We start from the raw sequence: 103247 nt of genomic DNA on the forward strand, positions 1-103247 counted from the left end.
CCCCTTCTGCCGCCCGTTTCGGGGGGGGGGGGGGCCGGGCCCCCCCCGCCCCCCTCCGCATGTCGGCCCTCCACATGTCGGCCCTCCACATTCGGCCCACAAGTCGTCCACAGGGGAGGATTGCATTCCGCAGGTCACGGGTATGACGGGCTACGACCGTGAAGCACCGGCCGGCCGTGGGAGGGACCCCTCGTGATGCTCCTGGAAGTCCTAGGATCCGCCCTGCTCGGCCTGGCCTTGTCGTGGGCCGCGACCAGCCGCCTGTCCCACCGGCTCCCGGCCCGCCCGCTGGTGTTCTCCACGGGCGTCGCGGGAGCCCTCTTCGGCGACTTCGTCACCCACAGCGCACTCGGCCCCGGCGCGGTCCTGGTCACTCTCCTGGGCGCGGCGATCGTCTCGGCGGCATCCCTGTCCCTGCTGCTCCGCCCGGCGGGCCGGCGCCTCCGCCGACGATCGATCCCGGCGTAGTCCCGTTCGAAACTCCCTGGACGAATCGCTCCGGAAAGGGGCGCGGGGATCTGCGCGACCAGCCCCCACCGGCCCAAGGTCGCGCAACCCCCGGAACCCCCCTCAGAGCGCTACGCGGCCAAGCCCAGCGCAGCCATCCGCTTCGTGTGCGCCTCCGTGATCCGCGAGAACATCCGCCCCACCTCGGCGAGATCGAACCCGTCGGCCACTCCCCCGACCAGCATGGTCGACAGCGCGTCCCGGTCGGCCACCACCCGCTGCGACTGTGACAGCGCCTCGCCCATCAACCGCCGTGCCCACAAGGCCAGTCGGCCGCCCACCCGGGGGTCGGCGTCGATGGCCGCCCGTACCTTCTCCACCGCGAACCCGGCATGCCCGGTGTCGTCGAGGACGGCCAGCACCAGCTCGCGCGTGTCGGAGTCGAGGCGGGCCGCGACCTCCCGGTAGAAGTCACTGGCGATCGAGTCGCCGACGTACGCCTTGACCAGGCCCTCCAGCCAGTCCGACGGCGCCGTCTGCCGGTGGAAGCCGTCGAGGGCCGCGACGAACGGCTCCATCGCCTGCGTCGCGTCCTCGCCGATCTCCGTCAGCCGGTTGCGCAGCCGCTCGAAGTGGTGGAACTCGGCCGACGCCATCTTCGCCAGCTCGGCCTTGTCCACCAGCGAGGGCGCCAGCTTGGCGTCCTCCGCGAGCCGCTCGAACGCCGCGAGCTCGCCGTACGCGAGGGCGCCGAGCAGGTCCACGACCGCGGCACGGTAGTGCGGGTCGGCGGCCGCCTGCGCCCAGTCCTGGGCGGCGACACCGGTCGGTTCGGCGGAGGCGGTCTCAGGCTTGTCAGAGCTCGTCATGAAGCGCACAATAGCCCGCCCGCCGCGGCGCGGAAGCCCTGGGGAAGCCCTGGGTAACCATCGGGGAAGTCCCGGCAGGCCACCCGATGTCTCCGCGAAGGCCCTGGTCAACCACTGTGACTACCACGACGTGACCAAATCGGCCATCACATGTGCACGATTCCGGGGTATGGTGGTAATGCGCCTGCTGGTACGCCGTCGATTCTCGACGTACCTCGACAGGCCGCACGTATGAGGATGCCCGGTCGGTGGCCCGATCGGCTCCGACCCGACAGCCCTCCCGGTTCGTACGGCACTGTGCGTACGACGACCGGAGGGACACACCCTCAGCGGTACGAGCGCTAGAGCGTCGGCAGAGGTCCCGTGCAGTACGGCGTGCCCCCCACGGCCCGCACGTAAGGCAGCCGACGTCCCCCGGCACGGTCCGTCAAAGACCCCCGCGCTCGCCTCGCGCCGCGACACACAGAAGAGGCAGCACCCTGACTACGACGTTTCGTGAACTCGGAATCCTTCCCGAGACCGCCGAGGCCCTGGAAGCCGTCGGCATCGTCAACCCCTTCCCCATCCAGGAGATGACACTCCCGGTCGCCCTGTCCGGCACCGACGTCATCGGCCAGGCCAAGACCGGCACCGGCAAGACCCTCGGATTCGGTCTGCCGCTCCTGGAGCGCGTCACCGTCCCCGCCGACGTGGAGGCCGGCCGCGCCGCCCCCGAGGCCCTCACCGAGGCGCCACAGGCGCTCGTCGTCGTCCCCACGCGCGAGCTCTGCACCCAGGTCACCAACGACCTGCTGACGGCCGGCAAGGTCCGCAACGTACGCGTCCTCGCCATCTACGGAGGTCGTGCCTACGAGCCGCAGGTCGAGGCCCTGAAGAAGGGCGTCGACGTGGTCGTCGGCACCCCGGGCCGCCTGCTCGACCTCGCGGGCCAGAAGAAGCTCAACCTCAAGCACATCAAGTCGCTCGTCCTCGACGAGGCCGACGAGATGCTCGACCTGGGCTTCCTGCCCGACGTCGAGAAGATCATCGACATGCTTCCGGCCAAGCGCCAGACCATGCTGTTCTCGGCCACCATGCCGGGCGCGGTCATCGGCCTCGCGCGCCGGTACATGAGCCAGCCCACCCACATCCGCGCCACCGCGCCGGACGACACGGGCGCGACCGTCGCGAACATCGCGCAGTTCGTCTACCGCGCGCACTCCATGGACAAGCCGGAGATGATCTCGCGCATACTGCAGGCCGACGGCCGCGGGCTCGCGATGATCTTCTGCCGCACCAAGCGCACCGCCGCCGACATCGCCGACCAGCTCCAGCACCGCGGTTTCGCCTCCGGCGCCGTCCACGGCGACCTCGGCCAGGGCGCCCGCGAGCAGGCGCTGCGCGCGTTCCGCAACGGCAAGGTGGACGTCCTCGTCTGCACCGACGTCGCCGCGCGCGGCATCGACGTCGAGGGCGTCACCCACGTCATCAACTACCAGTCCCCCGAGGACGAGAAGACCTACCTGCACCGGGTCGGCCGTACCGGCCGCGCGGGTGCGTCGGGTACGGCGATCACGTTCGTCGACTGGGACGACATCCCGCGCTGGCAGCTGATCAACAAGGCGCTGGAACTGAAGTTCCACGACCCGGTGGAGACGTACTCCACCTCCCCGCACTTCTTCGAGGACCTCAAGATCCCCGCGGGCACCAAGGGTGTCCTGCCGCGCTCGGAGCGCACCCGCGCCGGGCTCGACGCGGAGGAGCTGGAGGACCTGGGCGAGACCGGCGGCCGCGGTGGCCGCGGTCGCGGTGGCCGGGGCGGTCGCCCCGAGTCCCGTGCCGACTCCCGCGCCGAGGCCCGCTCCGAGGAGCGCGAGCGTCCGGCCCGCACCCCGCGCCGCCGCCGTCGCACGCGTGGCGGATCGGCCCTGGAGCAGGCATCCGGTACGACGTCCTCGGCGCCCGCCGCCGAGTCCGCGTCGCCCGCCGCCGACGACGCCCTCGCGGCGTCGGAGCCGTCGGCCACCCGCACCCCGCGCCGCCGTCGTCGCACCCGCAACGGTGCGCCGCAGGAGGCGGTGACGGCCGCCGCTCCGGTGGCCGTGACGCCGGAGGCCGTCGTCGAGACGGTCGAGGCCGTGGTCGAACCGGCCGCGCCGGAGCAGCCGCGCCGCCGTCGCACCCGCAGGTCCGCGGAGACCGCGCCGGTGGCGGAGGCGACGACGCCGGTGGCCGAGGCACCGGCCGCCGAAGAGGCACCGGCAGCCCCCGTACGCCGCCGCACCCGCAAGGCGGCCGAGGCTCCGGAGGCAGCCGCCCCCGCAGCGGCCGTCGAGGCGGTCGAAGCAGTGGCCGAGCCGAAGCCGCGCCGCACGCGGAAGACGGCAGCCGCCGCCGAGACCGCGGTGGACACCGCCGAAGCCGTCGAGGCCAAGCCCCGCCGCACCCGCAAGACGGCCGCACCCGCCGCCGACACGGAGACGGTCGAGGCAGCCGCCGAGGTGAAGCCCCGCCGGACCCGCAAGACGGCAGCCGCCGCTCCCGAGGAGACCGCCGAGGCCGCGCCCAAGCCGCGCCGCACCCGGAAGGCGGCCGAGGCGGCCGTCGACACCGCCGAAGGCACCGAGGCCAAGCCCCGCCGGACCCGCAAGACGACGGCAGCTGCCGTCACCGCGGAGATCCCGGCGCAGGCCACCGAGGAGCCGACGGCCAAGCCGAGGCGACGCACGACCCGCAAGGCCACCGAGGCCGCCGAGACGGCCGGATCCGCCGAGACGGCCGACGCGGAGGCGAAGCCGAAGGCCCGCCGGACCCGGAAGGCGACCGCCGCGGCCCCCGAGGCCTGAGCCGGCCTGAGTCCGTCACGACGGCCCGGACCACCCCGTGTGGTCCGGGCCGTCGGCGTTTCCGCAACACCCGCCGCACCCACCGCCCTCCCCATCAGCCCGTCCCACCGCACCCACCGCCCCCCGTCAGCCCATCCCACCGCACCCAACGCACCCCCCTTCGGCCCATCCCGCCCTCCCCACCTCACACGACCCGAGTCGCCGCCCGCTCCGCGGCGTTCGGCGCGTCCCGGTGCCGGGATTCACCCACCGGCTCCCGGTCGGTCACCCCGCTCCGGATACCCTCTCCCCCATGAGCAGGCCTCGTACCTTCGTCCCGCCCGCCGGTGCCCGCGCGTATGCGCTCGCCACCGACCGGGGTGAGTTCGCCGTCGTCGACGCGCCCGTGGCCGCCGGCGTCGAGCCGAGGGGGGTCGCGCTGTTGCTGCCCGGGTTCACCGGCAGCAAGGAGGACTTCAACCGGCTGCACGAACCACTGGGCCGGCGCGGTTACCGGACGGTCGCCGTGGACGGGCGCGGGCAGTTCGAGTCGGACGGGCCCGCGGACGACGAATCGGCATACGCCCAGGACGAGTTGGCGCGGGACGTGCTCGCTCAGGCGGCGGCGGTCGGTGCGGGACGGCCGGTGCATCTGCTGGGGCACTCCTTCGGCGGTCAGGTCGCGCGTGCCACCGTGCTCCTCGACCGCACGCCGTTCCGCTCGCTGACCCTGATGTCCTCGGGCCCGGCTCAGATCTCCTCCTCCCAGCAGGAGCGCGTGAAGCTGCTGCGGGACGCGCTCGCCGTGATGTCGATGGCCGAGGTGTGGGACGCCATGCAGGCCATGGAGGCACCGGAGGAGCTGGAGGAACCGGACGCGCCGGCGGAGGGCCTGGAGGACGGCGAGGATCTTCGGCGCCGCTGGCTGGGCAACAAGCCGGCCCAACTCATCGCCGCAGGGCGCCAGTTGTGCATCGAGCCGGACCGCGTCGCGGAACTCGCCGCCGTACCGCTGCCGTTCCACGTCCTGTCGGGCGCCCGGGACGACACCTGGCCGGTCCCGCTGCTGGACGACATGGCGCTGCGGCTGCACGCACACCGGACGGTCGTCGAGGGGGCGGAGCACTCTCCCAACACGGACCGGCCCGCCCCCACCGCCGAGGCGATAGCCGCCTTCTGGGACAGCACCCAGGGCCAGCCCCGCAACCAGGGCTAGTACTGCGTCTGGAGGTGTTCCCAGAAGCCGTCCCGCAGGGCGCGGCGCAGGTCGGCCTGGCCGCGCAGGGAGTACTGGAGCATCCCCTCGGCCTCGACGAGGAGGTCCTGGTCGACGGAGCCCGGCAGGTAGGGGTGGCCGGGCAGCAGCTCGACGAGCGCCTCGCGCCCCCGCGAGGACAGCCACTTCGCGGCGATCTGCGCACCGACGAAACGGACGTCCTCGCGGGTGGGTCTCGTGGTACCGGCCTCGTAGGCGGGGGCGGTGCGTCTGGAGACGTACGGCTTGAAGAACTCGAGGTCGAGGGTGCGCTGGCTGTCGACCTCCCAGAGCAGCGGCTCGGCCTGGTTGCGGCCCTCGGGGGCCTCGATGCCCCACAGGTGGACGCGGGCGCCGTACCCCTGGGCGGCCTCGACCGCGGAGACCAGGTCCTCGTCTCCGCCGAGCAGGGCCGCGTCGCTGATGGCACGGTGCCGGGCGAGTGACTCCAGGTCGGTGCGGATCAGGGAGTCGACGCCCTTCTGCTGGTTGTTGGCGTTGAGGTTGCCGAGGCGGACCTTGACGTCGGGCAGTTCGGCGATGGTCTGCTGCTCGGCGGTGTGGATACGGCGGCGGGCACCGTCGTACCAGTAGACGCGGAGCAGCCGGCTGTCGGCGAAGATCTGGCGCGCCTTGTCGATGAGCGCCTCGATCAGTCCTTCGGCGTCGAGGTCGAAGGCGCGGCGGTCCTCCGTCCCGGCGACGAGCCGGCCCGTGGCCGCGTAGAGGTAGCCCGCGTCCACGAAGATGGCGTGCGTCGAGGGCGTCTTGGCCACTTCGGCGAGCATGCGGGTGAGCAGCTCGTTCGTCCGGTCGATACGGGCCTGGAGGGGGGCGAGGTCGTCGTTCATCGCCTCCATTGTCCCGGCGGTCACGCTGCGAACACAACCGGTCCCGGTCAGTCTCCTTGAGACTCGTACCGGTCGGTAATTAGACGTTCGAAAAATTTCTTTAGCGTAGGGAATGTTTGTAACACGCAAGCCGTTGACTCCTACGGAACACGACGACGAAGGGAGAAGCCATGCGCTTCGAAATCATGCGACTCGACGAGGTCAACGGCACCACCGTGGACAGCACTGTCGTGGACGCCGCCTCCGTCAGCAGGATCGTGCAGCAGGCCGCGGCCGTGGGGCAGCGCCTGTGGATCCGACCGGCCGAGACCCAGGCCTCGTGACGAGGCTTCGCACACGACGACGCGACACGAGAGACGAACAACAGCCACACTGACGACACGCGGAGCACCGCACAGTCTTCAGAACCCCCGTACGGCACCGATGCCGTGCGGGGGTTCTGCGTTCGCGGCCCCTGCGTCGGCGCCCGCTGCGCACCCTTGTGCCGCACCCGCTACGCGCCCTTGATCACCTGGGTGACGCCGTTGATGATCTGCTGCACGGCGATCGCGGAGAGCATCATGCCCGCGAGCCGCGTCACCAGGACCACACCGCCGTCCTTGATGAGCCGGATGATCAGCAGGGAGTAGCGCATCACCAGCCACAGCACGACATGGATGGCGAGGATCGCGGTCCACACGGACACCTGCATGGCCACGCTGTCGGCCTTCTGCACGGCGAGGATGACCGAGACGATCGCACCTGGACCCGCCAGCAACGGCATGCCCAGCGGCACCAGCGCCACGTTGACGTCCTTGGTCTGCTTCGGCTCGTCGTTCTTGCCGGTCAGCAGGTCCAGGGCGATGAGCAGGAGCAGCAGCCCGCCCGCGATCATCAGCGCGGGCACGGAGACGTGCAGGTAGTCCAGGATCTGGTGCCCCAGCAGCCCGAAGACCGTGATCACACCGCCCGCCACGCACACGGCCTGGAAGGCCATCCGCCGCTGCACCTTGCCGGGCCGGCCGGCGGTGAGGGCGAGGAAGATCGGGGTGATCCCGGGGGGATCCATGATGACGAACAGGGTCAGGAAGAGGGAGCCGAAGACGGCGAGATCGAACATGGTGGTGCCACAGGCCTTGCTGGAGTGAGGGATTCGGGCGTGCGAGGGCGGAGCCTCAGGCCCCGCCGGTCCCCGGCACCGGGAAGGCGCCCGTGGCCCGGCGCGTGATCTCGCCGTACACCTCGGGGTCGGTGGTGTACTCGCCCAGCGTCACCGTCTTGCGGCTGCCGTGGTAGTCGGACGACCCCGTGACCAGCAGCCCCAGTTCCCCGGCGAGCCCGCGCAGCCGTGCCCGCGTGTCCTCGTCGTGGTCCATGTGGTCGACCTCGATGCCGTCGAGGCCGGCCGCGGCCATCTCGGCGATCGCCGACTCGGGCACCGTACGCCCGCGCTTGGCGGCCGCGGGGTGCGCGAACACGCACACTCCGCCGGCGCCCTTGACCAGCCGGATCGCCTCGAAGGGGTCGGTCTCGTGCTTCTCCACGAAGGCCCGGCCGCCGTCGGCCAGCCACTCCTCGGTGAAGGCGTCGCTCACGGTCGGTACGACGCCGAGCTCGACGAGCGCGGAGGCGACATGCGGCCGCCCGACCGAACCGTCCCCGGCGATCCGCTTCACCTGTTCCCAGGTGACCGGCACCCCCAGCCCGTTCAGCTTGGCGATCATGCCCTGGGCGCGCGGCACCCGGTCGTCCCGGACCAGCTCGCGCTCGGCGAGCAGACCGGGCTCCTCGGGGTCGAAGAGGTAGGCCAGCATGTGCATGGAGACGCCGTCGATCCGGCAGGACAGCTCGGCCCCGGTGACCAGGGTGAGCCCCTCGGGCAGCGCGGCGATCGCCTCGGCGTAACCGCGGGTCGTGTCGTGGTCGGTCAGCGCGACGACGTCCAGCCCGGCGGCGGCGGCGTTGCGCACCAGCTCGGCCGGGGTGTCCGTACCGTCGGACGCGGTGGAGTGGCAGTGCAGATCGACACGCACGACACGGACTCCAACGGGACGGGACGGAAGGGACGCGTCAAGGATAACGGCCGACAGCGAGTGCCCTGTCACACCCGCAACCTGTGAGCACCCTTTACCTGCCCTACCCAGGGGCGCGGGGAACTGCGCGACCAGCCCCCACCGGCCCGCGGACGACCGATCGCACCGGCTCTACGGCCCTACGGGCCCTACGGCCCTACGGCCCTACGGCCCTACGGCTCCAGCAAGCGCGGCGACAACGCCCCGCACGGCACCAGATCCAGCTCCGCCCCCGCATCCCGCAGGTCCGTCAGCACCAGCTCGTCGTACATCAGCAGCCCCGTCTGCTCGGGCCACACCACGATCCAGAGCCACAGTCCCCGCGCCTCGCCCGCGAAGACGGCCCGGTCGTCCGGCGCCCCGGAGACATGCCAGAGCGGCGTCGGCCGCCCCGCGGCCAGCACCTTCGCCTGCGGTGGCTTCTCCACGTTCATCGAGGGCCCGGGATCCGGCCCGTCGATCCCCGCGTACCGGGCCCCGAGGCCGACGCCCAGCTCCTCGGCGACCAGGATCATCTCCCCTATGCCGCCGAGCGGCGCGGGTCCGGAGCAGGCGACGGCGGTCGCGCGCCCCCCGCTGCGGTCGTCACCGGCGCACGCCACACCCGTGAACAGCCAGCCGACCGGCAACGGCCAGGGCATCCACACCGGAACCTGGGTGCGGTGCACCACCACACCCAGGGCCTCGACGCTGGGCGGGATCACGGGCTGTACCGGATGCACGGTCCCGTGCACATCGCACTGCCAGGTGTCGGCGAAGAGTCCGGGAGCCCTGACCCGGCCACCACACTTCGGGCAACTGGGTTCGCCCCTCATAGGGCCCCACGGTCCTACCCGGAATCGCCCACGTCAAGGACGATCACCCGTCCGGGCGGACCGGTTCACCAGGGAGAACTAGATTCACCTTGCATTAATTAGCCGCCCTAACTTACTATGTGCATATACCAACTAAATCCGTCTGAGCGGAGGAAGCGCATGGACGACCCCTTCGACGCGGGAGCGGGCAGCATCCTGCGGCAGCCGAAGGCCGTGTGGGCGACCGCCGGCGCATCCGTCGTCGCCTTCATGGGCATCGGACTCGTCGACCCGATCCTGCCCTCCATAGCCAAGGGCCTGGACGCCACGGCCGGCCAGGTCTCCCTGCTCTTCACCTCGTACTTCCTGATCACCGCCGTGGCGATGCTGTTCACCGGCTTCGTCTCCAGCCGCATCGGCGGCCGCCGGACGCTGCTGCTGGGCCTCGCGTTCGTCGTGGTCTTCGCCGGACTCGCGGGCACCTCGGACACGGTCGGCCAACTGGTCGGCTTCCGGGCCGGCTGGGGCCTCGGCAACGCCCTCTTCGTGTCCACCGCCCTCGCCGTCATCGTCGGCGCGGCGGCCGGCGGCAGCGCCGCGGCGATCCTGCTCTACGAGTCCGCGCTCGGCCTCGGCATGGCGTGCGGCCCGCTGCTGGGCGCGGTGCTCGGCAACATCAGCTGGCGCTACCCGTTCTTCGGCACCGCGACCCTGATGGCGGTCGGCTTCCTGTGCATCACGGCGTTCCTGAAGGAGCAGCCGAAGCCCGCCCGCAGGACGTCGGTCCTGGACCCGATCCGGGCGCTGGGCCACGGCGGCCTCGCCTCCGCGGCCGCCTCCGCCTTCTTCTACAACTACACGTTCTTCACGGTGCTGGCCTTCACCCCGTTCGTGCTGGACATGACCCCGTACCGCTCGGGCGCCGTGTTCTTCGCGTGGGGTGTGCTGCTCGCGCTCTTCTCGGTGGTGGTCGCCCCGCGCATGCAGCGGCGGTTCGGCTCCCTGAAGGTGCTCGGCGGCTCGCTCGTGCTGCTCGCCGCCGACGTCCTCGTCCTCGGCTACGGCAGCCACACCACCGCCGTCGTCTGCACGATCCTGTCCGGCGCGTTCATCGGCGTGAACAACACCGTCTACACCGAACTCGCCCTCGGCGTGTCGGACGCGCCGCGCCCGGTGGCGAGCGCGGGCTACAACTTCGTCCGCTGGTTCGCCGCGGCGGCCGCTCCCTACTTCGCCCCGAAGATCGAGGAGTGGAGCGACATCCACATCCCGTTCGTGGTGGCGGCGGTCACCGCGGTCCTGGGCGCGGTGGTGGTGCTCGTACGGCGGAACGCGCTCGCGCACGACGCCGAGGAGCTGGAACCGCGGCACGCCACCGAGGACGGCGTCACGGTCTTTGCCAACTGACTCCCGCCGAGCGGCGCTTGGTGAGCTTGCTCACCCCGCCCGAGCGGTCCGGCTCAGTCCAGCGGGGCGGATTTCCGGTACGGGTCCCGGAGGTCCGTCCCGTTCGCGAGCCAGCGCTCCTGGAGGGCCCCGGCACCGTGCACGCGCTTCCAGGCGGCCTCGTTCGGCGTCATCGGCAGCAGCGGCAGGAACCGTACGGGGTCGAGGGGCTCGTCCAGCTCCAGATCCTCGACGAGACCGCCCGGCTCGCCGACCAGGACGGAGGTGAAGGGCGCCCCCGGCCACAGCGGGTCGCCGACGTCCAGCGACGCACCCGGCGTCACGACCAGGCCCTCCACCTGCGGGGACGCGGCGAGTACGGCGAGCGCGCGGAGCACCTTGTCGGTCTCGGCGAGCCCGGCCCGGACCGACAGGACCAGCTCGGCCCGCGGTCCCTTGACGGGGTCCGCGACCATCGCGGTGGGATCGGACATGGGGTGCGCGGACATGCCGAGCGTGGCGTAGCGGACGACGTTCTCGCCCTGGAGGTCCTCGTGGAAACGGAGCACCTCGATGCGGTCCGTGCCGAGGAAGGTGACCGCCGCGCGCGCGTCCGGTTCGCCCAGCGTGGTGGTCAACCGGGCCTCTACCAGAGGAAGAACTTCAGCCATGTCGTGAGCATAGAACTCGTCAGTACCGGGCAAAGCGGCGCCTTGACACTGGGGGCTGCTGCTACTCTGGCCGCGGCGGCTCGGGGCAGCACGCAGCACGTCGCGACCAGACCCCGACGCCGACAGGACTCCCTTACGAGGGACCGGCTGGAGGAGGTGGGGCTGTCATGGATCGAAGTCACCCGTGCAGTACCACTCGCTCTTCCGGCCTCTGATTTCTTCTCTGGCTGGCTGCCGCCTTCTCGTGCGCGTTGTCGTTCGGAAGAGCACTTCGTTTCGCTTGCCTGATCCCTTAGACCGGTCCGTTCCGGATCTGTCTGGATCCGTTCGTCTGATCTGAATCAGTAGCGAAGTCGCCACCGCAACGGTGCGGTGCTCCCCGCTTTGTGGACGTGCCAAACATCCGCAGTCAGGACGTCCTCATTCCGGGTAGTTCCACCCGTTCGCACGCGATCTTCCGCTGCCTGTCGCGAAGGAGCCTGCCCATGTCGATGATCCGCGACCTCCGTGCCGTGGTCCGCCCTTCCCGCCCCTCGCTGCGCAAGAGCCTGCGCCCGGACAACGGCGCGTACGACACCACCCGCGACCCCGGTACGCCGTCGGCCGTCGTCGACTGTGCCGTCTACCGCGACGGCGCCCGCATCGAGACCGGCAAGCCGCTCACCCCGCACGAGGCGATGCGGCTGGTGCGCCGTGACGGCGGGTTCGTGTGGATCGGCCTGCACGAGCCGACCGAGGCCGAATTCGCCGGTATCGCCGGCGAGTTCGGGCTCCACCCGCTGGCCGTGGAGGACGCCGTCCAGGCCCACCAGCGCCCGAAGCTGGAGCGGTACGACGACTCCCTCTTCACCGTCTTCAAGACCATCCACTACGTCGAGCACGACCAGCTCACCGCCAACAGCGAGGTCGTGGAGACCGGTGAGGTCATGTGCTTCACCGGCCGGGACTTCTTCATCACCGTCCGGCACGGCGGGCAGGGCTCGCTGCGGGCGCTGCGGCACCGGCTCCAGGACGACCCCGAGCTGCTCGCCAAGGGCCCCTCGGCCGTGCTGCACGCCATCGCCGACCACGTCGTCGACGGCTATGTCGCGGTCGCCGACGCCGTCCAGGACGACATCGACGAGGTGGAGACCGAGGTCTTCACGCCGGGCCGCAAGGGCGGCGTCTCCCGAGGCGTCGACTCGGCGCGGATCTACCAACTCAAGCGCGAGGTGCTGGAGTTCAAGCGCGCCGTCTCGCCCCTGCTGCGCCCCATGCAGCTGCTGAGCGAGCGGCCGATGCGGCTGGTCGACCCGGACATCCAGAAGTACTTCCGGGACGTCGCCGACCACCTCGCCCGCGTCCAGGAGCAGGTCGTCGGCTTCGACGAACTCCTCAACTCGATCCTCCAGGCCAACCTCGCGCAGGCGTCCGTCGCACAGAACGAGGACATGCGGAAGATCACGGCCTGGGCCGCGATCATCGCCGTACCGACGATGGTGTGCGGTGTGTACGGCATGAACTTCAAGTACATGCCGGAGCTGCACTGGAAGTACGGCTACCCGGTGATCATGGGCATCACGGTCTGCATCTGTCTCGGCATCCACCGCACGCTGAAGCGCAACGGCTGGCTCTGAGCGGCCCTGGATAGGCTGGCGCCATGACTAGCGAGCTGCTCGACCAGGCCCTCGTCGAGGAGGCCACGAAGAAGTCCGGCCTCATCTGGGTGCGGGGCGCCGGGGCGGCGGCCGCGCGTGCGGTGTGGCACGCGTGGGTCGACGGGGGCGTGTGCCTGGTCGGCGACGGGGCCGAGCAGCCGCTGGGTGAGCTGGCCGACGGGGGGTCGGCGGAGGTGACCGTGCGCAGCAAGGACAAGGGCGGCCGGCTGGTCACCTGGACGGCGACGGTCACGGAACTGTCCGCCGGCACCCCGGAGTGGGACGCGGCGGTCGCGGAGCTGAAGGGCAAGCGCCTCAACGCCCCCGACGGCGAGGCGATGACCGGCCGCTGGGCGCGGGAGTGCAGGGTGTTGCGCCTGACCCCGACGGGAGCGGTGCAGCCGTTGCCGGAGGGGAGCCTGGCGGAGGCCCCGGTCCCGTCCCCGGCAACGACCCGGCGCCCGGCTCCGGCCGCCCTGCCGCGCTTGCTCTCGAGACGCCGGAAGCGCAAGTAGCGGACACCTGAGCCAGGTTCGGCACCGCCGGACAGGACCGTCGTGGCGGAGCACCGTCATGGCGGAGCACCGTCGCGGCGGGATTCGGGGGTGCCGAAGCCGTTGCGCGGCCGCCTCCTACGACGTGGGCAGCTGCTTCCCGTAGTCGACCGTGTCGCCCTTCTCCGGTTCGGCGACGCTGAAGCCCTTGCCCCAGTCCGAGAAGGTGAGGGTGCCGGCGCCGCCGCCGCGTTCCAGGCGGAGGGGGTACGGCTTGCCCTCCAGGGAGACGTCCAGGGTGCCGCCGGAGCCCTTGTCGCCGGCGATGCGGATCGTGCGGGTACCGGACTGCTCGTGGTGACCGTCCGTGGAGAGCGCGCCGTGCAGGGTCAGCAGGCCCGAGAGGAGGAGGTCCTTGTCCGTGAAGCCGCTGAACTTCTTGTACGCGGGGTCCGTCCGCGGCACCTTGACGTACTTGCCGTCGAGCTTGGTCGCGGCGGTCGTGTCACTGCCGTCGGCGTGGTTCCAGAAGCCCGAGTCGGCCTGCAGATACAGCGTGTCGCCGACCCGCAGCAGCTGGAAGGTCGACCCCTTCGACGTGACCGACCCGGTCCCGCCGTCCTTGTTCAGGCGCATGTCCAGCTCGTACGTACGCCCGCTCGTGACCACCGTCCCCGCCATCCGCACCGTCGCCACCGACGAGGCCGCCGCCCGCGTCTTCGACTGGATCACGGCCGGCGACAGCTTGCCCACCCCGTTCGTGCCCGCGTCCGGATCCCCGCTGCACCCGGTGAGGACGGCCAGTGCGCACACGGCGGTGACCAGTGCGGCGTGGCGAGTACGGCCCGGAGCAATCGCGGTCACAGACAGGGCCGCCTTTCTGAGGGGTCCGGCACGGCGTACCGCAGCGTACCGGTGCCCCACCCGACCGGCGGAGCCAGTCCGTCCGGACCGCCCACCAGGGCATATCCGATCGGTACGGGCTAGCCTGAAGCCCACCGAGCGGGCAAAAGGGACTGAAAACAACGCAAGCAGCACTTCGGCAGGCAAAGGAAGCAACCCCATGGCAGCCGGCGCTCCCCGCATCTTCGTCTCGCACCTCGCCGGTGTCCCCGTCTTCGATCCCAACGGCGACCAGGTGGGCCGCCTCCGGGACCTCGTCGTCATGCTGCGCGTCGGCCGCAAGCCCCCGCGGCTGCTCGGCCTGGTCGTCGAACTGTCCACCCGGCGCCGTATCTTCCTGCCCATGACCCGGGTGACCGGCGTCGAGTCCGGCCAGGTCATCACCACCGGCGTGGTCAACGTCCGCCGCTTCGAGCAGCGCCCCACCGAGCGCCTGGTCTTCGGCGAGCTCCTCGACCGCCGCGTCGAGTTGGTCGAGACGGGCGAGGAGGTCACCGTCCTGGATCTGGCCGTGCAGCAGCTCCCGGCCCGCCGGGACTGGGAGATCGACCGGGTCTTCGTCCGCAAGGGCCGCACCGGCACCTTCCGGCGGACCAGGGGCGAGACGCTCACCGTCGAGTGGTCCCAGGTCACCGGGTTCTCCCTGGAGGAGCACGGCCAGGGCGCCGAGAGCCTGCTCGCCACCTTCGAGCAGCTGCGCCCCGCCGACCTCGCCAACGTGCTGCACCACCTCTCCGCCAAGCGCCGCGCCGAGGTGGCCGCGGCCCTCGACGACGACCGCCTGGCCGACGTGCTCGAGGAACTCCCCGAGGACGACCAGATCGAGATCCTCGGCAAGCTGAAGGAGGAGCGGGCGGCGGACATCCTGGAGGCCATGGATCCGGACGACGCGGCCGACCTGCTCGCCGAACTCCCCGAACAGGACAAGGAACGGCTGCTGAGCCTGATGCAGCCGGCGGACGCGGCCGAGATGCGGCGCCTGATGTCGTACGAGGAGCACACGGCGGGCGGTCTGATGACCACCGAGCCGATCGTCCTGCGCCCGGACGCCACCGTCGCCGACGCCCTCGCCCGGGTCCGCAACGCCGACCTCTCCCCGGCCCTCGCCGCCCAGGTCTACGTCTGCCGGCCGCCCGACGAGACCCCGACCGGCAAGTACCTGGGCACCGTGCACTTCCAGCGGCTGCTGCGCGATCCCCCGTACACCCTGGTCAGTTCGCTGGTCGCCGACGACGACCTGCAGCCCCTGGATCCCGACGCCACGCTCCCGGTCATCGCCGGGTTCTTCGCCACGTACGACATGGTCGCGGCGCCCGTGGTGGACGAGGCGGGGTCGCTCCTCGGCGCGGTGACCGTGGACGACGTGCTCGACCACATGCTGCCGGAGGACTGGCGGGAGACCGAGTTCCACCTCGACGAGGAAGGGGAGCCGGCGGGCGGGAAGGCAGCGGAGAAGGGGGCGGGGATCCATGGCGGCTGAGCGGGAGGGCACCCGGGAGCGGACGCCGGTCGGCGCCACCGCCGCCGGCCGGTCGCGCCACCGCCTGGACCAGCCGCGCCCGCCGCGGCGCAGGCTGCTGCCCGAGTGGGACCCGGAGGCCTTCGGACGGCTCTCCGAACGCATCGCGCGGTTCCTGGGCACCGGGCGGTTCATCGTCTGGATGACGTTCGTGATCATCCTCTGGGTGATCTGGAACATCTCGGTACCCGGCGGGCTGCGCTTCGACGAGTACCCGTTCATCTTCCTGACCCTGGCCCTGTCCCTGCAGGCGTCCTACGCGGCCCCGCTGATCCTGCTCGCGCAGAACAGGCAGGACGACCGGGACCGGGTCAACCTCGAACAGGACCGCAAGCAGAACGAGCGGTCCATCGCCGACACCGAGTACCTGACCCGGGAGATCGCCGCGCTGCGCATGGGTCTGGGCGAGGTCGCGACCCGGGACTGGATCCGCTCCGAGCTCCAGGACCTGCTCAGGGAGATGGCGGACGAGCGACGGGACGGACAGGTCGTATTCCCGGCAGAACGGTCGGCACGGCGTGACGTAGACGACCGCTGAGGGGCGTTATAGGGGCACTGCGCCTCGCCGTACCATCGGGGGTATGGCTAGCGAAGACGCGGTGCGCGAGGCACTGGCGACGGTGAACGACCCCGAGATCAACCGACCCATCACCGAACTGGGGATGGTCAAATCGGTGGCGATCGGGGAGGACGGCGCGGTCGCGGTCACCGTGTACCTGACGGTCTCCGGCTGCCCCATGCGGGACACGATCACCCAGCGGGTCACCGACGCGGTCTCCCGCGTCGAGGGCGTCACGCGGGTCGACGTCACCCTGGACGTGATGAGCGACGAGCAGCGCAGGGAGCTGGCCACCGCCCTGCGCGGCGGCCAGGCCGACCGCGAGGTCCCCTTCGCCAAGCCCGGCAACCTCACCCGCGTCTACGCGGTCGCCTCCGGCAAGGGCGGCGTCGGCAAGTCGTCGGTCACGGTCAACCTCGCCGCCGCGATGGCCGCCGACGGCCTCAAGGTGGGCGTGGTCGACGCGGACATCTACGGCCACTCCGTCCCGCGCATGCTCGGCGCGGACGGCAGCCCGACCCAGGTCGAGAACATGATCATGCCGCCGTCGGCGCACGGCGTGAAGGTCATCTCCATCGGCATGTTCACCCCGGGCAACACCCCGGTCGTCTGGCGCGGCCCGATGCTGCACCGCGCCCTCCAGCAGTTCCTCGCGGACGTCTACTGGGGCGACCTGGACGTCCTCCTCCTCGACCTCCCGCCCGGCACCGGCGACATCGCCATCTCGGTCGCCCAGCTGGTCCCGAACGCGGAGATCCTGGTCGTCACGACGCCTCAGCAGGCGGCGGCGGAGGTCGCGGAGCGGGCCGGCTCCATCGCGGTCCAGACCCACCAGAAGATCGTCGGCGTCGTCGAGAACATGTCCGGCCTGCCCTGCCCGCACTGCGGCGAGATGGTCGACATCTTCGGCACGGGCGGCGGCCAGCTGGTCGCCGACGGCCTGACCCGTACGACGGGCGCGACCGTCCCGGTCCTCGGCAACATCCCCATCGACGTCCGCCTCCGCGAGGGCGGCGACGAGGGCAAGCCGGTCGTCCTGACCGACCCGGACAGCCCGGCAGGCGCGGCACTGCGGGGCATCGCGGGGAAGCTGGGCGGACGGCAGCGGGGCCTGTCGGGCCTCTCGCTGGGGATCACCCCGAAAAACAAGTTCTAGAACCGCCACGACGAAGGGGGCGCTGTCCGTGTCGGACAGCGCCCCCTTCGTCGTATGCCTTCCGTGGTCGCGTCGGCCGCGGTCAACCGTCGCGTTCGCGCTCGCTGCCTGGGCACAGGTCTTGTGTGAGGCACAGCATGAGTACCTGGAAGGAGCCTCCTCCGGGCCCCCCGACCTGCTCGCCCTCGGCGTGCGGCAGGAACCTCCATTGCGAGGCCTTGACGTGCCGCGTCCCAGCCGCCTTCTCCACACGAGCGTGCAGCATGCGGGCTCCGGGATCGTTCGTCTCCACCAGAACCTCGTCCGCGGCAAGCGGGAAGTGATCGTGCAGCAGGCACAACCCGAAGCGGTTCAAGTTGCCGTGCTTGGCCAGCACCGCCACCAGATCCCGGACGAACTCCGCGTCCTGGGGGCCCAGCGCCTCGGCTTCCGCGAAGCGGGGAAGTGATGTTCTCGGAGCGGAAACGTTTAGGTCGGCCATAATCCCTCCGTCGAACGGTTGACGACGATTGACGGTCATCGGATTCCATTATCAGCCACTGACCGCTTTCCCTCAATTCCGCGGACTGGGGCGAAGGAGTGGCCGCATCACCTTCCGCCGTGTGTCTGTGCATGACACTTAGGGCACCTTCACTAAATTCGCCGAGGAGGAGGTGCCGACTCTATGACGGGTGTTCGGCGGTGGTGGCGGCTGTTGTCGCTGGTGGTCCTGGCGGTGACGTGGTGGGGATCCTCTCCCGCGGAGGCACGGCAGAACAGCCGTGATACCTGCCAAGAGGATCAGTTAGATTCCAGCAGAGTGGACGCCACGATCCGCTTCCGACAGCACGGCAAGACTTACGTCCAGGTCTTTTCGGACATGACGATCGAGGTGCCTACTCGGGCCTGGGCGATGGCAAGCCAGCTGACATTCAGCGAGAAATCGAAAGAATACCAGACGGCCATGCACTGCCTGCTGCGCGGAGGAGACAACGAACTTCGCAACACTGAATGGCGCGACCATAATCCAGTCGCCACCGCCAAGGATGACAAGGTCACGGTGACATACAATTCGTTCACCTGGATCAACAAGTACCAGGGTTATCGCCTCGGCCCCTGGGTGATCACGGGGGACAAGAAAAACAAAGAGGAATGGAAGGTGACCCTCCGGCCGTCGACGCTGACACAAGCCCGCTGGAGGATCACGGCTGATCTGGGTGGCCTCAAATTCAAATACCATGGGCCGGCATCGTCCGCCGACGCGACCACGGTGGTGTGGACCGAGCAGCGGCCTGAAGCTCTCTGCCCCGAGCACGCCTGCATCGAGGCCGATCTGCCGAGGCAACGGTCCTTGACGCTGAGCTGGGACGAGTCGTCGCTGAAATCGGCGGGCATTGCCACGTGGTGGGTGCTCGCCTCCGGTGCGCTCGCGCTGGCCGCGCTCCGCGCCCAGCACCGGCCGGCGTCCGCCGCGTCCTGGACACGGGGATCCTGGTGGCGAGTCGGCGGGTTCGGCAGGGGGCTCGACGAAGGCCTCGCACGCCCCGTTCTGCACTGGGCCCTGCTCAGCGCGGCGATCGCCCTGACACTGGTGCTCCTCGGCCAGGAACTCGCTGTCAGTCTTCGAGGGAAAGCGATCATCTGCATCACCGCCGGCCTCACCCTGACCCTCGTCGCCCGCCCCTGGCACAGCGGAGCCTCATCCACGGCCCCGGACACCGGAGCCGACGGCTCCGCAGGCCGCCGGCAGCGACACGCCGTCGTCGGAGTCGCTTCGGCGACTGCGGGGATCGGCCTGCTGGTGGTACTCCGCCACGGGCTCTTCGAACTGCCGCGGAGCCTGGACACCGAAGCGGCGACCACCCTCACCGGCAAGCTCGGGTACGTGCTCATGGGCCTGGCCACGGTGTGGTTGTGGCTGGCCGCCATGGCGGCGTGGGCATGGCGCTTCGCACGCGACGGCGGACTGGTCCCCGCTCGCTGGAGCCGGACATGGGACAGGGCGCCGGTTCGCTGCGTCGCAGCCGTCGCAACCCTTTTGGGGATGGTCGCGGGCGGCCTTCTCTGGTGTCTCCGCTGGGCACTCGAAAATCAGTGGAAACGGGCCGCTTGGCTCGTCATCCAAAATCGCCCTTCAAAGCACGCGGCATACGTCAATCATTATCTGTCCAATTTCTTCTTCAGTGATCTCACCTGGATCTTCGCCTACAGCTGGCTCCTGACGGGTGTCGCACTCCTCGCCCTGCTGCACTCCCGCTTCGTGATGCAACGCGCCCAAGCCGCCCGCGCCATGGAGAACATTCCGTTGGGTCCAGCCAAGCCCGATCTCCTGCTGATCGCCGCGCTGTTCGCCCTGACCGTGGGGATGAGGGGTGCAAAATTCGCGCGCATCAACGCCCAGTACGGCGTGTGGTTCGCGCTGAACATCGTCGCACTCTTCGCGGTCCTCGCAGTGGGACGACGATGGTCGGTACTGAGCCGGATGGGAGACCTGTTCTACCTGCACAAACCAGGAGCCGACAAGCGGACTGAATTGCTGGAAAAAGTCCATCAGTACCGCAATCTCAACCATCAACTGCAACTGCTGGACCAGGGGCGCGCCGGCGGCGTCACCTGCGAGGAATTGGAGGCCCAGCTGCGCGAGCTGCGTCAGTGGCTGGTGTCCAAGTGCCTCAAGAAAAACCCACCCAGCCAGATTTCGATCCTGGACGTCGCCCTGGCCTGGGGGCCGGAATCCCACTGGTGGTCCAATGCGTTGCACGGCGCGCGCCTGGCGTTCTGCTTCGGAATTCCGGCCAGCGGCACCCTCATCTATCTGGAGATGACGGATCTGTTCAAGGGCGGCCAGATCCGCGTCGAACCCACCGCGATTCCGAGCTTTGCAGCGGGGTTCATCGCCTATCAGACGGCATGGGCCGGAGCCGGCTTCGTCCTGGGCGCCCTGTGGCGTCTGCTACCGGGCCGCCGCAGTGCCGCCCGCGCGTGGAGCCTCACCTTCGCCTACGGCATTCCGGCCGTTCTGATCGGTCTGTTCGCCCGATACACCGATGCAGGCGTCAAGATGCTGCTCCTCTATTCCGTGCTCATGCTCTTCATCCTGACGCTCACCAGCCTCTGGATGGATACATCGACATTGCAGGAGGAGCGGCAGTACTGGCCCAGCCGCTTCGCCTTGCTGCTGTCGATCCACCGGCTGCGCGGCCTCTCCGGACAGGTCGCCTGGCTTCTCGCCCAGGTGGCGGTGGTCGTGGCCATCGTGAAGACACTGATCGACAAATGAGGGACTGTGCCGCCAGGCGCTGTGCCGCCGGCCGGTGGCCGCCCCGCGTCACAACGTTGCGGGGCGGTGTGCCGGGGCCTTTCCCGGAGCCTGCCGCCGGAGCACAGGGCGCCGACAGCTCTCAGGCGTACTCGGCGATGTCCTTGATCACGGCGAAGCCGAGGCCGTACGCGCTCATCCCCCGCCCGTACGCCCCCACGTGCACACCCTCCCCGGTCGATCCCGCGAGGACCCACCCGAACTCCGACTCCCGGTAGTGGAACGGCGTCGACACCCCGTCCACCGGCAGCGACAGCGTCGACCACTCCGGCCCGCCGAGATCGTCGGCCAGCTCCCACGCCGTCTCGGTCTGCTGCTCCAGCCAGTCGTCCCGCAGGCTGTGGTCCATCTGCCCCGGCCAGGTGAAGGACAGCAGCCCGACCCCGGCCAGCCACGCGGCGGACGACACCGACGTGGCCTCCAGCAGCCCCGTCCCGTCGGCGCTCCGCCGGGACGGACTCGCCGCGACGGTCACGACGACCGCGAACTTCTCCCGCGGCTCACCGACAGCCGAGGCGAGATGCTCGTTGCGCACCGACGGCTCGTCGCCGTGTCCGATCGACCCGTGCTCCACCGCGCCGTCGGCCGCCGTACCCACCTGCATCAGCCAGCGCGGCCCCGTGAACGCCTCGTCGAGGCCGTACCAGGGGAAGGGCGCCTCAAGGTAGCCGTCGACCGTGCGGCGGACGGAGGGGACCTGCTGTTCGCCCTCCGCGACCGGTGCCTGTCCGTCCACCTGACTTGTCGTCTCCATCTGCCCCGACGCCTCCTAGCTCTGGTCGGTCCAGGGCGGCCCGCCCCCCTTCGGGCGCACTCGTCCGGTCCGCACAACAACTCGGCAGCATATCGACACCGCCGGGACCAGCGGCGAAACCGCCCGGTGCGTTGGTCGCGCGGGCGGCGGGTTCGGGCCGTAAAAGACGTATGAGCGGCGCACACGCGGTATGAAACGCGTCACGTGCGCCGCTCATGCGCGGGTCGGTGATCCGGACTCAGGTGGCGTCCGCGTCGTACGGCGGACGGTCGTCCGTGCCCGGGTCCTCCGGCTTCTTGGTCATGTCGATCCGGCCGCTCCCCGAAGAACCGCTCCCGGAGGACGACGGCGAGGCGTCGGTCTCGCGGCTGTGCACCGCGTCCGTGACCTCGGCCATCTCCTTCTTCAGGTCGAAGCCGTTGCGGATCTCCTTCAGCCCCAGCTCGTCGCTGTCCAGGTGCTTGCGGATGAAGGTCTTCGGGTTGAGGTCCTCCAGCTCGAAGTCCTTGAACTCGGGGCCGAGTTCCTGCCGGATGTCCTCTTTGGCGCTCTCCGAGAACTCCCGGATCTTGCGGATGGTCCGCATGACGTCCTGGATGACCTTCGGGAGCTTGTCCGGACCGAAGACGAGCACGGCGAGCACAATGATCGTCACCAGCTCGAGTGGTCCTATGTCATTGAACACCTGAAGCTCCTTGCGATGTCCTCGGTCCTCGGCCCTCCGGTCGCTGTTGCGGGTGTTCCGTGGTCCGGGCCGGGTCCACGGTACCCGGCGGACCTGTCCGACCGGTACTGCCCCGAGGTGTCCGACTGCGTGTGTACGACCGGTTTTCCGGGTTGTTTGCCTAGTCGGGGCACGGACGGGGCTCCGCCTGTGAGGTTTCTGTCAGTTCCTGTCCGAAGAACCGGGACGGCCGCCGGGGCTGTCGAGCGGCAGCGGGGTGAGGCCCTGCACGCCGTGCACCTGGACGACGGCGAGGTCGTACCCGGCGTCCAGGCCGACGACGGTCGCCGGGGCGGTGGCTCCGCTGCTGAACGTCACGGTGATCCGGCCGCCCGCGGAGACCGCGGGGGCGACGACGTGGTTGTTGGTGAGGATGCGCCCGCGAGTGTCGAGGACGAAGCCGGTCCCGGTGGCCTGTCCGCCGGTGCCGGCGCCGGTGACGTGCAGGGTGACGACGCTGGGCAGCGCCCGCGCGGCGACCCCGGTGGCATCGCCGGGCGGCCGTCCGGGCGGCGGCGGGCCCGGCTGGGGCAGCTGTACGGCCTCCAGGCCGCCGGTGCGCTCCAGATAGCCGCCGATCAGCCCGCCGGCCGCACCGGAGAGCACGGAGAGCACCAGCGCCCCCACGACCAGCGTCCGCCGGCTCCGCGACCGGCGCCGCCGCGCCGCGGCCCCGGCCGCATCGCCCTGCAAGAGGGACGGAGCGCTGCCGGTGGTGTCGCCGGGTGTCGTCGGTGACGTCGGTATCCCCTCGTCCATGGTCTCCTCGCGGGCTCACCGCGGCCCCGCTCATCGGCGGCTCGCGGAAGGTCGGCTCCTTGCCCACGGTGGCACCACGGGCATGGCTGGCTCACAGGATTCAACCAGGTTCGCAAGTCGCCGCGCAGGACCGTTCAGCAGGTGGGCAGGCCCGGTCAGCGGGCGGCGCGGGAGGAGCGGGACGGAGACGGGGACAGGGAGGGTGCGGAGGTGGCGTCGGGGACGGGTGCGGCGAGCAGGCCGGTGCCGGTCGCCCCGGGGGTGCTGGTCCACGAGGTGAGGGCGAACGGCGGGTTGGCGTTCAGCGGCCGTATCAAGGGGGAGACCGCGGCCGCGCCGGCCATCACCGGTGCGGTCAGTTCCCGCAGCGTCTGCTGTGCGGCGGCCGGGGAGGGCACTCCGGGCAGCAGCGGTGCGGACACCGAGGTGGGCATGGCGGGGGCACCGCCGAGCAGGGTGCCGGACGACAGCAGCGGGGTGAGCAGGCGGCGGCGCTGCGTGTCGGCGGCCCCGGTGGTGCCCGAGCCCGCCGTGCCGGCCGGGGCGACGCTGCCGCCACCGCTGCGGGCGTCGGCGGCCGGGGTGCCGGGCAGGCCGGCGGTGACCCCGCCGAGGGCGACGGCGGCCAGCGAGACCGCACCGGCGGCGACGAACGCGAACCGCATGCCGCGCGAGGCGGAGCGGTCGCTGTCCGGGCGGCCGACGGGGTGGATGCGGAAGCCCCGGCCGGCGACCGCGGCCGGGTCGTGCGGACGGGCGGGGACGTAGCCGAACTCGAAGCGGTCGTCCCGGCTCAGGTCGAAGACCCCGCTGTCGGATCCGCGCCCCGACGGGTCTCCCCCGCCGAACGGCGAACCGCCGCCGTCCGGGTCGCCGCCCGCGGGCAGCCCTTGGAGGCGGGCCAGGAAGCTCTCGGAGGGCGGCGGCGGGGCGGCCGCCGCGAAGGCGCTCTTCAGCGCGCGCTGCGCGTCCGCCTCCGCCTTGCACCGGGCGCAGGTCGCCAGGTGGGCCAGGACGCGCTCACGCGTCTCATGACCGAGCTCTCCGTCCACCAGGGCGGAGAGTCGGTCTCCCAGGTGCTGCTCGGCGAGCTGTCGCTCGGCCGGTTTCGGTCGTGATCCACTCACGCGGTCGCGCCCCCTCCTCCCAGTGCGGGAACACGGGGCACGAAGGAACGGCGCTCGGCCTTGCGGGCCTCCGGGGAGCGGTGCGCGAGGGCCTTGCGCAGCTGGGAGCGGCCGCGGTGGATGCGGGAGCGGACCGTGCCGAGCTTCACGCCGAGGGTCGCGGCGATCTCCTCGTACGACAGTCCCTCGATGTCGCAGAGCACGACGGCGGCACGGAACTCGGGCGCGAGGGTGTCCAGGGCCTGCTGGACGTCGGCGTCGAAGTGCGCGTCGTTGAAGGCCTGTGAGGGGGTGGGCTCGCGGCTGGGCAGGCGCTCGGCCGCGTCCTCGCCGAGGGCGTCGAAGCGGATGCGCTGCTTGCGGCGGACCATGTCGAGGAACAGGTTGGTGGTGATGCGGTGGAGCCAGCCCTCGAAGGTGCCCGGCGAGTAGGTCGACAGCGAGCGGAAGACGCGGACGAAGACCTCCTGGGTGAGGTCCTCGGCGTCGTGCTGGTTACCGGTCAGGCGGTAGGCCAGACGGTAGACGCGGCCGCTGTGCGTGCTGACGATCTCCTCCCACGTGGGCGGAGTCCATGCCTGCCCGTCCGCGTCGGTGGAGAAGGTCGCGGTCCGGTCCTCGCCCGTGGCGAGCGCGTCGGCGTGGCTGGGGTCAGCAGCGGTGTCGTTCACGGATTTCGGCCTGCCTGCCGATCCGAGGAAGCGCCGCAGCACTCCTCCCCGATCCTCAGGCGCGGCCGCACCTCCCCTGTCGGCTCTGGTGGTGTCCAGTGGAGCCCCTACCATAGCCACCTCGCCCGTTAGCACCGGATAAGCGGTTTTACAAGAATTTGATCTGTGCTGGTACGGCTGATCCGGCCGCAACAGCAGCTGCTCGACCGCCGTCTCGTCATCGTGATCCATTCGTGTCCCCCCGCCCTGTCTTCCACCCCTCTAAACGCCTGGTCCCATCTGCGGGTTCCCGGTGCCAACGGATACAGTCACGCCCAGGCAACCACGGGGACAGGAGAGGGTCATTACCGGCAACCGGCAGACGAGCTGGGCGTTCGCCGACGCCTTTGTCGCCGAGGACGAAGCACTGCGGTGGGCCCGTGACCGGGCCCGCGAGGCAGGGCTGCGCTCGGTGTCGCCCGGCACGGGCGCCGCGCTGCGCATGCTCGCCGCCTCCGTGGACGCCAAGGCGGTCGCCGAGATCGGCACGGGGTGCGGGGTGTCCGGGATGTACCTGCTGCACGGCATGCGCCCGGACGGGGTGCTGACCACCGTGGATCCCGAGCCGGAACACCAGCAGTTCGCCCGGCAGGCCTTCCGCGCCTGCGGCTTCGCCAGCAACCGGGCCCGCTTCATCCCCGGCCGCGCCCTCGACGTGCTGCCCCGCCTCGCGGACGCCGGCTACGACCTCGTCTTCTGCGACGGCGACCGCCAGGAGTACTCCGACTACCTCGCTGAATCGTTGCGCCTGCTGCGTCCGGGTGGCCTGGTGGTCTTCGAGGGCGTCTTCGCCAACGGCCGCACCGTCGACTCGGGGCCGCAGCCGACCGAGGTACTGCGGCTGCGCGAGCTGCTGCGCACGGTCCGGGAGAGCCAGGAACTGGTGCCGTCGCTGCTGCCGGTGGGCGACGGACTGCTGTGCGCGGTCAAGCGATAGCTCGCGCGGGCAGGAACCGGGGTCTCACGGGCAGGGGTCGGGGTCGCGTGGATACGGACCGGGTTCTCACGGACGCCCGGAAACACGGCAACGCCCCGGCACCTCTTGGGATGCCGGGGCGACCGAAAGGGTATGGTCGCTGACGCCTCAGCCGACGACGTTCTTGAGGGCGTCGGCAAGCGCCGCGGCCTCGTCAGGGGTCAGCTCGACGACGAGCCGACCGCCGCCTTCGAGCGGAACGCGCATGACGATGCCCCGCCCCTCCTTGGTCACCTCGAGCGGGCCATCACCCGTCCGCGGCTTCATGGCCGCCATGCTCGTACCCCTTCCTGAAAACAGCTCATCGTCTACCGACGGCCCTGGAGGGCACGCGTGATCCTCACTGGACACGCGACACCGGCATCGAACACATTGCTTCCAAGCCATTATCCCGCATCTCAGGACCCGATGACCAACATCAGTCGGCATCGCTTGGGCAACGCACGCGACCAAAACCACCCAATTCGGCGATGTGACTGCGATACTTCGCCGCCCTGCGTCCTTACGCCGACCGAGTCGGCTCCGGAATTCTTTGACGCAGGTCACACGCAGGGTCCGGTTCCCCGACGGCGATCTCCGCCATGCTGTCCTTCGGACAGCGACGTACTGAGCGGTACGTCAGCCGCGACGACGAAGACGAACGAAGACGACGGAGGGGACGCACCATGACCGACACCGTGCTCTACGAGGTGAGCGACGGGCTCGCGACGATCACGCTGAACCGTCCCGAGGCGATGAACGCGCTGAACATCGCGACGAAGGTGGCTCTTCGTGAGGCCGCGCAGGAAGCGGCCGCCGACACGGCCGTCCGGGCGATCCTGCTGACCGCCGCCGGGGACCGGGCGTTCTGTGTGGGCCAGGACCTCAAGGAGCACATCATGCTGCTCGCGTCCGACCGGGAGACCGGGGCGGGGCAGACGATGACGACGGTGCGGGAGCACTACAACCCGATCGTCCGGGCGTTGGTGGGGGCGCCGAAGCCGGTGGTGGCCGGCGTGAACGGCGTCGCGGCCGGGGCCGGGTTCGGTTTCGCGCTCGCCGCGGACTACCGGGTGGTCGCCGACACGGCCGCGTTCAACACGTCGTTCGCGGGGGTGGCGCTGACCGCCGACTCCGGGGTGTCGTGGACGCTGCCGCGGGTCGTGGGGCCGGGGCGCGCCGCCGACCTGCTGCTCTTTCCGCGGAGCATCGGCGCGCAGGACGCGTACGAGCTGGGCATCGCGAACAAGGTGGTGCCGTCGGCCGAGCTGCGGGCCGAGGCCGAGAAGGTGGCACGGAAATTGGCCGAAGGTCCGACCGTGGCGTACGCGGCGCTGAAGGAGGCCGTCGCCTACGGGCTCACGCACTCCCTCGACGAGACGCTCGACAAGGAGGACGAGCTGCAGGCGCGGGCCGGAGCGGCCGAGGATCACGCGATCGCCGTGCAGGCGTTCGTGAACAAGGAGAAGCCCAAGTACTTGGGACGGTGACGGCCGGCGGGGATCTGCGGGTCCGGTGGGGGCTGGTCGCGCCCACGCGGCGGCAGCCGCACATCGACACAGCCCCGCGCCCCTAAAGGGCGCGTCTGCTCACGCATGTTTCCAAGTGGTCGTTCACCAATCCGCATGCCTGCATCAAGGCGTATGCCGTGGTCGGGCCGATGAAGCGCAGGCCGCGCTTCTTCAGGGCCTTGGACAGGGCCGTCGACTCCGGGGTCACCGCCTGCACGTCGGCGATGGTCTTCGGTGCGGGGTACGTGCCCGGCTTCGGGGCGTACGACCAGATCAGCTCGTCCAGCTCGCCCGGGGCCCACTCCGCGAGGACCTTCGCGTTGGCCATCGTCGCGTCGACCTTCGCCCTGTTGCGGATGATGCCGGGGTCGGCCAGCAGGCGTTCGCGGTCCTCGTCGGTGAACGCGGCCACCTTCTCGATGTGGAAGCCGGCGAAGGCGGCCCGGAAGCCGGGGCGGCGGCGGAGGATCGTGATCCAGGAGAGGCCGGACTGGAAGGCCTCCAGGCTGAGGCGTTCGTAGAGGGCGTCGTCGCCGTGGACCGGGCGGCCCCACTCCTCGTCGTGGTACGCGACGTAGTCCTCGGTGGACAGGGCCCAGGGGCAGCGCAGCCTGCCGTCCGGCCCGGCCACCGCCGCTCCGTCGACGGTCTCGGGCACGTCGCTCATGGCCGGTCCTCCGGCTCGGGCTTGTCCAGCGAGGTGTGCGAGGAGTGCGGGGCGTGCGGCGTGGCCTGGGCGCCGGCCAGCGCGGACTCCAGGTCGGCGATCCGGGCGTCCCGCTCGGAGAGCTCGGCGCCGAGGCGGCTCAGCGCGTCGTCGACGTCCGCCATGCGGTAGCCGCGCGGGACGAGCGGGAAGCGGAGGGTCTCCACGTCCGCGCGGTTCACCGGGCGGTCCGGGGGCAGTGGGTCCTGGAACCGCTCGGGTGCCACCTCGGGCAGCGGTCCGCTCTCGCCGCCGCTCACCACGGAGAGGGTGACCGCGACGACCACGACCGCGAGCGCGACGACGAGGAACAGGAACATGACCATCGCGGTGGGCCCCCAGGCTCGATGAATCTCGGTGCAGCAGCACTCGTTGTGCTCAGTGTGCTCGGTGTCGAATGTGTCTGGGTCCGATCGTGCCATGCGAGTCTGACAGTTAGGGTCGCAGGCGGTCCTACCGAGGGAATTACTACGAGAGGTCACAGGCGATGCTCAGGCTGGGCAGGCGGGAATTCGGGCCGTACGAACCGGTGATCATGGCCATCGTGAACCGGACGCCGGACTCCTTCTACGACCAGGGGGCGACCTTCCGTGACGAGCCGGCCCTCGCGCGCGTGGAGCAGGCGATCGCCGAAGGGGCCGAGATCATCGACATCGGCGGGGTGAAGGCCGGTCCGGGCGAGGAGGTCGGTGCCGAGGAGGAGGCGCGGCGCATCGTCGGGTTCGTCGCGGAGGTGCGCAGGCGCTTCCCGGACGTCGTGATCAGCGTGGACACCTGGCGGGCGTCGGTCGGGGAGGCCGCCTGCGAGGCCGGGGCGGATCTGCTGAACGACGCGTGGGGCGGGGTGGACCCGGGGCTGGCGGAGGTCGCGGCGCGGTACCGGGTGGGGCTGGTGTGCACGCATGCGGGCGGGGCCGAGCCCCGGACGCGGCCGCACCGGGTGACGTACGACGATGTCGTGGCCGACATTCTGCGGGTGACCCTGGGGCTGGCGGAGCGGGCCGTCGCGCTGGGGGTGCCGCGGGAGTCGGTGCTGATCGATCCCGGGCACGACTTCGGCAAGAACACCCGGCACAGCCTGGAGGCGACGCGGCGGCTCGGGGAGATGGTGGAGACGGGGTGGCCGGTGCTGGTCTCCCTGTCCAACAAGGACTTCGTGGGCGAGACGCTGGACCGGCCGCTGAAGGAGCGGGTGATCGGCACGCTGGCGACGACGGCGGTGTCGGCGTGGCTGGGGGCGCAGGTGTACCGGGTGCATGAGGTCGCCGAGACGCGACAAGTGCTGGACATGGTGGCGTCGATCGCGGGCCACCGGCCTCCGGCGGTGGCCCGGCGGGGGCTCGCGTAGTCCGGCGTCCGCGCCGAGTCCTGGGGGCTCCGCCCCCAGACCCCCGAATCCCCCGCCCACCCACCACCCGACTCGGTGAGTCGAAAGGCGCACGAACCGACTCGGTGGGTCGAGGAGTGCGCGGACCGGTTCGGTCGGTCGGTGCGGTCACAGGAACCCTCGACCCCGACCTCTCAACAGAGCGAGTCGGGTGGGTGGGCGGGCAGCGGCCGGGGCTAGCGGGCCGCTTCCTTCGAGACCAGGCCCACCGCCTCCGCCACGTCGTCCGTGACGTGGAAGAGGAGGAGGTCTTTCTCCGCCGCCTTGCCCTGGGCGACCAGCGTGTTCTTCAGCCAGTCGACGAGGCCGCCCCAGTAGCCGCTGCCGAACAGGACGATCGGGAAGCGGGTGACCTTCTGGGTCTGGACGAGGGTCAGGGCCTCGAAGAGTTCGTCGAGGGTGCCGAGGCCTCCCGGGAGGACGACGAAGCCCTGCGCGTACTTCACGAACATCATCTTCCGCACGAAGAAGTAACGGAAGTTGAGGCCGATGTCGACGTACGGGTTGAGGCCCTGCTCGAAGGGGAGCTCGATGCCGAGGCCGACCGAGACGCCGCCCGCTTCGAGGGCGCCCTTGTTCGCCGCCTCCATCGCCCCCGGGCCGCCGCCCGTGATCACGGCCCAGCCGGCCTCGACCAGGCCACGGCCCAGCTTCACGCCGGCGTCGTACTCCGCCGAGTCGACCGGCGTCCGCGCCGAGCCGAACACGCTGATCGCGGGCGGCAGTTCGGCGAGCGTGCCGAAGCCCTCGATGAACTCCGACTGGATGCGCAGCACCCGCCAGGGGTCCGTGTGGACCCAGTCGGAGGGGCCGCCCGCGTCCAGGAGGCGCTGGTCCGTCGTGCTCGCGGTCACCTGGCCGCGCCGTCGGAGGACCGGTCCCAGGCGCTGCTCGTCCGGCGGCACCTTCTTCCCCTCGGGGTTCCCGGTAGCCATATGTGCGCTCCCTCCGCTTGCAGGTGTATCCGCCCCAGCCTAGATCCGCGCGGGTTACAGGCGCGGGACGTCGGCATGTCCGGTGCGAAGCGCCGTCGTGCGGCTCAGCTGGTCAGCCAGGTGCGCAGGCGCTCCTCACCCGCCAGGATCTTGACTGTTTCCACCCTTTCGTCCCGCTTGTGCGCCAAGTGCGGATTGCCTGGGCCGTAGTTGACCGCGGGGACGCCGAGCGACGAGAAGCGGGAGACGTCGGTCCAGCCGTACTTGGGCATCGGGGTGCCGCCGACCGCCTCGATGAAGGCGGCCGCGGCCGGGTGGGAGAGGCCGGGCAGCGCGCCCGGGCTGTGGTCGTCCACGACGAACTCCTCGACCCCGCAGTCCGCGAAGACCTCGCGGACGTGGGCGATGGCCTCGGCCTCGGAACGGTCCGGGGCGTACCGGAAGTTGACGGTGACCACGCACGCGTCGGGGATGACGTTGCCGGCGACCCCGCCCGAGATGCCGACCGCGTTCAGGCCCTCGCGGTACTCCAGGCCGTCGATGACCGGGTAGCGCGGCTCGTAGGCGGCGAGCCGGGCCAGGATCGGGGCGGCCGCGTGGATCGCGTTGGAGCCCATCCAGGAGCGCGCCGAGTGGGCCCGCTCGCCCGAGGTCTTCAGGAGGACGCGCAGGGTGCCCTGGCAGCCGCCCTCGACCTCGCCGTTCGAGGGTTCGAGGAGAACCGCGAAGTCGCCGGCCAGCCACTCGGGGCGAGCCTCGGCCACGTGCTTGAGGCCGTTGAGGTCGGCGGCGACCTCCTCGTTGTCGTAGAAGACGAAGGTCAGGTCCCGGTTGGGAGCCGGGACGGTGGCCGCGATGCGCAGCTGGACCGCGACGCCCGACTTCATGTCGCAGGTGCCGCAGCCCCACAGCACGCCGTCCGCGTCGAGGCGGGAGGGCACGTTCTCCGCGATGGGGACGGTGTCGATGTGGCCGGCCAGGATCACGCGCTCGGGGCGGCCGAGGTCGGTCCGGGCGATCACGTTGTTGCCGTACCGGTCGACCGTCAGGTGCGGCAGGGCACGCAGCGCGCACTCGATCGCGTCCGCGAGCGGCTTCTCGGCGCCGCTCTCGGAGGGGAAGTCGACGAGCTGTGCGGTGAGCGCGGCGGCGTCCAGCGTGAGGTCAAGCGAGGTGTCGGCCATGACCTCGACCCTAGCGCCCGTCGGCCGGCCGGCGGATTCACAGGCTTCCGGACCCAGGGGTGAGCGGCTCGTACTCTCCAGTATGTTGTACGCGTGCCAGAGCCGTCCCCCATCCGCCCCAAGCGTCGCGGCCGCATCCTGCGTTTCGTGTCGGGCTTGGTCATCCTGTGCGCCGTCGCGGCCTATCTCGTCGTCCAGTACGTCACCGGCGGCGGTGGCGCCGAGGGCTGCAAGGTCGTCTCGGGCCGAGCCGACGGGAAGTCCTACGAGTTCACGCCCGACCAGGCGGTGAACGCGGCGACGATCGCCGCCGTCGGCACCGGCCGCGGCATGCCCGAGCGGGCGGTGGCCATCGCCCTGGCGACCGCGATCCAGGAGTCGGGGCTGCTCAACATCAAGCACGGCGACCGGGATTCGCTGGGCCTGTTCCAGCAGCGGCCCTCGCAGGGCTGGGGCACCGAGAAGCAGATCCTGGACCCGGCGTACGCGGCCGGCATGTTCTACGCCCACCTGGCCAAGGTGGCGGACTACGAGTCCCTGCCGCTGACGGTGGCCGCGCAGCGCGTGCAGCGCAGCGGTTACCCGGAGGCCTACGCCAAGCACGAGACCGACGCCACACTGCTCGCGGCCGCCCTGACCGGGCAGGCGGCGGCCACGCTGACCTGCGACGGGCGCCCGGCGGCGACCGGCACACAGGCGGCGACGACGAGTACCGGCACGGGTACGGACGCGGTACGGACCGCGCTCGTACGGGACTTCGGCCGGGACGCGGTCGAGGAGGCCGGCGCGGAGGTGAGCGGTTCGTCCGCGAGTTCGCCGACGCCGACGCCGAGCGTGACCGCCACGGCGCACGGGCGGACGGTGACCGTGCCGGTGCCGGAGGGGAAGAAGAAGGACAAGTCGGGCCGCACCGAGAGCGAGCGCGGCTGGCAGCTGGCGCACTGGGCGGTGGCCAACTCCTCGGCGCTGCACATCCAGCGGGTCTCGTACGCGGGCCGGGAGTGGGCCGCCGGGAGCACGGACAGCCAGTGGGAGACGGCGTCCGGCACGCAGGGCACGAGCGGAGCGGAGAAGTCCGCGGGCTCGGTGCGGATCGTGACCGGGCAGTAGTTCGGGGGTTCCCTCCGGCGGGTCAGCCGGGACGCTACGCATGCGTGGTGCGCCCACGTTTTCGCACGGTCACTCACGCATGCGTGACACCCCTTGGGAACAGTGCGCCGAAAGGATTCTCCGGAGACCACGGCCGGGCACCGTTTGCCCGTTTTTCTCCACACCCGATAATGCGATGCGTTATCAATTCTTTACCTTGGGTCTCCGCAACCTTCGCGGGCTTCGAGCGGTAGTCACGGCGATCACGTTCCCTCCCGTCGAATGGAGCACCATGTCCCTCCCTCTGACCCGCCGGATCGCCCGTGCCGCGCTGCTCGTCGCAGCGGGAGCGGCTGCCGGGGTCGGTGCGGCCGGCTCCGCCGGCGCGGCCCCGAGCCTGCCGGCCACCCCGAACCTGGGCGGCCTGACCGCGCTGGACGGGGCGAACGTCGGCAAGACCGCCGACGGTGCGACGCAGACCGTCACCGGGGCCGTGGGCCACACCGGCGGCAAGGCGGTCGAGTCGGCGGTGCCGGCCGCGGGCAAGACCGGCGGCAAGGCCGTCAAGAAGGCGGCGCCGGTGGTGCAGCACACCGCGGGCGACGCGGCCGGCTCCGCCGGTGGGCTGCTGGGTGACACGGCGTCCACCGCGACGAAGGGTGGGCTGCCGACGGACGGGCTCGCCAAGGGTGGGCTGCCCGTGAAGGGGCTGCCGCTCGGGTAGGTTGCCCAGCCGCTTCCTGGAAGGGACCCGGGGCTTTCCCTGGGTCCCTTCTCGTTGTGCGTCGGCTGCGGGCCGGTGGGGGCTGGTCGCGCCCACGCGGCGGAGCCGCAAATTGACACAGCCCCGCGCCCCTGACGGGGCGCTCCAGCTGGGGCGCGTTTCAGGAAAGCCGCTCCACGGCCGCTCGCACGCGCTCGTCCGTCGCCGTCAGGGCCACGCGTACGAAGTTCTCGCCCGCCTCGCCGTAGAAGTCGCCCGGTGCCACGAGGATGCCCAGGTCCGCCAGGTGGGACACGGTCTGCCAGCAGGACTCGTCCCTCGTCGCCCACAGGTAGAGGCTCGCCTCGCTGTGTTCGATGCGAAAGCCGTGGGAGAGGAGGGCGTCGCGGAGGAGGCCGCGGCGGGCGGCGTAGCGCTCGCGCTGCTCGTGGACGTGGGTGTCGTCGGACAGGGCCGCCACCACCGCCGCCTGGGTCGGGGCCGACGTCATCATGCCGCCGTGCTTGCGGATCTCCAGGAGGGGGCCGAGGACCGCCGGGTCACCGGCCAGGAAGGCCGCGCGGTAGCCGGCGAGGTTGGAGCGCTTGGAGAGGGAGTGGACGGCCACGATGCCGTCGTACGAGCCGCCGTTGACGTCCGGGTGCAGGACGGAGGCCGGGTCGGCCTCCCAGCCCAGCTCGAGGTAGCACTCGTCGGAGAAGAGCAGGACGCCGTGGGCGCGGGCCCAGGCGACGATCTCCCTGAGTTCCTGCTTCGCGAGGACCTTGCCGGTCGGGTTGGACGGGGAGTTCAGCCAGAGGAGCTTCAGGCCGGCCGGGTCCAGGTCGCGCGGGTCGTCGTAGACCTCGTAGTCGGCGCGGGCGAGGCGGGCGCCGACCTCGTAGGTGGGGTACGCCAGGCGCGGGTGGGCCACGCGGTCGCCGGGGCCGAGGCCCAGCTGGGTGGGGAGCCAGGCGACGAGTTCCTTGGAGCCGACGATCGGCAGGACGTGGCGGTGGGTGACGTCCCGGGCGCCGAGGCGGCGGGTGACCCAGCCGGTGATCGCGTCGCGCAGCTCGGGGGTGCCCCAGACCGTGGGGTAGCCGGGCGAGTCGGCGGCGTCGATCAGGGCCTTCTGGATCAGGTCGGGGACCGGGTCCACCGGGGTGCCGACCGACAGGTCGACGATGCCGTCCGGGTGTGCCGCGGCCGTCTTCTTGTACGGTTCCAGCTTGTCCCAGGGGAAGGTGGGCAGACGGTCGGAGACTGCGGACACGGTTCCTTGCTCACTTTCTTCGGTACGACCGACAACGGCCGGTACGGCAAACGCCTCGGCCCCGCACGGCGCCGATCGGGTGTGATCAGGCCGTACGGGACCGAGGCGGCACGGTTTTGCGGCGGGCCGCCGGTGTGGACTACTCGGCCTGCGGGGGCAGCGCGGCGATGAACGGGTGATCGCGCTCGATCAGGCCCAGCTTGCTGGCGCCGCCCGGGGAGCCGAGGTCGTCGAAGAACTCGACGTTCGCCTTGTAGTAGTCCTTCCACTCCTCCGGAGTGTCGTCCTCGTAGAAGATCGCCTCGACCGGGCAGACCGGCTCACAGGCACCGCAGTCGACGCATTCGTCCGGGTGGATGTACAAGGACCGCTGGCCCTCGTAGATGCAGTCGACCGGGCACTCCTCGATGCACGCCTTGTCCTTCACGTCGACACAAGGCTGCGCGATGACGTAGGTCACGCTGTCGTTCCTCCTCGATTGGGCGCTGGCGGGCCTCCGTAGGCTCCGCCGCCTGGCGCGCGGGAGCGCGGCGTCGTCGATGCCCGCCCCTAGTATCTCCGTTCCCGGACATGATCCGAACAGGAGGGGTGAACTGACCAGTGGAAATCTCTGCCGCAGGACGCTTCGAGGTCCGTATTACCGCTGCTGACGTGGGTAAACGGGTGTCCGTGCGCCGTTTGACCGGAAATGGTGTCGGCGCGGAGAAGTTCACCGACACGGTGGGTGTTCTCACATCATGGGACGACGACGGCATGCTGACGATCACACGGCGGGACGGGGAGACCGTCCGGATACCGGAGTCCGCGCTGGTGGCGGGGAAGGTGGTGCCGGCCGCTCCGGCGCGCCGCCGGGGCCCCGCGGCGACCTACCGGGAGCTCGCGCGTGTCGCCTCGCGCGGGTGGCGGCCGGTGGAGAGCGAGCGGCTCGGCGAGTGGGAGCTGCGGGCGGCCGCGGGGTTCACCCGGCGGGCCAACAGCGTGCTGCCGCTCGGTGATCCCGGGCTGCCGCTGGACGCGGCGCTGACGGCCGTGCGTCGGTGGTACGGCGAGCGGGGGCTGCCCGCCTACGTGCAGACCGCGACCGGCGCCGAGGGCACGCAGGAGCTGCTCTGCGCGGAGCTGGAGCGGCGCGGATGGCTGCGCGAGGTGAGCGCCGAGCTGTGGACCGGGGGGCTGGCGCCGGTGGCGGACCGGGCGGAGGGTGCTGATGTGGTGCTGTCCCGGGCGGCCGGCGAGGACTGGCTGGCGCGGTACCAGCGCAAGGGGGTGAGCGAGGTTGCGCTGAAGGTGCTGGGGAGCGGGCCGTCGGTGTGGTTCGCGACCGTGCCCGGCGAATCCCCGGGAGGTGCCCCCGCGGCCATCGGGCGGCTGGTGGTGGACGGCCGGTGGGCCGGGTTCGCCGCCGTCGAGGTGGATCCGGGGCTGCGGCGCCGTGGGCTGGCCACCGAGGTGATGGCCGCGCTCGCGCGCCGGGCGCTGGAGGAGGGCGCGTCGGCGGCCTGGCTGCAGGTGGAGACGGACAACGAGGGGGCGCGGGCGCTGTACGCACGGCTGGGCTTCGTGGCGCATCACGCCTACCACCACTACCGGGCGCCAGAGGCGGACGGTTCCTGAATCCTGGAGCCGGGGCGGTACCGATCATTCCGAAGGGGCACGAGACAGCTATGGCTTCCGGTCAGCCACATCCACGTCCGCCGTCGTCGGGGCGGGCCGCCGAGGTACGGGGGCGGTTCGCCGAGGAGGCGCGGTCCGAGCGGCCCGATCTGGCGACGCTGTGTCTGCTGCTGGGCGCGGCGGCCGACGGCTCGCTGGACGAGGCCGGGATCGACGCGGCTCAGATGGAGCTGGACCGGCTCGCCGGGCAGCTGCCGTACCGGCCGGGCGGGCCGCACGCGTGGGCCACGGCGGCGCAGCGGGTGCTTGGCGAACGGTTCGGCTTCCGGGGCGCCGCCGCGGACTACCAGCGGCTGGAGTCCTCGCTGCTGCACGAGGTGCTGCGGCGGCGGCGCGGGCTGCCGATCCTGCTCTCCGTGGTGTGGCTGGAGGTCACCCGGCGGGCGGGGGCGCCGGTGTACGGGGTCGCGCTGCCGGGGCACTTCGTGGTCGGGTTCGGGGCGGCGGAGGAGCAGGTGCTGGCCGACCCGTTCGACGGCGGGCGGGTGCTGACCGGGGCGGACGCGGAGCTGCTCGTGGTGGGGGCGGCGGGGGTGCCGCTGGAGCCGGCGATGCTGGAGCCGGCCGATGCCCTGGACGTCGTACGGCGGATCCTGAACAACGTGCGGGCGTGGGCCGCGGCCCGCCCCGAGCGGTCGGACGTGGGCCTGTGGGCGGTGGACCTGTCCCTGCTGCTGCCGTCGCATCCGGCACGACTGCGGTACGAGCGGGCGCGGTTGCTGGTGGAACGGGGCGAGTTCACGGACGGCGCCGAGGAGTTGGAGAAGTACGCGGGGCTGATCGACGTGGTCGACGAGGGGGCGGCGGAGAAGGTGCGGGGGGAGGCGCGGGCGGCGCGTGCTCGTCTCAACTGAGCCCCGCCGGTCGCCCGCTACAGCCAGCCCTTCTCCCGCGCGATCCGGACCGCTTCCGCCCTGTTGCGTACCGCCAGCTTCTGGATCGCCGTCGAGAGGTAGTTCCGTACCGTCCCCTGGGAGAGGTGCAGCGCCGCCGCCAGCTCCGCGTTGGTCGAGCCGTCGGCCGCCGCGCGCAGGACCTCGCGTTCGCGGTCGGTCAGGGGGTTGGCGCCCTCGGCGAGGGCGGCCGCCGCGAGGGTGGGGTCGATGACCCGCTCACCAGCCAGGACCTTGCGGACGGCCTCGGCGAGCTGGGCAGCGGGGGCGTCCTTGACCAGGAACGCGTCGGCGCCCGCCTCCATCGCGCTGCGGAGGTAGCCGGGGCGGCCGAAGGTGGTGAGGACGACCAGTTTCACCGCCGGCAGCGCCTTGTGGAGCTGGGCCGCCGCCTCGATGCCCGTGCAGCCCGGCATCTCGATGTCGAGCAGGGCGACGTCGATGTCGTGCCGCCGGGCCGTCGGCAGCACCTCGTCGCCGCGGGCGACCTGGGCCACGACCTCGATGTCGTCCTCCAGGCCCAGCAGGGCGGCCAGCGCCTCGCGGACCATCGACTGGTCCTCCGCGAGGAGGACCTTGATCGTACTGCTCATGCCCGGGATCCTACGGCCATGCCGGAGCCGAGCGGGACCCGGGCGACCAGCCGGAAACCGCGCTTCGCACGGCCCGCCTCAAGCGTGCCGCCCGCCTTCTCCAGCCGCTCGGTCAGCCCGGTGAGCCCGTTGCCGGGACCCTTGCCGGAGCCGCCCGAACCGTTGTCCTCGACGGCGAGTTCGAGGACCGGGCCGTCCAGGGTCTGACGGCGCAGCAGCTCCACCGTGCAGACGCTCGCCCCGCTGTGCCGTACGACGTTGGTGATCGCCTCTCGCAGCGCCCACGCGAGGGCCGCCTCGCCGTCCTCGGGTACGTCGGTGAGGTCGGGCTCGGCGGGGACCTCGGCGATGACCGCGGCGGCGGTCAGGGCGACCTGGGCGCCCGCCAGTTCGGCGGCGAGCCGGGGCCGCCGGTAGCCGGTGACCGCCTCGCGGACGTCCACCAGGGCCTGGCGGCTGACCTGTTCGATGTCGGAGACCTGCTGGGCCGCCTTGTCGGGGTGGTCGGGGAGCATCCGGCCGGCCAGCTCGCTCTTCAGGGTGATCAGGGAGAGGGAGTGGCCCAGCAGGTCGTGCAGGTCGCGGGCGAGGCGCAACCGCTCCTCGTTGGCCGCCAGTTGGGCGACGGTGGCGCGGGCCTTGCGCAACTCGATGGTGGTGGCGACGAGTTGCCGGATGCCGGTCATGGAGAAGCCGACCAGCAGCACCACCAGGACCAGGCCCCAGGCCTCGTCCATGTCGTGGACGTACCAGCCCGCCAGCAGCATGGCGGCGGTGGTCAGCGGGATCGTCCAGTAGGCGATCCGCAGCGGGAAGGTCACCCCGCACATCACGGAGACGTACACGAACAGGCCGAACCAGGAGCCGCCGAGGCTGAAGGCCAGCGTGACCGCGAGCGCCCCCTCCACGACGATCGCGGCGGTGACGATCCAGCCGCGGTAGGGCCGGCCCATGGAGCGGAAGACGATGGCCAGGTAGGTCCCGACGAAGGCCGTCAGGCCCGCCCAGCCGGCCGCCGTGGCCGCGGTGGTGTGGTCGCCGGAGGCCAGGTCCTGCGCCGGGGAGGCCAGGAAGACCAGCCAGGGCAGGACCCAGACCAGCTTGCGCATCGCCTCGCTCCGGGTGCGGGGCGGCTGGCCGATGCGCACCAGCCGGTCCGCCCGGGCCTCGTCCTCGGACCGCAGCTCTTCCGTCATCATGCTCACGCCTTCAGCGTGTCCTTCCGGTACAGCCAGGCCGCGCCGCCCACGAAGAGGGCGAAGAAGACGACGAGGATGGCGATGTCCTGGGCCTTCGGGGCCTGGCTCTGCTCGATGGCCCGCCCGAGTGCAGCGTACGCGTGCGTGGGCAGCCACTTCGCGATGTCCTGGAGCCAGGTGGGGAAGGAGGAGGACGGCCACCACAGGCCGCCGAGGATCGACAGGCCGAAGTAGGTGATCATCGTGATCGGGCGGACCGCGTCGCCGCTCGCCAGATACCCGATGGCGACGCCGAGCGCGGCGAAGACCAGGCTGCCGGCCCAGATCGCGCCGGTCAGCGCCAGCCACTGCCAGGCGTCCAGGCGTACGTGCTTGACCGAGGCGGCGACCAGGAAGACGACCACGATGGAGGGCAGGCTCACCACGGCGGCGCTGGCGGTCTTGGCGAGGACGTAACCGCGGCCGGGCAGCGTGGTCAGCCGCAGCTGCCGTACCCAGCCGCTCTCCCGCTCCTTCGCGATGCGCTCGCTGTTGCCCATCAGGACGGCGGTGAGGGCGCCGAAGGAGGCCATGGAGACCATCACGTAGGCGGCGACGGACAGGCCGGAGTTGTCGACGGTCTCGCCGGTCCCGCCCTGGCTGGCGACCAGCAGGAAGATGATCGAGGGGTAGATCACCGAGAAGAACAGGAACTTGCGGTTGCGCAGGGCGCGGGCGAGCTCCAGCTTGATCAGGGCGTTCATGACTGCGTGGCCTCCTTGGCGTCCTTGGCGTCGTTGGCGTCGTTGGCGTCCTTGGCGTCCTTGGCGTCCTTGGCCTCTTCGGCCTCCGTGATGGCGACGAACGCCTGCTCCAGGCCGAGCCCGGCGACTTCGAGGTTGCGGGGGTAGACGCCCAGGCCGTAGAGGGCGTGGACGGTGGCGTCGGCGTCGGACGACTGCATGCGGATCGTCTGGCCGGAACCCGCGGCGGAGCCGCCTTTCGACACCGTCACAGCTGTGAGGAAGGGCAGCGCCCGCAGCGGTGCCTCGTCGATCTCGCCCTCCAGGTCGAAGGAGATCCGCCGGGCCCCCGCCTTCGCCTTGATCTCGGCGGCCGTGCCGTCGGCGAGGAGCCGGCCGCGGTGCAGCACCAGCACCCGGTCGGCGATGGCGTCGGCCTCCTCCAGGTAGTGCGTGGCGAAGAGGACCGTCCGCCCCTGGTCGGCCTGTTCGCGCATGGTGGCCCAGAACGCCTGGCGGGCGGAGACGTCCATGCCGGTGGTGGGCTCGTCCAGGACGATCAGGTCGCTGTCGCCGGCGGTGGCGAGGGCGAAGCGGACGCGCTGGGACTGGCCGCCGGAGAGCTTGTTGACCTTGCGGTCGGCGATCTGCGAGATGCCCGCGCGGGCGAGGACGTCGGTGACCTTGTACGGCTTCGGGTGCAGGTCGCAGGCGAGCTTGACCAGCTCCCGGACGGTGACCTCGTCCATCAGGCCACCGCTCTGCAGCATCGCGCCCACGCGTCCGGCGACGATGGCCTCGCGCGGGCTCAGACCGAACACGCTCACCGTGCCGGCGTCGGCGTGCTTGAGGCCGAGCAGCAGGTCGAGCGTGGTCGACTTGCCCGCGCCGTTGGGCCCGAGCAGGGCCACGGTCTCCCCCGGGTGCAGCCGCAGCGAGAGCCCGTCGACGGCCCGCACGTTCCCGTAGGTCTTGCTCACTTGGTCGAACCCGACCACCACCGGGGTTCCGGTGGCCGTCGTCGCCGCTGTCGTTGTCATGCCTCCATGCTGGCGGCGAGCCCCTGGCCGGGGGCAGTGCCGACCGTCCGGAGAGCCGCATGACAGATGTCATGAGCAGCGCGTGACACGCGCGAAGGGGCGCCCGGTGAGCACCGGGCGCCCCCTCTGCGGGTCTGCGTCAGTTGGGGTTGGTGTCGATGACGCCCACCCGGTTGGACTTGCTCAGCAGGGCCTGGCGCAGGGCGACGTAGACGTCCTGCGGGGTGACGGCCGTCTTCTCGCCGCTGGCGCGGGTGATCTTGACGCTGTCGAAGGTGTTGCCGTAGAGGTCCTTGAGCGCGTTCAGGTCGGGGCTGTCGACGAGCTTGCCGTCGACGACCTTGACCCGGAGGAACTTCCACAGGGAGTTCTGCGGGCTGAACTGCAGTTGGACGCCGGTGTCCGTCTTCACCGTGACCAGCGCCGACATCGCCGGCTGGGCGAACGCCTTCATCTCGCGGTCGACCTCGGCGTTGGTGACCGTCGGCTGCACGGTGGTCGTCGGTACGTTCACCGCGGAGGCGGTGCCGGTCTCCACCATCGTCTCGTACGCCTGCTTGACCGCGTCCGTGGAGGCGGCCGCGTCGATGCCCTTGCCCGCCTTGCCGTAGACCGCGACGGCCTTGCCGGAGGTGAACTTGATCGTGCCCTCGGTGACCGAGCCGGAGCTGCCGCCGAGGTCCTTGAGGGCGGCCTGGAGCTTCTCCACGTCGACCGGCATGACGGGGTCGACGACCCGCTTCTGGCCGAACAGGGAGCCGATCACGGAGACCGGGTTGTAGTCGCTCTTGGCGGCCGCCTCGACGGTGTTCTGCATGTCGAACTGGAGGCCCGCCTGGTCCGGCGGCAGCGAGACGGTCTTGCCGTCGACGGACAGCTTCAGCGACTGGTTCACGTGCTTGCCGAAGGCGTCGTCGAGCTTCCTGACGGCGTCGTCCCGGGTGCCGCCGCCGATGTCGACCCCGAGCACGGTGGTGCCCTTGGGCACGTCGGAGTGGTTCATGAGCAGCCCGGCGCCGTAGACGCCGACGCCGCCGACCACCACGACACCGACGAGCAGCGGCAGCTTGCCGCGCTTCTTCCTGGCCTTCGCCTTGCCCTTGGACTTGGACTCGGCCGGGGGCGGCGAGACCGGCTCGGGCAGCTTCGGGGGCGTGTGCGGCAGCGGCCCGTCGGTGGGCGCGCCCGGCGCGAACGGGGAGTTGGCGCCCGGCGGCACGACCGGGATGCCGCTGGTGACGGTGTGCCCGGAGACGTTGTCCGCCGGGGAGCCGTAGCCGGGCATGCCCGGTTCGGGAGCGGGCTTCTGCGGGGTGAGGATCGCGGTGTCGTCGCTCAGGCCGCCGCCGGGGAGGCCGGGACCGCCGGGGGCGGTGCGCGCGCCGGGCCGGGCCTGGGCGGCACGGGCGCGCGGGCCGCCGGGACCACCGGGGCCGGGGCGGGCGGGGCCGCCGCCGGGGCCCGCGGGACCGCCCGGGGTACCGAAGGGCTCGCCGCCGTTGACCGGGGCGCCGAACGGCTCACCGCCGCTGAAGGCCCCGCCGGGGCCGCCCGTTCCGTTGGGGCCTGCCGGGCCGCCGAAGGGCTCGCCGCCGTTGCCCGGGGGGACGAACGGGCCGTCCCCGGTGACCGGGCCGCCGGTGGGGCCTGCCGGGCCCTGCGGGCCGCCGAGGCCGCCGGGGCCGCCCGGCCCGTTGAAGCCGCTGGGGCCACCGGGACCGGCCGGGCCGCCGCCGGGTGCGCCGGGACCGGCCTGGGCGCCGTTCTGGCCGCCGTTGTCCGAGAAGTACGGCAGGTCGTCGCGGCGGGCGTCGCCGCCGCCCTTCGCGCCGCCCCGGGAGCCGCCGAGGGGGCCCGCGGCGAGCGCCTCGGTCACGTCGAAGGAGCCGGTGCCGCCGCCGTGTCCGGGAGCCACCGGGCCGCCGGTCGCGCCGGTGGGCAGCCCCGCGCCGTTGGTCGCGCCGGGCCGGGACGCGCCGGGCACGCTCATGGAGCCGACGACACCGCCGGGACGGCCGCCGCCCGGGCGCGCACCGCCCTGGGTCGCCGGGCCGTTCGGCGCCGCGGCGGGGGAACCGCCGGGCGCTCCGCCGCCGTTGGCGGCGCCGCCGCGCGGACCGCCCTTGGCCGGGCCGGACTTGCGCGGCGCGAACCAGTCGCTGGCCTTCTCCTCGGCCGCGGGCGCGGGCGCCTGCTCGGCGGCGGGCGGCTCGACGGTGCCGGTGGACATGGCGGCGCCCGTCGGCAGCGCGTGCGTGCCCGTCTCCTCGCTCGGGCCGCCCGTGCCTGCGGCACCGGCCACGCCGCCCTCGACGTCCGCGACGGGAGTGCGGACGACCACGGGCGGAATCGGCCGGGAGCCGGGGATGTTGATCCGGATCCGGGTCGTCAGCGTGGTCTCGGTCTTGCGTTCCTCCGGCTGCGCGGCCGAACGGGCCGCGTCCGTACCGTCGTCGGAAGCCATGGGGGTCCCGTACGGCGGCGTGCCCGAGGGGTACGCGGATCCACCGCGCCCGTTGGGCCCGGAGGACGGAGTGTCAGTTTCACGACTCAAGGCAGGTTCTCCCGGTTGGCTCCACCGCCGGTGACGACCTTGCTGGGGCGGCTCGGCGGCGCGCACCACCATACTGGCCACTTCTGACGCTTATCCCATGACCGCTGGGGAAACCCACACCGGACTCCCACGGGCGCCCCACGGCGAAGTGGTACGTCACTTGCCAAGTCGGGCGCCGTCCGCGTGAGGTTGCCGCCCCAAACCTATTGTGGCGCAGATCACAGCCAGCGCCATGCCGCCGAGCAGGAAGAGGTACGAGCCGACTCCCGCGCCGAACAGGAAGTCGCCTTCCGGCCGACTGGCGGTGAGGAAGATGACGGCGACGACCCAGCCGAACGCGGGCGCGACGGCCCCCGAGCGGCTCAGCACGGCCCGGGCCCCGCCGAGGAAGAGCCCGCCGGCGCCGGCCAGGGCGAGCAGCAGCCCGCCCGGGAACCAGCCGGCCTGGACGAGGGCCCCGGCGACGCCGACCACGGCCCCGAGCACCACCAGGCCGAGGAGCGCCGCGACCCGGCCGGCCGAGGGCGACTGCAGGGGTTGCGCGAGTGCCGACCCGCGGCCACCGGAACTCATGACGCCTCCCCGAGGCCCGCGAAGAGATCGGCCTCCCGGGCGCCACCGGGCTCACCGCCCACCAACTCGTAGAACTCCGTGGTGAACACGGGCTGCGCCAGCTCGTTGGAGAGCGCGAAGTAGCGGGCGCCGTGCGGTGCCACCTCGATCTGGGTGGCGTGGGCGGCCATCGCGGCGGCCTTGGCACCGGCGTACGCGGCGCCGTCGATCTCCGTGGTGACACGGCGGTCGTCGACCACGCCCGGTACGTCGTCGACGGCGGCGGACTTGGCGAAGGGCAGCCCCGGCAGGTCGTCCTGGAGCCTGGCGAAGGCGGCCTCGGCGACCGCGCGCGGGACGCGGTTCCAGTAGACCTTGGGGATGCGGTGGCCGGCCTCGGCGGCCAGTTCGACGGCTCTCATGGCGACGCGGTGGGCCTGGATGTGGTCCGGGTGGCCGTACCCGCCGTTGTCGTCGTAGGTGACGAGGACGTGGGGGCGGATCTCCAGGATCACCTGGGCCAGGTGCCCGGCGGCCTCGTCGAGGTCGGCCCGCCAGAAGCAGTCGGGCGCGTCGTTGTCGGGCAGGCCCATCATTCCGGAGTCGCGGTAGCGGCCGGGGCCGCCGAGCAGCCGGAAGTCCTCGACACCGAGCTCGCGCATGGCGGCGGTGAGCTCACCCAGCCGGTACTCGCCCAGGGCGGGACCGGTGAGATGCCGCAGCCCGGGCGGGATGACCTCGCCGCCCTCGCCGAGCGTGCAGGTGACCAGCGTCACATGGGCACCCTGGGCCGCATAGCGGGCCATGGTGACGCCGTTGTTGATCGACTCGTCGTCCGGGTGCGCGTGCACGAGCAACAGACGCCGGGGGGGCAGTTCCGTCATGTGCCCACCCTACGAAACGACACCGACAGTGCCGCGCAGCCCCGGTCGACCGGTGCGAAAAGTGGGCGGGGTCAGAACTTGATGCTGCCGATCATGCTGGCGACGTTCGTCGTCAGATCGCTGATCGTCGGCGCGATGGTCGAGGAGGCGAGATAGAAACCGAGCAGCATGCAGACGACTGCATGACCGCCTTTCAGACCTGACTTCTTGATCAACAAGAAGACGATGATCGCCAGCAGCACCACCGCCGAAATCGAGAGTGCCACGGCGGCTCACCTCCAAAGATCCCAGGGATGCGGGGGGTTCGGACTATGGGGGTTGTAGATCAGGTTGTAGATCGGTACAGCAAATCCATGCGCATGCCAGCAGGTTCATACCCACTCAGCGGTAGTGATCATAACTATGCGTGCTCGCGCATCGCTCGGCGCACGGCCGCACAAGGGGGCGCATGGCCAATATGGTCGGGGCATGACGACCGAGGCTGTCTCATTCCCCCGCCGGCACGCCCGCACCCAGCGTTTCACGCTCGGCGCGCCGCGCGCGTTCACCGTGGCCCCCGACGGCTCCCGCGTGGCGTTTCTGCGCTCCGGCTCCGGCACGGACCGCGCCAACTCCCTCTGGATTCTCGATCTGCCGAGTGGCGAGGAGCGACTCGCCGCGGACCCGCGCACCCTGCTCGGCGGTGCCGACGAGCACCTCTCGCCCCAGGAGCGGGCCCGCCGCGAACGCAGCCGCGAAGGCGGTGCCGGCATCGTCGGCTACGCCACCGACGCGGCCCTGGAGTTGGCGTCTTTCGCCTTGTCAGGGCGGCTTTTCACGGCCGAGCTCAGGGTCGGCACGGCGCGCGAACTCCCGGTCCCCGGGCCGGTGATCGACCCGCGCCCGTCCCCCGACGGCCGTCATGTCGCGTACGTCGCGGAGGGTGCCCTGCGCGTGGTGGGCGCCGAGGGCGAGGGCGACCGGGCACTCGCCGAGCCGGAGTCGGAACAGGTCACCTACGGATTGGCCGAGTTCATCGCGGCCGAGGAGATGGGGCGTTCGCGCGGCTTCTGGTGGTCGCCGCAGTCCGACCGGCTGCTCGTGGCGCGCGTGGACGACACGCCGGTACGGCGGTGGTGGATCGCCGACCCCGCCCACCCGGAGCGTGAGCCACATCATGTCGCCTATCCGGCGGCGGGCACCGAGAACGCGGACGTACGCCTGTTCGTGCACGACCTCGCCGGGGCGCGCACGGAGGTCTCCTGGGACCGGGCGCGCTATCCGTACCTGGCGCATGTGCACTGGTCAGAGGCGGGTGCCCCGCTGTTGCTCGTACAGGCGCGCGACCAGCGCAGTCAGCTGTTCCTGGCCGTCGACCCGGGGTCGGGGGCGACCCGGATGGTGCACGCCGACGAAGATCCAACATGGCTTGAACTTTTCGGTGGGGTGCCCTGCTGGAGCCCCTCGGGACAGCTGGTCCGGATCGCCGACGAGGGTGGCGCCCGGGTGCTCGCGGTGGGTGAACGGCCGCTCACGGGACCCCAGTTGCACATCCGTGCGGTGCTCGACGTGACCACCGATGACGTGCTGGTTTCCGCGTCCGCCGGCGAGGAGGCCGAGTCCCCCGAGATCGGCGAGGTGCACGTCTACCGCGTGAACGAACTCGGCGTGGAGCGCGTGTCGCAGGAGCCCGGCGTGCACACGGCGGTGCGCGCCGGGGGCGTGACCGTACTGGTCTCCGCCACCCTGGAGAGCCCGGGCGCCCGGGTCCAGGTACTGCGCGACGGAAAGCACCTGGCGACTGTCACGTCATACGCCGAAGACCCCGATTTGTCCCCGCGCGTGACGCTCACCGCGGGGGGCGCACGCCGAATTCCGTGCGCCGTGCTTATGCCACAGGACTACCACGGGGACACTCCCCTTCCGGTTTTGCTCGACCCGTACGGGGGTCCGCACGGCCAGCGCGTGGTCGCCGCCCACAACGCCCACCTCACCTCCCAGTGGTTCGCCGACCAGGGCTTCGCGGTGATCGTCGCCGACGGGCGGGGCACCCCCGGCCACTCCCCGGCCTGGGAGAAGTCCATCAAGGACGACATCGCGGCGATCGTCCTCCAGGACCAGGTCGACGCCCTCCAGGCGCTCGCCGCCGACTTCCCCCTCGACCTGACCAAGGTGGCGATCCGCGGCTGGTCCTTCGGCGGCTACCTCGCCGCCCTCGCGGCCCTGCGCCGCCCCGACGTCTTCCACGCGGCGGTGGTGGGCGCCCCGGTGACCGACCTGCGCCTGTACGACACCCACTACCAGGAGCGCTACCTCGGCCACCCGGCCGAACAGCCGGACGTCTACCGCCGCAACTCGGTGATCGACGACACCGGCCTGGTCGACGCCGCCGAACCGCACCGCCCGATGATGATCATCCACGGCCTGGCGGACGACAACGTGGTGGTGGCCCACTCCCTGCGCCTGTCCAGCGCCCTCCTGGCGGCAGGCCGCCCGCACGAGGTCCTGCCCCTGTCGGGCGTGACCCACATGACCCCACAGGAACAGGTGGCGGAGAACCTCTTGCTGCTCCAACTGGACTTCTTGAAGCGGACCCTGGGCATCGCGCCCCTTTAGGGGCGCGGGGAACTGCGCGATCAGCCCCCACCCGCCCGCACACGGCAACGGGCCGGAGCGACATGGCGCGCTCCGGCCCGTTTACGGCACCCGCACGGCCGTACGCTGTTAAGCGTGCCGCGTCCGTATATCGAGACCGGGTCGGTGAAGTTGCCTGCGTGTTAACGCGATTGACCCCGCTTCATGCCCTTATGCACCCCCCTCGCCAAGATCGTCCGGCGGCTCCTCCGGCGGAACCACCTGCTTCTCTTCAGCAAAGTGGCAGGCCGAGTCATGCGCCGCCGGCCCCGAAGCGAGCCGGAACACCGCGGGCACCGCGAGCAACGGCACCTCCAGCGCGCACCGCTCCTGCGCCTTCCAGCACCGCGTGCGGAACCGGCACCCCGACGGAATGTTCGTCGGCGACGGGACGTCCCCGCTCAGGATGATCCGCTCCCGGTGCTCCCGCGCCTCCGGGTCCGGTACCGGCACCGCGGAGAGCAGCGCCTGGGTGTAGGGGTGGGTCGGGTGGTCGTAGATCTCCTCGTCCTTGCCGATCTCCACGATCCGCCCGAGGTACATCACGCCGACCCGGTCCGAGATGTGCCGCACGATCGAGAGGTCGTGCGCGATGAAGACGTACGACAGGTCGAAGTCGTTCTGGAGCCGGTCCAGCAGGTTGATCACCTGGGCCTGCACGGACACGTCGAGCGCGGACACCGGTTCGTCCGCGACGATCACCTCGGGGCGCAGCGCCAGCCCCCGTGCGATGCCGATGCGCTGGCGCTGGCCGCCGGAGAACTGGTGCGGATAGCGGTTGATGTACTCGGGGTTGAGCCCCACGACGTCCAGCAGCTCCTGGACCCGCCGGCGCCGGTCGCCCTTGGGGGCCGCCTCGGGATGGATCTCGTACGGCTCCCCGATGATGTCGCCGACGGTCATGCGGGGGTTGAGGGAGGTGTAGGGGTCCTGGAAGACCATCTGGATGTTGCGGCGGACCGCCTTGAGGGCACGACCGCCCAGCCTGGTGATGTCCTCGCCCTTGTACTTGATCAACCCCGCCGTCGGCCGCTCAAGATTGACGAGCATCTTGGCAACTGTTGACTTGCCGCAGCCGGACTCCCCGACGATGCCGAGGGTCTCTCCTTTGTTGAGCGTGAAGTCAACACCGTCAACGGCCTTGACGGCACCGATCTGCTTCTTGATCAAGATGCCCTGGGTCAGGGGGTAGTGCTTGACCAGTCCACTCACTTCCAGGATCGGCTCAACCGTCGCGTCAACCATTGAGGCACTCCCTCCAGAAGTGACAGGCGCTGCCCCGGTGCCGGTCCACCTCGTACAGCGGTGGCTCGTCGGTGCGGCACACGTCCTGGGCCATGGGGCAGCGGGGGTTGAAGGCGCAGCCCGGAGGGATGTTCATGAGGTTGGGCGGCAGGCCCTTGATGGCGTAGAGCTCCTGGCCCTTCTGGTCGAGGCGCGGGATGGAGTCGAGGAGTCCGCGCGTGTAGGGGTGGGCCGGCGCCTTGTAGATGTCGTGCACGGGCGCGGACTCGACGATCCGCCCGGCGTACATGACGGCGATCCGGTCGGCGACGTCCGCGACCACGCCCAGGTCGTGGGTGATCAGGATCAGCCCCATGCGGTACTCGCGCTGCAACTCCGCGAGCAGGTCCATGACCTGGGCCTGCACGGTCACGTCCAACGCGGTCGTCGGTTCGTCGGCGATGATGAGCGCCGGTTCCAGGGCCAGCGCCATGGCGATCATGATGCGCTGGCGCATCCCGCCGGAGAACTGGTGCGGATAGTCCCGCACCCGCTGGGCGGCGCCCGGGATCCGCACCCGGTCCATCAGCTCGACGGCCTTGGCCCGCGCGTCCTTCTTCGACATCCCGCGGTGCACGACGAACATCTCGGCGAGCTGGTCGCCCACGCTCAGCACCGGGTTCAGCGCCGACAACGCGTCCTGGAAGATCATCGCCATCTCGGCGCCCCGGATCCTCCGTCTCTCCTCTTCCTTCAGTTTCAGCAGGTCGCGCCCCCGGAAGAGGATCTCGCCCCCGCCGATCCGCCCGGGCGGCATGTCGAGGATCCCCATGACGGCCTGGGCGGTCACCGACTTGCCGGACCCCGACTCGCCCAGCACGGCCAGCGTCTCCCCCTCGTCCACGGCGTACGAGACGCCGTTGACCGCCTTCGCGACCCCGTCTCGTGTCCGGAACTCCACGTGCAGGTCGCGCACTTCGAGCAGCACGGCGGCGCTCACCTCAGCTTCGGGTCGAGGGCGTCGCGCACCGCGTCGCCGAGCATGATGAAGGCCAGGACGGTGAGCGCGAGGGCTCCGGAGGGCCACAGCAGCGCGTGCGGGGCGTTGCGGATGTAGGGCGAGGCGGCGGAGATGTCGATGCCCCAGGAGACGCTGGGCGGCTTCAGCCCGACGCCGAGGTACGACAGGGTCGCCTCCAGGGCGATGTAGGTGCCGAGCGCGATGGTCGCGACGACGATCACGGGCGCCACCGCGTTCGGCGCGATGTGCCGGAGCAGGATGCGGGAGTTGGAGGCACCGAGGGCGCGGGCCGCCTGGACGTAGTCGTTCTGCTTCGCGGTGATCACCGAGCCGCGGGCGATCCGGGAGATCTGCGGCCAGCCGAGCAGCACCATGAACCCGATGACCGGCCAGACCGTATTGCTCGTCACCACCGAGAGGAGGACGAGACCGCCGAGGACGACCGGGATCGCGAAGAAGACGTCGGTGATCCGGGAGAGCACCGAGTCCCAGAACCCGCCGAAGAACCCGGCGAGCCCGCCGAGGACCGACCCGAGCAGTGCGACCCCGAGGGTGGCACAGACGCCCACCGTGACGGACGTACGGGCCCCGTAGACGGTCCGCGTGTAGACGTTGCAGCCCTGTCCGTCATATCCGAAGGGAGCGCCCGGCTGGGAGCCCTCCTGGGCCTTGGCCAGGTCGCACTTGAGGGGGGAGCCGGAGGCGATCAGGGACGGCCACAGGGAGATGACGACGAGGAAGAGGATGACGAGGGCGGAGACGATGAAGACCGGGTTGCGCCGCAGGTCCCGCCACGCGTCGGACCAGAGCGAGCGCGGTCTGGCCGCCGGCCCGGTGCCGAGCGGCCCGCCCGGTGTCCTCTCCAGCGTCTGCGCCTCGCTCGTCGCGAGGTCCATCGCCCCGCCCGCTCCCGTCCCCGCGATCGCCCGGTCGGGCTCGAACGGCTGCTCAGGCATAGCGGATCCTCGGGTCGAGTACGGCGTAGAGCAGGTCCACCAGGAGGTTGGCCACCAGGAAGACCAGGACCAGCACGGTCACGAAGCCCACCACCGTCTGCGTGTTCTGCCGCAGGATCCCCTGGTAGAGCTGGTAGCCGACGCCGTGGATGTTGAAGATCCGCTCGGTGACGATCGCGCCGCCCATGAGCGCGCCGATGTCGGTGCCGATGAAGGTGACGACGGGGATGAGGGAGTTGCGCAGCAGGTGCCGGGTGATGACCCGGCGTCTTGGCAGCCCTTTGGCGATGGCCGTACGGACGTAGTCGCTCCGTTTGTTCTCGGCGATGGAGGTGCGGGTCAGCCGGGTGACATAGGCGAGCGACACGGAGGCGAGCACCAGCCCCGGCACGATCAGCTCGCCGAAGGTGGCGTCCGGGGAGACGGAGGGTTTGATCCAGCCCCACTCCACGCCCAGCAGCAGTTGGAGCAGCAGGCCGGTGACGAAGGTCGGTACGGAGATGACGACCAGGGTGGCCAGCAGCACACCGGTGTCGACGGGCCGCCCGCGCCGCAGACCGGTCACCACACCCAGCGTGATGCCGATGACGATCTCGAAGAGGATGGCGACGATCGTCAGCCGGATGGTGACGGGGAACGCGGTGGACATCAGCTCGGTGACCGGCTGCCCGTTGAACGCCGTACCGAAGTCGCCGGTGAAGACGTTCCCCATGTAGGTGAGGTATTGCTGCCACACCGGCTTGTCGAGTCCGAACTCCTTCTTCAGCTGGGCGGCGGTCGCCGGATCGCACGCGCGCTCACCGCACAGTCCCGCGATCGGGTCGCCCATGACATTGACCATGAGGAAGATCAGCAGCGTGGCCCCGACGAACACCGGGATCATCTGGAGCAGCCGCCGGACGACATAGCGCCCCATGCCGGTTCAGCTGACCTTGATCTCGTTGTAGACGGGGACGCTGAACGGATTGAGGGCCACGTTCGACAGCCGCTCGGAGTAGCCGGCGCTGCCGTTCTGGTACCAGAGCGGAATGGCGGCCATGTTGTCGCGGACGACCCCTTCGGCCTGCTGGAAGGTGGACACGGCCTTGGCGGTGTCGGTCTGGCCGTTCGCCTGGTCGACGAGTTCGTCGAAGTCCTTGTCGGACCACTTGCCGTCGTTGGAGGAGGCGTTCGTGTAGTAGAGCGGCTGGAGGAAGTTCTGGATGAGCGGGTAGTCCATCTGCCAGCCCGCGCGGAACGGTCCGGTCATCTTGTGCTGCCCGATCTGGTTCCGGAAGTCGGCGAAGGTGCCGATCGGATTCCCGACACACGCCTTGTCGTTGCCCAGCGCGTTGTTGATGGAGTTGCACACGGCGTCCACCCACATCCTGTGCGAGCCGGTGTCGGCGTTGTACGTGATCTTGAGCTGTCCGCCGGGCAGTCCCCCGCCCTCCTCGATGAGCTTCTTGGCCTGGGCGGGGTCGTAGTCGCAGGCGCTCCCGCACAGCCCTTCCTTGAAGCCGCCGGCCGCGCCGAGCACGGGCGAGGTCCAGTCGGTGGCCGGGGTGCGGGTGTTCTGGAAGATGGTGTCGGTGATCTGCTTCCGGTTGATGGCCATGGAGATGCCGGTGCGGACCTTGTCCGAGCCGCTCTTGTTCCAGGCGCTGTCGTAATAGGGGAAGGCGAGCGTCTGGATGATGCCGGCCGGGGTGTTGATGTAACGGTCACCGAGGTCGTTCTTGACGTTCTTGAGCTGCGAGGCGGGAACGTCGTCGACGAGGTCCAGGTTGCCGGCGATGAGGTCGGTGTAGGCGGTGTCGTTGTCCGTGTAGACCTTGAGGGTCACCCCGGCGTTCTGCGCCTTGTCGGCGCCGGGATAGCCGTCCCACTTCTTCAGGGCCATCTGCGAGCCCTTGGTGTACGACTCGATGCGGTACGGCCCGTCGCCGACCGGTTGCTTCAGCCAGCCGGCGTGGTCGGTGAAGAAGGACTGCGGCAGCGGGGCGAAGGCCGCGTAGCCGAGGGTGTCGGGGAAGCTGGAGAACTTCTGGTCGAGTGCGACGGTGAAGGTGCTGTCGTCGACGACCTTCAGGCCGGAGAGCGTGTCGGCGCTCTGCGAGCCGGTGTCCGGGTGGACCTTGTCGTAGCCCTGGATGTAGCCGAAGAAGTAGGCGTTCTTCTGGTTGTTCCTGAGACTCGCTCCGTAGTTCCAGGCGTCGACGAACGACTTGGCGGTCACCTTCTCGCCGTTGGAGAAGGTCCAGCCGTCCTTGAGCGTGATCGTGAAGTTCTGCGAGTCGCTCGTGTCGATCTTCTGGGCGAGCATGTCCGTGGCCTTGCCGGTCTTCGGGTCGTACTTCTTCAGACCCCGGAAGATCATGTCGAGGACCTTGCCGCCCTGGACCTCGTTGGTGTTGGACGGCTCCAGGGGGTTCTGCGGGTCACCCCAGGAGGAGCTGAGCACGCCGCTCCCGCCTCCGCCGCCCCCGCCGCTGCCGCCGCCCCCGCAGGCCGTGGCGGCGAGCGCCACCACCACCGCGCAGGCCGCCCCTCGGGCGTGCGTGGCTGAACGCATGGCGTGCCTCCTCCGTGATCCATGAATGATCCGCTATCGGTCAATATCGACCCGATAGCCCCATATCGCTCACCCATCGCCCCGAACGGAGGCCTCCTGGCGGCCCCATGCCGACCTTTAGGGTGACACCTCACCCGATTGCGGACGCCCCTCCAGGGCCCCCTTGAGGATCTTGTGAAGGCGACGCAATGGATCTCCGCGCAACGATGCCGAAACGTTGGATTGCGACCCGGCGATGTACGCATTTCGGCACCCAGGCGTCCGCATAACGAACTCCTTGCCCGATTCGCCCAGTTCGCCCGAACTAAAGCACGGTGCGATTACGAGGCGCTACCCGCGTAGCTACGGAACGGTCAAGTCGAGGCAAAGAAAGTAAAGAGAAGCCCAAGCCGACCGAGAATTTATTGACCTTGAATGAATTGCGTTGAAAAAGTCCGGCGTAGCCCGTAGGGGAGCGTGCCCTGCGGAGTCATCAGACCCCCTTGGGCCAGGAGCACCATGACCCCCCCAACTCCATCCGCGGCTGCCCCGCTCGAGGTGACCGACGAGACCGAGAAGAAGTCGATCACTTCGGACGGCTCGAAGGGCGCCGAGAGCAGGTCCCCGGGACAGCTCGCGTGGCGCCGCTTCAAGCGGGACCGCACGGGCGTCATATCCGCGATCATCGTGATCTTCTTCTTCGTGATCGCGCTGGCCGCCCCGCTCATCGCCAAGCTGTACGGGAAGGATCCGTACACCACGTACGGGCTGAACACGCCTGGACTGCTCGGGGACAACAGCTTCCCGGTCAAGCCGAACGGCGGCATCAGCAGCGACTTCTGGTTCGGCATCGAGCCCCAGCTCGGCCGCGACATCTTCACGTTCCTGCTGTACGGGATCCGCAACTCCCTGTTGATCGCCACCGCCATCACGGTGCTCGTCGTGATCATCGGCGTGGTCGTCGGCATCACGGCGGGTTACGCGGGCGGCAAGACGGACTGGTTCATCGGGCGTGTCATCGACATCCTGCTGGCCTTCCCCTCCCAGCTGTTCTTCGTGGCGTTCACCCCCGTGGTGCTCGCCCTCTTCGTGACACCCGAGGAGAACACGCCGACCTGGCTCATCGTCGCCTGCCTCGTCGGCCTGCTGACGCTCTTCGGCTGGGCCTCCATCGCCCGACTGCTGCGCGGCCAGGTGCTGGCCCTGCGGGAACGGGAGTTCGTCGAGGCTGCCAAGGTCACGGGGGCGTCTCCGGCCCGCATCATCTTCAAGGAGCTGCTCCCCAACCTGTGGACGCCGATTCTGATCCAGGCGACCCTCAACCTGCCGCTGATGGTCACCACGGAAGCAGGCCTCGCGTTCCTCGGCGTCGGTATTCAGGACCCGACCCCCGACTGGGGTGTCATGATCGGCAACGCCGCCAAGTACTACCAGGACGACATCACCTTCCTGCTCTTCCCGGGCCTCGCGATGGTGATCTTCGTGCTGGCGTTCAACCTCCTCGGTGACTCGGTGCGTGACGCCCTCGACCCGAAGACCAAGCGCTGACCGTCCGGCCCTCTTCAGGACCACGGCAAAGACGCCGGGTGCCGGACTTCTCTCATCAACTCTCTTCATAGGCAGGATTGCGATGTCCTTCTCGCGCAGAAACTTCCTGATAGCCACCGGTGTCGCGGCCGCGGCGGGTTCCGTGCTGACCGCGTGCAGCAGCGGTGACTCCAGCAGCGGGGGCACCAGCGGTGGCAAGCAGGAGGCCGCCAAGGCTCAGACCACGACGGTCAAGATCGGCACGGCGGAGGACTCCAAGGGCCCGGCTCCCGAGGTCGCCGGCGCGAAGAAGGGCGGCAAGGTCTCCCTTCTGAACGACGACGACTTCTCGCACCTCGACCCGCAGCGTGTCTACTACGCCTGGAACTCCCTCGCGGTCATCGTCATCAACCGCGCCCTGACCGGCTACAAGATCGCGGACGACGGTTCCCAGACCCTCGTCGGCGACCTCGCCACCGACACGGGCACGATGAAGGACGGCGGCAAGACCTGGTCCTTCACCCTGAAGGACGGCGTCAAGTGGGAGGACGGCTCCGACGTCACCGTCGACGACGTCCGCCACGGTTTCGAGCGTGCCTTCGCCAGCTACATCACCGAGGGCGCCATGTACGTCCAGTCGTGGCTGACGGGCTCCACGGACTACCGCAAGTCCTACTCGGGTCCGTACTCGGGCAAGCACCTGAAGTCGATCACGACGAGCGGGAAGACCATCACCTTCCACCTCTCCGAGGCTCGCCCGGACTTCAACTACGTCGTCGCGATGCAGACGTACGCGCCGACGCCGGTGAAGCACGACACCAAGCAGGACTACGACAAGAAGCCGTTCTCCAACGGCCCCTACAAGGTCAAGTCGCACGTCACCGACAAGTCGATGGTCCTGGTCCGCAACGAGCACTGGGACCCGGACACGGACCCGATCCGGAACGCCTACCCGGACGAGTTCGACTTCACCTTCGGTATCGAGCAGCTGACGGCGATCGACCGGCTGCTGGCGGACTCCGGCAACGACCAGTACGCCGTCTCCTGGCGCACCATCCCGCAGGAGCGCATCCAGAAGGCGCAGACGGACGCCAAGGACCGCATCTTCCAGGGTCTGAGCAGCGGTGTCAGCGTGTACTGGATCAACACCACGCGGGTTGCCGACAAGGACGTCCGCGAGGCCATCATCAAGGCCTGGCCGACCGCCTCGATCCGTCAGCTCCAGGGTGGCTCGGTCCGCGGTGACTACGCGACCGGCATCATGAGCCCGCTCGTCGCCGGCTACAAGTCGCAGGACGTCTGGGGCAAGCTGAAGAACCCGGCGGGCGACGCGGCGGCCGCGAAGAAGATCCTGGAGAAGGCCGGCAAGACCGGCACCAAGATCGTCTACGCGTACCAGCAGGACGACACCCAGGCGAAGATCAAGGTCGTCGTCGAGAACGCCCTCAAGGCGGCCGGCTTCGACGTCGTCACCAAGGGCATCGACTCCACCACCTGGTACGACCAGACCGGCAAGGTCGACAACCCGTACGACATCTACTGGGGTGGCTGGTCCTCCGACTGGCCGACCGGTTACTCGGTCTTCCAGCCGCTGTTCGACAGCAAGGCGATCGCCGACGGCGGCTCGAACTACTCGCACCTGAAGGACCCGGCCGTGGACGCCGCCATCAAGGCCGCCACCGCCGAGACCGACAACGACAAGGCCAACGCCATGTGGGCCGCCCTGGACAAGCAGGTCACCGAGGACGCCGCGTTCATCCCGGACGTCTACATGCGTCGTCTGTACCTGCACGGCTCCAAGCTCGGCAACGTCAAGATGGACCCGAACTTCGACGGCTGCATGCTCTACAAGCTGTACGTCAAGGCCTGATCCATCACCTGAGAGGTGGGGCGGCTCCGGCCGCCCCACCCTCGGCTCGTCCACCGGGCCGCCGGTCACCCCCGATCCGGCCCGATCCGCACGACGGCCCTCCCAGGAAAGCCACTCCCCATGCTTCGCTTCCTCGTCCGCCGGCTACTCGGCGCCGTGATCACGCTGCTGATCATCAGCGCGATCACGTTCATGCTCTTCTACGCGGTGCCGCGCGACCCGGCCCGGATCGCCTGCGGCAAGCTCTGCACGCCGGAGACGCTAACGCTGATCCGCCACAACATGGGGATCGACCAGCCGCTGCCGGTCCAGTACTGGCACTGGCTCGAGGCCATCTTCGTGGGACGGGACTACTCGTCCTTCGGCCACTGCAACGCCCCTTGCCTGGGCTACTCGTTCGTGAACCGCGAGCCCGTCCTCTCGACGATCCTCGACCGGTTCCCGACGACCTTCTCGCTGGCCATCGGCTCCTCCGTCGTGTTCCTCTTCTTCGGCGTCGGTGCCGGCATGCTCGCGGCCGTGCGGCAGGGCAAGGCCACCGACAAGATCGCCAGCAGTGCCTCGCTCATCGCCTCGTCGATGCAGATCTACTTCGTGGGCACGCTGGCCCTGTACTTCTTCGTGTACCAGTGGCACATCCTCGACCAGCCGTCGTACACGAACTTCACCAGCAACCCGGTCTCCTGGTTCAACGGGCTGCTGCTGCCCTGGCTGGTGCTGGCGCTCATCTGGACCGCCAACTACACCCGAATGACGCGCTCCCAACTGGTCGAGACGCTTTCGGAGGACTACGTACGTACGGCCCGCGCCAAGGGTATGTCCGCTCGGAACGTCTTCTTCCGCTTCGCCTGGCGCGGCGCCATGGGCCCGATCGTCACCATCTTCGGTATCGACATGGGCGTGCTGCTCGGCGGCGCGATGATCACCGAGAAGACCTTCAGCCTCCAGGGCATCGGCCTGCTGTCCGTGAAGTCGGTGCAGACCAACGACCTGCCCATGCTGCTCGGCGTCATGGTGATCACGGCGTCCTTCGTGGTCATCGCCAACATCGTCGTCGACGCGGTCTACGCCCTGATCGACCCGCGGATCCGGCTCGCCTGACCCCGCCCCACCCCTCGCTACCCCCCGCATCACCCCCTCTGGAGCGTCCCCGTGACGAGCACCGATCAGCAGCCCTTCCTGTCCGTCAAGGACCTGAAGGTGCACTTCTCGACCGAGGACGGCGTCGTCAAGGCCGTCGACGGCCTCTCTTTCGACCTCGCGCGCGGCAAGACGCTGGGCATCGTGGGTGAGTCGGGGTCCGGCAAGTCGGTCACCAACCTGACCATCCTGGGCCTGCACAACCCGGACAGCACCACGGTCGAGGGCTCCATCGAGCTGGACGGCCAGGAGCTGAACGGCGCCCCGGAGAAGACGCTGGAGCACCTCCGCGGCAACAAGATGGCGATGATCTTCCAGGACGCGCTCGCCTCGCTGTCGCCGTACCACACCATCGGCACCCAGATCGCCGAGGTGTACCGCAAGCACAAGGGCGTCTCCAAGAAGGAGGCCCGCGAGCGGGCCATCGAGATGCTCCGGCGGGTCGGGATCCCCCAGCCCGAGATGCGCGTCGACGACTACCCCCACCAGTTCTCGGGCGGTATGCGCCAGCGCGCGATGATCGCCATGGCCCTGGTCTGCGACCCCGAGCTGCTGATCGCCGACGAGCCGACCACCGCGCTCGACGTGACGGTCCAGGCCCAGATCATGGACCTGCTCAAGGACCTCCAGAAGGAGTTCGGCACCGCGATCATCTTCATCACCCACGACCTGGGTGTGATCGCGGACATCGCCGACGAGGTGCTGGTCATGTACGGCGGCCGGTGCGTGGAGCGAGGCACGAAGAAGGAGGTGCTGAGCGCCCCTCAGCACCCGTACACGTGGGGCCTGCTGGCTTCCATGCCGAGCCTGGACGGCCCGGTGGACGTCCCGCTGAACCCGATCCCGGGTTCCCCGCCGTCCCTTCTCAACCCGCCCTCGGGCTGCCGTTTCCACCCGCGCTGCGCCTTCGCCGAGAAGGTGGACGGCAACCGGTGTGCCACGGAGAGCCCGGTCCTGGAGATCGTGGACGGCCGGGGCAAGGCCTGCCACCTCACGGACGAGCAGCGGGCCGAGTACCTCGCCGACCTGACCGCGGCCAAGCAGCACTGACGTACAAGAGACGGGACATCACCACCATGAGCAGCACCACTCCCCTCCTGGACGTCTCCGGGCTGACCAAACACTTCCCGATCAAGGGCGGCTTCCCGATCCGGCGCACGGTCGGCGCGGTCCAGGCCGTCGACGGCGTGGACTTCCAGGTCGCCGAGGGCGAGAGCCTGGGCCTGGTCGGCGAGTCCGGCTGCGGCAAGTCCACGACCGGCCGGCTGATCACCCGCCTGCTGGAGCCGACCGACGGCAAGGTCACCTACCGGGGCCAGGACATCACGCACGCCAGCCGCAAGGAGCTGGCGCCGGTCCGCTCCGAGATCCAGATGATCTTCCAGGACCCGTACGCCTCGCTGAACCCCCGCCACACGGTCGGCAAGATCATCTCCGGTCCGATGGAGATCAACGACATCAACCCGGCCGGCGGTCGCGAGAAGCGGGTCCGCGAGCTGCTGGAGATCGTCGGCCTGAACCCCGAGCACTTCAACCGCTTCCCGCACGAGTTCTCCGGCGGCCAGCGGCAGCGCATCGGCGTGGCCCGCGCCCTGGCCCTGGAACCGAAGCTGATCGTCGCCGACGAGCCGGTCTCGGCCCTCGACGTCTCCATCCAGGCCCAGGTCGTGAACCTTCTCCAGAAGGTCCAGAAGGAACTGGGCATCGCGTTCGTCTTCATCGCCCACGACCTGGCGATCGTGCGGCACTTCTCACAGCGCGTCGCGGTGATGTACCTCGGTAAGATCGTCGAGATCGCCGATCGCGAGGACCTGTACGACAACCCGCGCCACCCCTACACGCGGGCCCTGCTGTCCGCCGTGCCCGAGGCGACGGTGGAGGCGGAGCCGCGCGAGCGGATCCGCCTGGTCGGAGACGTCCCGTCGCCGATCAACCCGCCGTCCGGCTGCCGCTTCCGCACCCGCTGCTGGAAGGCGACGGAGAAGTGCGCGACGGAGGCACCGCCGCTGGTCCAGGCCGACGGCAACAAGCCCGGCCACCTCACCGCCTGCCACTACCCCGAGGCACGGGACACGGTTCCCGCCCCGCGCCTCTCCGAGGACCCCGAGGCAGCGGCCTGACACACCCCTTTTCCGTCAGCCGCCGCCTGCGGATCGGACTTTCACCGGCCCATTGACCCGAGCCCTGAACGTCCGCTCCAGGGGAGCAAGGGCCCGCACCTCCCCAGGTGCGGGCCCTTCTCATGGCCACTGCGCGCTCTCACGGACGACTGGCACGGCTCGTCCGCGAGACGCACGAGCCACGGCAAGAAGACAGCCCGACGCTCACTCCTCGACGAACAGCTCCGCGGCGTCGGTGACGTGCATGGCACGCTGGGCCCAGACCTCAAGCTGGTCCAGGTCGGCGGAGGCGTCCACCCGCTCGCGCACGGCGTCACTCACCGGAACACCCCGCCACTCCAGAAGCCGCAGAACCATCTCGGCACGCTCCTGGACACGCCCCTGCTCGCGGCCTTCTTCTCGGCCTTCTTCTCGCCCTTCCTCGCGTACCTGCTCCGCCAGCGGGTGCCGCCAGAAGTACTGGATCGCCGTCATCAGGTCCCTCCACATCTGCTTCGCCCGGGGATCGACCAGGCACGAATCGACGAACTGCACGAACACCGCGGCACTGTCACGGTCGATGGTCTTCAGGGCGGCTGCCAGCGACTCCAGTATGGCCGGGGCCTGCCGCCCCCGCCCATGCGTCATGGCCGACAGCACCGCAAGAGGTACGTCCCGTACCGCCTCCCGCTCGTCCGCGATCACCGGAACGCTGTCCGGCCCCAGCACCAACGGACGCACGATCAACGACTCCCACCCCGGAAAACCGAGCTGGATCGGCTGCGCCGCCCACTTCGCCGTAGCCCTGCTCTGCGTGATCACGATCAGCACCGGCTCGCACCGGTACTTCTCGTACAGGTACGACAGGTAGTACGGCCAGCTCCCCCGCTTCCGGTCATCCGCCTTCCCCTGCGACTCGACGACCAGGAGATACGTCCCCTCGTCCGTCTCCGCCCGCAACAACGTGTCCACCCGACGCTCGACCGGCTCGATCTCCGTCAGATCCACGTTCATCGCCGCGATCTCCCGAGGCTCCGGAAACGGCACGCCCAGCACCCGCTGTAACGCATGCGTCAGCAGCCCCGGATCCTTCTGGAAGATCCGATGCAACGCCTCATGCGACGACCCCACCATCACGCCACCCCCAACTCGCACCACACGAACTTGCCCCGCTCCCCGAACCGAGCCGACGGCTGCCAGCCCCAGCCGTCCGCACACGCGACCACCAGCCCCAACCCCCGCCCCGCCTCTTCGAGGCCCGTCACCACCTCCAACGACCCCGGCGGCTCCGGAGGCACGGGATCCGCATCCCACGCCCCGATCCACACCACACCCTCCGGGGAGCGCCGCACCCGCAGCGCGGCCGGACCCTTCGTGTGCCGCACGGCATTCGACACCAACTCCGCCGCCAGCAGCTCCGCCGTGTCCACCAGGCCGATGAGCCCGTGCATGGTCAGGATCAGGCGCAGGGTGCGACGGGAGATCGTCACCGCTCTCAGGTCGTTGGGCACGTAGAGCGTGTAGTCCCAGGTCTCGGGCATGCGTCATCAACTCCGGTCGATGGGAGGGGATTTCACGCACGGTGGCATCGCCGCACGAGAACGGTGCGGTGCACTTCCGCAGCGTGTGCGTTACGTCACCGACAGTAGGGGTCAATTTTGGCACCACGCAAGTCGTTGCCATAATCTGGCGCTCGAACGAGTCACTGCCTCTGGGCAGCCGGGGTGGAGGAGGACGCCATGCCACGCAGGCAGCAGGCCACCGCACGTCAGCAGCGGCTGGGTGCTGAGCTGCGGAAATTGCGCGAAGCGGCGGGGCTCAGAGGTCGCGACGCCGCCGAACTGCTGGGAACCGACTCCGCACAGGTGAGCCAGTTCGAAGCCGGTCTCGCCGGCGTCAGCGAGGCACGTGTACGCAGGATCGCGGCCCACTACGCCTGCACGGACCAGGAACTGGTCGACGCCCTCGCGGCGATGGCCGCCGATCGGACACGCGGTTGGTGGGAGGAATACCGGGGGCGCCTGCCCTCGTCGTTCCTGGACCTGTCAGAACTGGAGTACCACGCCACCTACCAGTGGGACGTGGAGTTCCTCTTCATTCCCGGGCTTCTCCAGACCGAGGACTACGCACGCGCGCTCTTCTCGTCCCGTGTTCCCCAACTCCCCGAAGAGGAGAGGGAGCTGCGTGTCCGGCACCGCATGCAGAGACGCGTCATCCTGGAGAAGGCAAGGCCCGCGCTGTACGAGGCCGTGATCCACGAAGCGGCGCTGCGCATGATGGTGGGAAGCCGCACCGCCGCACGATCTCAACTCCTCCGGGTGCTGGAGCTTTCCGAGGCCGAGGGCACCTCGGTACGCGTGATCCCCTTCGATCTGGAGCACTTCATCGACCTGGGTGCCGCCATGGTGTACGCCGGAGGCGCCGTCCCCAAGCTGGACACCGTCGTACGAGACGGTCCGCACGGCACGGGCTTCGTCGACTCCGAGGCACAGCTGGGTGTGTTCCGAACACACTTCCGTAGATTGGAGTCGGCATCACTCGACCCGGGCCGGTCGCGTGACTTCATCCACAGGCTGACGAAGGAGCCGTGAGGCACCCATGACCGACCTCGACAACTGGCGCAAGTCGTCCTACTCCGGCGGCGGCGACGGCAACGCCTGCGTCGAGGTCGCCCCTCACCCCACCCACATATCCGTCCGCGACTCCAAAACCCCCGCCAGAGCCACCCTCACCTTCCCCGCCGCCGCCTTCGCCGGGTTCCTCGCGGCGCTCAAAGTCCGCGGCTCTGCAGGAAGTTGATAGAAGCTCAAGAAGAACGCCGTTCCTGACCCCACGTTCAACATCATGTGGCACACTGCCGCGGTGGTCGATCATTCGTACGCGGATCTCTCGCTCGCCGCGCTCTACGACAGCCTCAACCCGTGGGGGCCGGGTGACGACTTCTACCTGGACCTGGTGATGGCCGCCGGGTCCGTGCTCGATGTCGGCTGCGGTACCGGGCGGTTGCTGCGGCGGGCCCGCGGGGAGGGGCACGGCGGGCGGCTCGCGGGGCTCGATCCCGCCGCCGCGATGCTCGTGCAGGCACGGCGCGAAGAGCCCGCCGTCGAGTGGGTGCTGGGCGATCTGCGGAGCCGCCGCTGGGACGCCGACGACTTCGACCTCGTCGTGATGACCGGCCACGCGTTCCAGGAGCTGCTCGGGGACGAGGAGTTGGGGGCGGCGCTGGCCGCGGTGCGCAGTGCGCTGTCCGCGACGGGCCGCTTCGTGTTCGAGACCCGTAACCCCGACGCCCGCGCCTGGGAGGGCTGGACCCCCGACCGCGTGCGGCACCTCACCGACCCGGTCGGCCGCGCCGTCCGGGTCTGGCACGAGGTCCAGGGGGCGCCGAGCGGGGAACGGGTGACCTTCACCGAGACGTACGAGGGCGGGGCCTGGGCGCAGCCCCAGGTGTGCCGGTCCACCCTGCGCTTCCTCGGAACCGATGCCCTCGCCGCCCGCCTCGCCGGTGCCGGTCTGGAGGTCGCCGAGCAGTACGGCGACTGGGCGCGCGGGCCGGTCACCTCCAAAAGCCCCGAGATCATCACCGTCGCGCGGCGCGCCTGAGGCCCGCGGCCTCCCGGGAGCGGTCGGCGTCCGTCCGGCCCGCGCCGGCGTTGTTCTCCTGCCGCTTCCGCAGCTGCCTCAGGACCAGCCAGAACAGGACGACCTGGACGATGCCCGCGACGGCGTGGACGGACGGGGCGTACGTGTCGGGGCCGGGGCTGTGGTCGTCGTAGCCGAAGACCACCGCGCCGAGGAGGAACAGGACCGTCGTCACGACGCCCGAGGGGAAGGTGATGACGGTGACGGCCGCGGCCGCGGCGTCCAGGCCGTGTTCGACGCTCAGGTAGTCGAGGCCGAAGACCGTCACCAGGTACGCCAGGGCGAGGAGCGCTCCCGTCCTCCGGGACGGGAGCGCCGTGGTTCCGGCTTCCGTGCTCGTCATGCGTCGTCCAGGGTGTGATGCGGGCGGATCAGGCCCCTGAGGTTACCGACGGGCTCTGACCAGGGTTTCTCCGCCCCGTCGCATGAGTGCTCTAGTTCTCCTCCTCCAGCGCCGCCAGCGCCGGATCCAGCACGATGTCCTCGTCCCGGGCCTCCGTCGTCGGGTCCTCCGGGAAGTGGCAGGCCGTGAGGTGGCCCGCCCGGTTGCCGGAGATCTGGACCAGCGGGGGTTCCTCCGTCGCGCACTTGTCCTGGGCCTTCCAGCAGCGGGTGCGGAAGCGGCAGCCGGACGGCGGGGAGATGGGGGACGGGACGTCGCCGGCCAGGCGGATGCGTTCGCGGCCGGCCGAGTCGGCGTCGGCCGTGAGGTTGACCTCGGGGACAGCGGACAGCAGCGCGTGGGTGTAGGGGTGGCGGGGGCGGGTGTAGATCGCCTCCCGGTCGCCGACCTCGATGATCTTGCCGAGGTACATCACCGCGACGCGCTGCGAGAAGTGCCGTACCACCGCCAGGTCGTGCGCGATGAACAGGAACGCGATGCCCAGTTCCCTCTGGACCTCCTGGAGGAGGTTGACCACCTGGGCCTGGATGGAGACGTCGAGGGCCGAGACCGGCTCGTCGGCGACGATCAGCTTCGGCTCCAGGGCCAGGGCGCGGGCCACGCCGATGCGCTGCCGCTGGCCGCCGGAGAACTCGTGCGGGAAGCGGTTGTAGTGCTCGGGGTTCAGGCCGACGATCTCCAGGAGTTCCCGGACCCGCTTCTCGCGGCCGCCGTCCGGCTCTATCCCGTTGATCTCCATCGGGCCCGAGATGATCTTGCCGACCGTCTGGCGCGGGTTCAGCGACGAGTACGGGTCCTGGAAGATCATCTGGATCTCGGAGCGGATCGGCGCCAGTTCCCTGCGCGACGCGTGGGTGATGTCCTGGCCGCGGTAGCTGATCGCGCCGTTCGTCGGTTCCAGCAGGCGGGTGATCAGCCGGCCGGTCGTGGACTTGCCGCAGCCCGACTCGCCGACCAGGCCGAAGCTCTCCCCCACCCGCACGGTGAGGTCGATGCCGTCCACGGCCTGGACGTGCCCGATCGTGCGCCGGATCGGGAACCCGCCCTTGACCGGGAAGTACTTGGTCAGGCCGGAGACCTCGAGGAGCGGTTCACCGGCAGTCGCCTCGCGCGGGGCGGGAAGGACCATGTCCTGGGTCATGACGTGTCGTCTCCTAGCCCAGACCGGGCTTGATCTCTTCGAGGAAGATGGTGCGTTTCTGGTCCGCCGTGAGGTGACACGCCGAGGAGCGGTCGGGGGCCAGCAGGGGGCGTTCGGTGACACAGCGGGCGCCGCCGACCCGGTCCTGGAAGGTGCAGCGGGGGTGGAAGCGGCAGCCGGAGGGCGGGGCCAGCAGGGAGGGCGGGGTGCCGGGGATCGGGTTCAGCGGCGTGGCCAGGTCGGAGTCCAGGCGCGGCATCGAGTTGAGCAGGCCCCAGGTGTACGGGTGCTGGGGCGCGCGCAGGACCTCGTCGGTCGTGCCGCGCTCCACCGCGCTGCCCGCGTACATCACCATGATGTCGTCGGCCATGTCGGCGATCACCCCCAGGTCGTGGGTGATGAAGATGATGCCGGATCCGAACTCCTGTTGCAGGTCCTTGAGCAGGTCCAGGATCTGCGCCTGGACGGTCACGTCCAGGGCGGTGGTCGGCTCGTCGGCGATCAGCAGGTCGGGGTCGCAGACCAGGGCCATGGCGATCATCGCGCGCTGGCGCATGCCGCCGGAGAACTGGTGCGGGTAGTCCTTCGCCCGTTCCTTCGGGTTGGGGATGCCGACCTTGGCGAGCATCTCGACCGCCCGGTCCCAGGCCGCCCGCTTGGAGGCGCCCCGGTGTTTCATGAACGGCTCGGCGATCTGCCGGCCGACCGTGTAGTACGGCGACAGTGCGGTGAGCGGGTCCTGGAAGATCATGGCGACCTTGTTGCCGCGCAGCTTCTCCAGTTCCGACTCGCGGGCGGTGATCAACTCCTGGCCTTCCAGGAGGATCTCGCCCTCGACCGTGGTGAACTGCGGGTTGTGCAGGCCGAGGACGGTCAGGTTGGTGACCGACTTCCCGGAGCCCGACTCGCCGACGATCCCGAGGGTCCGGCCCCGCTCCACGTCGAACGACAGCCCGTCGACGGCCCGGACCACGCCGTCCTCGGTCTTGAAGCTGACGTGCAGGTCCCGCACCGAGAGGAAGGCACCCGCGTCGGCCGGTGCGGGGGTGCCGGCGTCCTTGGTCAGAGTGGTCACGACGGTTCTCCTCTTGACCGGCCTAGGCCAGCCGCACGCGCGGGTCGATGAACGCGTAGGCCGCGTCGACGATGATGTTGAAGAGCAGGATCATGGAGGCGGAGAACAGCATGACGCCCAGCAGCAGCGGCAGATCGCTGAACTGCACGGATTCCACCGCGAGGCGCCCGAGACCGGGCAGTCCGAAGGTGTACTCCGTGATGATGGCACCGCCGAGCAGCGAGCCGAGGTCGATACCGAAGATGGTGACGATCGGGATGAGGGAGCCGCGCCAGGCGTAGCGGAAGAAGACGTACTGACGGGACATGCCCTTGGCGCGGGCGGTGCGGACGTGTTCCTCCTGGAGCTGCTCGATCATCGACGAGCGCGCCATACGGGTGTACTGCGAGGCGAAGATCGTGGAGAGCACCACCCACGGGATGATCAGTCCGGTGAACCAGGTGACGGGATCCGCGGTGAAGTCGTTGTAGGCGGGCTTGTCGAAGATGTGGGACTGGTAGACCAGGACGGCCAGCGCCAGCGGCCCCAGGAAGTAGATCTGCAGCGAACTGATCACCATCGAGCCGGCGGTGACCGTCTTGTCGAGCAGGGTGCCCCGTTTCCACGCGGCGAGCATGCCGGTGCCGAGACCGACGACCAGGAAGACCACCGCGGCCCCCAGGGTCAGCGAGAGCGTGGTCGGCAGGCGGTCCATCATGGTCGCCCAGACCTGGTCGTTGGTGTGGTACGAGTAACCGAAGCAGGGGGCCGGGCAGGGACCCTGGGCGAACTGGTTGCTGCCCAGGATCAGGTTGTGCAGGAAGATCCAGTACTGCTCGGGGATCGACTTGTCGAGGCCGAGCACATGGTGGATGTTGGCCAGGCTGGTCGGATTGCAGGTCTTGCCGCACATCAGCAGCGCCGGGTCGCGTGGCATCCCGAAGAAAAGCAAGAACGTCACGATGCTCAACAGGAAGAGGATGACGACGGCACCGAGGATCCGGCGGACGAGGAAGCGCAGCATGCGAGGGGCTTTCTGACGTCGGCGGGCCGGGCGGTACCCGGTGCGCTGTCACCCCGAGGGGCTCAGGCACCGGGTACCGGGCGGGCGAGGGGGGTTACTTGATGTACAGGCGACGCGGGTCGATGCCGCCGATCACGTCGTCGTAGACCAGGCCGCCGACCTTGGAACCGGCGATCTGGACCTGCTTGTAGTCGATGGTGGGCACGGCGTTGATGACGTCCTTGGCCAGGTACTGGTCGATCTTCTCCCACGCGGCCGCCGACTTGACCGGGTCCGTGATCGCGTTCGCGGCGTCGATGTCGGCGTTCACCTTGGGGTCGTTGACGTGCGAGTAGTTGGGCGAGCCGTCGGCGATCACCCGGCCGTCGAACAGCGGCGGGATCACGGTCGAGGCGGACGGCCAGTCGGCACCCCAGGCGGAGTGGTAGATGTCGTAGTTGTTGTCGACCTTGCCGATCTGGTCGTAGAAGGTCTCGGCAGGGATGTCCTGGCGCTGGACGTTGAAGCCGGCCTTGTCCAACGCGGCGGCGATGGCGGCGGAGTACTGCTGGCCCTCGGGGGTGTTGATGTAGCCGTAGGTCAGCTTCATGCCGACCTTGCCGGCCTTCTTCAGCAGCGCCTTGGCCTTGGCGGCGTCACCGCCGGGGTTCTTCTTCTTGCCCCACGGGTCGAAGGAGGCGTCGTAGCCGCTGACGGTCGGGCTGATGAAGCCGCCGGCGACCTCCGCGGCGGAGCTGCCGCCGAAGGCACGGATCATCGGGGTGATCGGCAGGGCGTAGGCGATGGCCTCACGGACCGTCTTGTCCTTCAGCGCCGCGTGCGACTGGTTGATGTTGACCTGGCCGACGTAGGGCTGGTAACCGGCCACCGTACGGGCCTTGACGGCCGCGTCGCCCCCGAGGACCGCGGAGATGTTGCCCGCGTCCACCGAGTTGTTGAAGCTGATGCCGGTCTGGTCGGCGCCGCTGTCCGCGAGCAGTGCCTTCGTGGAGTCCTCGTACTGGACGTTGAAGCTGAAGTTCATCTGGTCCACGTACTGGTTGCGGATCGGGTCCGTCTTCGCGTCCCAGTTGGTGTTCTTGACCAGCACCATGGACTTGCCGGACTTGAACGACTGGATCTTGTACGGGCCGCTCGTCACCGGCGCCTTGTCGTACTTCTCCTTGGTGTCGCCCTTCTTGGAGACGACGGCGTAACCGGCCATGGCGAGCGCGTACGGCAGGTCCGGGTGGGCGGTCTTGAAGTGGAAGATGACGGTCTTGCTGTCGGGCGTCTCCAGGACGCTGTCCGGCAGGTGCTTGCCCTTGTAGGGGCCGTCGGGGAGCAGCTTGCGGTAGTCGGCGCCGTTGGTGTCGGCCAGCCACTGCTGGAGGTACGTGGGGCCCTGGTTGATGAAGGGCGCGAAGAGCCGCTCGAAGGTCTGGCGGAAGTCCGCGGACGTGATCGGTGTCCCGTCCGAGAACTTGATGCCGTCCTTGAGCGTGTACTTCCAGGTCTTGCCGCCGTCCGTGGTGGTACCGGAGTCGGTGGCCAGGTCGCCGACGACCTCGTGCTTGCTGCCGTCGTTGCTGGTGGCCTTGTAGCCGGTGAGGCCTCTGTGGATCAGCGTGGCGAGCGAGCCCTCGTCGGAGACGTAGATCTGCGCGGGGTCGAGGTGCGCGTACGAGTCGCGCTGCAGCACTTCGAGGGTGCCGCCGGTCTTCGCGCCCGGCACGGCGGTCGCGGGTCCTGTCGAGTCCTTCGCGTCACCGAACTTGATCGACGCCTGCTGCCGTTTGGCGTTCTGCTGGTCCTTCTTGTCGTTGTCGCTGGCGTTGCTGCCGCCTTTGCTGCAGCCGCTGAGCACGAGTGCTCCGGCCGCAAATATCGACAAAGCGGCGTATGCATGGCGTCCGCCCCTACTCATCACTGAAGTCTCCACCCATCTGTGTGTACGCCGGTGCAAGGAAATGGCCGTGCGGTATCCGGGCGAGGACGCCCACAAGCTCTCGGTCAGCGCGCCGTCTTGGGATCGAAGGCGTCCCGGACCGAGTCCCCGAGCAGGTTGAAGGCGACGACGAAGACGACCATCGAGACGCCGGGGAAGAACATGTACGTGATGTCGTTCTGGAGGACCAGTTCGGTCGAGGCCTTCGAGAACATCTGGCCCCAGTCGGGCGTGGGCTCGACGATGCCGACGCCGAGGAACGACAGACCGGCCTCGATCGTCACGAAGCTGGGGAGGATGTAGGTGGCCTGCACCAGCAGCGGTGTCACCACGTTCGGCAGGATCTCCCTGCGGATGATCCGCCAGGGCGAGGCGCCGCTCACCTTGGCCGCTTCGATGAACTCCCTTTCTCGCAGGGCGAGTGTCGTACCGCGCAGGATGCGGGCGAGGCTCATCCAGCCGAGCACCCACTGGACGACGATCAGCGCGACGACGCGCACATAGGTCGGCGTCTCGTCGCGCGGGCTGACGAACAGCGAGACGACGACCGGCATGCTGGCGATGAAGAACAGCTGCGAGGGGAAGGCGAGCAGGAAGTCGATGAGCCGGCCGATGAAGAAGTCGGTCTTGCCACCGATGTATCCGGCCGTGACCCCGAGGAGGATTCCGGTGAGGACGACCGCCACGGTGACCGCCAGGGAGATCAGCAGTGACGTTCGGATGCCGTAGATCAGCTTGGTGAACACGTCGTAGCCGTTGCCTGGTTCCAGGCCGAACCAGAACTCGCTGCTGATTCCGCCGTTGGGCTGCACGGGCACACCCGCACTGTCGAAGAGTTCCGGGCGTTCGTCGGCGTAGATGGTGTACGGGTCCTTGCCGTACACCTTCGAGATCAGCGGGGCCGCCGCGGCGACGACGAAGAAGAAGGCCACGACGAACGCCGAGATGACACCGGTGCGGTCACGCTTGAAACGTATCCACATCAGCTGGCCCGGCGACCGGCCCTCGACCTTCACCGTCCCGGTGTTCGTGTCGGGCTGGGGTCCGCCGTCCACGACGGCCGACCTTCCGCCGCCCTCAATGTCCGTAGGACTTGTCACGGTTCGTCCAATTCACAGGTATGGGTGTGCCGAACCGGCGACCGGCGCGGGTGCGCGGCCACCGAGGCGTGATCGATCCGATGAGCGGTGATCCGATGAAGCGTCAGGACATCCCCGCGGTGAGCGGGAATGCCGCAGCCGGACGCGCGTAGGCGAGCGGCGGCGCTACACGGCGGGCCGCTGCTTCAGGACCAACCGCCGGACGGGCAAGGCCGATCGGACGGAACGGCCGCCGCGGACGGAACGGCCGATGGAACCCACCTGGTGCCTGTGACACTGCACATGGGACTTCTCCTCATGACTTCACGTGTTCACCAACAGGAGGCTTCCGTCCACACCCTCCGACACCCCTGACGGAGGGTCAGACACCCCCTGGTGCTCGTGAGTCGGGCGCTGTCCCCACAGCGCGAGACCCATTGACCCGAGCGCTACGCGGCTAACTATCTGCCATGAGCCAGGTGCCGACCACTGTCTTTAAATCTCAATTCAGTCACAGCTGGCGCGTAGTTCTTCCGAAAAATGGACAAAGCGTTCGACGGGAGAAGGCCGCGAAACGGACTTGTTACATGGGTATCGGGCGAGGATCTCCGCATTTCGGACACCGGGTCGAGGATGGCCGACTTCCGCCCGCTCGAAATTGGGTTGCAAAAAGCCCGGGCACCCCCATGATGGGGGCACCCGGGCTCAGGTGTCCTGCGATCAGCCGTGCTTGGCGCGGCTGGCGGCGCGGGCCCGCTCGCGGGCGTCCAGGTTCACCTTGCGGATGCGAACGGCCTCCGGGGTCACCTCGACGCACTCGTCGTCACGGCAGAACTCCAGCGACTGCTCCAGCGAGAGCTTGCGCGGCGGCACGATCGCCTCGAACGAGTCGGCCGACGAAGACCGCATGTTCGTGAGCTTCTTCTCCTTGGTGATGTTCACGTCCATGTCGTCGGAGCGGGAGTTCTCGCCGACGATCATGCCCTCGTACACCTCGGTGCCGGGGTCGGTGAAGAGCACACCGCGCTCCTGGAGGTTCGTCATCGCGAACGCGGTGACGGCACCGGAGCGGTCGGCGACCAGCGAGCCGTTGTTACGGGTCTGCAGGGCACCGAACCAGGGCTCGTGACCCTCGTGGATGGAGTGCCCGATACCCGTGCCGCGCGTCTGCGTCAGGAACTCGGTCCGGAAGCCGATGAGACCGCGGGACGGCACCACGAACTCCATGCGGACCCAGCCCGAGCCGTGGTTGGACATGTTGTCCATCCGGCCCTTGCGGACGCCCATGAGCTGCGTGACGGCGCCCATGTGCTCCTCGGGCACGTCGATCGTCATGCGCTCGACCGGCTCGTACGTCTTGCCGTCGACCTGCTTCGTGACGACCTGCGGCTTGCCGATGGTCAGCTCGAAGCCCTCGCGGCGCATCTGCTCGACCAGGATGGCGAGCGCCAGCTCACCACGGCCCTGGACCTCCCAGGCGTCCGGACGCTCGGTGTCGAGCACGCGGAGGGAGACGTTACCGATCAGCTCGCGGTCGAGGCGGTCCTTGACCTGGCGGGCGGTGACCTTGCGGTCCTTGACCGCGGCCTTGTTGTCGGCGCCCTTGCCGGTACCACCGCGGCCGACCAGCGGCGAGGTGTTCGTACCGATGGTCATGGAGATCGCCGGCTCGTCGACCGTGATCAGCGGCAGCGGGATCGGGTTCTCGGTGTCGGCGAGGGTCTCGCCGATCATGATGTCCGAGATGCCGGCGACGGCGCAGATGTCACCCGGGCCCGCCACCTCGGCGGGCTTGCGGGTGAGCGCCTCGGTCATCAGCAGCTCGGTGATGCGCACGTTGGACATCGTGCCGTCACGCTTGATCCACGTGACCGTCTGGCCCTTGCGCAGCTCGCCCTGCTCGACGCGGAGCAGCGCGATACGGCCGAGGAAGTTGTCGGCGTCCAGGTTGGTGACGTGCGCCTGGAGCGGGGCCTGCTCGTCGTACTCGGGAGCCGGGACGTGGGAGAGGATCGTGGAGAAGAACGGCTCCAGGTTGTCGCTGTCGGCCGGGACGGTGCCGTCCTCCGGCTTGGTCAGCGAGGCCACGCCGTCGCGCGCACACGCGTAGACGATCGGGAACTCGATCTGGTCCTCGTCGGCGTCCAGGTCGAGGAAGAGGTCGTAGGTCTCGTTGACGACCTCGTCGATCCTGGAGTCCGGGCGGTCCGTCTTGTTGATGCACAGGATGACGGGCAGGCGCTGCTGCAGGGCCTTGCGCAGCACGAACCGGGTCTGCGGCAGCGGCCCCTCGGAGGCGTCCACCAGCAGGACCACCGCGTCCACCATCGACAGACCGCGCTCGACCTCGCCACCGAAGTCGGCGTGGCCCGGGGTGTCGATGATGTTGATGGTGATGACGTCGCCGCCATCCTTGGGGTGGTACTTCACGGCCGTGTTCTTGGCCAGGATCGTGATGCCCTTCTCACGCTCCAGGTCGTTCGAGTCCATCATTCGGTCGTCGAGCGACTCGGCGGCGTGCGCTGCGAAGGCACCGGCCTGCTTCAGCATGGCGTCGACGAGGGTCGTCTTGCCGTGGTCGACGTGGGCGACGATGGCGACGTTGCGGATGTCGTGGCGCGTGGCCATAGTGCGGCGTACTCCCGGAGTATGAGGAAGGGGCCTGCGCGTACATCGGTGTTACGCGGACCCTGCCGGGCTGAACACGCCACGGCCTCACCCCATGGTACGTGCACTCTCCAGTGGCGGCTCGCCGGGCCGCCCCCGCCCTACCCCTTGCTCGGGCTGGGCGACACCTTCGCGCCCTTCTTCAGGAAGCCCATGTCCTGGTACACCGGCGTCTGGAAGCCGAAGGCACCCACGTTCACCAGGCCCTTCCGGGCCGCCACGATCTGCGGCCGCTGGTACAGCGGCAGCGACCCCGCCGCCGCCCAGATCCTGGAGTCCGCCTTGCGCAGCAGCCCGTCCGCCTCGTCCTCGTCCAGCGTGCCCAGCGCCTGGTCGAAGAGCTGGTCCACCTGGTCGGTGCCGATCCGCGTGTAGTTCTGCTCGACGTTCAGCGACCCGTCGGCCGCCACCACCGGCTTCGCGTAGATCGGCCGGGCGTCCGTCGCCGGGAACGCGGACGACGGCCACGAGTACAGCGCGAGGTCGTACTGCCCGGACGCGATGTGGTCCTTGAAGTAGCTGTCGTCGGAGACCTTCTTGATCTCGGTCACGATGCCCACCTTGTCCAGCATCTTCGAGATCTGTCCGGCGACCGCCTGGAGCGTCTCCGAGCCCGGCCCCGACGGCAGCACGAACCGCAGCGAGAGCGCCTTGCCGTCCTTGGCCAGCGGCCCGGCCGGCGCCCCTCCCCTGGGTGCCGCCGTGCCCTTCGGCGCGTACGCCCCCGGTGCCCCGTGGGCGTGGTCCTTCTGGTGGTCGCGGGTGTCCTTGTCGTGGGCCTTGTCGTCCTCCCCGACGATGTACTGCCCGTCGTGCCCGCCGTCCGACTCGTCGCCCTTGTCGCCCTTCTTCTTCCCGTCCTCCGCGCCGGCCGCCTTGCCGCCGGTCTTGATCGGCCCGCCGGCCACCCAGCCCGCGTCGGCGAGCAGCGCCTGCGCCTCGTGGGTGTCGAGGCCGCCGATGGCCCCGCTGCCGTCGGTGTAGGCAGCCTGCCCGGACAGGGCGACATGGCTGCCGACCGGCACCGCGGGCAGCCCCAGCGGGGTGAGCACCAGCTTGGCGAGCGCCTTGCGGTCCAGGGCGCGGGCGACGGCCCGGCGCACCCGCTCGTCGGCGAGCGGGCCCTCGGAGCCGTTGAGGGCGAGCTGGGTGAAGGCGGGTTCCAGGGACTTGCGGACCTCGAAGTCGTGCAGCTCGTGCTGCTGCTCCAGCCACTTCGCGATGCTCCTGCGGAGCTTCTTCGGCCCGTCGGGGAGCTTCTCCTCGTCCATGCCGAGGGTCAGCGCCCAGGACCGCAGTTTCTTCGAGGAGGTCTTCCCGGCGCCCTGCAGGGGCAGGCCGGTGCCCTTCTCGCGGCCGGCGATGGTGATCCGCTCGGCCTCGGCGGCGTCGATGTCGGCGACGTCGACGGTGCCGGCGGCGAGCGCGGAGGCCCGCTTGTCGCGGTCCACGGCGTGCAGGTCGATCTCGTCGAGCTTGGCGGGGCGGCCCCACCAGCGCGGGTTGCGGGTGAGGACGACGTCCTTCTTGGCGGTGTCGACCTTGTCGAGCCGGAAGGGGCCCGCGGTGACGGTGAGCTTGCGGCGGGCGCCGTCGTTGAAGGCGTCCGGGGTGCCCATGACGTCCTTCGGGTACAGCGGCGAGAACAGCGACTTCCAGTCGGCGTACGGCCGGTCGAAGGTGACCCGGACCTCCAGGTCGTTGGCGCCGCGCTCGATCTGGGAGATGCGGTCGTAGCCGGCGTTTCGGGCGGTCCAGTAGGCGGAGTCCTTGCCGGACAGGGCGCGCCACTGGGCGGCGAAGTCGGCGGCGCCGATCTCCCGGCCGTCGCTCCAGACGGCCTGCTGGTCGAGCTTGTAGAGGACGACCTGGCGGGGCTCGGTCTCGATGACCTTCGCGGACTCCAGGTAGTCGGGGTTGCGGACCGGCTTCCCGGTGGCGTCGATGGTGAACATCGACGGCAGGACGGCCTGGGCGACCCGGGTGGTGCCCGCGTCGGCATCGGCCTGGAAGGTGTTGAGGGTCTCCGGTACGGCGTCCACGGCGATCTTCAGGGTGCCGCCCTCGGCGACCGCGTTCCGGGCGACCGGCACGATGTCCTGGCCGGCCAGCGGCTTGCTGGCCTCGTCGTCGGAGCCGCAGCCGGCGAGCAGGGGCACGGCGAGGGCGCCCGCGGCGAGGAAGGCGAGGCTTCGCTGGTAGCGCCGCGAAGTGCCGTCGTTCGGCTGCGGCGCCGTCGTGGCTGGTCGCGCCCACGCGGCGGTAGCCGCACATTCAATACGGCCCCGCGCCCCTACGGGGCGCGATCCGACGCCGTGGTGAGACATCTCTGCTTACCTCCGGAAGGCCCCGTGGCACGGGTGCGGTCTGTTCACGTTTGGGGGTATTTTGGAGTTGATCACATGTACGTCAGAAGTACGGACCCCACTGAAATGGACGGGGTCCGTCGGCCGGGTACGACACGGCGGCGGGGGCTGCCAAAGCCCACTCGTACGGCGCAATGTCCCGGCGCACACAGAGCGCGTGCGGGCGTGCGACGGAGGCGCGCAATCCGCCAATCGCTGCACATGGCTTCACATCAGTAGGTGTGACGCGCAACACTCGCAGGCGCATGAACGTTGCCGCCTTGGACATCGAAGTCCGCGGAAGTGAGGTCACGTCATGTCCGTGCACGACGACCTGACGTCAGTCCAGCGTTGCCTAGAAGACCTGAACCGGTCCGTCGGCCGCCTGGAGCAGCAGCTCGGGAGCGGCGGACTGGAGATGCGCCGCGTCCGTTCCGACGCCGATCACCTGCGCGAGAGCGTGGCACTGCTGCGGGAGGCGGCCAACACCGGCACCCCGGGCAAACGCCCCGAGCTCGTGACCATCTCCGACGATCCGTACGACATCAACCTGTGGACGGACACGGACGACGAGGGTCTCGGCGCCCGCGACCGGCACGCCCCCTAGGAGCGCCGCCCGCAGGTTCCCGATCCCCGACCCGACCGGAGTCATCCGTTGGCCACTGGTACGGAACCACATCAGAACAGCGGCGGCGTACGCACCCGTACGCGCGCCGCGATCTCCGCCCCGCACCTGCGGACCGACCGCTGGTGGCTGGCGCCCGCCGTCACCGCGGCCGGTCTGTTCGCGTTCGTCGTCTACTCGACGTGGCGGGCCTTCTCGAACGCGCACTACTACTCGGCGCCGTACGTCTCGCCGTTCTACTCGCCGTGTCTGGCCGAGAACTGCAAGGTCATGCCGTCCGGCCCGAACGCCGACCTCTTCGGCAGCTGGTGGGCGATCTCCCCGGCGATCATCATCCTGATCTTCCCGCTGGGCTTCCGCCTGACCTGCTACTACTACCGCAAGGCGTACTACCGCAGTTTCTGGGCGTCCCCGCCGGCCTGTGCGGTGGCCGAGCCGCACGCGAAGTACACCGGTGAGACCCGCTTCCCGCTGATCCTGCAGAACGTCCACCGGTACTTCTTCTACTTCGCCCTGCTGGTCGCCGGCGTGCTGACCTACGACACGGTCCTGTCCTTCCGGGACACCCACGAGAACTGGGGCCACATGGGCCTCGGCACCCTCGTCTTCCTGGTCAACATCGTGCTGATCTGGGCGTACACGCTGTCCTGCCACTCCTGCCGGCACATCGTCGGCGGCAAGCTCAAGCACTTCTCCAAACACCCCGTGCGCTACAAGGCGTGGCAGTTCGTCGGCCGGCTCAACAACCGGCACATGCAGCTCGCCTGGGCGTCGTTGGTGAGCGTGGCGCTCGCCGACTTCTACGTCTACCTGCTCGCGTCCGGTGTCTTCGACGATCCGAGGTTTTTCTGATGCCCGTGGTGGACCGGCAGGAGTGGGACGTCGTCGTGATCGGGGCCGGCGGCGCGGGCCTGCGCGCCGCGATCGAGGCGCGCGAGCGGGGCGCCCGTACGGCGGTGATCTGCAAGTCGCTGTTCGGCAAGGCGCACACGGTGATGGCCGAGGGCGGCATCGCGGCGGCCATGGCCAACGTCAACGAGCACGACAACTGGCAGGTCCACTTCCGTGACACCCTGCGCGGCGGCAAGTTCCTCAACCAGTGGCGGATGGCCGAACTGCACGCCAAGGAGGCCCCGGACCGGGTCTGGGAGCTGGAGACCTGGGGCGCCCTCTTCGACCGTACGAAGGACGGGAAGATCTCCCAGCGCAACTTCGGCGGCCACGAGTACCCGCGCCTCGCGCACGTCGGCGACCGCACCGGCCTCGAACTGATCCGGACGCTGCAGCAGAAGATCGTCTCGCTCCAGCAGGAGGACAAGGAGGAGACCGGCGACTACGAGTCCCGGCTCAAGGTCTTCCAGGAGTGCACGGTCACCCGGATCCTCAAGGACACTGCATCCAACAGCGGCTCCGCCGCGGGCCGGGTGTCGGGGGTCTTCGCGTACGAGCGGGAGACCGGCCGTTTCTTCGTCCTGGAGGCGCCGTCCGTCGTCATCGCGACCGGGGGCATCGGCAAGTCGTTCAAGGTGACGTCGAACTCGTGGGAGTACACGGGTGACGGGCACGCGCTGGCCCTGCTGGCGGGAGCGCCTCTCCTGAACATGGAGTTCGTGCAGTTCCACCCGACCGGCATGGTCTGGCCGCCGTCGGTGAAGGGGATCCTGGTCACGGAGTCGGTGCGCGGCGACGGAGGGGTGCTGCGCAACTCCGAGGGCAAGCGGTTCATGTTCGACTACGTCCCGGACGTCTTCAAGGAGAAGTACGCCGAGTCCGAGGAGGAGGGCGACCGCTGGTACGAGGACCCGGACCACAACCGGCGTCCCCCGGAGCTGCTCCCCCGCGACGAGGTGGCCCGCGCGATCAACTCCGAGGTGAAGGCGGGCCGCGGCTCCCCGCACGGCGGGGTCTTCCTGGACGTGTCGACGCGGATGCCGGCCGAGGTGATCCGGCGGCGGCTGCCGTCCATGTACCACCAGTTCAAGGAGCTGGCGGACGTCGACATCACGGCGGAGGCGATGGAGGTCGGGCCGACCTGCCACTACGTGATGGGCGGGGTCGCGGTGGACTCCGACACCGCCGCCGCCCGTGGCGTGCCGGGGCTGTTCGCGGCCGGTGAGGTGGCCGGCGGGATGCACGGCTCCAACCGGCTGGGCGGCAACTCCCTCTCCGACCTGCTGGTGTTCGGGCGCCGGGCGGGCTGGCACGCCGCCGACCACGCGGCGGACTCGGACGACCGGCCGGAAGTGGACACCGAGCAGATCGACGCGGCCGCGGCCGAGGCGCTGCGGCCCTTCTCCGCGGAGGGCCAGGAACCGGACTCCGGCCCGCCGGAGAACCCGTACACCCTCCACCAGGCGCTCCAGCAGTCCATGAACGACCTGGTCGGCATCATCCGCCGGGAGGGCGAGATGGAGCAGGCCCTGGAGAAGCTCGCCGAGCTGCGGGTGCGGGCGCGCCGGGCCGGGGTGGAGGGGCACCGGCAGTTCAACCCGGGCTGGCACCTCGCCCTGGACCTCAGGAACATGCTGCTGGTGAGTGAGTGTGTGGCGCGGGCGGCCCTTGAGCGCACCGAGTCGCGCGGCGGCCACACCCGCGAGGACCATCCGACGATGGACCGCCGCTGGCGCCCGGTCAACCTGCTCTGCCGGCTGGCCGACCCCACGGGCGGGTCGGCGGCCACCGACCCGGAGCGCGGCCAGATCGACCTCACCCGTGAGACCACCGACCCCATCCGAGCCGACCTGCTCGCCCTCTTCGAGAAGGAGGAGCTGGTCAAGTACCTCGCCGAAGAGGAGCTGTACGAATGAGCGGCTACACGGCCCACTTCCGGGTGTGGCGGGGCGACGTCGAGGGCGGCGGCCTGGAGGACTTCAAGGTCGAGGTGAACGACGGCGAGGTGGTCCTCGACATCATCCACCGCATCCAGGCCACCCAGGCCGCCGACCTGGCCGTCCGCTGGAACTGCAAGGCGGGCAAGTGCGGTTCGTGCTCGGCGGAGATCAACGGCCGCCCGCGCCTGCTGTGCATGACCCGGATGTCCGTCTTCGAGCCGGACGAGACCATCACGGTCACCCCGCTGCGCGCCTTCCCGGTCATCCGCGACCTGGTCACGGACGTCGGCTTCAACTACCAGAAGGCCAGGGAGGTCCCGTCGTTCGTACCGCCCGCCGACCTCGGCCCCGGCGAGTACCGGATGTACCAGGAGGACGTGGACCGCTCGCAGGAGTTCCGCAAGTGCATCGAGTGCTTCCTGTGCCAGGACACCTGTCATGTCGTCCGTGACCACGAGGAGAACAAGACGGCCTTCGCCGGGCCGCGTTTCCTCATGCGGGTCGCCGAACTGGACATGCACCCGCTGGACGCGGCGGAGACGTCCGGCCTGGACCGCAAGCGCACGGCCCAGGACGAACACGGCCTCGGCTACTGCAACATCACCAAGTGCTGCACGGAGGTCTGCCCGGAGGGCATCCACATCACGGACAACGCCCTGATCCCCCTGAAGGAGCGGGCGGTCGACCGCAAGTACGACCCCCTCGTGTGGCTCGGCTCGAAGATCAGGAGGCGCCCCGCAGGAGGCTGAGCACCTGCCGGAGGTTGAACTCGGCGATGTCCCGCATCTGTTCGCGCTCCGGGAAGTCGCCGTCCAGCAGCCGCAGCGGGCCCGCGACGAGGTTGAGGTGCATCGCCAGGCGGTACAGCGCCGTCCGGTCCTCGTCGAGGTCGGCGGTGCGCAGCACGTCGTAGGCGGGCCCGAAGCGGAGCTGGAGGAAGGCGTGCTCCCATTCGGCGTCGAAGTACATCAGGCCTTCGATGTCGATGAGCGCGGGGTCGCCCTCCTCGGTCACCAGGACGTGGTCCGGGCCGAGTTCGCCGTGCACGAGGGAGGCGTGGTCGCGCGGCTCGACCGCGTCGTAGAGCTCGTGCACCCGCTCGGCGAGCGCCTGCCGTACCTCACGCACCCGGGGGTCCCGCTCGGCCACCTCCACGATGTCGCGCATCGCGCGGTCCGCGACGACCTGTTCGCAGGAGTTGCCGAGCGGCTTCCCGCCCTCCTCCACCAGGGCGGCCTTGCCGTACCCGGCGGAGACGCGCTCCCGGAGCACGCCGAGCGTGCCCGCCAGCCGGGCCAGCGGCACCCGTGCGGCGCCCGGGTCGCTGCGCAGCAGCAGCTCCAGGCTGCCGCCGCGGACGTCCTCGACGACCGCGGCGTAGGCGGGCAGGTGCTCGGCCTCCTCGTCCGCGAACAGCAGGCGCGGGGTGCGCACGCCGAGCTCGGTCAGCAGGTCGTGGGCGGACAGGAACAGGCCGAGACCGGAGGCGTGCGCGAAGGGGTCGCGGATGTCGACGTCGGCGGGCCCCCAGTAGTCCTCCTCCGGGGACCAGACGTACGCGATCGCGCTGCGGCCGTTGTCGAGGGCGAGCCGGTAGACGCCTTTCTTGCTCCCTCCGCGCAGCCGGGCGACGGCCGCGGGGGCACGGCCGAGGGCCTCGCGGGAGAGCGACGCGAGGTCGTCACGGGTGAGGTGGGCACGAGCGGTTGTCATGGCGTACGAACCCAGTCCTTCCGATAAGAGGTCCAGTCATCCTCGGTGGCGGCGAAGTCGACGTACAGGGCGACGCCGAAGTTAGCGCGATCCGCGTCCGTGCGTGACAGTCCCAGCCGAACCCCGCGCACGGCCGCCGGAACGGTCTCGGCGTGCGCCCAGTGCCCGAACCGGTTCTCGTGGTAGAAGGGCAGCCCCATGAGGAGCTCGGTCGACCTGGGCGTGACCTCCAGCGCAAGGCTCGTCTGCTGTGCGACGTAGCCTCCGTACAGGCTCTGCAGGGGCTGCATGGTGTCGTACGACATCACCGCGATCTGATCCACCCGACGAGCGACTTGCCCGAAATACTCCTGCGACCACCATTTGGGATGACCGGTGACGGTACCCCAGAAGGAGTGAAAGGCCGGCAGCGGATCGATCTGGTGTGCGGCGACGGAGAGCAGCGGGGTCGCGGGGCGCAGGGCGTCGAGAAGGGCGAGGTAGTTCCGGTCGCCGGAGTGCAGGGGCTCCAGGTCGAAGTGCACGCCGTCGAACCCGGCGCCGACGACCTGCCGGGCGGATGCGACGACGGCGTCCCGCGTCTCCTTCCTCTCCAGATGCATGGCATCCGGCTTCTCGGGCGCGACCTCGTCCCCGAGCCAGGCCTGCACCCGGACGCCGGGGAGTTTTCGATGCACGGCTGTTATCAGCCAACGGGCCTTGGGATAGGCCGATTTGGGCAGCGTGCCGTTGTGTTCCAGCGGTCCGGCATGGACGTAGAGGTCGCGAATGCCGGTGTCCGCGAGCCGGGCGGCGAGGGCGGTGACGTCGGCGTCGGTCTTACGACCGTCGACCCAGGCGTGACCGAGCCAGAGGGCGTCCCGGCTCCTGCTGTACGTACCGGCCTTCGGGTCGCCGGTGTAGTTGATGCGGAGGGCGGTCTCGGCGATGAGGAGGGGGACCAGCAACACGAGGATGACGCGTAGCGTCCATCTGCCGATTTTTTTCCCACCCGCCCAACCCGTGCGACTTTCGTCGTCGGGTGCGGGTGGCCCCTGTGGGGGTGCGGACACGTCGGCGACTGCGGGTGGGACCTCGGCGGAGTCCGGTGCGCCGGACGGCGCGGGTGGCGCCTGGGGGGAGTCCGGTCCGTCGGGCGGTGCGGGTGACGCCTGGGGGGAGTCCGGTCCGTCGGGCGGTGCGGGTGGCGCCTGGGTGGAGTTCGGTTTGGCGGTGGTTGTCGCGTCTCTCTCCGGGTTTGGGCTCCGTTTCATGTTCTGTCCCCCTTTTCTCGTCGTCCCCCGGCTGCCTCAGCCCCGGTCGCGAAGCCGACTGGCTGCCCATACGCTCCGAAATGTGACGTCATCCTTGATCCGGGGTCGGCCGAGGCATGCCACCGGGCACATAGGTGTGCGGGTGGGGCATGCGGTGCTGGGCGGGGTGGCCGGGGTGGTCTGGCTGGTGTTGCCGGTGATGACGAGCGCCACTCAAGATCCGGTTCCCGTGGCGGGTGGCGGGAGGGTCGCCACGGCCCGCGCGGCGGACGGGGCGTCGGCCACCGACTACGTCCTGCCGCTCGTCGCCGTCGCGGCGGCCGGTGCCCTGGGCGGCTACGGATACGTACGCCGGATACGCCGGGCCCGCTCCCGCACCACGCCGGGGATCCTCTCCCCGGCCCCGCCGGCTCCGTCGCCCGTCGACGTCGAGCGGCAGGCCCGCGCCTCCCTGGTCCTCGCCGACGACTGCGTACGCACCAGCCGGGAGGCGCTCGGGTACGTCGACGGGGGCGAGTCCGTCGTACGGGCCCTGCGGGCGGCCGAGACCGAGCTGGCGGCCGCGTTCGCGATATGGCGGCGGTACGAGGAGGGGGTGCCGGGGGACGACACCGGCCGGCGTCAGGCGCTGGTGGGGGTGATCGGGCGATCCGCGGAGGCGGGACGTCAACTGGACGCGGGGGCGGCGGAGTTCGACGCGGAGTGGGACGCCGGGGACGCGCTGGCGGTGGCCGAGGGGCGGTTCCGGCAGCTTGCGGGGCGGACCGGCGGGGTGGCGGGCGCACTGACCGGGGCGGGTGAGCGGTACGGCGCGACGGCGGTCGCCTCCGTCGTCGGACATGTCGAACAAGCCAAGGACCGGCTGGTGTTCGCGACCTCACGGCTCAACCGGGCCCGCCAGGACGCCGATTCGGGCGACGGCGAGGGGTCCCGGCGGGGGGTGCGGGCCGCCGAGGGGGCCGTGGCGCAGGCCGGGGTGCTGCTGGGCGGGGTGGAACGGCTGGTGCGGGAGCTGCGGGCGGCGGCGGGGCTGCTGCCGGCCGCCCTGACAGGCGCGGAGGCGGAGCTGGCGGGTCTGCGCGGGACGGCCCTGCCGGCGCGGCTGGCACACGCCGACACCGTGCTGGGCGCGGTGCGGCACGAGGTGACCGGTGGGCCGTACGACCCGTTGGACGCCCTGCGCCGGGTCGTGCGGGCGGTGGAGGGGACGGGGGGCGGACGGTCCGGGGTGATCGCGGCGGGGGCGGGGCTCGTGGCGCGGAGTGCGCTGGGGGCGGCGGACGACTTCGTCGGGACGCATCGGGCGGCGGTGGGGGCGGAGGCGCGGACGTTGCTGGCGGCAGCGGGGCGGGCTGCGCCCGCGGACACCGACAGGCTCGCGCGGAAGGCGCGGGAGTTGGCGGAGCGGGATGTGCGGGCGCACGGCAACCCGTTCGCCGGGGAGGCCGCGCAGGGGATCGGGGTGGCGGGGGCGGTGCTCGGAGGGGTGCTGCTGGGCGAGGAGGGGGACGGGGGGCCGGTGGTGGCCTTCGGGGGGCCGGAGAGCAGGGGGAGGCTGGGGTAGCGCGTCAGGGGGGTGCGGCGGATGGCCGAGGGGCGGCTGCGGGTGCGTGGGGGCTGGCCGCGCAGTTCCCCGCGCCCCTGAAGGGGCGCCTCGACTGGTCGCGCCCACGCGGCGGAGCCGCATATCGGGCACGGCCCCGCGCCCCTGACGGGGCGCTACGGCCGACGTCCGCAAGAACGCGCCCCAAAGGGGCGCTGGGGGTACCCCCGGCCGAAGGCTGGGGGAGGAACTGCGCGATCAGCCCCCGCGGCGCCGCGCCATGACCACGGCCTCCTCAGAACAGGCTGAGCAGCGCCTCCGCCGGGTCGGTCAGGCCCGTCTCGCCGTCCGGCAGCGGGAGTTCGAACCACACCGTCTTCCCGCGCGGCGTCCGGCGCGAGCCCCACGCCGCGCTGAGCAGGCCGACCAGTTGCAGTCCACGCCCGCCCTCGTCGGTGTCCCGGGCACGGCGGCGCCGGGGTTGGACCAGGCCCGAGTCCCACACCTCGCACACCAGCGTGCGGTCGAGCAGCAGCCGTAGCCTTATCTCGCCCTCGCCGTACCGCAGGGCGTTCGTGACCAGTTCGCTGACCAGCAGCTCCGTCGTGTCGACCAGCGGCTCCAGGCCCCACGTGACCAGCTGGCCGCGCGCGTACTCACGGGCGCGGCCCACACTGCGCGGCTCGCGCGGCAGCGCCCAGTCGCCGACCGACTCGGCCGGCAGTCCCTGGACACGTGCCATCAGCAGCGCGATGTCGTCCTCACCGTGGTGGGTGTCCAGGGTGCTGAGGACGTGGTCGCAGACGTCCTCCAGGGGCTGGGACGGGTCGGTGAGGGCGCCGACGAAGGCCTGGAGGCCCTCGTCCAGGGGGTGGTCGCGGGACTCGACCAGGCCGTCGGTGTAGAGCGCGAGGAGGGCTCCCTCGGGGAGTTCGACCTCGACCTCCTCGAAGGGCTCGCCGCCGACGCCGAGCGGCATGCCGGGCGGGACGTCGAGCATCAGGGCGTCCTCGCCGGGTTCGACCAGGACCGGCGGCAGATGGCCGGCGTTGGCGAACGTACAGCGCCGGGTGACCGAGTCGTAGACGGCGTACACGCAGGTCGCGAGGTAGACCTCGGAGAGGTCGGCGTCGCGGGGCTGGCGGGCGGTGCGGGTGGCCTGCTGGACCCCGCCGGGCGTGCCGAGGCCGCGGGCGATCTCGTCCAACGCGGAGAGCACCTCGGCCGGTTCGAGGTCGAGCAGGGCCAGGGTGCGGACCGCCGTGCGGAGTTCGCCCATCGCGACCGCCGCGCGTAGACCCCGGCCCATGACGTCGCCCACCACCAGCGCCGTGCGGTGGCCGGGGAGTTCGATGACGTCGAACCAGTCGCCGCCGACCTCGGTGGCCGCGTTGCCGGGCAGGTAGCGGCAGGCGATGTCGAGGCCCGAGGCCTCCGGGTCGCCGGGCGGGAGCAGGGACCGTTGCAGTATCAACGCGCGTTCGTGTTCGCGCCGGTAGAGGCGGGCGTTGTCGATGCAGACGGCGGCGCGGGCGGCCAGTTCGACGGCCAGGTCCCGGTCGCGGTCGCCGAACGGCTCGCTGCCCTTGGTGCGGGCGAACTGGGCGAGGCCGACGACCGTGTCGTGGGCGACCATGGGCACGGCCAGCGTGGACTGGACGAGGCCGCCGTCCGTCGCCGGCACGTGCTGCGGGCGGGCGGTGCGCAGGGCGTCCGCGCACGGGGAGTTGAAGGGGTAGTGGTGGACCGCGCCGACGGCCACCGGGACGCCGCCGCCCACGAAGGGCGCGTCGGAGACCGCGCTGGCGAACGCGACCCGGCGCAGCTCCGCGCTGCCGTCGGAGAGCCCCGGCGGCCGCTCGTCGCCCGCCAGCAGGCCCTGGTAGAGGTCGACGGTGGCGAGGTCGCAGAAGCCGGGCACGACCACGTCGAGGAGTTCGCGGGCGGTGGTCTCCAGGTCGAGGGAGTTGCCGATGCGGGCACCGGCCTCGTTGAGGAGGGCGAGGTTGCGCCGGGCGGCGGCGGCCTCGCGGGCGGCGGCGCGGCGGGCGGTGATGTCGAGGCCGAGCCAGGCGATGCCGATGGGGCGGCCGGTGCCGCTGTGCACCCGGTAGAGGTTGATGGACCAGTGCCGGCGCTCCTCGGAGCCCGGCACGAAGCCCGTGACGTGCATGTCCGTGATGGAGTTGCCGGTCTCCAGGACCCGGCGCAGGGTGGCCGCGACCCGCTCGGCCTCGGAGCGCGGCAGGTAGTCGTGGACGCCCTTGCCGCGGTGGTCGTCGGGGGTGCCGCCGAAGATGGAGGAGAACCGTACGTTGGCGCGGCGGATCCGCAGGTCGGTGTCGATCAGCAGGAAGCCGAACGGAGATTGACCGAATATCGACTGCGAGGCCGCGAGGTCGGTCTCGATGCTGCGTAGGGTGCGGACGTCGACCACGATGCACACGGCCGCGTTCTCGCCCTCGGCGGTGCGGGTGGGCATGACGTAGACCTCGGCGATGCCCTCCTCGCCGCGCTCGCCGCCGGCCGTGTCGGGCATCCGGAACGGGACCACGCCGGTCCACTCCCGCCCGTCCAGGATCTCGGCCATCTTCCGCTGGCCGCGTGCGCGCAGGTCCGGGTCTATGAACGCCTCGATGGGGTCCATGCCGACGGCTCGCTCGGCGGGGATACCGAAGATCTGCTCGGCGCGCAGGCTCCACTGGTCGACCAGGCCGCCGGCGCCGATGGAGAACGAGGCGACCTTGATGTAGTCGTAGATCGAGCCGGGCGGGCTGCTCTGCCACATGGCGTCACCGGGGGCCGCGGCTGTCTCCGCGGTCCCCGCCCTCGCGCCGTCCGACGGGTCCTCGGACTCCGTGGCCTTAGCTGGTATCTCGCTCACGCGAACCGTCCCCTCCAGCTCACCGCGTCCGGCACCGGTCACCGGGTGCGGCTGCCCGCAGTATCCAGCACTACGGCGCCGCCTGACACGGTGTTCACGATCACAGCACGGTCCCGACGATTTCCGGACCGGACCGTGACAACACTTCCAGTCTTCTAACCAGGGAACACGCCGTCGAATCACGTACTCCGGCACGTGTTGATCAGCCACTCTCGCGGGTGGACGGCGTCGCACCGCGTGTACACCCCGTTCACCCCGTTCACCCGGGTACCGCCAGCTCGAACCAGACCGTCTTGCCGTTGTCTCCGGGGCGGGTGCCCCAGCTGCGCGAGGAGCCGGCGACGAGTTGCAGGCCGCGGCCGTTCTCGTCGTCGGGGCCGACGGCGCGTTCGCGGGGTGGGTCCGGGAGCGGGTCGGAGACCTCGACGCGGAGCGTGTCGCCGAGGCCGGCGGGCCGCACCAGGCGGACGCCGATGGGGCCCGTGGCGTGTCGCAGCGAGTTGGTGACCAGCTCGCTGACGAGCAGGGCGGTGATGTCGGCGAGGGTGTCGAGGCCCCACCCGCGCAGTTGGTCACGGACCGCGGTACGGGCGGTGCGCACGGCGCCCGGTTCCGCGGGAAAGGTCCACTCGGCGGTGTCACCTTCGGTGTCGATCACACCGATCACTTCCCAGTCGCTTTCCTGGCTGCGAGCCCACCCCTGTCCGGTTTCGTGGGGTTAATGGGCACATACCCGATTACCGGGGGGCAGTACCGCATGGGAGGGCGCACCGTGGTGCGAACGGCTTACGCCGGGGGGCCGTGCGCCCAGGAGCTCGGGGGCGCGGGCGTCGGGCGACTGCGGGTGCGTTGTGGCTTGTCGCGCCCGCGCGGCGGCAGCCGCAAATCCAACACAGCCCCGCGCCCCTATTCGTCGGGGCTGCGCCCCGGACCCAACAGGGCAGCCACCTCGTGTACCGCCGGTACGTCCTGGTCCAGCCAGGGGACCGTCCAGAGGTCCTCCGGGGTCAGCCAGCGGAGCTCGTCGTGGTCCTGGAGGGGCTTGGGTGCGGGGGAGGTGGGGTGCAGGCGGGCCGTCCACACCTGGAGGACGTACGGCTCGCGCAACGGCCACTCCCCCGGCACCCGCGCCAGCGTCTCCGTCTCGACGCCCAACTCCTCGCGCAGTTCGCGCACCAGGGCGTGCTCGGGGGTCTCGGCGGGCTCGACCTTGCCGCCGGGGAGCTCCCAGCGGCCGGCCAGCTCGGGGGGTGCGCTGCGGCGGGCCGCGAGGAGGCGGCCCGCGTCCAGCAGGGCGGCTCCGACCACCACGATCCGTTCGCTCATGGGCCGGAGCCTACGGGAGGGTCAGTTCCGGCTGACGCCGTCCCCGTTGCCGTTGCTGTGGCCTATGCGCTCGACCCAGTAGAGCTGCTTGTGTCCGCGGTCGTCGAGACTGTCGGCGATCTTCTGCGCCTCGGCCCGGGTCGCGTACCGGCCGACGCGGTAGCGATTGCCGTTGTCGTCCTGCCTTATGACGAGCCAGGGGAGAGAGACCGTGCCTTCCGTCATCGCGCCCCTCCGCATCTCTCGGCTCCCGCCCATCCCCGCCCCGCTAAGGAAACCGCACTCCGCATATGCCCGAGCGTACGCCTAACCTTTACGCAGCGAATACGCCTTTTCACAAAGAGGTACGCAACCAGCCAGAACGGTGGGGGCGCACGGTGACGAATGCGCCGTTCGCGCGCCTCTCGCTTCGGGTCGCGGGCATACCGGGGACGACCGGGGCCACCTGGGAGAACGGCCGGATTGCAGCACCCGGGTCCAGGTACGGACCCGGATGGTGAAGGCGTCAACCATCGCAAGGGTGTGCGCTACTTCACGCAGAGGTGGTACGCGCGCTACTTCACCGGCAGATGGTAGGACGCCCGGTAGCGGTCGGCCGGGATGACCACGTCCGCCGTCTCCACCGGGCGGCCGGAGGCGTAGTACGTCCGCTGGATCACCAGGACGACATGGCCGGGGACCCCGCCCAGGGTGAGCAGCTCCTCGGCGAGGCCGGGGCGGGCGCCGACCTCCTCGGTGACGTTGTCCACGACGACGTCGATGGCGCGCATCCGCTCGACCACGCCCATCCCGCCGAGCGGGCCCTCCTCGGGCAGCATCACGGGGGTGCGGCCGGTGACGGCGAGGGGCTCCCAGGAGGTGGAGAGCATCATCGGCTCGCCCGCGTCCCGGAACAGGTACCGGGTGCGCATCACGCGGTCGCCGACGTGGATGCCGAGCCGGTCGGCGATCGCGGCACCGGCCTCGGCCTGCTCGCTGCTGGACTCCCAGGTGCCGCGCGCCGCCGCGTCGGACTGCTCCTGCCGGAACGGGGTGGCGCCGCCGACCGGGCGGAACCCGGAGCGGGCCACCCGCCGGGGCACGGGCCGCTCGCGCACGTAGGTGCCGGAGCCGGAGCGGCCCTCGACCAGCCCTTCGGCCATCAGCACCTTGCGGGCCTCCAGGGCGACCGTGTCCGAGACGCCGTACTCCTCACGGATGCGGGCCTGGGAGGGCAGCCGGGTGTGAGGCGGCAGCGAACCGTCGACGATCTTCTTGCGGAGATCACCCGCGACACGCAGATACGCCGGCTGCTCACCGAAAGTCACTGGCCGCTCCCATCAGGTTGTACAGACAGCAACAGCGTGGCAACCGTGGGTTGAGCGGTGCAAGCAAAGGCCAGAGAATCACTCGATGTGATGACATGTGGCATGGGGAGGCTTTACGCAGGCACTTTCTCCCCGCTATAGCCGCGATCACACCTCCAGGCCGGAGCCACTTCCTCCGCTGCCGGAGCCGGCGCCCCCGTCGTCGTACGAGGGCGGGCTCGTGGCGAGGCCCAGAGCCTTGCGCGCGGTGACGGTCCGCTTCGGGTCGAGCAGCGTCGAACCCTTGTCGTAATGGGTGTAGTACGTGTCCGCGTCCGTGGCCTTCGCGGCCTTCGCCCACTCCGCCTTCGCCCGGTCGAGGTCCGCGACCAGGTCGCTCACCGGCTGCTTCGCGTCCGGGGCCCAGCCGTGCGCGCGCAGCATCGCGGTCTGCTTGCCGAGCGCCGTGGTCACCCGGTCCGCCCACTGCCGGTAGCCGGGCAGGTCGTCCTCGACGTACTCGGCCTCGGGGACGGTGCCGAGGGCGGAGTTGAGGACGTGCGCGGCGTCCAGGTAGGCGACCTGGTCGTCGTCCAGCACGCTCTCGTCGTTGCGCAGCGAGCCGGACAGGGTGCGGCCCTCGGTGGTGTTGCCGAAGACGCAGGCCACCTCCCGGTCGCCGTACCCCCAACTGTCCTCACTGGGCGTGAAGTAGTACACGTCGACGTCGTCGGGGATCGCCCAGCCGTCCATCGCGTAGCCGTCCTCCAGGGCGTAGCAGCGCCGGTCGGCGGAGTCGCCGACGCTGTCGTCACCCGGGTAGGACGAGCCCTTGAGCTTGTAGGTGGCGAAGACCTCGCCGTCGTGCGCCTTCTCGCAGTCCACCACGTCGACGTCGGAGACCAGGTCGCCGGTGAGCGTGCCGTCGGGGGTGTCGAAGCAGTCGCCGGTGGCGAGGGAGAGGCTGGAGCTGTCGTTCGCGCCCTCCTTGAAGCCCTCCCAGAAGTCGGCCGCCCCGCCGGTGGCCAGCAGCAGCACCCACAGGGCGAGCCCGACCGAGGAGAGCACCGACCCGATGATCGCCATCGCCTTGCCGCGCTCACCGCGCCTGCGGATCTGGCCGAGCCCGATCAGCCCCAGCACCAGCCCCACCCCCGGCAGACAGCACAGCAGCCCGAGCACGAGGGAGGCGATGGCGAGCCCGTTGACGGGCGGCTGGGCGGGGTAGGGGCCGTAGCCCTGCCCCCAGGGCTGGTACGGCCCGGGGTACGGCGGCTGCTGCCCGTACGGTCCCTGCGGGTACTGCGGGTACTGCGGCTGGCCCGACTGAGGCGGTGGATAGGGCCCTTGTGGCTGGTGGGGGCCGGGGGGCGGAGGTATGGACACCGGTACCGTGCTCCTGAGGGGGCGTCGGGCCGCGCGGAAACGGACGACTGGACTGACGTACGACTGCGCGCATCGTAAGCGCGCCGTGAACGGGGGCGGAATGAGGGTGGGGAAGGCGACCGTGCGCGCGGTGAACGGCCTGACCGCACGCTGGGCGGCCGCGTCGGAGGGCGGCACGGTCTTCTCGGCGGCCGGGGTCTGGCCACTGCTGGCCTTCCTCGCGGACGGGGCACACGGCAGGGCGCGCACCGAACTGGCGGACGCGCTGGGCGTGCCGGCGGAGGAGGCGGCGGGCACGGCGCGGGAGTTGCTGGGCGCGATGGCGGGCATGCGCGGCCTGGACACCGCCCTGGGCCTGTGGACGAGGCGGACCCTGGAGCTGCGGGAGGCCTGGACGGCGGGGCTGCCCGCCGGGACGCACGGGGTGCTCACCGGGGACCCGGCGGCGGACCGCGCTGCGCTGGACGCCTGGGCCGTCCGGCACACCGGCGGGCTCGTCGACCGGATGCCGGTCGAGATCCGCGAGAACACGGAGTTGGTGCTGGCCGGTGCACTCGCGATGCGCACGCGCTGGCTGGCGCCCTTCGACGAGGTGCCGTTGGAGACGGCGTACGAGCCCTGGGCGGGGCCCGTCGAACGGCTCGGCCTGCGCCGCTCCAGTGTCCTGCTGGACCGGATCGGCGTGGCCGGTACCCCGGACGGCGTCGTCACCGAGCTGAAGGTGCTGGGCGACAACGCCCTCGACGTCCACCTGCTGCTCGGCGAGGAGCGGATGACACCCGGGCAGGTGCTGGGCGCCGGCCTCGGCGTCCTGGACGGCACTCACCGGGTGGTGCCGGGCGGTCTGCTCCCCTACGGGGCGCCCGGACCGGGGCTGAGCGTGGAGAGGGTGCGCTGCGAGAGACCTCAGCCACCGCGGCTCGACGTGACGACGGTGGCGTACGACCTGGCGGCGGGCCACGATCTGCTCGCGCTGCACCGGCTGTTCGGGCTCACGACGGCGAGGGACGTGCGTCAGGGGCACTTCCCCGGGATCAGCGCCTTCCCGCTGGCCGTCGGGTCGGCCGAGCAGGCCACCATGGCGAGGTTCGGCTCACTCGGCTTCGAGGCGGCGGCGGTGACGGCGTTCGGGGCAGTCGCGGCGGGCCCCCGGCCCGAGCGGCGTCACGTCACCACCCGGATCGGCGCCGCCTTCGACCGCCCCTTCGGCTTCCTCGCCCTGCACCGCCACTCCCGGCTCGTCCTCGCGGCGGGCTGGGTGACGGATCCCCCGCCCTTCCCCGAGTACCCCTGGGAGCACGACGAATGAACGACACCGTCCGCGCCGTCAACGCGCTCACCGCACGCTGGGCGCGGCAGACCAGACAGGGCACGGTCTTCTCGGCCGCCGGGGTCTGGCCGCTGCTGGCCTTCCTCGCCGACGGCGCCGCGGGCCCGGCCCGGGACGAACTGACCCGGGCCGTGGGGATGCAAGCCGACCAGGCCGCCGCCGGTGCGCGGGAGTTACTCACGGGGCTCGACTCGATGCCGGGCGTCGGAGCGGCTCTGGGGCTGTGGACCGACCGGGCGCTGGAGCTGCGCGAGCAGTGGGCGGCGGGGCTGCCCGCCGACGCGCACGGCGTGCTCGACGCCGATCCGGCGGCCGCCCAGGAGGCGCTGGACGCGTGGGCGGCGAAGCGCACCGAGGGGCTGGTGGAACGGATGCCGGTCCGGCCGGCCGAGGGCGCCCGGATGGTGCTGGCGACCGCGCTGGCGCTGCGCACGGACTGGCAGCACCCGTTCCGGGAGACGATGCTGCGGCCCGGCTCCGGGCCCTGGCAGGGCCGTACGCTGTCCGGTCTGCACCGCAGCAGCGTCCGCCTGGACCGGATCTGCGTGGCCGCGGGCCCGGACGGGCACGTCACCACGGTGAAGGTCCTCGGGGACAACGGCCTCGACGTGCACCTGGTGCTCGGCGCGGAGGGCATGGCTCCCGGGCAGGTACTGCACACGGGCATCGGCGTCCTGGAGCGTGCCCTGCCGGTGGCGACCGGCGGACAGCTCCCCTACGGGCCCGCGGGGCCGGGTGTGCTCGTGGAGCGGGAGCCGTGCGCGGCCCCGGATCCGATCCGGCTCGACGTGACCACCCCGGGCTTCGCGGTCCGCGCCGACCACGACCTGCTCCAGCTCCACGGGCTGTTCGGGCTCTCCACGGCCGCGGGCGCCCGCGAGGGGCACTTCCCCGGGATCAGCGCCGCGCCGCTCGCCGTCGGGGCGGCCGGGCAGTCCGCGGTCGCGGAGTTCGGGCCGCTGGGCTTCCGGGCCGCCGCGGTCACCGCCGTGGTGGCGGCGCCGGGCGGCGGGCCGCCGCGGTACCGGCACGAGTCCACGGTGGTGCGGGCCGCCTTCGACCGCCCGTTCGGCTTCCTCGCCGTGCACCGGGAGAGCCGGCTGGTGCTGGCGGCGGGGTGGGTGACGGAGCCGGCGGTCGTGGGCGAGCTGTAGCGACCGCGATGCGCCGTCGTTCGGCTGCGGGTGCGTGGGGGCTGGTCGCGCAGTTCCCCGCGCCCCTTACGGGGCGCTACAGCCGGCGTCCGCAACAACGCGCCCCAAAGGGGCGCGGGGAACTGCGCGACCGGCCACGACGGCGCCGCAGACGGACGACGGCACTACCAGCGGGGCGCCTAGTCGAAGTCCGTGGCCCGGGTGCGCTTCTCCCAGGCGGCGATGTCGGATCGTACGACGTCCAGTTGGGTCAGTACGGCGGTCACCGCGTCGTCGCCGAGGGGGAGGTGGAGCGGGGTCTGCTCGGCGTCCAGGGCGGCCAGGATCAGGGCGGCCGCCTTGGCCGGGTCGCCGGGCTGGGTGCCGTCGCCGCCCTCGACGAAGCCGCGGGTCTCGGCGACCTTGGCGTACACGCCGGTGTCGGAGCTGGCCCCGGCCCGGCTCGTGTCGAAGAGCGCGGTGCGGAAGGCGCCCGGCTCCACGATCAGCACCTTGATCCCGAACTCCTTCACCTCGTCGGCGAGTCCCTCGGACATGCCCTCCAGCGCGAACTTCGTGCCGCTGTAGGCGGAGAAGCCGGCGAAGGACATCTGCCCGCCCATGCTGCTCATCTGGACGACGGCTCCCGAGCGCTGTGCGCGCAGGTGCGGCAGCACCGCCCGGACCAGCGCGGCCGGGCCGAACACGTGCAGGTCGAACAGGTCGCGCAGTTCGGCGTCGGTGGTCTCCTCGAAGGCGCCGACGTGCGTGCGGCCCGCGTTGTTGACGAGGACGTCGATCCGGCCGTGGCGGGCGATCACATCCTGTACGGCGGGCCCGATCGCCGCCGTGTCCGTGACGTCCAGGCGGACCGGGTCCACCCGGCCGGGGTGGGCGGCGGCCAGCTCCGCCAGTGCCTCGGGGCGCCGGGCCGCCCCGACCACGGTGTCACCCGCGGCGAGCGCGGCCTCGGCGAGCGCCCGGCCGAAGCCGCTGCTCGCGCCGGTGATCAGCCAGACCCTGCTCATCACTCAGTCTCCCTGTCCTCTGCGGTCTGCTCAGCCAACCACCCTTATCCGAAAGGGAGTTCACGTCCAATGGGTTTCCGCGGCGGGTTCACCTCACCGGCGTACGCCGGGCACAGCGGCAGCCGTACCGTGAACACCGTGCGGCCCGGTTCGCTGCTGGCCTCGGCGGAGCCGCCGTGGGCGGCGGAGACGGCGGCGACGATCGCGAGGCCGAGGCCGCTGCTGCCGGTGGCCCGGGAGCGGGAGGCGTCACCGCGGGCGAACCGCTCGAAGATCCGGGGCAGCAGGTCGGGCGGGATGCCGGGGCCGTCGTCGGCGACCCGGATCAGCGCCTGGTCGTCGGTGGTCCGCACGGTGACGGTGACCTTGGTGCCGGGCGGGGTGTGGGTGCGGGCGTTGGCGAGGAGGTTGGCGACGACCTGGTGGAGGCGGTCCGGGTCCCCCTCGACCAGCACCAGGTTGCCCGGCATCAGGAACTCCCAGCGGTGGTCGGGTCCGGCCGCGCGGGCGTCGGCCACGGCCTCGGCGAGCAGGGGGCCGAGGCCCACCTCCTCGTGGGCCAGCGGGCGGCCGGTGTCCAGGCGGGCGAGGAGCAGCAGATCCTCCACGAGGGTGCGCATGCGGCCGATGCCGGACTCCATGCGGCCCAGCGCGTACTCGGCCTGCGGGGCCGCCGACTTCGGGGCGCGGCGCACCAGTTGAAGATGTCCGGCGACGGAGGCGAGCGGGGTGCGCAGTTCGTGTCCGGCGTCGGCGAGGAAGTCCCGCATGCGCAGTTCGGTGGCGTAGCGGTCGGCGAGGGCGCTCTCGACGTGTCCCAGGAGCCGGTTGACGGCCTCGGCGAGCCGGCCGGTCTCGGTGGCGTGGTCGGCGTCCGGCACCCGTTCCAGGGCGCGGACCTCGCCGTGTCCGAGCGGTTCGCGGGAGATGCGGGTGGCGGTGGCGACGACGCGTTGCAGGGGCCGTAGCTGACGGCCGATCACGGTGGCCGCGATGAGCGCGGCGACGGCGAGGGCGGCGGCCGCGATCGCCGACTCGACGGCCAGCAGCCGGCCGAGCATCTGGTCCACCGGGCGCACCGACAGCGCGGTGACGACGGTGACCTCGGAGTTCGGGGTGTCGGCGCGCACGGCCTTGACCCGGTAGGTGCCGCGGCCGGGCAGGTCCAGGGTGTGGCGATGGCCGTCGGCCTCGATGGTGGCGAGGAGCCGCCGCTGCCCGGCGGTCGGGGCGGTCAGCTCCCCGGAGCCGGTCACGACCGCCGCGTGCCGGACGGTGCCCGAGCCGTGCCGGCCGGCCACGGAGACGCCGATGGTGCCCGCCGGGACCCCGAACGCCCTGAGGTAGGGCAGTCCGCTGGTCGGGGCGCCGATCTGGCCGCGGGCGGCCGACGAGTGCTCGGCGAGGGCGTCGAGTCGCTGGTCGAGGCCGGTCATCAGGTAGGTCCGCATGGTCAGCCCGGTGATGGCGATGATCGCGACGGAGAGGGCGGCCAGCAGCAGGCTGCTGGAGAGGATCATCCGGGAGCGCAGGCTCCGCGGGCGGCGCGGGCCGCGTCTCATCGCTTCGCTTCGGCGGGCTTCATCAGGTAGCCGACGCCGCGCACGGTGTGGATGAGGACGGAACGGTCGCGCTCGATCTTGCGGCGCAGGTAGCTGACGTAGCTCTCGACGATGCTCAGGTGGCGGTCGGCCTCGCCCGCCCAGACGTTGTCGAGGAGTTCGGCCCGGCCGAGGACCCGGCCGGTGTGCCGCATCAGGTAGCGCAGCAGCTCGAACTCCCGGGCGGTGAGCCGGACCGGGGTGCCGGCCCGGTGCACCTGCCGGGTCTCCTCGTCGAGGGTGAGGTCGCCGACGGCGAGCAGCGAGCCGCCCGCGCCTGCCGCGTCGCAGCGGCGCAGCAGGGCGCGCAGCCGGACCACGACCTCGTCGAGGTCGAACGGCTTGGGCACGTAGTCGTCGGCGCCCGCGCGCAGGCCGGCGACCCGGTCCTCGACGCTCTCCCGGGCGGTCAGGAACAGCACGGGGAGGTCCGGGCGGTAGGCCCGGAGGCGCCGCATCACCTCCAGGCCCTCCAGGTCGGGCAGTCCGCGGTCCAGGACGACCGCGTCGGGCCGGAAACCGCGGGCCGCGCTCACCGCCGTCGTGCCGTCCAGCGCGGGCTCGGTCCGCCAGCCCTCGGCCCGCAGCACTGTCACCAGCAGGTCGGTCAGGTCTTTCTCGTCGTCCACGACCAGGATCCGTGGGGTACCAGTGGATAACTTCATGGCCGGTGACCGTCCACCTCCCGGCCGTGAGACGCGTGGGTGCGGACTGTGAAAGAGCTGTCGGGCTGTCAGATCGGGCGCTCAGGGGCCTGGTTGCTCAGGCGCCCGCGGTGAGGCGCAGCCTGATCGTGCGGGCCTCGGGGCGCAGGGCGAACTCCGGCCACACGTCCGGGCCGCAGGCGCGGGAGCCGAGGCCGTGCTGGGCCGCGTCGACGATGAGGTGGCTCGTGGTGGACTCCGGGAGTTCGAAGGGGTGGGCGGCCCGGGCGAGTTGCTGCGGGGTGTGGCGGGAGAGGGTGAAGCCGGGGCGCCGCCCGCGGGTGTCGGGGAGGGCCTCGATGCGCAGAGCCCCGGTGTCGCCGCTGGTCAGCGTGAGCCGGCGGAGCCGGGAGCGGTGGCCGGTCTCCTGGGGGCGCGCGTAGTCCACCGACAGGTCGCGGACGGTGGCCGAGAACCGGCCGGTGCGGGCCGCCCGAAGGCTGTCGGGGTAGGACTCCAGCGGGCCCAGTCCGAACCACTCGGCGCCGTCCACGGGGGCCGTCCCGTCGGGGAGTTCGAAGCGCACCCCGATCCGCGGCCACACCGTGGACCAGCCGCGCGCGGGCTCGATCTCGACGCGCAGTTCCAGTTCGCCGTCCTCGATCGTCCAGACCGACTCCACGGTCACGGAGAGCGCGGAGTCCGCGGCGGAGACCCGGTCGACGGTGCGCAGCGCGTCCGGGGCCTGCTCCACGCCGACCCGGCGTGCGACGAGCCGGTCGAGTCCGTCCCGGCGCCACAGTTCGGCGCTGGAGACCCCCTCGGCGCTGGCGTCGCTGCCCTCCAGCCGGTCGGCGGTGCCCTCGTCGTTGTCGGTCGGGGCGCGGAACAACTCCAGCCGCGGCCCGGTCACGGGCCGCCCGGCGAGCCGGGTGAGGGAGCCGCCGGTGAACTCGGCGATGCCCAGCGCGAGGGTCCCCTCGCCCGGCCGCCAGCCGGACCGGGGGCGGACGGCGGGCACCGGCCGCCGTACCGAGCAGTCCAGCTGGGCGGTGGCGATCTCGTGTCCGGCGGGGGCCCAGGCGGTGTCCGTCGCCAGCACCGCCTCGACGGTCAGCCAGGTCTCGGCGTCCGCGGCCACCGCGACCGCGGGCAGCGGCACCCGGCCCGACTCGCCCGCCGCGAGCAGCGGGGTCTCCAGCTCCCCGGCCTCCACGGGGACGCCGTCGAACTCGACGCGCCAGCGGAAGCGCAGGTCGGAGGTGTCGGCCGAGTGCCGCAGGTTGGTGATGGCGAGCTTGTCGCCGTCGAAGGCGAACCGGACCGGCTGGACGACCGCCTTGAACTCGTGCAGGCCGGGCGTCGGCACGTCGTCGCTGAGCACCATGCCGTCCATCACGAAGTTGCCGTCGTGCACGACCTCCCCGAAGTCGCCGCCGTAGGCGTAGTACGGCGTCCCGTCGGGGGCGGTGGCCAGGATGCCGTGGTCGCGCCACTCCCAGACGAAGCCGCCGTGCAGCCGCGGGTGGCGGTGGACCAGTTCCTCGTACTGGTCGAGGGCGCCCGGACCGTTGCCCATCGCGTGGGCGTACTCGCACAGCAGGAACGGCTTGGTGCGCTGCCGGGCGCCCTGGGCGGGGGTGCAGCCGAGCAGCGGCGCGGTGGAGCCGTCGGTGCCGATCTGCTCGGTCTCCGGCACCGTCGCGTACATCCGGGAGTAGACGTCGGTGTAGTCGCCGGTGTAGTCGCCCTCGTAGTGGACGGGGCGCTCGGGGTCGCGGGCGTGCACCCAGGCGGACATGGCGGCGAGGTTGGCTCCGGTGCCCGCCTCGTTGCCGAGCGACCACATCACGACGCCGGGGTGGTTCTTGTCCCGTTCGACGGTGCGCTCGATGCGGTCCAGGCAGGCGGCGCGCCAGGCGGGATCGTCGGTCGGGTTGCCGACCCAGCCGACCTTGTCGAAGCCGTGGGTCTCCAGGTCGCACTCCAGGACGACCCAGAAGCCGAGTTCGTCGGCGAGGTCGAGCAGCCGGGGGTGCGGCGGGTAGTGGCTGGTGCGGATGGCGTTCACGTTGAACCGCTTCATCCGGGCCAGGTCCGCGCGGGCGTGCGCCTCGTCGAAGACCCGGCCGCGCTCGGGGTGGGCCTCGTGCCGGTTCATGCCGTGGAAGACGACCCGGCGGCCGTTGACGAGGAACTGGTCGCCGCGGATCTCGACCGTGCGGAAGCCGATGCGCAGGGCGATGGTCTCGGCGGCGGAGGAGACGGTCGCGTCGTAGAGCCGGGGCAGTTCGGCCGACCAGGGCTCCGCCTCCGGGACGTCGACCGGCGCCACGTCGGCGGCCGTCTCCCAGACCCGCTCCACGCCCAGTTCGGGGATGCGCAGGGTGACCGGGAACGCGGCCGCGCCGGCGGTGACCTCGGTCTCGACGCGGCCGCGCCCGCCGTCGTACCCGGTGCGCAGCCAGACGTCCTCGATGCCGCCGGCCGGGCGGGCGAGCAGGGTGACGTCCCGGAAGATGCCCGGCAGCCACCACTGGTCCTGGTCCTCCAGGTAGCTGGCCGCCGACCACTGGTGCACGCGTACCGCGACGGTGTTGCCGCCGGGGCGCACCGCGGACGTCACGTCGAACTCGTGGGCCAGCCGGCTGCCGCTCGCGCTGCCGATCTCGACGCCGTTCACCCACACCTTGAACAACGACTCGACGCCGTCGAACCGCAGCACGACGCGTTCGGCGTCCGCCCAGTCGGCGGGGAGGTCGAAGTGGCGGCGGTAGTCGCCGGTGGGGTTCTCGTCGGGGACGTGCGGCGGGTCGATCGGGAACGGGAACTGGATGTTCGTGTAGGCAGGCCGGCCGTGGGCGCCGTCGCCCTCCAGCACCCAGTGGGCCGGCACCGGGATGCCCGCCCAGCCCCGGTCGTCGAACTCCTCGGCCGTGAAGTCCTCGGCCACGGCCGCCGTGGGCGACAGCCGGAAGCGCCAGGGGCCGTTCAGCGAGAGCGACGGGGCGTCGGAGTGCAGCCAGGAGCGGGCCGGACGCAGGGCGCCGTGCCAGGGGGTGGGGTCCGATACGTACGCGGTGGGGTCGGAGGCCAAGACGTCACAACTTTCTTGATGATGGGGAGAACGAGAACGCCCCGTAAGGGGCGCGGTGCTGTATCGATATGCGGCTCCGCCGCGTGGGCGCGACCAGCCACGACGGAGCCGCAGACGGCAGACGGCAGATCGCGGCCCTACCTGCGGAGCACGACCGTGCGGATCTCCCAGGGGCCGAGGACGAGGTCGAGTCCGTCCCGCACCGGTTCGGGGGCGAGCGGCCGGCCGAGCAGGTCGACCGTGGTCGCCTCGGTGAAGGCGCCGGTCACGCGGACGGCCGTCGCGGTGTCCCGCATCGCGGCCAGCCGGACCTCGGTGCCGGGCCCGTGCTCGGGGTCGGTGACGCGGCGGATGCTCGACACGTGCACGTCCCGGCCGTCGACCTGGACGCCGTGTGCGTCCGGGGGCAGCGGGCCGCCGGCGGGCGCGGTGCCGCGGGTGACGAGGCAGTCGCTCCGGAACTCCTCCGCCAGGGCGACGGCGTTCGCGCCCTGCCAGCCGGCCGCCCAGGGCAGCACCGCGAACCGGTTCTCGATGCGCATGCCGAGGTCCTGGGCGCCCGGGGCGGGGATCTCGCTCGCTGCGGGTTCGTCGCGCAGGGGGTGGATGTTCACGCTGATGGAGCCGATGGCGCGCAGCAGGGTGAGGGCGAGTGCGGAGCCGTCGTCGACGAGTTCGTACTCGGCGGAGTGGTCGAGCAGGACGGTGGCCGGGCCCGCCGACACGAAGGTGCTCGCCGGGAAGGTCGGGAGCGGGTACTCGCCCCAGCCGCCCTCGGCGGTCAGGCCGCGCTCGGTGACGGCGAACTGCCCGGCCGACGCGGAGCCGGTGACGGGCACCGGCAGCGGGACGTGCAGGCGCAGCCGGTGGTCGGCGGACCGGTTCAGGAACGCGGTGGAGACCCGGACGAAGGGCTCGCCCGCGCGGACCTCCACCAGCATCTCCACGGGGGTCGGGACGGTACGGCCGCCGCGCCGGTCCCGGTCGCCGTCGGCGAGCGCTTCCGGCCACTCGTAGACGCGGGTGACGCGCAACCGGGCCCGCAGCGGGCCGTCTTCGAGGAGTTCGACGTCGACGCCGGTCGGTTCGGACACCAGGACGTCGTGGGCCGGCGGGGCGTAGTTGTAGCTGTCGCCGCGGTCGCCGCCGTCGACCAGGCGGCCGACGCCGGACAGGACGGTGCCGTCGACGCCGGTCACGTCCAGGGTGCCGTCGGCGGCGACGGCGACCTTGACCAGGCCGTTGGAGAGGGTGTCCGCCGTCGCCGTCGCGCCCGGCGTCGCGGGGGCGGCGGGCCGGTCGCCCGCCGCGACCCGGAAGGCGGCCAGCCCGCCGGCCGGGACGGGCACCGCCACCAGCGCGGTGGCCCGGGCCTGGGCCAGGGTCCGTACCCGCCACTCCCCCGGATGCGCCGCGGCCGCCGCGGCGACCTCGCCGCGCAGGGTCATCAGGTCGAACGGGCCGTCCGGGACCTCGGCGAGATGGAAGACCAGGGAGTTCGGGGAGAGTTCGTAGCCGTCGATCAGCAGGCCGAACAGCTCGCGGCGGTGGATACGGCGCAGGATGCGTTCCAGCTGGGAGGCGTCGAGCCGCTCGTCGCTGAGGACGGTGGGGGCCTGGGAGACCAACTGCACGGGGTGCGCCGCGCCGTCGGCGGTGGTCGCGACCAGCGTGCTGCCCTCCGGGGCGGCCACCACGTCCACCTCGACCAGCGCGGTCCGCGGCGCCGGCAGCGGGTTGGCGACCAGGTAGGCGTCGGCGGGCACCCCGGCGGCGGGCTCGGCGAGGGCCGCGTCCCGGACCGCGCGGGCGGTCTGCGCGGCCTCGGCGAGGCGGGCCGCGACCTGGTCGCAGGTCTCGTCGGTGCCGGAACCGACCACGGAGTCGTGCGCGGTTGACTCGATGATCTTGTGCCAGGCGAGGGCCAGGAAGTTCGCGTCGTCGCGGCGGGACCACAGGGCGTTCATCCGCTCGGCGTGGTCGACGGTCCGCTCGGCGGCGGCCATCCGCTGCTTGAGCCCGAGCCGCACCGACAGCACGCCCGGCAGGATGTTGCCCCGTACGTGACTGCGGAGTTCACCGGTGACGACGGCGGTCACCTCGTCCCGCGCGTGCCCCCGGATGTACTCGTCGAGCGTGGCGACGGTGATCGGCCGCTCTTCGCCGGACGCCTTCCGCAGCCACTCCCCGAGGCGCGGGTCGGGCGCGTTGTGGTCGGTGCCGGCCATGGCGAGCAGCGGGTCGCCGCCCCAGCGTCCGGCGGTCATCTCGGCGTACTCGCCGAGCGCGTGCCGGATCCGGTCGGGCACCAGCAGGACGTCGAGACCGTTGTCGTACCCGTCGAAGAGGAACTCGGTGCGCACCTCGGAGCCGTCGGGCGCGCGCCAGTGGAAGGCGTGCCCGTCGACCGTGCCGGGCACCCCGCGCCACAGTGCCGCGTGCTCGATGCCGGCGCGCGCCAGGATCTGCGGCATCTGCGCGATGTGGCCGAACATGTCCGGCAGATAGCCGATCGGCATCGCGCCCCCGAGGCGTTCCGCGGCGGCCCAGCCCATCTGGAGGTTGCGGACGACGGTCTCACCGGAGCAGAGGAACTCGTCGAGCAGGATCAGCCACGGCCCGACGGCCAGCCGGCCCTCGCGGACCAGGGCCGCGACCCGGTCACGGTTCTCGGGCCGCATCTCCAGGTAGTCCTCGACCGCGGCCATCTGCCCGTCGACGGTGAACCGGAAGTCCGGGTCGGCCTCGGCCGTCGCCAGCACGGTGTCGAGGGCGGTGACCAGGCGGTGCCGGAACACCTGGAACGGCTCGTACCACTCCCGGTCCCAGTGGAAGTGGGGCACGAACACGGCGGAGTCGGTCATGGAGGGAGACACCTTCTGTGCGTGGGGGGCGTCACTTGAGCGAGCCGGCGGCGAGGCCGGTGCGCCAGAACCGCTGGAGGAGGATGAACACGACGATCACCGGCAGGATCGACACCAGCGAGCCGGTGATGATGGACTGCTGGAGCAGCGGGGCGCGGGCCGTCTGGCCGTTCCACTCGTACAGGCCGAGCGTGATCGGGAAGAGGGACTCCTTCTGCAGCATCACCATCGGCAGGAAGAAGTTGTTCCAGATGGCCACGAACTGGAACAGGAAGATGGTCACCAGGGCCGGTGTCATCAGCCGGAACCCCACCGAGAAGAAGATCCGGAACTCACCGGCACCGTCCAGCCGCGCCGACTCGATCAGCTCCTGCGGCACGGACGCGTTGGCGAAGATCCGCGCCAGGTAGACGCCGAACGGGCTGACGATGCTGGGCAGGAACACCGCGAGGTAGGTGTTGACGAGCCCGGTCGCCGAGAACAGCAGGAACAGCGGCAGGGCGAGCGCGGTCGTGGGCACCAGGACGCCGCCGAGGATGACGGAGAACAGGAACTCCCGGCCGCGGAAGGCGAACTTGGCGAGGGCGTAGCCGCACAGCGCGGAGATCAGGGTGCCCACGGCCGCGCCCAGCACCGCGTAGAGGACGGTGTTGAGGGCCCAGCGGCCGAAGATGCCGTCGCTGCGGGTGAACAGGGTGTGCAGGTTCTCGAACAGGTTGAAGTGCGAGAACACCAGCCCGTTGGTGGCGGCGAGGTCGCCCTGCGGCTTGGTCGAGGCGACGACCAGGAAGTACACCGGCAGCAGGAAGTAGACGGCCAGGAGCAGCATCAGCCCCATGGCGGCCGTACGGCTGACCCGGCTCTCGCGGTTGATGGTCGGTGTGCTCACAGTCCGGCCTTCTTCGAGGTCAGTCGCATGAACCCGAAGCTCAAGACGAAGGTGATGACGGCGATGACGACGGAGATGGCCGCTGCCTGCTGGTAGTTGTTCCCGGAGGCCACCGTGTAGGCGAGCATGTTCGGGGTGAACGTGCTGGAGATGTTCGAGGAGATCTGCCGCAGCACGGCCGGCTCGGCGTACAGCTGGAGCGTGCCGATGATCGAGAAGACGGTGGTCAGGACGATCGACGGGGCGATGATCGGCACCTTGATCCGCCAGGCGATGGCCCAGTTGGAGGCGCCGTCGAGCTTCGCTGCCTCGTAGAGCTCCTGCGGGATCGACTGCAGCGCCGAGAACATGATCAGCATGTTGTAGCCGGTCCACAGCCAGGTGGAGACGTTCGCGGCCGACCAGAGCACGGCGCCGGGGCCGAGGAAGTCAGGATGGAGCCCGATGCCGTTCAGCAGGTCGACGACCGGGCTGAGCTGGGGCGAGTAGAGGTACGACCACATGATCGCGGCGATCACGCCGGGCACCGCGTACGGCATGAACGCGACGATGCGGAAGAACCCCTTGGCCCGCAGCAGGGGCGTGTCGAGCAGCAGCGCGATGATCAGGGCCACGAACAGCATGACCGGCACCTGCACGACGCCGAACAGCCCGATGCGGCCGATGCTGGACCAGAACTCGTGGTTCTGGAACACCTGCCCGTACTGCTCGAAGCCGCCGAAGGTGGTGTACGACGTCCCGTACTGGCCGCCGGAGCGGCGCACGACGCGGAAGCTCTGCCAGAGGGCGTAGCCGACCGGCACCAGGTAGAAGAGCAGGAACGGCAGGAAGAACGGGGTCACGAAGGCGGCAACGGTGGCCGCCCGGGGGCCGCCGCCGGTCGGTGGACGGACGCCCCCAGGCGGGGTGCGCCCGCCGGCCGAG

92 protein-coding genes are annotated in these 103247 nt (G+C 70.7%); 34 read left to right on the forward strand and 58 right to left on the reverse strand.

Features of this window, described 5'->3' with window-relative positions; genetic code table 11:
• Positions 1-195: 195 nt before the first annotated feature.
• Positions 196-468, forward strand: a complete 273-nt coding sequence (locus ACFWPQ_RS12475) for a hypothetical protein (protein WP_089098916.1) — start codon at positions 196-198, stop codon at positions 466-468.
• 110 nt (positions 469-578) lie between these two features.
• On the opposite strand, the gene ACFWPQ_RS12480 is transcribed toward ACFWPQ_RS12475, so the two are convergent.
• Positions 579-1325, reverse strand: coding sequence for a ferritin-like fold-containing protein (locus ACFWPQ_RS12480; RefSeq protein ID WP_352367017.1), 747 nt, complete (start codon positions 1323-1325; stop codon positions 579-581).
• Between the two features lie 563 nt (positions 1326-1888).
• On the opposite strand from ACFWPQ_RS12480, the gene ACFWPQ_RS12485 reads away from it, so the two are divergent.
• Together ACFWPQ_RS12485 and ACFWPQ_RS12490 are read left to right on the forward strand one after the other, a co-directional pair.
• The gene (locus ACFWPQ_RS12485) at positions 1889-4141 is read left to right on the forward strand and encodes a DEAD/DEAH box helicase (RefSeq protein WP_384032575.1); all 2253 of its coding nucleotides are present in this window, start codon (positions 1889-1891) and stop codon (positions 4139-4141) included.
• A gap of 292 nt (positions 4142-4433) precedes the next feature.
• A complete protein-coding gene (locus ACFWPQ_RS12490; protein ID WP_384032577.1) occupies positions 4434-5336 on the forward strand; it encodes an alpha/beta fold hydrolase in 903 nt (300 codons plus the stop codon).
• Here ACFWPQ_RS12490 and ACFWPQ_RS12495 read toward each other — a convergent pair.
• Positions 5333-6226: an NYN domain-containing protein gene (locus ACFWPQ_RS12495; protein ID WP_361292227.1), complete on the reverse strand. Its 894-nt coding sequence runs from the start codon at positions 6224-6226 to the stop codon at positions 5333-5335. The genes ACFWPQ_RS12490 and ACFWPQ_RS12495 overlap by 4 nt on opposite strands.
• A gap of 170 nt (positions 6227-6396) precedes the next feature.
• On the opposite strand from ACFWPQ_RS12495, the gene ACFWPQ_RS12500 reads away from it, so the two are divergent.
• Positions 6397-6549: a hypothetical protein gene (locus ACFWPQ_RS12500; RefSeq protein ID WP_384032579.1), complete on the forward strand. Its 153-nt coding sequence runs from the start codon at positions 6397-6399 to the stop codon at positions 6547-6549.
• A 170-nt stretch (positions 6550-6719) separates the two neighbouring features.
• Here ACFWPQ_RS12500 and ACFWPQ_RS12505 read toward each other — a convergent pair whose 3' ends face one another.
• The 3 genes from ACFWPQ_RS12505 to ACFWPQ_RS12515 form a co-directional block, all read right to left on the reverse strand.
• Positions 6720-7325 carry a MarC family protein gene (locus ACFWPQ_RS12505; RefSeq protein ID WP_384032580.1) on the reverse strand — a complete coding sequence of 202 codons (606 nt, stop codon included), beginning with the start codon at positions 7323-7325 and terminating at the stop codon, positions 6720-6722.
• Positions 7326-7380: 55 nt separating this feature from the next.
• A complete protein-coding gene (locus ACFWPQ_RS12510; RefSeq protein ID WP_384032582.1) occupies positions 7381-8238 on the reverse strand; it encodes a PHP domain-containing protein in 858 nt (285 codons plus the stop codon).
• 212 nt (positions 8239-8450) lie between these two features.
• On the reverse strand, positions 8451-9092 hold the full coding sequence (locus ACFWPQ_RS12515; protein WP_361292219.1) for a DUF6758 family protein: 642 nt from the start codon (positions 9090-9092) through the stop codon (positions 8451-8453).
• A 159-nt stretch (positions 9093-9251) separates the two neighbouring features.
• Between ACFWPQ_RS12515 and ACFWPQ_RS12520 the strand changes: the two genes are divergently transcribed.
• Positions 9252-10478, forward strand: a complete 1227-nt coding sequence (locus ACFWPQ_RS12520; RefSeq protein WP_384032584.1) for an MFS transporter — start codon at positions 9252-9254, stop codon at positions 10476-10478.
• Positions 10479-10531: 53 nt separating this feature from the next.
• On the opposite strand, the gene ACFWPQ_RS12525 is transcribed toward ACFWPQ_RS12520, so the two are convergent.
• Complete coding sequence (locus ACFWPQ_RS12525; protein WP_384032586.1) at positions 10532-11128, reverse strand: suppressor of fused domain protein; 597 nt, start codon at positions 11126-11128, stop codon at positions 10532-10534.
• Between the two features lie 485 nt (positions 11129-11613).
• Here ACFWPQ_RS12525 and ACFWPQ_RS12530 point away from each other — a divergent pair, with 485 nt between their 5' ends.
• Both ACFWPQ_RS12530 and ACFWPQ_RS12535 read left to right on the forward strand, forming a co-directional pair.
• A complete protein-coding gene (locus ACFWPQ_RS12530) occupies positions 11614-12744 on the forward strand; it encodes a magnesium and cobalt transport protein CorA (protein ID WP_384032588.1) in 1131 nt (376 codons plus the stop codon).
• A 23-nt stretch (positions 12745-12767) separates the two neighbouring features.
• Complete coding sequence (locus ACFWPQ_RS12535) at positions 12768-13280, forward strand: hypothetical protein (protein ID WP_384032590.1); 513 nt, start codon at positions 12768-12770, stop codon at positions 13278-13280.
• Between the two features lie 117 nt (positions 13281-13397).
• Here ACFWPQ_RS12535 and ACFWPQ_RS12540 read toward each other — a convergent pair whose 3' ends face one another.
• Entirely contained in the window at positions 13398-14123 is a 726-nt protein-coding gene (locus tag ACFWPQ_RS12540; RefSeq protein WP_384032592.1) for a hypothetical protein, read from the reverse strand.
• 199 nt (positions 14124-14322) lie between these two features.
• Here ACFWPQ_RS12540 and ACFWPQ_RS12545 point away from each other — a divergent pair, with 199 nt between their 5' ends.
• The 3 genes from ACFWPQ_RS12545 to ACFWPQ_RS12555 are packed head-to-tail and all read left to right on the forward strand — an operon-like array spanning position 14323 to position 17396.
• The gene (locus ACFWPQ_RS12545; protein ID WP_384032594.1) at positions 14323-15642 is read left to right on the forward strand and encodes a magnesium transporter MgtE N-terminal domain-containing protein; all 1320 of its coding nucleotides are present in this window, start codon (positions 14323-14325) and stop codon (positions 15640-15642) included.
• Entirely contained in the window at positions 15632-16219 is a 588-nt protein-coding gene (locus ACFWPQ_RS12550; RefSeq protein ID WP_384032595.1) for a DUF1003 domain-containing protein, read from the forward strand. Before ACFWPQ_RS12545 ends, ACFWPQ_RS12550 begins: the two co-directional genes overlap by 11 nt.
• A gap of 43 nt (positions 16220-16262) precedes the next feature.
• A complete protein-coding gene (locus tag ACFWPQ_RS12555; protein WP_384032597.1) occupies positions 16263-17396 on the forward strand; it encodes an Mrp/NBP35 family ATP-binding protein in 1134 nt (377 codons plus the stop codon).
• A gap of 82 nt (positions 17397-17478) precedes the next feature.
• On the opposite strand, the gene ACFWPQ_RS12560 is transcribed toward ACFWPQ_RS12555, so the two are convergent.
• Positions 17479-17916, reverse strand: a complete 438-nt coding sequence (locus ACFWPQ_RS12560) for a hypothetical protein (protein WP_384032598.1) — start codon at positions 17914-17916, stop codon at positions 17479-17481.
• A gap of 144 nt (positions 17917-18060) precedes the next feature.
• Here ACFWPQ_RS12560 and ACFWPQ_RS12565 point away from each other — a divergent pair, with 144 nt between their 5' ends.
• Positions 18061-20655, forward strand: coding sequence for a DUF6185 family protein (locus tag ACFWPQ_RS12565; protein WP_384032600.1), 2595 nt, complete (start codon positions 18061-18063; stop codon positions 20653-20655).
• A 121-nt stretch (positions 20656-20776) separates the two neighbouring features.
• On the opposite strand, the gene ACFWPQ_RS12570 is transcribed toward ACFWPQ_RS12565, so the two are convergent.
• From ACFWPQ_RS12570 to sigE, 5 genes are all read right to left on the reverse strand, one after another.
• Positions 20777-21448 carry a hypothetical protein gene (locus tag ACFWPQ_RS12570; protein WP_384032602.1) on the reverse strand — a complete coding sequence of 224 codons (672 nt, stop codon included), beginning with the start codon at positions 21446-21448 and terminating at the stop codon, positions 20777-20779.
• Positions 21449-21686: 238 nt separating this feature from the next.
• Positions 21687-22133, reverse strand: a complete 447-nt coding sequence (locus ACFWPQ_RS12575) for a sec-independent translocase (protein WP_351711127.1) — start codon at positions 22131-22133, stop codon at positions 21687-21689.
• 201 nt (positions 22134-22334) lie between these two features.
• A complete protein-coding gene (locus tag ACFWPQ_RS12580; RefSeq protein WP_384032604.1) occupies positions 22335-22931 on the reverse strand; it encodes a trypsin-like peptidase domain-containing protein in 597 nt (198 codons plus the stop codon).
• 155 nt (positions 22932-23086) lie between these two features.
• On the reverse strand, positions 23087-24058 hold the full coding sequence (locus ACFWPQ_RS12585) for a zf-HC2 domain-containing protein (RefSeq protein WP_384032606.1): 972 nt from the start codon (positions 24056-24058) through the stop codon (positions 23087-23089).
• The gene (sigE, locus tag ACFWPQ_RS12590; RefSeq protein ID WP_384032608.1) at positions 24055-24771 is read right to left on the reverse strand and encodes an RNA polymerase sigma factor SigE; all 717 of its coding nucleotides are present in this window, start codon (positions 24769-24771) and stop codon (positions 24055-24057) included. The genes ACFWPQ_RS12585 and sigE overlap by 4 nt, the downstream gene beginning before the upstream one ends.
• Before the next feature lie 250 nt (positions 24772-25021).
• Here sigE and ACFWPQ_RS12595 point away from each other — a divergent pair, with 250 nt between their 5' ends.
• Positions 25022-25705 (forward strand): O-methyltransferase, encoded by a 684-nt coding sequence (locus tag ACFWPQ_RS12595; protein WP_089098939.1) that lies wholly within the window; start codon positions 25022-25024, stop codon positions 25703-25705.
• Positions 25706-25852: 147 nt separating this feature from the next.
• Here ACFWPQ_RS12595 and ACFWPQ_RS12600 read toward each other — a convergent pair whose 3' ends face one another.
• Positions 25853-26020 carry a DUF3117 domain-containing protein gene (locus tag ACFWPQ_RS12600; protein WP_069751535.1) on the reverse strand — a complete coding sequence of 56 codons (168 nt, stop codon included), beginning with the start codon at positions 26018-26020 and terminating at the stop codon, positions 25853-25855.
• A 389-nt stretch (positions 26021-26409) separates the two neighbouring features.
• Between ACFWPQ_RS12600 and ACFWPQ_RS12605 the strand changes: the two genes are divergently transcribed.
• A complete protein-coding gene (locus ACFWPQ_RS12605; RefSeq protein WP_384032610.1) occupies positions 26410-27213 on the forward strand; it encodes an enoyl-CoA hydratase/isomerase family protein in 804 nt (267 codons plus the stop codon).
• Positions 27214-27295: 82 nt separating this feature from the next.
• On the opposite strand, the gene ACFWPQ_RS12610 is transcribed toward ACFWPQ_RS12605, so the two are convergent.
• Positions 27296-27901 (reverse strand): DNA-3-methyladenine glycosylase I, encoded by a 606-nt coding sequence (locus tag ACFWPQ_RS12610; RefSeq protein WP_384032612.1) that lies wholly within the window; start codon positions 27899-27901, stop codon positions 27296-27298.
• Positions 27898-28266, reverse strand: coding sequence for a DivIVA domain-containing protein (locus tag ACFWPQ_RS12615; protein ID WP_384032613.1), 369 nt, complete (start codon positions 28264-28266; stop codon positions 27898-27900). Before ACFWPQ_RS12615 ends, ACFWPQ_RS12610 begins: the two co-directional genes overlap by 4 nt.
• 161 nt (positions 28267-28427) lie before the next feature.
• Here ACFWPQ_RS12615 and folP point away from each other — a divergent pair, with 161 nt between their 5' ends.
• Positions 28428-29288, forward strand: coding sequence for a dihydropteroate synthase (folP, locus tag ACFWPQ_RS12620; protein WP_384032615.1), 861 nt, complete (start codon positions 28428-28430; stop codon positions 29286-29288).
• A 215-nt stretch (positions 29289-29503) separates the two neighbouring features.
• Here folP and ACFWPQ_RS12625 read toward each other — a convergent pair whose 3' ends face one another.
• Together ACFWPQ_RS12625 and dapE are read right to left on the reverse strand one after the other, a co-directional pair.
• Complete coding sequence (locus tag ACFWPQ_RS12625; protein ID WP_384032617.1) at positions 29504-30262, reverse strand: TIGR00730 family Rossman fold protein; 759 nt, start codon at positions 30260-30262, stop codon at positions 29504-29506.
• Positions 30263-30366: 104 nt separating this feature from the next.
• On the reverse strand, positions 30367-31446 hold the full coding sequence (gene dapE, locus ACFWPQ_RS12630) for a succinyl-diaminopimelate desuccinylase (RefSeq protein WP_384032618.1): 1080 nt from the start codon (positions 31444-31446) through the stop codon (positions 30367-30369).
• Positions 31447-31539: 93 nt separating this feature from the next.
• Here dapE and ACFWPQ_RS12635 point away from each other — a divergent pair, with 93 nt between their 5' ends.
• Positions 31540-32556: a heavy metal transporter gene (locus tag ACFWPQ_RS12635; protein ID WP_384032619.1), complete on the forward strand. Its 1017-nt coding sequence runs from the start codon at positions 31540-31542 to the stop codon at positions 32554-32556.
• Positions 32557-32827: 271 nt separating this feature from the next.
• On the forward strand, positions 32828-33259 hold the full coding sequence (locus ACFWPQ_RS12640) for an ATP-binding protein (protein WP_361292172.1): 432 nt from the start codon (positions 32828-32830) through the stop codon (positions 33257-33259).
• Between the two features lie 160 nt (positions 33260-33419).
• Here ACFWPQ_RS12640 and ACFWPQ_RS12645 read toward each other — a convergent pair whose 3' ends face one another.
• Positions 33420-34514, reverse strand: coding sequence for a bifunctional succinyldiaminopimelate transaminase/glutamate-prephenate aminotransferase (locus ACFWPQ_RS12645; RefSeq protein ID WP_384032621.1), 1095 nt, complete (start codon positions 34512-34514; stop codon positions 33420-33422).
• 139 nt (positions 34515-34653) lie between these two features.
• Positions 34654-34974: a ferredoxin gene (gene fdxA, locus ACFWPQ_RS12650; protein ID WP_089098949.1), complete on the reverse strand. Its 321-nt coding sequence runs from the start codon at positions 34972-34974 to the stop codon at positions 34654-34656.
• A gap of 140 nt (positions 34975-35114) precedes the next feature.
• Between fdxA and ACFWPQ_RS12655 the strand changes: the two genes are divergently transcribed.
• Positions 35115-36128, forward strand: a complete 1014-nt coding sequence (locus ACFWPQ_RS12655; RefSeq protein ID WP_384032624.1) for a GNAT family N-acetyltransferase — start codon at positions 35115-35117, stop codon at positions 36126-36128.
• Positions 36129-36178: 50 nt separating this feature from the next.
• Positions 36179-37042, forward strand: a complete 864-nt coding sequence (locus tag ACFWPQ_RS12660; protein WP_384032626.1) for a transglutaminase-like domain-containing protein — start codon at positions 36179-36181, stop codon at positions 37040-37042.
• 17 nt (positions 37043-37059) lie between these two features.
• Here ACFWPQ_RS12660 and ACFWPQ_RS12665 read toward each other — a convergent pair whose 3' ends face one another.
• From ACFWPQ_RS12665 to ACFWPQ_RS12700, 8 genes are all read right to left on the reverse strand, one after another.
• A complete protein-coding gene (locus tag ACFWPQ_RS12665) occupies positions 37060-37674 on the reverse strand; it encodes a response regulator transcription factor (protein ID WP_384032628.1) in 615 nt (204 codons plus the stop codon).
• Complete coding sequence (locus ACFWPQ_RS12670; RefSeq protein WP_384032717.1) at positions 37671-38870, reverse strand: sensor histidine kinase; 1200 nt, start codon at positions 38868-38870, stop codon at positions 37671-37673. The genes ACFWPQ_RS12665 and ACFWPQ_RS12670 overlap by 4 nt, the downstream gene beginning before the upstream one ends.
• 5 nt (positions 38871-38875) lie before the next feature.
• A complete protein-coding gene (locus ACFWPQ_RS12675; protein WP_384032630.1) occupies positions 38876-39616 on the reverse strand; it encodes an ABC transporter permease in 741 nt (246 codons plus the stop codon).
• Complete coding sequence (locus tag ACFWPQ_RS12680) at positions 39613-40635, reverse strand: ABC transporter ATP-binding protein (RefSeq protein WP_384032632.1); 1023 nt, start codon at positions 40633-40635, stop codon at positions 39613-39615. Before ACFWPQ_RS12680 ends, ACFWPQ_RS12675 begins: the two co-directional genes overlap by 4 nt.
• A gap of 139 nt (positions 40636-40774) precedes the next feature.
• Positions 40775-43189 (reverse strand): hypothetical protein, encoded by a 2415-nt coding sequence (locus tag ACFWPQ_RS12685; protein WP_384032634.1) that lies wholly within the window; start codon positions 43187-43189, stop codon positions 40775-40777.
• Positions 43190-43345: 156 nt separating this feature from the next.
• Entirely contained in the window at positions 43346-43762 is a 417-nt protein-coding gene (locus tag ACFWPQ_RS12690) for a DUF6113 family protein (protein ID WP_384032637.1), read from the reverse strand.
• Positions 43759-44625 (reverse strand): N-acetyl-1-D-myo-inositol-2-amino-2-deoxy-alpha-D-glucopyranoside deacetylase, encoded by an 867-nt coding sequence (gene mshB / locus ACFWPQ_RS12695; RefSeq protein WP_384032638.1) that lies wholly within the window; start codon positions 44623-44625, stop codon positions 43759-43761. The genes ACFWPQ_RS12690 and mshB overlap by 4 nt, the downstream gene beginning before the upstream one ends.
• Before the next feature lie 71 nt (positions 44626-44696).
• Entirely contained in the window at positions 44697-44891 is a 195-nt protein-coding gene (locus ACFWPQ_RS12700) for a hypothetical protein (protein WP_089098958.1), read from the reverse strand.
• A gap of 202 nt (positions 44892-45093) precedes the next feature.
• On the opposite strand from ACFWPQ_RS12700, the gene ACFWPQ_RS12705 reads away from it, so the two are divergent.
• Positions 45094-47220 carry a prolyl oligopeptidase family serine peptidase gene (locus ACFWPQ_RS12705; RefSeq protein ID WP_384032640.1) on the forward strand — a complete coding sequence of 709 codons (2127 nt, stop codon included), beginning with the start codon at positions 45094-45096 and terminating at the stop codon, positions 47218-47220.
• Positions 47221-47409: 189 nt separating this feature from the next.
• On the opposite strand, the gene ACFWPQ_RS12710 is transcribed toward ACFWPQ_RS12705, so the two are convergent.
• Genes ACFWPQ_RS12710 through ACFWPQ_RS12730 form a run of 5 tightly spaced genes read right to left on the reverse strand, consistent with a single transcriptional unit; the run spans position 47410 to position 52993 of the window.
• Entirely contained in the window at positions 47410-48483 is a 1074-nt protein-coding gene (locus ACFWPQ_RS12710; protein ID WP_384032642.1) for an ABC transporter ATP-binding protein, read from the reverse strand.
• Entirely contained in the window at positions 48476-49450 is a 975-nt protein-coding gene (locus tag ACFWPQ_RS12715) for an ABC transporter ATP-binding protein (RefSeq protein ID WP_384032719.1), read from the reverse strand. Before ACFWPQ_RS12715 ends, ACFWPQ_RS12710 begins: the two co-directional genes overlap by 8 nt.
• An 8-nt stretch (positions 49451-49458) precedes the next feature.
• Positions 49459-50439, reverse strand: a complete 981-nt coding sequence (locus tag ACFWPQ_RS12720) for an ABC transporter permease (RefSeq protein ID WP_384032644.1) — start codon at positions 50437-50439, stop codon at positions 49459-49461.
• Entirely contained in the window at positions 50432-51355 is a 924-nt protein-coding gene (locus tag ACFWPQ_RS12725) for an ABC transporter permease (RefSeq protein ID WP_361292143.1), read from the reverse strand. Before ACFWPQ_RS12725 ends, ACFWPQ_RS12720 begins: the two co-directional genes overlap by 8 nt.
• A gap of 6 nt (positions 51356-51361) precedes the next feature.
• On the reverse strand, positions 51362-52993 hold the full coding sequence (locus ACFWPQ_RS12730) for an ABC transporter substrate-binding protein (protein ID WP_384032646.1): 1632 nt from the start codon (positions 52991-52993) through the stop codon (positions 51362-51364).
• 537 nt (positions 52994-53530) lie between these two features.
• Here ACFWPQ_RS12730 and ACFWPQ_RS12735 point away from each other — a divergent pair.
• From ACFWPQ_RS12735 to ACFWPQ_RS12755, 5 genes are all read left to right on the forward strand, one after another.
• Positions 53531-54520, forward strand: a complete 990-nt coding sequence (locus ACFWPQ_RS12735) for an ABC transporter permease (RefSeq protein WP_384032648.1) — start codon at positions 53531-53533, stop codon at positions 54518-54520.
• A gap of 82 nt (positions 54521-54602) precedes the next feature.
• On the forward strand, positions 54603-56369 hold the full coding sequence (locus tag ACFWPQ_RS12740; RefSeq protein WP_384032650.1) for an ABC transporter substrate-binding protein: 1767 nt from the start codon (positions 54603-54605) through the stop codon (positions 56367-56369).
• 120 nt (positions 56370-56489) lie between these two features.
• On the forward strand, positions 56490-57470 hold the full coding sequence (locus tag ACFWPQ_RS12745) for an ABC transporter permease (protein WP_384032652.1): 981 nt from the start codon (positions 56490-56492) through the stop codon (positions 57468-57470).
• A 51-nt stretch (positions 57471-57521) separates the two neighbouring features.
• A complete protein-coding gene (locus ACFWPQ_RS12750) occupies positions 57522-58559 on the forward strand; it encodes an ABC transporter ATP-binding protein (protein WP_384032654.1) in 1038 nt (345 codons plus the stop codon).
• Positions 58560-58585: 26 nt separating this feature from the next.
• Entirely contained in the window at positions 58586-59629 is a 1044-nt protein-coding gene (locus tag ACFWPQ_RS12755) for an ABC transporter ATP-binding protein (RefSeq protein ID WP_384032656.1), read from the forward strand.
• Between the two features lie 204 nt (positions 59630-59833).
• Here the strand turns inward: ACFWPQ_RS12755 and ACFWPQ_RS12760 are convergent, their stop codons facing one another.
• Together ACFWPQ_RS12760 and ACFWPQ_RS12765 are read right to left on the reverse strand one after the other, a co-directional pair.
• Positions 59834-60742, reverse strand: coding sequence for a hypothetical protein (locus ACFWPQ_RS12760; RefSeq protein WP_384032658.1), 909 nt, complete (start codon positions 60740-60742; stop codon positions 59834-59836).
• A complete protein-coding gene (locus tag ACFWPQ_RS12765; protein WP_384032660.1) occupies positions 60742-61149 on the reverse strand; it encodes an ATP-binding protein in 408 nt (135 codons plus the stop codon). The genes ACFWPQ_RS12760 and ACFWPQ_RS12765 overlap by 1 nt, the downstream gene beginning before the upstream one ends.
• Positions 61150-61347: 198 nt before the next feature.
• On the opposite strand from ACFWPQ_RS12765, the gene ACFWPQ_RS12770 reads away from it, so the two are divergent.
• Genes ACFWPQ_RS12770 through ACFWPQ_RS12780 form a run of 3 tightly spaced genes read left to right on the forward strand, consistent with a single transcriptional unit; the run spans position 61348 to position 63211 of the window.
• Complete coding sequence (locus tag ACFWPQ_RS12770) at positions 61348-62199, forward strand: helix-turn-helix domain-containing protein (protein ID WP_384032662.1); 852 nt, start codon at positions 61348-61350, stop codon at positions 62197-62199.
• Between the two features lie 7 nt (positions 62200-62206).
• Entirely contained in the window at positions 62207-62407 is a 201-nt protein-coding gene (locus ACFWPQ_RS12775; RefSeq protein WP_384032664.1) for a DUF397 domain-containing protein, read from the forward strand.
• A gap of 45 nt (positions 62408-62452) precedes the next feature.
• On the forward strand, positions 62453-63211 hold the full coding sequence (locus tag ACFWPQ_RS12780; RefSeq protein ID WP_384032666.1) for a class I SAM-dependent methyltransferase: 759 nt from the start codon (positions 62453-62455) through the stop codon (positions 63209-63211).
• Here the strand turns inward: ACFWPQ_RS12780 and ACFWPQ_RS12785 are convergent.
• The 8 genes from ACFWPQ_RS12785 to ACFWPQ_RS12820 form a co-directional block, all read right to left on the reverse strand.
• Positions 63189-63593: a hypothetical protein gene (locus tag ACFWPQ_RS12785; protein ID WP_384032668.1), complete on the reverse strand. Its 405-nt coding sequence runs from the start codon at positions 63591-63593 to the stop codon at positions 63189-63191. The genes ACFWPQ_RS12780 and ACFWPQ_RS12785 overlap by 23 nt on opposite strands.
• Positions 63594-63684: 91 nt before the next feature.
• Positions 63685-64794, reverse strand: a complete 1110-nt coding sequence (locus tag ACFWPQ_RS12790; protein ID WP_384032670.1) for an ABC transporter ATP-binding protein — start codon at positions 64792-64794, stop codon at positions 63685-63687.
• A 13-nt stretch (positions 64795-64807) separates the two neighbouring features.
• The gene (locus tag ACFWPQ_RS12795) at positions 64808-65869 is read right to left on the reverse strand and encodes an ABC transporter ATP-binding protein (protein WP_384032672.1); all 1062 of its coding nucleotides are present in this window, start codon (positions 65867-65869) and stop codon (positions 64808-64810) included.
• A gap of 22 nt (positions 65870-65891) precedes the next feature.
• Positions 65892-66872 carry an ABC transporter permease gene (locus ACFWPQ_RS12800; protein WP_384032674.1) on the reverse strand — a complete coding sequence of 327 codons (981 nt, stop codon included), beginning with the start codon at positions 66870-66872 and terminating at the stop codon, positions 65892-65894.
• A gap of 94 nt (positions 66873-66966) precedes the next feature.
• The gene (locus ACFWPQ_RS12805) at positions 66967-68778 is read right to left on the reverse strand and encodes an ABC transporter substrate-binding protein (protein WP_384032721.1); all 1812 of its coding nucleotides are present in this window, start codon (positions 68776-68778) and stop codon (positions 66967-66969) included.
• Between the two features lie 86 nt (positions 68779-68864).
• Positions 68865-69899, reverse strand: coding sequence for an ABC transporter permease (locus ACFWPQ_RS12810; protein ID WP_361292109.1), 1035 nt, complete (start codon positions 69897-69899; stop codon positions 68865-68867).
• Positions 69900-70598: 699 nt separating this feature from the next.
• Positions 70599-72506: a translational GTPase TypA gene (gene typA, locus ACFWPQ_RS12815; RefSeq protein ID WP_384032675.1), complete on the reverse strand. Its 1908-nt coding sequence runs from the start codon at positions 72504-72506 to the stop codon at positions 70599-70601.
• Positions 72507-72646: 140 nt separating this feature from the next.
• A complete protein-coding gene (locus tag ACFWPQ_RS12820) occupies positions 72647-74872 on the reverse strand; it encodes an ABC transporter family substrate-binding protein (protein ID WP_384032677.1) in 2226 nt (741 codons plus the stop codon).
• Positions 74873-75206: 334 nt separating this feature from the next.
• On the opposite strand from ACFWPQ_RS12820, the gene ACFWPQ_RS12825 reads away from it, so the two are divergent.
• The 4 genes from ACFWPQ_RS12825 to ACFWPQ_RS12840 are packed head-to-tail and all read left to right on the forward strand — an operon-like array spanning position 75207 to position 79095.
• Positions 75207-75497, forward strand: coding sequence for a hypothetical protein (locus tag ACFWPQ_RS12825; RefSeq protein WP_189267731.1), 291 nt, complete (start codon positions 75207-75209; stop codon positions 75495-75497).
• 48 nt (positions 75498-75545) lie between these two features.
• On the forward strand, positions 75546-76367 hold the full coding sequence (locus ACFWPQ_RS12830; protein WP_384032679.1) for a hypothetical protein: 822 nt from the start codon (positions 75546-75548) through the stop codon (positions 76365-76367).
• Entirely contained in the window at positions 76367-78322 is a 1956-nt protein-coding gene (locus ACFWPQ_RS12835; RefSeq protein ID WP_384032681.1) for a fumarate reductase/succinate dehydrogenase flavoprotein subunit, read from the forward strand. Before ACFWPQ_RS12830 ends, ACFWPQ_RS12835 begins: the two co-directional genes overlap by 1 nt.
• On the forward strand, positions 78319-79095 hold the full coding sequence (locus tag ACFWPQ_RS12840; RefSeq protein ID WP_384032682.1) for a succinate dehydrogenase/fumarate reductase iron-sulfur subunit: 777 nt from the start codon (positions 78319-78321) through the stop codon (positions 79093-79095). Before ACFWPQ_RS12835 ends, ACFWPQ_RS12840 begins: the two co-directional genes overlap by 4 nt.
• Here the strand turns inward: ACFWPQ_RS12840 and ACFWPQ_RS12845 are convergent.
• Together ACFWPQ_RS12845 and ACFWPQ_RS12850 are read right to left on the reverse strand one after the other, a co-directional pair.
• On the reverse strand, positions 79070-80059 hold the full coding sequence (locus tag ACFWPQ_RS12845) for a phosphotransferase family protein (RefSeq protein ID WP_384032684.1): 990 nt from the start codon (positions 80057-80059) through the stop codon (positions 79070-79072). The genes ACFWPQ_RS12840 and ACFWPQ_RS12845 overlap by 26 nt on opposite strands.
• Entirely contained in the window at positions 80056-81312 is a 1257-nt protein-coding gene (locus ACFWPQ_RS12850) for a hypothetical protein (RefSeq protein WP_384032686.1), read from the reverse strand. Before ACFWPQ_RS12850 ends, ACFWPQ_RS12845 begins: the two co-directional genes overlap by 4 nt.
• 142 nt (positions 81313-81454) lie before the next feature.
• On the opposite strand from ACFWPQ_RS12850, the gene ACFWPQ_RS12855 reads away from it, so the two are divergent.
• Positions 81455-82876, forward strand: coding sequence for a hypothetical protein (locus ACFWPQ_RS12855; protein WP_384032688.1), 1422 nt, complete (start codon positions 81455-81457; stop codon positions 82874-82876).
• 274 nt (positions 82877-83150) lie between these two features.
• Here ACFWPQ_RS12855 and ACFWPQ_RS12860 read toward each other — a convergent pair whose 3' ends face one another.
• The 6 genes from ACFWPQ_RS12860 to ACFWPQ_RS12885 all read right to left on the reverse strand — a co-directional run bounded on the left by ACFWPQ_RS12860 (position 83151) and on the right by ACFWPQ_RS12885 (position 89737).
• Complete coding sequence (locus ACFWPQ_RS12860) at positions 83151-85739, reverse strand: SpoIIE family protein phosphatase (protein WP_384032690.1); 2589 nt, start codon at positions 85737-85739, stop codon at positions 83151-83153.
• A gap of 259 nt (positions 85740-85998) precedes the next feature.
• The gene (locus ACFWPQ_RS12865) at positions 85999-86406 is read right to left on the reverse strand and encodes an ATP-binding protein (protein ID WP_189267760.1); all 408 of its coding nucleotides are present in this window, start codon (positions 86404-86406) and stop codon (positions 85999-86001) included.
• A gap of 239 nt (positions 86407-86645) precedes the next feature.
• Positions 86646-87065 (reverse strand): (deoxy)nucleoside triphosphate pyrophosphohydrolase, encoded by a 420-nt coding sequence (locus tag ACFWPQ_RS12870; RefSeq protein ID WP_384032692.1) that lies wholly within the window; start codon positions 87063-87065, stop codon positions 86646-86648.
• A 21-nt stretch (positions 87066-87086) separates the two neighbouring features.
• Entirely contained in the window at positions 87087-87290 is a 204-nt protein-coding gene (locus tag ACFWPQ_RS12875) for an SPOR domain-containing protein (protein ID WP_361292085.1), read from the reverse strand.
• Between the two features lie 329 nt (positions 87291-87619).
• Positions 87620-88372, reverse strand: a complete 753-nt coding sequence (locus ACFWPQ_RS12880; protein WP_361292083.1) for a GntR family transcriptional regulator — start codon at positions 88370-88372, stop codon at positions 87620-87622.
• Positions 88373-88519: 147 nt separating this feature from the next.
• Complete coding sequence (locus tag ACFWPQ_RS12885; RefSeq protein WP_384032694.1) at positions 88520-89737, reverse strand: DUF4190 domain-containing protein; 1218 nt, start codon at positions 89735-89737, stop codon at positions 88520-88522.
• A 100-nt stretch (positions 89738-89837) separates the two neighbouring features.
• Between ACFWPQ_RS12885 and ACFWPQ_RS12890 the strand changes: the two genes are divergently transcribed.
• Positions 89838-91046, forward strand: a complete 1209-nt coding sequence (locus tag ACFWPQ_RS12890; RefSeq protein ID WP_384032696.1) for a serpin family protein — start codon at positions 89838-89840, stop codon at positions 91044-91046.
• A complete protein-coding gene (locus ACFWPQ_RS12895; protein ID WP_384032698.1) occupies positions 91043-92221 on the forward strand; it encodes a serpin family protein in 1179 nt (392 codons plus the stop codon). Before ACFWPQ_RS12890 ends, ACFWPQ_RS12895 begins: the two co-directional genes overlap by 4 nt.
• Positions 92222-92400: 179 nt before the next feature.
• Here the strand turns inward: ACFWPQ_RS12895 and ACFWPQ_RS12900 are convergent, their stop codons facing one another.
• From ACFWPQ_RS12900 to ACFWPQ_RS12930, 7 genes are all read right to left on the reverse strand, one after another.
• The gene (locus ACFWPQ_RS12900) at positions 92401-93228 is read right to left on the reverse strand and encodes an oxidoreductase (RefSeq protein ID WP_384032700.1); all 828 of its coding nucleotides are present in this window, start codon (positions 93226-93228) and stop codon (positions 92401-92403) included.
• Between the two features lie 44 nt (positions 93229-93272).
• A complete protein-coding gene (locus tag ACFWPQ_RS12905) occupies positions 93273-94790 on the reverse strand; it encodes a sensor histidine kinase (RefSeq protein ID WP_384032702.1) in 1518 nt (505 codons plus the stop codon).
• Complete coding sequence (locus tag ACFWPQ_RS12910) at positions 94787-95494, reverse strand: response regulator transcription factor (RefSeq protein WP_384032704.1); 708 nt, start codon at positions 95492-95494, stop codon at positions 94787-94789. Before ACFWPQ_RS12910 ends, ACFWPQ_RS12905 begins: the two co-directional genes overlap by 4 nt.
• A 97-nt stretch (positions 95495-95591) precedes the next feature.
• The gene (locus tag ACFWPQ_RS12915) at positions 95592-98570 is read right to left on the reverse strand and encodes a glycoside hydrolase family 2 TIM barrel-domain containing protein (RefSeq protein WP_384032706.1); all 2979 of its coding nucleotides are present in this window, start codon (positions 98568-98570) and stop codon (positions 95592-95594) included.
• 137 nt (positions 98571-98707) lie between these two features.
• Positions 98708-101434, reverse strand: a complete 2727-nt coding sequence (locus ACFWPQ_RS12920) for an alpha-mannosidase (RefSeq protein WP_384032708.1) — start codon at positions 101432-101434, stop codon at positions 98708-98710.
• A 31-nt stretch (positions 101435-101465) separates the two neighbouring features.
• On the reverse strand, positions 101466-102272 hold the full coding sequence (locus tag ACFWPQ_RS12925) for a carbohydrate ABC transporter permease (RefSeq protein ID WP_361292309.1): 807 nt from the start codon (positions 102270-102272) through the stop codon (positions 101466-101468).
• A 47-nt stretch (positions 102273-102319) separates the two neighbouring features.
• The gene (locus ACFWPQ_RS12930) at positions 102320-103165 is read right to left on the reverse strand and encodes a carbohydrate ABC transporter permease (RefSeq protein ID WP_384032723.1); all 846 of its coding nucleotides are present in this window, start codon (positions 103163-103165) and stop codon (positions 102320-102322) included.
• Positions 103166-103247 lie beyond the last annotated feature (82 nt).

This window comes from Streptomyces sp. NPDC058464 (genome assembly GCF_042721035.1).
Classification (GTDB): domain Bacteria; phylum Actinomycetota; class Actinomycetes; order Streptomycetales; family Streptomycetaceae; genus Streptomyces.

Excerpts from the sequence above, each read along its gene's own strand:
- ACFWPQ_RS12760 (WP_384032658.1), bottom strand. The coding sequence starts at position 60,742 with ATGGTGGGGTCGTCGCATGAGGCGTTGCATCGGATCTTCCAGAAGGAT.
- ACFWPQ_RS12775 (WP_384032664.1), top strand. The coding sequence starts at position 62,207 with ATGACCGACCTCGACAACTGGCGCAAGTCGTCCTACTCCGGCGGCGGC.
- ACFWPQ_RS12875 (WP_361292085.1), bottom strand. The coding sequence starts at position 87,290 with ATGACGGAAGGCACGGTCTCTCTCCCCTGGCTCGTCATAAGGCAGGAC.
- ACFWPQ_RS12725 (WP_361292143.1), bottom strand. The coding sequence starts at position 51,355 with ATGGGGCGCTATGTCGTCCGGCGGCTGCTCCAGATGATCCCGGTGTTC.
- ACFWPQ_RS12805 (WP_384032721.1), bottom strand. The coding sequence starts at position 68,778 with ATGAGTAGGGGCGGACGCCATGCATACGCCGCTTTGTCGATATTTGCG.
- ACFWPQ_RS12495 (WP_361292227.1), bottom strand. The coding sequence starts at position 6,226 with ATGAACGACGACCTCGCCCCCCTCCAGGCCCGTATCGACCGGACGAAC.
- ACFWPQ_RS12605 (WP_384032610.1), top strand. The coding sequence starts at position 26,410 with ATGACCGACACCGTGCTCTACGAGGTGAGCGACGGGCTCGCGACGATC.
- ACFWPQ_RS12530 (WP_384032588.1), top strand. The coding sequence starts at position 11,614 with ATGTCGATGATCCGCGACCTCCGTGCCGTGGTCCGCCCTTCCCGCCCC.
- ACFWPQ_RS12560 (WP_384032598.1), bottom strand. The coding sequence starts at position 17,916 with ATGACCGTCAATCGTCGTCAACCGTTCGACGGAGGGATTATGGCCGAC.
- ACFWPQ_RS12920 (WP_384032708.1), bottom strand. The coding sequence starts at position 101,434 with ATGACCGACTCCGCCGTGTTCGTGCCCCACTTCCACTGGGACCGGGAG.
- ACFWPQ_RS12535 (WP_384032590.1), top strand. The coding sequence starts at position 12,768 with ATGACTAGCGAGCTGCTCGACCAGGCCCTCGTCGAGGAGGCCACGAAG.
- ACFWPQ_RS12790 (WP_384032670.1), bottom strand. The coding sequence starts at position 64,794 with ATGACCCAGGACATGGTCCTTCCCGCCCCGCGCGAGGCGACTGCCGGT.
- ACFWPQ_RS12675 (WP_384032630.1), bottom strand. The coding sequence starts at position 39,616 with ATGAACGCCCTGATCAAGCTGGAGCTCGCCCGCGCCCTGCGCAACCGC.
- ACFWPQ_RS12640 (WP_361292172.1), top strand. The coding sequence starts at position 32,828 with ATGTCCCTCCCTCTGACCCGCCGGATCGCCCGTGCCGCGCTGCTCGTC.
- ACFWPQ_RS12910 (WP_384032704.1), bottom strand. The coding sequence starts at position 95,494 with ATGAAGTTATCCACTGGTACCCCACGGATCCTGGTCGTGGACGACGAG.
- ACFWPQ_RS12710 (WP_384032642.1), bottom strand. The coding sequence starts at position 48,483 with ATGGTTGACGCGACGGTTGAGCCGATCCTGGAAGTGAGTGGACTGGTC.
- ACFWPQ_RS12765 (WP_384032660.1), bottom strand. The coding sequence starts at position 61,149 with ATGCCCGAGACCTGGGACTACACGCTCTACGTGCCCAACGACCTGAGA.
- ACFWPQ_RS12520 (WP_384032584.1), top strand. The coding sequence starts at position 9,252 with ATGGACGACCCCTTCGACGCGGGAGCGGGCAGCATCCTGCGGCAGCCG.
- ACFWPQ_RS12670 (WP_384032717.1), bottom strand. The coding sequence starts at position 38,870 with ATGACGGAAGAGCTGCGGTCCGAGGACGAGGCCCGGGCGGACCGGCTG.
- ACFWPQ_RS12525 (WP_384032586.1), bottom strand. The coding sequence starts at position 11,128 with ATGGCTGAAGTTCTTCCTCTGGTAGAGGCCCGGTTGACCACCACGCTG.
- ACFWPQ_RS12925 (WP_361292309.1), bottom strand. The coding sequence starts at position 102,272 with ATGGGGCTGATGCTGCTCCTGGCCGTCTACTTCCTGCTGCCGGTGTAC.
- ACFWPQ_RS12570 (WP_384032602.1), bottom strand. The coding sequence starts at position 21,448 with ATGGAGACGACAAGTCAGGTGGACGGACAGGCACCGGTCGCGGAGGGC.
- ACFWPQ_RS12800 (WP_384032674.1), bottom strand. The coding sequence starts at position 66,872 with ATGCTGCGCTTCCTCGTCCGCCGGATCCTCGGTGCCGTCGTCATCCTC.
- ACFWPQ_RS12905 (WP_384032702.1), bottom strand. The coding sequence starts at position 94,790 with ATGAGACGCGGCCCGCGCCGCCCGCGGAGCCTGCGCTCCCGGATGATC.
- ACFWPQ_RS12580 (WP_384032604.1), bottom strand. The coding sequence starts at position 22,931 with ATGGACGAGGGGATACCGACGTCACCGACGACACCCGGCGACACCACC.
- ACFWPQ_RS12845 (WP_384032684.1), bottom strand. The coding sequence starts at position 80,059 with ATGACAACCGCTCGTGCCCACCTCACCCGTGACGACCTCGCGTCGCTC.
- ACFWPQ_RS12555 (WP_384032597.1), top strand. The coding sequence starts at position 16,263 with ATGGCTAGCGAAGACGCGGTGCGCGAGGCACTGGCGACGGTGAACGAC.
- ACFWPQ_RS12780 (WP_384032666.1), top strand. The coding sequence starts at position 62,453 with ATGTGGCACACTGCCGCGGTGGTCGATCATTCGTACGCGGATCTCTCG.
- ACFWPQ_RS12720 (WP_384032644.1), bottom strand. The coding sequence starts at position 50,439 with ATGCCTGAGCAGCCGTTCGAGCCCGACCGGGCGATCGCGGGGACGGGA.
- ACFWPQ_RS12565 (WP_384032600.1), top strand. The coding sequence starts at position 18,061 with ATGACGGGTGTTCGGCGGTGGTGGCGGCTGTTGTCGCTGGTGGTCCTG.
- ACFWPQ_RS12755 (WP_384032656.1), top strand. The coding sequence starts at position 58,586 with ATGAGCAGCACCACTCCCCTCCTGGACGTCTCCGGGCTGACCAAACAC.
- ACFWPQ_RS12690 (WP_384032637.1), bottom strand. The coding sequence starts at position 43,762 with ATGAGTTCCGGTGGCCGCGGGTCGGCACTCGCGCAACCCCTGCAGTCG.
- ACFWPQ_RS12485 (WP_384032575.1), top strand. The coding sequence starts at position 1,889 with ATGACACTCCCGGTCGCCCTGTCCGGCACCGACGTCATCGGCCAGGCC.
- ACFWPQ_RS12610 (WP_384032612.1), bottom strand. The coding sequence starts at position 27,901 with ATGAGCGACGTGCCCGAGACCGTCGACGGAGCGGCGGTGGCCGGGCCG.
- ACFWPQ_RS12500 (WP_384032579.1), top strand. The coding sequence starts at position 6,397 with ATGCGCTTCGAAATCATGCGACTCGACGAGGTCAACGGCACCACCGTG.
- ACFWPQ_RS12870 (WP_384032692.1), bottom strand. The coding sequence starts at position 87,065 with ATGAGCGAACGGATCGTGGTGGTCGGAGCCGCCCTGCTGGACGCGGGC.
- ACFWPQ_RS12900 (WP_384032700.1), bottom strand. The coding sequence starts at position 93,228 with ATGAGCAGGGTCTGGCTGATCACCGGCGCGAGCAGCGGCTTCGGCCGG.
- typA (WP_384032675.1), bottom strand. The coding sequence starts at position 72,506 with ATGGCCACGCGCCACGACATCCGCAACGTCGCCATCGTCGCCCACGTC.
- ACFWPQ_RS12665 (WP_384032628.1), bottom strand. The coding sequence starts at position 37,674 with ATGAGCAGTACGATCAAGGTCCTCCTCGCGGAGGACCAGTCGATGGTC.
- ACFWPQ_RS12840 (WP_384032682.1), top strand. The coding sequence starts at position 78,319 with ATGAGCGGCTACACGGCCCACTTCCGGGTGTGGCGGGGCGACGTCGAG.
- ACFWPQ_RS12515 (WP_361292219.1), bottom strand. The coding sequence starts at position 9,092 with ATGAGGGGCGAACCCAGTTGCCCGAAGTGTGGTGGCCGGGTCAGGGCT.
- ACFWPQ_RS12895 (WP_384032698.1), top strand. The coding sequence starts at position 91,043 with ATGAACGACACCGTCCGCGCCGTCAACGCGCTCACCGCACGCTGGGCG.
- mshB (WP_384032638.1), bottom strand. The coding sequence starts at position 44,625 with ATGACGGAACTGCCCCCCCGGCGTCTGTTGCTCGTGCACGCGCACCCG.
- ACFWPQ_RS12835 (WP_384032681.1), top strand. The coding sequence starts at position 76,367 with ATGCCCGTGGTGGACCGGCAGGAGTGGGACGTCGTCGTGATCGGGGCC.
- ACFWPQ_RS12740 (WP_384032650.1), top strand. The coding sequence starts at position 54,603 with ATGTCCTTCTCGCGCAGAAACTTCCTGATAGCCACCGGTGTCGCGGCC.
- ACFWPQ_RS12600 (WP_069751535.1), bottom strand. The coding sequence starts at position 26,020 with ATGGCGGCCATGAAGCCGCGGACGGGTGATGGCCCGCTCGAGGTGACC.
- ACFWPQ_RS12785 (WP_384032668.1), bottom strand. The coding sequence starts at position 63,593 with ATGACGAGCACGGAAGCCGGAACCACGGCGCTCCCGTCCCGGAGGACG.
- ACFWPQ_RS12745 (WP_384032652.1), top strand. The coding sequence starts at position 56,490 with ATGCTTCGCTTCCTCGTCCGCCGGCTACTCGGCGCCGTGATCACGCTG.
- ACFWPQ_RS12615 (WP_384032613.1), bottom strand. The coding sequence starts at position 28,266 with ATGGTCATGTTCCTGTTCCTCGTCGTCGCGCTCGCGGTCGTGGTCGTC.
- ACFWPQ_RS12660 (WP_384032626.1), top strand. The coding sequence starts at position 36,179 with ATGGCTTCCGGTCAGCCACATCCACGTCCGCCGTCGTCGGGGCGGGCC.
- dapE (WP_384032618.1), bottom strand. The coding sequence starts at position 31,446 with ATGGCCGACACCTCGCTTGACCTCACGCTGGACGCCGCCGCGCTCACC.
- ACFWPQ_RS12475 (WP_089098916.1), top strand. The coding sequence starts at position 196 with ATGCTCCTGGAAGTCCTAGGATCCGCCCTGCTCGGCCTGGCCTTGTCG.
- ACFWPQ_RS12625 (WP_384032617.1), bottom strand. The coding sequence starts at position 30,262 with ATGGCTACCGGGAACCCCGAGGGGAAGAAGGTGCCGCCGGACGAGCAG.
- ACFWPQ_RS12730 (WP_384032646.1), bottom strand. The coding sequence starts at position 52,993 with ATGCGTTCAGCCACGCACGCCCGAGGGGCGGCCTGCGCGGTGGTGGTG.
- ACFWPQ_RS12545 (WP_384032594.1), top strand. The coding sequence starts at position 14,323 with ATGGCAGCCGGCGCTCCCCGCATCTTCGTCTCGCACCTCGCCGGTGTC.
- ACFWPQ_RS12890 (WP_384032696.1), top strand. The coding sequence starts at position 89,838 with ATGAGGGTGGGGAAGGCGACCGTGCGCGCGGTGAACGGCCTGACCGCA.
- ACFWPQ_RS12705 (WP_384032640.1), top strand. The coding sequence starts at position 45,094 with ATGACGACCGAGGCTGTCTCATTCCCCCGCCGGCACGCCCGCACCCAG.
- ACFWPQ_RS12490 (WP_384032577.1), top strand. The coding sequence starts at position 4,434 with ATGAGCAGGCCTCGTACCTTCGTCCCGCCCGCCGGTGCCCGCGCGTAT.
- ACFWPQ_RS12820 (WP_384032677.1), bottom strand. The coding sequence starts at position 74,872 with ATGTCTCACCACGGCGTCGGATCGCGCCCCGTAGGGGCGCGGGGCCGT.
- ACFWPQ_RS12550 (WP_384032595.1), top strand. The coding sequence starts at position 15,632 with ATGGCGGCTGAGCGGGAGGGCACCCGGGAGCGGACGCCGGTCGGCGCC.
- folP (WP_384032615.1), top strand. The coding sequence starts at position 28,428 with ATGCTCAGGCTGGGCAGGCGGGAATTCGGGCCGTACGAACCGGTGATC.
- ACFWPQ_RS12825 (WP_189267731.1), top strand. The coding sequence starts at position 75,207 with ATGTCCGTGCACGACGACCTGACGTCAGTCCAGCGTTGCCTAGAAGAC.
- ACFWPQ_RS12505 (WP_384032580.1), bottom strand. The coding sequence starts at position 7,325 with ATGTTCGATCTCGCCGTCTTCGGCTCCCTCTTCCTGACCCTGTTCGTC.
- ACFWPQ_RS12680 (WP_384032632.1), bottom strand. The coding sequence starts at position 40,635 with ATGACAACGACAGCGGCGACGACGGCCACCGGAACCCCGGTGGTGGTC.
- ACFWPQ_RS12850 (WP_384032686.1), bottom strand. The coding sequence starts at position 81,312 with ATGAAACGGAGCCCAAACCCGGAGAGAGACGCGACAACCACCGCCAAA.
- ACFWPQ_RS12770 (WP_384032662.1), top strand. The coding sequence starts at position 61,348 with ATGCCACGCAGGCAGCAGGCCACCGCACGTCAGCAGCGGCTGGGTGCT.